Annotated in this window: 106 protein-coding genes (1 of these 106 cut by a window edge); 54 read left to right on the plus strand and 52 right to left on the minus strand. The window is 40.5% G+C overall.

All coding sequences use genetic code 11. From position 1 onward, the window contains the following. Positions 1-208: 208 nt before the first annotated feature. Positions 209-1,849, minus strand: coding sequence for a sulfatase (locus ACEQ81_RS03405; protein WP_411029442.1), 1,641 nt, complete (start codon positions 1,847-1,849; stop codon positions 209-211). Positions 1,850-2,072: 223 nt separating this feature from the next. Between ACEQ81_RS03405 and ACEQ81_RS03410 the strand changes: the two genes are divergently transcribed. Genes ACEQ81_RS03410 through ACEQ81_RS03440 form a run of 7 tightly spaced genes read left to right on the plus strand, consistent with a single transcriptional unit; the run spans position 2,073 to position 8,858 of the window. Beyond that, the gene (locus ACEQ81_RS03410; protein ID WP_411029443.1) at positions 2,073-3,533 is read left to right on the plus strand and encodes a lipopolysaccharide biosynthesis protein; all 1,461 of its coding nucleotides are present in this window, start codon (positions 2,073-2,075) and stop codon (positions 3,531-3,533) included. Next, complete coding sequence (gene dut / locus ACEQ81_RS03415; RefSeq protein ID WP_411029444.1) at positions 3,530-3,964, plus strand: dUTP diphosphatase; 435 nt, start codon at positions 3,530-3,532, stop codon at positions 3,962-3,964. Before ACEQ81_RS03410 ends, dut begins: the two co-directional genes overlap by 4 nt. Positions 3,965-4,002: 38 nt before the next feature. Next, complete coding sequence (locus ACEQ81_RS03420) at positions 4,003-5,019, plus strand: sugar phosphate nucleotidyltransferase (RefSeq protein WP_411029445.1); 1,017 nt, start codon at positions 4,003-4,005, stop codon at positions 5,017-5,019. Between the two features lie 47 nt (positions 5,020-5,066). Next, positions 5,067-5,987, plus strand: coding sequence for a tetratricopeptide repeat protein (locus tag ACEQ81_RS03425; protein WP_411029446.1), 921 nt, complete (start codon positions 5,067-5,069; stop codon positions 5,985-5,987). A gap of 1 nt (position 5,988) precedes the next feature. After that, positions 5,989-6,777, plus strand: a complete 789-nt coding sequence (locus ACEQ81_RS03430; protein ID WP_411029447.1) for a DUF4292 domain-containing protein — start codon at positions 5,989-5,991, stop codon at positions 6,775-6,777. A gap of 1 nt (position 6,778) precedes the next feature. Further along, the gene (locus tag ACEQ81_RS03435; RefSeq protein WP_411029448.1) at positions 6,779-8,008 is read left to right on the plus strand and encodes a murein hydrolase activator EnvC family protein; all 1,230 of its coding nucleotides are present in this window, start codon (positions 6,779-6,781) and stop codon (positions 8,006-8,008) included. A 13-nt stretch (positions 8,009-8,021) separates the two neighbouring features. Further along, the gene (locus ACEQ81_RS03440) at positions 8,022-8,858 is read left to right on the plus strand and encodes an aldo/keto reductase (protein ID WP_411029449.1); all 837 of its coding nucleotides are present in this window, start codon (positions 8,022-8,024) and stop codon (positions 8,856-8,858) included. A 12-nt stretch (positions 8,859-8,870) separates the two neighbouring features. Here the strand turns inward: ACEQ81_RS03440 and ACEQ81_RS03445 are convergent, their stop codons facing one another. Together ACEQ81_RS03445 and ACEQ81_RS03450 are read right to left on the minus strand one after the other, a co-directional pair. Beyond that, positions 8,871-9,383, minus strand: coding sequence for an acyl-CoA thioesterase (locus ACEQ81_RS03445; RefSeq protein ID WP_411029450.1), 513 nt, complete (start codon positions 9,381-9,383; stop codon positions 8,871-8,873). A gap of 60 nt (positions 9,384-9,443) precedes the next feature. Beyond that, complete coding sequence (locus ACEQ81_RS03450; RefSeq protein WP_411029451.1) at positions 9,444-10,385, minus strand: SPOR domain-containing protein; 942 nt, start codon at positions 10,383-10,385, stop codon at positions 9,444-9,446. A gap of 104 nt (positions 10,386-10,489) precedes the next feature. On the opposite strand from ACEQ81_RS03450, the gene dprA reads away from it, so the two are divergent. Further along, on the plus strand, positions 10,490-11,593 hold the full coding sequence (gene dprA, locus ACEQ81_RS03455) for a DNA-processing protein DprA (RefSeq protein ID WP_411029452.1): 1,104 nt from the start codon (positions 10,490-10,492) through the stop codon (positions 11,591-11,593). A gap of 301 nt (positions 11,594-11,894) precedes the next feature. Here dprA and trpS read toward each other — a convergent pair whose 3' ends face one another. Beyond that, positions 11,895-12,863 (minus strand): tryptophan--tRNA ligase, encoded by a 969-nt coding sequence (gene trpS, locus ACEQ81_RS03460; protein ID WP_411029453.1) that lies wholly within the window; start codon positions 12,861-12,863, stop codon positions 11,895-11,897. Positions 12,864-13,082: 219 nt separating this feature from the next. On the opposite strand from trpS, the gene ACEQ81_RS03465 reads away from it, so the two are divergent. Next, positions 13,083-13,829: a lysophospholipid acyltransferase family protein gene (locus ACEQ81_RS03465; protein WP_411030365.1), complete on the plus strand. Its 747-nt coding sequence runs from the start codon at positions 13,083-13,085 to the stop codon at positions 13,827-13,829. 70 nt (positions 13,830-13,899) lie between these two features. Here ACEQ81_RS03465 and ACEQ81_RS03470 read toward each other — a convergent pair whose 3' ends face one another. The 4 genes from ACEQ81_RS03470 to recA all read right to left on the minus strand — a co-directional run bounded on the left by ACEQ81_RS03470 (position 13,900) and on the right by recA (position 17,630). Continuing rightward, entirely contained in the window at positions 13,900-15,453 is a 1,554-nt protein-coding gene (locus ACEQ81_RS03470; RefSeq protein ID WP_411029454.1) for an outer membrane beta-barrel protein, read from the minus strand. 69 nt (positions 15,454-15,522) lie between these two features. Then, positions 15,523-16,089 carry an RNA polymerase sigma factor gene (locus tag ACEQ81_RS03475; RefSeq protein ID WP_411029455.1) on the minus strand — a complete coding sequence of 189 codons (567 nt, stop codon included), beginning with the start codon at positions 16,087-16,089 and terminating at the stop codon, positions 15,523-15,525. 27 nt (positions 16,090-16,116) lie between these two features. Continuing rightward, positions 16,117-16,545 carry a hypothetical protein gene (locus ACEQ81_RS03480; RefSeq protein WP_411029456.1) on the minus strand — a complete coding sequence of 143 codons (429 nt, stop codon included), beginning with the start codon at positions 16,543-16,545 and terminating at the stop codon, positions 16,117-16,119. A gap of 77 nt (positions 16,546-16,622) precedes the next feature. Next, the gene (gene recA / locus ACEQ81_RS03485) at positions 16,623-17,630 is read right to left on the minus strand and encodes a recombinase RecA (RefSeq protein WP_411029457.1); all 1,008 of its coding nucleotides are present in this window, start codon (positions 17,628-17,630) and stop codon (positions 16,623-16,625) included. A gap of 308 nt (positions 17,631-17,938) precedes the next feature. Here recA and ACEQ81_RS03490 point away from each other — a divergent pair, with 308 nt between their 5' ends. The 8 genes from ACEQ81_RS03490 to ACEQ81_RS03525 all read left to right on the plus strand — a co-directional run bounded on the left by ACEQ81_RS03490 (position 17,939) and on the right by ACEQ81_RS03525 (position 26,509). Then, positions 17,939-18,970, plus strand: a complete 1,032-nt coding sequence (locus ACEQ81_RS03490) for a rhodanese-related sulfurtransferase (protein WP_411029458.1) — start codon at positions 17,939-17,941, stop codon at positions 18,968-18,970. A 145-nt stretch (positions 18,971-19,115) separates the two neighbouring features. After that, positions 19,116-20,279 (plus strand): stage 0 sporulation family protein, encoded by a 1,164-nt coding sequence (locus ACEQ81_RS03495; protein ID WP_411029459.1) that lies wholly within the window; start codon positions 19,116-19,118, stop codon positions 20,277-20,279. Further along, positions 20,272-20,757: a gliding motility lipoprotein GldH gene (locus tag ACEQ81_RS03500; protein WP_411029460.1), complete on the plus strand. Its 486-nt coding sequence runs from the start codon at positions 20,272-20,274 to the stop codon at positions 20,755-20,757. The genes ACEQ81_RS03495 and ACEQ81_RS03500 overlap by 8 nt, the downstream gene beginning before the upstream one ends. A 3-nt stretch (positions 20,758-20,760) precedes the next feature. Next, complete coding sequence (locus ACEQ81_RS03505) at positions 20,761-23,091, plus strand: penicillin-binding protein 1A (RefSeq protein WP_411029461.1); 2,331 nt, start codon at positions 20,761-20,763, stop codon at positions 23,089-23,091. Positions 23,092-23,102: 11 nt separating this feature from the next. Beyond that, positions 23,103-23,801: a CoA transferase subunit A gene (locus tag ACEQ81_RS03510; RefSeq protein ID WP_411029462.1), complete on the plus strand. Its 699-nt coding sequence runs from the start codon at positions 23,103-23,105 to the stop codon at positions 23,799-23,801. Then, complete coding sequence (locus tag ACEQ81_RS03515) at positions 23,801-24,454, plus strand: 3-oxoacid CoA-transferase subunit B (RefSeq protein WP_411029463.1); 654 nt, start codon at positions 23,801-23,803, stop codon at positions 24,452-24,454. Before ACEQ81_RS03510 ends, ACEQ81_RS03515 begins: the two co-directional genes overlap by 1 nt. Positions 24,455-24,818: 364 nt before the next feature. After that, on the plus strand, positions 24,819-25,349 hold the full coding sequence (locus tag ACEQ81_RS03520) for a GNAT family N-acetyltransferase (RefSeq protein ID WP_411029464.1): 531 nt from the start codon (positions 24,819-24,821) through the stop codon (positions 25,347-25,349). Next, complete coding sequence (locus ACEQ81_RS03525) at positions 25,346-26,509, plus strand: serine hydrolase domain-containing protein (RefSeq protein ID WP_411029465.1); 1,164 nt, start codon at positions 25,346-25,348, stop codon at positions 26,507-26,509. The genes ACEQ81_RS03520 and ACEQ81_RS03525 overlap by 4 nt, the downstream gene beginning before the upstream one ends. Here the strand turns inward: ACEQ81_RS03525 and ACEQ81_RS03530 are convergent. Then, positions 26,506-27,663: a methionine aminotransferase gene (locus ACEQ81_RS03530; RefSeq protein WP_411029466.1), complete on the minus strand. Its 1,158-nt coding sequence runs from the start codon at positions 27,661-27,663 to the stop codon at positions 26,506-26,508. The genes ACEQ81_RS03525 and ACEQ81_RS03530 overlap by 4 nt on opposite strands. Before the next feature lie 80 nt (positions 27,664-27,743). After that, positions 27,744-28,019, minus strand: coding sequence for a hypothetical protein (locus ACEQ81_RS03535; protein WP_411029467.1), 276 nt, complete (start codon positions 28,017-28,019; stop codon positions 27,744-27,746). 166 nt (positions 28,020-28,185) lie between these two features. Between ACEQ81_RS03535 and ACEQ81_RS03540 the strand changes: the two genes are divergently transcribed. Next, positions 28,186-28,899 (plus strand): helix-turn-helix domain-containing protein, encoded by a 714-nt coding sequence (locus ACEQ81_RS03540; protein ID WP_411029468.1) that lies wholly within the window; start codon positions 28,186-28,188, stop codon positions 28,897-28,899. On the opposite strand, the gene ACEQ81_RS03545 is transcribed toward ACEQ81_RS03540, so the two are convergent. From ACEQ81_RS03545 to ACEQ81_RS03560, 4 genes are all read right to left on the minus strand, one after another. Continuing rightward, the gene (locus tag ACEQ81_RS03545) at positions 28,900-29,373 is read right to left on the minus strand and encodes a very short patch repair endonuclease (RefSeq protein ID WP_411029469.1); all 474 of its coding nucleotides are present in this window, start codon (positions 29,371-29,373) and stop codon (positions 28,900-28,902) included. Positions 29,374-29,477: 104 nt separating this feature from the next. Beyond that, positions 29,478-30,224, minus strand: coding sequence for a succinate dehydrogenase/fumarate reductase iron-sulfur subunit (locus tag ACEQ81_RS03550; protein ID WP_411029470.1), 747 nt, complete (start codon positions 30,222-30,224; stop codon positions 29,478-29,480). Between the two features lie 7 nt (positions 30,225-30,231). Beyond that, positions 30,232-32,235: a fumarate reductase/succinate dehydrogenase flavoprotein subunit gene (locus ACEQ81_RS03555; RefSeq protein ID WP_411029471.1), complete on the minus strand. Its 2,004-nt coding sequence runs from the start codon at positions 32,233-32,235 to the stop codon at positions 30,232-30,234. 2 nt (positions 32,236-32,237) lie between these two features. After that, entirely contained in the window at positions 32,238-32,906 is a 669-nt protein-coding gene (locus ACEQ81_RS03560; protein ID WP_411029472.1) for a succinate dehydrogenase cytochrome b subunit, read from the minus strand. Positions 32,907-33,156: 250 nt separating this feature from the next. Here ACEQ81_RS03560 and ACEQ81_RS03565 point away from each other — a divergent pair, with 250 nt between their 5' ends. Both ACEQ81_RS03565 and ACEQ81_RS03570 read left to right on the plus strand, forming a co-directional pair. Beyond that, on the plus strand, positions 33,157-34,047 hold the full coding sequence (locus tag ACEQ81_RS03565; RefSeq protein WP_411029473.1) for a RimK family alpha-L-glutamate ligase: 891 nt from the start codon (positions 33,157-33,159) through the stop codon (positions 34,045-34,047). Then, positions 34,025-34,990, plus strand: coding sequence for a succinylglutamate desuccinylase/aspartoacylase family protein (locus ACEQ81_RS03570; RefSeq protein ID WP_411029474.1), 966 nt, complete (start codon positions 34,025-34,027; stop codon positions 34,988-34,990). Before ACEQ81_RS03565 ends, ACEQ81_RS03570 begins: the two co-directional genes overlap by 23 nt. 2 nt (positions 34,991-34,992) lie before the next feature. Here the strand turns inward: ACEQ81_RS03570 and ACEQ81_RS03575 are convergent, their stop codons facing one another. The 3 genes from ACEQ81_RS03575 to ACEQ81_RS03585 all read right to left on the minus strand — a co-directional run bounded on the left by ACEQ81_RS03575 (position 34,993) and on the right by ACEQ81_RS03585 (position 39,723). Next, complete coding sequence (locus ACEQ81_RS03575) at positions 34,993-36,171, minus strand: DUF1624 domain-containing protein (protein WP_411029475.1); 1,179 nt, start codon at positions 36,169-36,171, stop codon at positions 34,993-34,995. Between the two features lie 53 nt (positions 36,172-36,224). Continuing rightward, the gene (locus tag ACEQ81_RS03580; RefSeq protein ID WP_411029476.1) at positions 36,225-36,761 is read right to left on the minus strand and encodes a GNAT family N-acetyltransferase; all 537 of its coding nucleotides are present in this window, start codon (positions 36,759-36,761) and stop codon (positions 36,225-36,227) included. Between the two features lie 112 nt (positions 36,762-36,873). Continuing rightward, positions 36,874-39,723, minus strand: coding sequence for a VPS10 domain-containing protein (locus ACEQ81_RS03585; protein WP_411029477.1), 2,850 nt, complete (start codon positions 39,721-39,723; stop codon positions 36,874-36,876). A 181-nt stretch (positions 39,724-39,904) separates the two neighbouring features. Here ACEQ81_RS03585 and ACEQ81_RS03590 point away from each other — a divergent pair, with 181 nt between their 5' ends. Both ACEQ81_RS03590 and ACEQ81_RS03595 read left to right on the plus strand, forming a co-directional pair. Next, positions 39,905-40,189: a hypothetical protein gene (locus ACEQ81_RS03590; RefSeq protein ID WP_411029478.1), complete on the plus strand. Its 285-nt coding sequence runs from the start codon at positions 39,905-39,907 to the stop codon at positions 40,187-40,189. A gap of 97 nt (positions 40,190-40,286) precedes the next feature. Then, positions 40,287-41,579 (plus strand): aminopeptidase P family protein, encoded by a 1,293-nt coding sequence (locus ACEQ81_RS03595; protein WP_411030366.1) that lies wholly within the window; start codon positions 40,287-40,289, stop codon positions 41,577-41,579. Positions 41,580-41,581: 2 nt separating this feature from the next. Here the strand turns inward: ACEQ81_RS03595 and ACEQ81_RS03600 are convergent, their stop codons facing one another. From ACEQ81_RS03600 to ACEQ81_RS03660, 13 genes are all read right to left on the minus strand, one after another. Continuing rightward, a complete protein-coding gene (locus ACEQ81_RS03600; protein ID WP_411029479.1) occupies positions 41,582-43,021 on the minus strand; it encodes a S41 family peptidase in 1,440 nt (479 codons plus the stop codon). A 208-nt stretch (positions 43,022-43,229) separates the two neighbouring features. After that, positions 43,230-44,312, minus strand: a complete 1,083-nt coding sequence (locus ACEQ81_RS03605; RefSeq protein WP_411029480.1) for a serine hydrolase domain-containing protein — start codon at positions 44,310-44,312, stop codon at positions 43,230-43,232. A 90-nt stretch (positions 44,313-44,402) separates the two neighbouring features. Further along, a complete protein-coding gene (locus ACEQ81_RS03610; RefSeq protein ID WP_411029481.1) occupies positions 44,403-44,837 on the minus strand; it encodes a hypothetical protein in 435 nt (144 codons plus the stop codon). A gap of 148 nt (positions 44,838-44,985) precedes the next feature. Beyond that, positions 44,986-45,447, minus strand: coding sequence for a nucleoside deaminase (locus tag ACEQ81_RS03615; RefSeq protein WP_411029482.1), 462 nt, complete (start codon positions 45,445-45,447; stop codon positions 44,986-44,988). 46 nt (positions 45,448-45,493) lie between these two features. Next, positions 45,494-45,874 carry a VOC family protein gene (locus tag ACEQ81_RS03620; protein ID WP_411029483.1) on the minus strand — a complete coding sequence of 127 codons (381 nt, stop codon included), beginning with the start codon at positions 45,872-45,874 and terminating at the stop codon, positions 45,494-45,496. Positions 45,875-46,059: 185 nt separating this feature from the next. Continuing rightward, positions 46,060-46,467: a DUF1801 domain-containing protein gene (locus ACEQ81_RS03625; protein WP_411029484.1), complete on the minus strand. Its 408-nt coding sequence runs from the start codon at positions 46,465-46,467 to the stop codon at positions 46,060-46,062. Between the two features lie 372 nt (positions 46,468-46,839). Next, positions 46,840-47,349 (minus strand): DUF4411 family protein, encoded by a 510-nt coding sequence (locus ACEQ81_RS03630; RefSeq protein WP_411029485.1) that lies wholly within the window; start codon positions 47,347-47,349, stop codon positions 46,840-46,842. Beyond that, a complete protein-coding gene (locus ACEQ81_RS03635) occupies positions 47,349-48,521 on the minus strand; it encodes an ImmA/IrrE family metallo-endopeptidase (protein ID WP_411029486.1) in 1,173 nt (390 codons plus the stop codon). The genes ACEQ81_RS03630 and ACEQ81_RS03635 overlap by 1 nt, the downstream gene beginning before the upstream one ends. Before the next feature lie 187 nt (positions 48,522-48,708). After that, positions 48,709-49,074 carry a hypothetical protein gene (locus tag ACEQ81_RS03640; RefSeq protein ID WP_411029487.1) on the minus strand — a complete coding sequence of 122 codons (366 nt, stop codon included), beginning with the start codon at positions 49,072-49,074 and terminating at the stop codon, positions 48,709-48,711. A 150-nt stretch (positions 49,075-49,224) separates the two neighbouring features. Continuing rightward, complete coding sequence (locus ACEQ81_RS03645) at positions 49,225-50,163, minus strand: NAD-dependent epimerase/dehydratase family protein (protein WP_411029488.1); 939 nt, start codon at positions 50,161-50,163, stop codon at positions 49,225-49,227. Between the two features lie 93 nt (positions 50,164-50,256). Then, complete coding sequence (locus tag ACEQ81_RS03650) at positions 50,257-51,135, minus strand: hypothetical protein (protein WP_411029489.1); 879 nt, start codon at positions 51,133-51,135, stop codon at positions 50,257-50,259. A gap of 157 nt (positions 51,136-51,292) precedes the next feature. Then, positions 51,293-52,171, minus strand: coding sequence for a hypothetical protein (locus tag ACEQ81_RS03655; RefSeq protein ID WP_411029490.1), 879 nt, complete (start codon positions 52,169-52,171; stop codon positions 51,293-51,295). Between the two features lie 159 nt (positions 52,172-52,330). Next, on the minus strand, positions 52,331-53,017 hold the full coding sequence (locus ACEQ81_RS03660; RefSeq protein WP_411029491.1) for a hypothetical protein: 687 nt from the start codon (positions 53,015-53,017) through the stop codon (positions 52,331-52,333). 252 nt (positions 53,018-53,269) lie between these two features. Between ACEQ81_RS03660 and ACEQ81_RS03665 the strand changes: the two genes are divergently transcribed. Further along, positions 53,270-53,740: a hypothetical protein gene (locus ACEQ81_RS03665; protein WP_411029492.1), complete on the plus strand. Its 471-nt coding sequence runs from the start codon at positions 53,270-53,272 to the stop codon at positions 53,738-53,740. Here ACEQ81_RS03665 and ACEQ81_RS03670 read toward each other — a convergent pair. Further along, a complete protein-coding gene (locus ACEQ81_RS03670) occupies positions 53,737-54,498 on the minus strand; it encodes a hypothetical protein (RefSeq protein WP_411029493.1) in 762 nt (253 codons plus the stop codon). The two genes, ACEQ81_RS03665 and ACEQ81_RS03670, sit on opposite strands and share 4 nt — an antisense overlap. A gap of 159 nt (positions 54,499-54,657) precedes the next feature. Then, the gene (gene brnQ, locus ACEQ81_RS03675; protein WP_411029494.1) at positions 54,658-55,944 is read right to left on the minus strand and encodes a branched-chain amino acid transport system II carrier protein; all 1,287 of its coding nucleotides are present in this window, start codon (positions 55,942-55,944) and stop codon (positions 54,658-54,660) included. Positions 55,945-56,234: 290 nt separating this feature from the next. Between brnQ and ACEQ81_RS03680 the strand changes: the two genes are divergently transcribed. Beyond that, positions 56,235-56,486, plus strand: coding sequence for a hypothetical protein (locus tag ACEQ81_RS03680; protein ID WP_411029495.1), 252 nt, complete (start codon positions 56,235-56,237; stop codon positions 56,484-56,486). Here ACEQ81_RS03680 and thiL read toward each other — a convergent pair whose 3' ends face one another. Beyond that, a complete protein-coding gene (gene thiL / locus ACEQ81_RS03685; protein WP_411029496.1) occupies positions 56,487-57,536 on the minus strand; it encodes a thiamine-phosphate kinase in 1,050 nt (349 codons plus the stop codon). It abuts the gene before it with no gap. A 75-nt stretch (positions 57,537-57,611) separates the two neighbouring features. Between thiL and ACEQ81_RS03690 the strand changes: the two genes are divergently transcribed. From ACEQ81_RS03690 to ACEQ81_RS03755, 14 genes are all read left to right on the plus strand, one after another. Continuing rightward, positions 57,612-58,847 (plus strand): choice-of-anchor B family protein, encoded by a 1,236-nt coding sequence (locus ACEQ81_RS03690; protein WP_411029497.1) that lies wholly within the window; start codon positions 57,612-57,614, stop codon positions 58,845-58,847. Between the two features lie 6 nt (positions 58,848-58,853). Further along, positions 58,854-60,203, plus strand: coding sequence for a hypothetical protein (locus tag ACEQ81_RS03695; RefSeq protein WP_411029498.1), 1,350 nt, complete (start codon positions 58,854-58,856; stop codon positions 60,201-60,203). A gap of 135 nt (positions 60,204-60,338) precedes the next feature. Continuing rightward, positions 60,339-60,668 (plus strand): HesB/IscA family protein, encoded by a 330-nt coding sequence (locus ACEQ81_RS03700; RefSeq protein WP_411029499.1) that lies wholly within the window; start codon positions 60,339-60,341, stop codon positions 60,666-60,668. 68 nt (positions 60,669-60,736) lie between these two features. After that, complete coding sequence (gene sufB, locus ACEQ81_RS03705; RefSeq protein WP_411029500.1) at positions 60,737-62,182, plus strand: Fe-S cluster assembly protein SufB; 1,446 nt, start codon at positions 60,737-60,739, stop codon at positions 62,180-62,182. Positions 62,183-62,200: 18 nt separating this feature from the next. Beyond that, on the plus strand, positions 62,201-63,076 hold the full coding sequence (locus ACEQ81_RS03710; protein ID WP_411029501.1) for an N-acyl homoserine lactonase family protein: 876 nt from the start codon (positions 62,201-62,203) through the stop codon (positions 63,074-63,076). 16 nt (positions 63,077-63,092) lie between these two features. Then, positions 63,093-63,845: a Fe-S cluster assembly ATPase SufC gene (sufC, locus tag ACEQ81_RS03715; protein WP_411029502.1), complete on the plus strand. Its 753-nt coding sequence runs from the start codon at positions 63,093-63,095 to the stop codon at positions 63,843-63,845. Positions 63,846-63,918: 73 nt separating this feature from the next. After that, positions 63,919-65,235, plus strand: coding sequence for a Fe-S cluster assembly protein SufD (gene sufD / locus ACEQ81_RS03720; RefSeq protein ID WP_411029503.1), 1,317 nt, complete (start codon positions 63,919-63,921; stop codon positions 65,233-65,235). Between the two features lie 37 nt (positions 65,236-65,272). Next, positions 65,273-66,499, plus strand: a complete 1,227-nt coding sequence (locus ACEQ81_RS03725; protein WP_411029504.1) for an aminotransferase class V-fold PLP-dependent enzyme — start codon at positions 65,273-65,275, stop codon at positions 66,497-66,499. 74 nt (positions 66,500-66,573) lie between these two features. After that, positions 66,574-66,996 carry a SufE family protein gene (locus ACEQ81_RS03730; protein WP_411030367.1) on the plus strand — a complete coding sequence of 141 codons (423 nt, stop codon included), beginning with the start codon at positions 66,574-66,576 and terminating at the stop codon, positions 66,994-66,996. A 26-nt stretch (positions 66,997-67,022) separates the two neighbouring features. Beyond that, positions 67,023-67,349, plus strand: coding sequence for an SUF system Fe-S cluster assembly protein (locus ACEQ81_RS03735; RefSeq protein WP_411030368.1), 327 nt, complete (start codon positions 67,023-67,025; stop codon positions 67,347-67,349). Between the two features lie 16 nt (positions 67,350-67,365). Further along, a complete protein-coding gene (locus tag ACEQ81_RS03740) occupies positions 67,366-67,872 on the plus strand; it encodes a DUF2480 family protein (RefSeq protein WP_411029505.1) in 507 nt (168 codons plus the stop codon). Positions 67,873-67,944: 72 nt separating this feature from the next. Continuing rightward, positions 67,945-68,874, plus strand: a complete 930-nt coding sequence (locus ACEQ81_RS03745) for a DUF3078 domain-containing protein (protein ID WP_411029506.1) — start codon at positions 67,945-67,947, stop codon at positions 68,872-68,874. Positions 68,875-69,248: 374 nt separating this feature from the next. Next, on the plus strand, positions 69,249-73,214 hold the full coding sequence (locus ACEQ81_RS03750; RefSeq protein ID WP_411029507.1) for an ATP-binding protein: 3,966 nt from the start codon (positions 69,249-69,251) through the stop codon (positions 73,212-73,214). Between the two features lie 179 nt (positions 73,215-73,393). Then, the gene (locus ACEQ81_RS03755) at positions 73,394-73,861 is read left to right on the plus strand and encodes a hypothetical protein (protein WP_411029508.1); all 468 of its coding nucleotides are present in this window, start codon (positions 73,394-73,396) and stop codon (positions 73,859-73,861) included. A 153-nt stretch (positions 73,862-74,014) separates the two neighbouring features. On the opposite strand, the gene hflX is transcribed toward ACEQ81_RS03755, so the two are convergent. Next, entirely contained in the window at positions 74,015-75,226 is a 1,212-nt protein-coding gene (gene hflX / locus ACEQ81_RS03760) for a GTPase HflX (protein WP_411029509.1), read from the minus strand. Between the two features lie 76 nt (positions 75,227-75,302). Between hflX and ACEQ81_RS03765 the strand changes: the two genes are divergently transcribed. Continuing rightward, positions 75,303-76,277, plus strand: coding sequence for an endonuclease (locus tag ACEQ81_RS03765; RefSeq protein ID WP_411029510.1), 975 nt, complete (start codon positions 75,303-75,305; stop codon positions 76,275-76,277). A gap of 173 nt (positions 76,278-76,450) precedes the next feature. After that, on the plus strand, positions 76,451-78,667 hold the full coding sequence (locus tag ACEQ81_RS03770; RefSeq protein WP_411029511.1) for a S8 family serine peptidase: 2,217 nt from the start codon (positions 76,451-76,453) through the stop codon (positions 78,665-78,667). Here the strand turns inward: ACEQ81_RS03770 and ACEQ81_RS03775 are convergent. From ACEQ81_RS03775 to hemA, 11 genes are all read right to left on the minus strand, one after another. Further along, positions 78,664-79,377, minus strand: a complete 714-nt coding sequence (locus ACEQ81_RS03775; protein WP_411029512.1) for a 3'-5' exonuclease — start codon at positions 79,375-79,377, stop codon at positions 78,664-78,666. The two genes, ACEQ81_RS03770 and ACEQ81_RS03775, sit on opposite strands and share 4 nt — an antisense overlap. A 379-nt stretch (positions 79,378-79,756) precedes the next feature. Further along, complete coding sequence (locus ACEQ81_RS03780; RefSeq protein ID WP_411029513.1) at positions 79,757-80,230, minus strand: methylated-DNA--[protein]-cysteine S-methyltransferase; 474 nt, start codon at positions 80,228-80,230, stop codon at positions 79,757-79,759. Further along, positions 80,230-81,351 (minus strand): CNNM domain-containing protein, encoded by a 1,122-nt coding sequence (locus tag ACEQ81_RS03785; protein ID WP_411029514.1) that lies wholly within the window; start codon positions 81,349-81,351, stop codon positions 80,230-80,232. Before ACEQ81_RS03785 ends, ACEQ81_RS03780 begins: the two co-directional genes overlap by 1 nt. A 53-nt stretch (positions 81,352-81,404) precedes the next feature. Continuing rightward, entirely contained in the window at positions 81,405-82,748 is a 1,344-nt protein-coding gene (locus ACEQ81_RS03790) for a serine hydrolase domain-containing protein (RefSeq protein WP_411029515.1), read from the minus strand. A 47-nt stretch (positions 82,749-82,795) separates the two neighbouring features. Further along, positions 82,796-83,767, minus strand: coding sequence for a porphobilinogen synthase (gene hemB, locus ACEQ81_RS03795; protein ID WP_411029516.1), 972 nt, complete (start codon positions 83,765-83,767; stop codon positions 82,796-82,798). 44 nt (positions 83,768-83,811) lie between these two features. After that, complete coding sequence (locus tag ACEQ81_RS03800) at positions 83,812-84,600, minus strand: PhzF family phenazine biosynthesis protein (protein WP_411029517.1); 789 nt, start codon at positions 84,598-84,600, stop codon at positions 83,812-83,814. 33 nt (positions 84,601-84,633) lie between these two features. Continuing rightward, positions 84,634-85,536, minus strand: coding sequence for an oxygen-dependent coproporphyrinogen oxidase (gene hemF, locus ACEQ81_RS03805; RefSeq protein ID WP_411030369.1), 903 nt, complete (start codon positions 85,534-85,536; stop codon positions 84,634-84,636). 26 nt (positions 85,537-85,562) lie between these two features. After that, positions 85,563-86,588 carry a uroporphyrinogen decarboxylase gene (gene hemE, locus ACEQ81_RS03810; RefSeq protein WP_411029518.1) on the minus strand — a complete coding sequence of 342 codons (1,026 nt, stop codon included), beginning with the start codon at positions 86,586-86,588 and terminating at the stop codon, positions 85,563-85,565. A 29-nt stretch (positions 86,589-86,617) separates the two neighbouring features. Further along, positions 86,618-87,307, minus strand: a complete 690-nt coding sequence (locus ACEQ81_RS03815) for a uroporphyrinogen-III synthase (protein ID WP_411029519.1) — start codon at positions 87,305-87,307, stop codon at positions 86,618-86,620. 30 nt (positions 87,308-87,337) lie between these two features. After that, positions 87,338-88,249 carry a hydroxymethylbilane synthase gene (gene hemC / locus ACEQ81_RS03820; RefSeq protein ID WP_411029520.1) on the minus strand — a complete coding sequence of 304 codons (912 nt, stop codon included), beginning with the start codon at positions 88,247-88,249 and terminating at the stop codon, positions 87,338-87,340. Beyond that, entirely contained in the window at positions 88,246-89,502 is a 1,257-nt protein-coding gene (gene hemA / locus ACEQ81_RS03825) for a glutamyl-tRNA reductase (protein WP_411029521.1), read from the minus strand. The genes hemC and hemA overlap by 4 nt, the downstream gene beginning before the upstream one ends. Positions 89,503-89,703: 201 nt before the next feature. Between hemA and ACEQ81_RS03830 the strand changes: the two genes are divergently transcribed. Together ACEQ81_RS03830 and ACEQ81_RS03835 are read left to right on the plus strand one after the other, a co-directional pair. Next, positions 89,704-90,594 carry a helix-turn-helix transcriptional regulator gene (locus ACEQ81_RS03830; protein WP_411029522.1) on the plus strand — a complete coding sequence of 297 codons (891 nt, stop codon included), beginning with the start codon at positions 89,704-89,706 and terminating at the stop codon, positions 90,592-90,594. A gap of 87 nt (positions 90,595-90,681) precedes the next feature. After that, positions 90,682-91,455, plus strand: coding sequence for a ThuA domain-containing protein (locus ACEQ81_RS03835; protein WP_411029523.1), 774 nt, complete (start codon positions 90,682-90,684; stop codon positions 91,453-91,455). A gap of 4 nt (positions 91,456-91,459) precedes the next feature. Here the strand turns inward: ACEQ81_RS03835 and ACEQ81_RS03840 are convergent, their stop codons facing one another. Both ACEQ81_RS03840 and ACEQ81_RS03845 read right to left on the minus strand, forming a co-directional pair. Then, positions 91,460-92,314 carry an N-acetylmuramoyl-L-alanine amidase-like domain-containing protein gene (locus ACEQ81_RS03840; RefSeq protein ID WP_411029524.1) on the minus strand — a complete coding sequence of 285 codons (855 nt, stop codon included), beginning with the start codon at positions 92,312-92,314 and terminating at the stop codon, positions 91,460-91,462. Between the two features lie 8 nt (positions 92,315-92,322). Continuing rightward, positions 92,323-93,570, minus strand: coding sequence for a hypothetical protein (locus ACEQ81_RS03845; RefSeq protein ID WP_411029525.1), 1,248 nt, complete (start codon positions 93,568-93,570; stop codon positions 92,323-92,325). A gap of 264 nt (positions 93,571-93,834) precedes the next feature. Here ACEQ81_RS03845 and hemH point away from each other — a divergent pair, with 264 nt between their 5' ends. Then, positions 93,835-94,866 (plus strand): ferrochelatase, encoded by a 1,032-nt coding sequence (hemH, locus tag ACEQ81_RS03850; protein WP_411029526.1) that lies wholly within the window; start codon positions 93,835-93,837, stop codon positions 94,864-94,866. Continuing rightward, positions 94,866-96,248: an MATE family efflux transporter gene (locus tag ACEQ81_RS03855; RefSeq protein WP_411029527.1), complete on the plus strand. Its 1,383-nt coding sequence runs from the start codon at positions 94,866-94,868 to the stop codon at positions 96,246-96,248. Before hemH ends, ACEQ81_RS03855 begins: the two co-directional genes overlap by 1 nt. A gap of 21 nt (positions 96,249-96,269) precedes the next feature. Here the strand turns inward: ACEQ81_RS03855 and ACEQ81_RS03860 are convergent, their stop codons facing one another. Beyond that, complete coding sequence (locus ACEQ81_RS03860; RefSeq protein ID WP_411029528.1) at positions 96,270-97,361, minus strand: amidohydrolase family protein; 1,092 nt, start codon at positions 97,359-97,361, stop codon at positions 96,270-96,272. A 315-nt stretch (positions 97,362-97,676) separates the two neighbouring features. On the opposite strand from ACEQ81_RS03860, the gene ACEQ81_RS03865 reads away from it, so the two are divergent. From ACEQ81_RS03865 to ACEQ81_RS03905, 9 genes are all read left to right on the plus strand, one after another. After that, a complete protein-coding gene (locus ACEQ81_RS03865) occupies positions 97,677-100,811 on the plus strand; it encodes a VPS10 domain-containing protein (RefSeq protein WP_411029529.1) in 3,135 nt (1,044 codons plus the stop codon). Positions 100,812-100,874: 63 nt separating this feature from the next. Further along, positions 100,875-104,000 carry a glycosyl hydrolase gene (locus tag ACEQ81_RS03870; protein WP_411029530.1) on the plus strand — a complete coding sequence of 1,042 codons (3,126 nt, stop codon included), beginning with the start codon at positions 100,875-100,877 and terminating at the stop codon, positions 103,998-104,000. Position 104,001: 1 nt separating this feature from the next. After that, positions 104,002-104,556 carry a CopD family protein gene (locus ACEQ81_RS03875; protein ID WP_411029531.1) on the plus strand — a complete coding sequence of 185 codons (555 nt, stop codon included), beginning with the start codon at positions 104,002-104,004 and terminating at the stop codon, positions 104,554-104,556. 149 nt (positions 104,557-104,705) lie between these two features. After that, positions 104,706-106,139: an ATP-binding protein gene (locus ACEQ81_RS03880; RefSeq protein WP_411030370.1), complete on the plus strand. Its 1,434-nt coding sequence runs from the start codon at positions 104,706-104,708 to the stop codon at positions 106,137-106,139. A 20-nt stretch (positions 106,140-106,159) separates the two neighbouring features. Then, entirely contained in the window at positions 106,160-106,942 is a 783-nt protein-coding gene (locus tag ACEQ81_RS03885) for an enoyl-CoA hydratase/isomerase family protein (RefSeq protein ID WP_411029532.1), read from the plus strand. A gap of 23 nt (positions 106,943-106,965) precedes the next feature. Next, a complete protein-coding gene (locus tag ACEQ81_RS03890) occupies positions 106,966-108,519 on the plus strand; it encodes a hypothetical protein (protein WP_411029533.1) in 1,554 nt (517 codons plus the stop codon). Between the two features lie 88 nt (positions 108,520-108,607). Further along, positions 108,608-109,681, plus strand: a complete 1,074-nt coding sequence (locus tag ACEQ81_RS03895; RefSeq protein WP_411029534.1) for a PA0069 family radical SAM protein — start codon at positions 108,608-108,610, stop codon at positions 109,679-109,681. Positions 109,682-109,768: 87 nt separating this feature from the next. Continuing rightward, the gene (locus ACEQ81_RS03900) at positions 109,769-110,116 is read left to right on the plus strand and encodes a YciI family protein (RefSeq protein ID WP_411029535.1); all 348 of its coding nucleotides are present in this window, start codon (positions 109,769-109,771) and stop codon (positions 110,114-110,116) included. Positions 110,117-110,278: 162 nt separating this feature from the next. Further along, positions 110,279-111,562 carry an RNA polymerase sigma factor gene (locus ACEQ81_RS03905; protein WP_411029536.1) on the plus strand — a complete coding sequence of 428 codons (1,284 nt, stop codon included), beginning with the start codon at positions 110,279-110,281 and terminating at the stop codon, positions 111,560-111,562. A 6-nt stretch (positions 111,563-111,568) separates the two neighbouring features. Here ACEQ81_RS03905 and ACEQ81_RS03910 read toward each other — a convergent pair whose 3' ends face one another. From ACEQ81_RS03910 to ACEQ81_RS03925, 4 genes are all read right to left on the minus strand, one after another. Further along, entirely contained in the window at positions 111,569-112,993 is a 1,425-nt protein-coding gene (locus tag ACEQ81_RS03910; protein ID WP_411029537.1) for a Gfo/Idh/MocA family protein, read from the minus strand. Positions 112,994-113,097: 104 nt separating this feature from the next. Continuing rightward, positions 113,098-113,772 (minus strand): HD domain-containing protein, encoded by a 675-nt coding sequence (locus ACEQ81_RS03915; RefSeq protein ID WP_411029538.1) that lies wholly within the window; start codon positions 113,770-113,772, stop codon positions 113,098-113,100. After that, the gene (locus ACEQ81_RS03920; protein WP_411029539.1) at positions 113,769-114,506 is read right to left on the minus strand and encodes a lysophospholipid acyltransferase family protein; all 738 of its coding nucleotides are present in this window, start codon (positions 114,504-114,506) and stop codon (positions 113,769-113,771) included. Before ACEQ81_RS03920 ends, ACEQ81_RS03915 begins: the two co-directional genes overlap by 4 nt. A gap of 79 nt (positions 114,507-114,585) precedes the next feature. Then, complete coding sequence (locus ACEQ81_RS03925; RefSeq protein ID WP_411029540.1) at positions 114,586-114,996, minus strand: BrxA/BrxB family bacilliredoxin; 411 nt, start codon at positions 114,994-114,996, stop codon at positions 114,586-114,588. 143 nt (positions 114,997-115,139) lie between these two features. On the opposite strand from ACEQ81_RS03925, the gene ACEQ81_RS03930 reads away from it, so the two are divergent. Continuing rightward, positions 115,140-115,343: the 5' end (the start) of a TerB family tellurite resistance protein gene (locus tag ACEQ81_RS03930; protein WP_411029541.1), read on the plus strand. It continues 531 nt past the right edge of the window; 204 of the gene's 735 nt are visible here — the first part of the coding sequence; its start codon is at positions 115,140-115,142; the stop codon falls past the right edge of the window.

Here is a 115,343-nt window from a genome sequence, read left to right on the forward strand (position 1 = left end):
GGCGGAGCCAAATAGCAAAGAGCGAAGCACTCAACAATTAGGCAAAGAGCGAAGCACTCAACAATTGGGCGGAGCCAAATAGCAAAGAGCGAAGCACTCAACAATTAGGCAAAGAGCGAAGCACTCAACAATTGGGCGGAGCCAAACAAAAACAAATAAAAAAAAACCCTGCTATCGGCAGGGTTTTTTCTTTGTAATATCTGGAGTATTACTTCTTCAACGGAGAGTCTATATCATGTTGTTTGTGCAGTTCAATATAGTGCTGGTCTAAGGCTTCGGAATCTTTGTATTTTACGCGCAATGCAGCCAATTTGGTTTTTAGCGCAGCAACAATGTCCGCATACTCCGGATCGTCATACACATTATTCATTTCGTTGGGATCCTTTTTACGATCATAAAGCTCCCACTCATCAATATCATAGTAAAAATGGGCCAACTTATAGTCTATGGTTACAATGCCATAATGTCTTTTTACCTGATGCACCGCAGGGTATTCGTAATAATGGTAATATACAGCATCTCTAGTCCAGCTTTCATGGTTTCCGGTGAGTAAGGGCATAAGACTTTCTCCTTGCATGTCTTTCGGAGCCTCTATTTGGGCAGCCTCTAAAAAAGTTTGCGCAAAATCTAGATTTTGTACCATTTCCTCGTTGGTGATTCCGGCTTTTATTTCATTGGGCCATTTAATGAGCAATGGCGTTTTAAAAGATTCATCATAAATAAAACGTTTGTCGAACCAACCGTGTTCTCCCAAGTAAAAACCTTGATCAGAGGTGTAGACCACCATGGTATTGTCCGATAGTTTATGTTCATCCAGATAATCCAATACCCTGCCCACGTTATCGTCTACAGAAGATACACAGGCCAAATAGTCTTGCATATAGCGTTGGTATTTCCATCGCATTTTTTCCTCTAAGGTCATGTTTGGCCAATTTTTCTTAAAATCTTCGTTAATGATGTCCAAGACAGGATCATACAATGCCTTTTGCGCTTCGTTTGCACGTCTGTAAGGCAGGTAAAACCCGTCGGGATATTCGCGCACCACAGGTTGTAAGTTCTTCATGGCTGCGGTGGTTTCTGGCCTAATTTTGCTATCGTGGTTGTACATCATATCATACAACAAATTCATTTCCGCAGTTTTGGCTGCCGTGCCCCTATTGGCGTAATCATCAAAAAGGGATGCTGGTTCCGGGAATTTTTTGGTCACAAACTCCTTAAATTTTTCGGGACTTGGCCACCAAGGACGATGCGGGGCCTTATGAAGGTACATAAGCATAAATGGCTTTTCGCTATCCTTGTTTCTGTCTAACCAATTGATGGTGAGGTCGGTGATAATATCCGTTACATAGCCCGTAATGGTAGTGTCTCCCTTGTTGGTTATAAAATCTGGATTAATATAGTTGCCTTGTCCGGGTAAGATCATAAACTCATCTACGCCTTTTGGACTGTTTCCAAAATGGAGCTTTCCAAACATTGCTGTACTGTATCCGGCTTTTTGAAATAATTGCGGAAAGGTAACCTGGGTAGAATCAAAATGCATTATGTTATCGATCTTCCCATTGATATGGGTGTGCTTGCCAGTAAGAATGGTAGCTCTGGAAGGTGCGCATATAGAATTGGTAACACTGGCGTTGGTAAAGGTAATGCCCTCTTTCGCGATCCGATCTATATTGGGGGTCTCTATCAAATGATCGCTATAGTTACTTATCGCCTGATAGGCATGGTCATCGGACATAATGAAGATAATATTGGGCCTTTCCTTTGGTAATACAGCTTCCTTTTTTTCAGCACAGGCGCAGATTATAAGCAGTGCGATAATAGTTATTAGAACGGTTGGCTTTGTTTTCATAAAAAGGACGTTGTTGGTTAAAATGATCACTTGTAATTGGTGTAAAACTAAAGATAGTAAAATAATGAGGCAACCAGGGGTCATTTGGTAAAATGACACAAAAAACCATACGTTTTTTAAGATTGGAAATGGGCCGCTGTATGCTTATCCAAGTGCTGGGTCATGGTATCGCTTTGTTTACAGGGTATAAATACCTAATTTTAGGCCCTAAGTCTATATGCCGTTGAACCCGCTCAAAAAACTTTTTAAACAAACCTTTATTTATGGTTTGGCAACGGTGTTGCCCAGAATGTTTTCTTTTCTTTTGGTTCCGTTATACACTTACGTTTTGGAAACTTCTGGCTATGGCAAGGTTTCGGTAATCTTTGCATGGTTCGCTATTTTTAATGTAATACTGGCCTATGGAATGGAAACGGCTTTTTTTAGGTTTTACAGTAATACAGCGGAAAAAACGAAGGTAGTATCTACCTCGTTAATCTCTATTTTAACAACCACCTTGGTCTTTGTTATCCTAACGCTGTCATTCCAAACCAATTTGGGAGAGGCATTAAATATAGACGCTAAATACATACAATATGTAATATATATTCTGGCTTTGGATGCACTGGTTGTGGTACCGTTCGCTTGGCTTAGGGCTAACGAGAAGCCAACAAGATATGCCCTTATTAAAATCGCCAATGTAACTATTAATTTATGCCTCAATGTATTTTTTCTTTTGGGGCTCCCCAATCTGGTGCAAGCAGATCCGGACAGTCTTTTCAGTGCCGTTTACAAACCCAATTTTGAGATATCCTACATCTTCATATCCAATCTAATTGCAAGTGGTATTACACTTTTGTTAATGGCTCGTGTATATATTAGATCGTCCTATGTTTTTGATAAAAGGATTTGGAAGAAGATGATAAGATACTCCATGCCCGTTATGGTGGCTGGTATTGCATTTACCATTAACGAGGTGTTTGATCGTGTTCTTCTGAGCGAGTTATTACCTTCTGATATTGCGGAAAGCGAAATAGGAAAATATTCTGCATGTTACAAATTGGCCCTATTTATGACTTTGTTCGGTACAGCGTTCCGTTTGGGTATAGAACCCTTTTTCTTCAGTCATTTTTCTACGGAAAACCCTCAGAAAGCCTATGCGCAGATTACCAACTATTTTGTAATACTGGGCAGCATAATATTATTGGCAGTTATAGTTTTCGCCGATGTGCTGAAAGTATTTTTAATCCCGAACGCGGCATATTGGGAAGCCATGCAAGTGGTTCCGCTAATTATCCTCGCCAGTTTCTTTTTGGGCATATACCACAATCTATCCGTATGGTACAAGGTAACGGATAAAACCAAATACGGTGCTTACATATCGCTTATCGGCGCGGTGCTTACCATCCTTATAAACTATGCATTTATCCCTAAATGGGGCTACGTGGCCTCTGCAATAGCCACATTGGTTGCTTATGGAAGTATGATGCTGATGTCCTATGTTTTTGGCAGAATGTACTATCCGGTACCCTATAATCTGAGAAAAATACTGTTTTACCTCTTAATTTCCGTACTATTTTCTGTGTTGTCTTTTTATGTCTTTAACCGTAATTTAATAGTAGGGAGCGTATTACTTTTAGTATTTTTGGGCTTGGTTTACAAGCTTGAAAATGACAAACTAAAAAAAATATTTTTAAAGAGATGAATGTCAAAATAATCAATAGATCTAACAATGCCCTTCCGTTTTATGAAACTGAGGCATCTGCAGGAATGGATCTTAGGGCCAATATTTCCGAGCCTATAACGTTACAACCTTTAGAGCGTACCATTGTAAAGACCGGACTATTTATAGAGCTGCCCATAGGATATGAGGCCCAAGTAAGACCTAGAAGCGGATTGGCTGCCAAGAAAGGTATTACCGTGCTTAATGCTCCCGGTACAATTGATGCGGATTATCGAGGGGAGGTTGGCGTAATTTTAATCAATCTTTCCAATACCAGTTTTACCATAGAACAGGGAGAACGTATTGCCCAAATGGTAATTGCCAAACACGAAAGGGCCCAATGGGAAGAGGTTAAGGAGCTTTCCGAAACGGTCCGGGGGGAAGGAGGCTTTGGAAGCACTGGTGTAAAATAAAAATCTTTAAAAACCCTATAATTTTAAAGCACTAATTAATGAAAATAATAGTCCCAATGGCAGGCAGAGGGTCGCGGTTAAGACCCCATACCCTCACCGTTCCCAAACCCCTTATTCCAGTTGCTGGAAAACCAATAGTGCATCGTTTGGTAAGTGACATTGCCAAGGTCCTCGACCAAGATATTGAGGAGATTGCCTTTATTCTTGGAGATCCTGCTTTTTTTGGTCAGGATGTAGTAGACGATCTAGAAAAATTGGCAAAAGAACTTGGTGCCAAATGCAGTATTTACAGACAATTAGACCCCAAAGGAACCGGACACGCCATTATGTGCGCAAAAGAGTCCTTATCCGGGCCGGCGGTCATCGCATATGCCGATACGCTTATTAGGGCCGATTTTAACCTTGACAAGACTGCTGATAGTGTAATATGGACAAAAAAAGTGACCAACCCCGAGGCATACGGTGTTGTAAAACTGAACGAAAGAGAAGAGATTACCGAATTGATAGAAAAGCCGAAGACTTTTGTAAGCGACCAGGCGGTTATCGGAATCTATTACTTTAAGGATTTAGGAGTACTCCGTAATGAGTTACAATATGTGCTGGACAATAATATTCTTAACGGCGGAGAATATCAAATCAATGACGGCATAAAAAGAATGATGCAAAACGGTAAAATCTTTAAGACCGGTGCAGTAGATGAATGGATGGATTGTGGCAATAAAAATGTTACCGTGGAAACCAATAGTAGAATGTTGGGCTTTTTAAAGACCGATGGGGAGCAATTGATTCATAATTCTGCACTTATGGAAAATTCCCGTATAGTGGAACCATGCTTTATTGGAGAGAACGTAGTTCTTAAAAACAGTAACATTGGCCCCAATGTTTCCATTGGCAGTAACACGGTTGTAGAAAATTCGTCAATAAAGAACAGTCTTATACAAAATCAGAGTAAAATACATAACGCCGATTTGGACAATGCCATGATAGGTAATCATGTAATCTTTAACGGTAACTTTGATACGATCAATATTGGGGACTATTCGGTAGTGGAATAATTATTGTGGTGATTGAGGATAATAAAATCATTGAAAAGGCTCTAAACATGAAAACAATTTTGTGCCTGCTATTTACTTGTCTGGTGCTATTGGGGATACCCATGCAGCTTCTTGCGCAAGAAATTGAGGAAAGTGCCGAAGTTTCTTTAGAGACCTATTCCGATGAATTTCAAGAGCGTTTTTTTGAGGCGCTTAAGCAAAAGGGCATTGAGAATTACGATAAGGCCATAAACTTGTTGTTGGAATGCAAAAGGATACAAGCGGCCAATGTGGTAGTAGATCACGAATTGGCGAAGGCCTATTTGGCGGATAAGCAGTACCTGCTTGCACAAGATCATGCAATTTTGGCCATTAACGAAGAACCCAACAATCTGTGGTATTTGAATACTTTGGTAGACATTATACAGCAGCAGGGGAATACCCTCGAAAGCCTAAAAGAACAACTTCCTTCCAAGAATAATGAGTTTCAAGAAAACTTGGCACTGATCCATTATCGTAACGGAAATTACAAAGCGGCCTTAAATGTACTGAACGGTATTAAAAAGACTTCCTTTTCCAATGAATTGGCGCTAAAAATCCAAGATTCTATAGATCAAAAGGAAAAGAGCGCCAGGGAACCTGCCTTGTCAACCAAAGTAAATATAGAAGAAAGTCCTTTGACGGGATATAAATCCAAAATCATGGAACTGATTAATTCAGAGGATTATAAGACCTTAGAAATTATCAGTGCCGAAGCTTTGGAAAGCTTTCCATCACAGCCTTATTTTTATTATGCACAAGGTTTGGCACTTAATAAAAATGGCAAGCATACACTTGCCGAAGGAGCCTTACTTTCCGGATTGGATTATCTGTTGGACGAGCCGGAATTGGCCAACAATATCTACAGGGAATTGTCCGTAACCTATACGGCATTGGGAAACACATCCAAGGCAAATATGTATCTTCGTAAAATAAAACCTGGTTCTTGATATGATAAAGGGTGATATGATAAGGACGCGGAAATGGTTCTCACTTATTGTTTTAATACTGCTGGTGGTTTCCTGTAAATCCAGTAAAGTACTTTCCGAAGGCAAGGTCGATGAAAACCTATCGGCCAAAGCCATTATAAAAAGCCACTATAACAACCAAATGCAATTTATGACCCTCAGCGGAAGGATGAAGATAGATTATTCCGATGGTGGATCTGCGCAGGGCTTTAACGTTAGCTTCCGGATGGAAAAAGACAAGGCGGTTTGGATAAGTGCACCCTTAGGCCTGGTAAAAGCGTATATAACCCCACAGCGGGTTACGTTCTACAACAAATTGGAAAACGAATATTTTGATGGTGATTTTACCTATCTCAGTAATTTATTGGGTACGGAGCTAGATTTTGCAAAAGTGCAAAACCTACTCTTGGGAGATGCACTTTTAGACTTAAGGGAAGAGAAATACCTTGCAGATATAATGGGGGATAACTACCAGTTAAAACCCAAAAAAGCGGGAGATCTATTCAAGATATTGTTTCAGATAGAGCCAAAGAATTTTAAAATGGCGGGTCAGCAACTTTCCCAGCCCTGGGAGCAAAGGTTGTTAGAAATTGCATATAAAAACTATCAAGAAATCAACGGCCGTGTTTTGCCCAATGACATTAGTATTGTGGCCATAGATAAGGATAAGAAGAACACTATAGGCATTCAATATAAAAATATTGAGTTTAACAAACCATTGAATTTTCCATATAAAATACCGAAAGGTTTTAAAGAAATTGTGTTGAAGTAAGATGAGAGCTAAGTTTTCCTATCATATTTGTTTGCTGCTTGTTACGCTATTTTTAGCACAGGTAACAGGCCATGCTCAAACAAATGAGCAGAAGGCTTTGGAGGCAAAAAGGGAAAGGCTTCAAAAAGAAATACAGGATATAAACCGTCTTTTGTTTGCCGAAAAGAAAGAAAAGGGCAATGTGCTAGATCAAATGGAGTCCTTGGACAAAAAGATCAACGTACGGCAACAATTGATCCGGGTCACCAATCAGCAATCCAATCTTCTAAACCGTCAGATCAATTCCAATATCCGAAACATTGGAAAATTAAGGGCAGACTTAAAACTTCTAAAGGAAGAATACGGCATATTAATACAGAAATCCTATGCAAACAGATCGCAACAGAGTAGATTAATGTTCTTATTGTCTTCCGAGAACTTTTTTCAGGCTTTTAAACGTCTTCAGTACATGAAGCAGTATACCAAATATCGGAAGGAACAAGGAGAGCAGATTGTAACCAAAACCAGCGAGCTTACAACACTAAATAGGGAACTAACAGATCAGCGCAAGATAAAGGATCGCCTAATTGTAGAAAACCAGTCGGCCAAAAGAGAGCTGATGAAGGAGATGAATGCGCAAAAAAATCTACTGAGTTCAATTAGGCAAAATGAAAGTAAATATGCCGCTGCAATTCAGGCAAAGAAAAAAGAAGCCCGAAAAATAGATCAACAAATAGAGAAACTTATCCGTAATGCCATTGCCGCTTCTAACAAAAGGGCGGGCAAAACATCGCGTAGCGATCGTTTTATACTTACTCCGGAGGCCAAAATCTTGGCCAGCAACTTTTCCGCTAATAAGGGAAGGCTGATCTGGCCTGTGGAAAAAGGAATTAAAAGTCAAGGATTTGGGGTATACAAGGATGCGGTCTATCCCGGGATAAAACATCAAAACAATGGGGTGATCATTTCAACAGATCAGGGGGCCAAGGCCAGAGCGGTGTTCGAAGGTGAAGTAATTGCCATACTAGCAGTGCCAGGAGGCAATAAAGGTGTACAAATAAAGCATGGTAACTATATAAGTACCTACTATAACCTTTCCAATTTGTATGTAAAAAAGGGCGATAGGGTAGCTGCCAAAGAAGAGTTGGGCGAGGTAAATACCAATCGGTCTAATGGGAAGACACAACTAAAATTCTATTTGTATAAAGACACAACTCGCTTAAATCCAGAGGATTGGGTATATCAATTATAAACCACGCAAGCATATGACGGCAATAACGGACTTAAAAGGAACCTTCACTCTAAATAATGGAATTGAGATGCCCTATCTTGGGTTAGGGGTCTATCAATCAGAAAACGGTCAAGAAGTGGTAGATGCCGTAAAATGGGCATTGGAAGCAGGTTATCGGCATATAGATACCGCATCAATTTACAATAATGAGGAGGGCGTAGGACGCGGAATCGCAGAGAGCCCAATTGATCGTTCTGAGATTTTTGTGGTAAGTAAAGTATGGAATTCAGATCAAGGATATGATACAACGTTAAAAGCTTTTGATGCTAGTCTTAAGCGACTTGGGTTAGATTATTTAGACCTTTACCTCATACATTGGCCGGTTGCTGGGAAATACAAGGAAACATGGCGTGCCCTGGAATATCTGTATCACCAGAAACGCATACGTGCCATTGGGGTCAGCAATTTTATGCAACATCATCTCGAAGATTTGTTGACCGACGCTAAGATTACGCCCATGGTAAACCAAATGGAGTTTCACCCCTACGTGGTTCAGCAAGACCTGATTGATTTTTGCAGGGCCAAAGGAATTCAGTACGAAGCATGGTCACCGTTTATGCAGGGTAAGGTATTTGGGCTTCCCATTTTTAAAGAATTGGCCCAGAAGTATAACAAATCCATTGCCCAAGTGATTCTTCGCTGGGATTTGCAGAAGGGGGTGATCACTATTCCAAAATCTTCCAAAAAAGAACGTATAGTGGCCAATGCAGATGTTTTCGATTTTGAAATTTCATCCGAAGATATGATGGTTCTGGACAATATGGATCGGAACGAAAGAACAGGTCCGGATCCTGACAATTTTGATTTTTAAGAGCTATCCGGACTAGGAGGTAAACAATGCCTTTAACTCTGTAGCCTCATTTGGTTGCATCTTGCCGGCAAGCACCAAACTAAGTTGCTTTCTTCGTAAGGCAGCATCAAACCGGTCTTTTTCCAAATCGGTCTCCGGGGATAATTTAGGAACCTCGGTGGGTTTCCCAGTTTCATCAACGGCCACAAAAGTGTAAATGGCCTCATTGGCTTTTGAACGTTCACCGCTAAAGCGATCTTCCATCCAAACATCAATAAAGACCTCCATAGAGGTGCTAAAAGCCCTGGACACTGCCGCTTCCACAGTAACAACACTGCCAAGAGGAACAGCCCTATTAAAAGCTACATGGTTTACAGAGGCCGTTACGGTAATCCTTCTACTATGCCTACGCGCAGCAATACTAGCTGCCCTGTCCATTCTGGCAAGAAGTTCACCGCCAAATAGGTTGTTAAGCGGATTGGTCTCACTTGGGAGCACCATATCCGTCATTATTGTTCTGGATTCACTAGGAGTCTTTGACCGCATTTCTTGGAATTTGCGCAAAGATACATCCGTTAAAATCTAAATTAAAGAAGTAGTGATAAATTATTTTAGGGAAAGAAGCCAAGCTTCGCTAGATTCTGTTCGTTTTATCTTCCTCAGAAACTCCAAGGCCTCTGTGGCATCGTCAAAACTTGCAAATGAAACCTGATGCAGGCCGTATTTATTGGCCCCAAGATTGGAGGCATTAAATCCTCTTCTTTTTAATTGACGAACTTTTTTATCGGCATTTTCCGAAACCCTGAAAGCCCCGGCAATAATATGGTGCCTGCCGCTTATCTTTTTTTCCACCTTAACCGTTAGGCTGGGCAATTCCAAAGGAGTGGTGTTAAAAAAGGTAGCTTCCTGAATGTTTCTGGAAACCTGAACCTGGGCTTCTTCCACTGCAATTTGTTGCGAAGTAGCGTTTTGATCATATAAACGGTAACCACTAAGTCCTGTGGCAAATGCCAAAAGAAGAATAGCTGCATATTTAAGATAAGGTCTAAAAGAAGTCCTTTCCCTTTGCTCAGTGGTAATGATGAACGGAATTTTCTCTTCGAGCGTTACCACCTCTTCTTTCAAAACTTCCCTGGATACCGGAATCGAAACAAAAGAGGAAAGCCCATAGGAAGAAGTAAGGTAATTTACCTGATAGGAAGGTTGAAATTGAATGTTTCCCTCCTTGCTCAAGGATAACTCCCCAATATTGGGCAACAACAGTTTTTCCGTCCGCAGCTGTCTCTTCCAGTTTTTTACAATTTTGTTCAGCTTTTGAAGTGTCTCCTCGTACGTTGTATTTTCTGCATCGGCTATATAGGAAACCAACAGACCATCATTGGAGGACAATTGTTGATTAAACGAAAGTTCCTTGCTGGGAGGGTAAAAACTATGGGTGCTTTTATTGATAATCGCCGATTTCATTTGGGTTAAAAATGCCCCAAACTCTGGTACCACCACACAATTGTAACGATACAGTAATTCTCCTATATAAAAGTCTACTCCCATCAGAACAAAGATTATAAAAAATACAAAAGTTCGAAACTCAGGGCATAACTTTTTATTAACATTATATTTTATTTATTTTGTCAACAACTTAACCTACGATTTAAATGACTGATAATGAGTTAATTGCAATTCTTAGATTGCAAAACGTTCCCAATATCGGCGATATTACCGCCAAAAAGCTCATTGCCCATTGTGGTAGCCCAACGGCAGTTTTTGAGGATAAAGTGCAGCACCTACTAAAAATAGACGGTATTGGTACACTTACTGTAAAGCATTTGCAGAACACGGTTTATTTAGAGCAGGCCAAGGCAGAACTACGCTACATTAGAGACCGCCAGATAGCCTGTACCTATTTTATGGACCACGACTACCCAAATTATCTAAAACATTGCTTAGATGGCCCTATTTTGCTCTTTAGAAGAGGTAACATTGCCTTAAAGCCTCAGCGTATCATTAGTATTGTGGGTACAAGAAACATCACCAATTATGGGAAGGCATTCTGTGAAGCATTTATAGCCGATATTGCTCCCTTGGACCCCATCATTGTAAGCGGTTTTGCGTATGGCGTGGATATCTGTATACAAAAAGCCGCGGTAAAACATGGTTTACAAACGATAGGATGCTTGGCGCACGGCCTAAACCAGATGTATCCAAAGACGCATGCAAGGTATATTGCAGAGGTAGAGCGGCATGGTGGGTTCTTAACCGAGTTTTGGAGTACCAGCACCCCCGAACGCGAAAATTTTCTTAAACGTAACCGCATCATTGCAGGGATGAGCGAGGCCACCGTGGTAATAGAATCTGCAGAAAAAGGGGGTAGTCTGGTTACAGCGGATATTGCCCATAGCTATAACAAGGACGTCTTTGCGGTGCCTGGGCGTGCCCAGGATAAATATAGCATGGGCTGTAATAATTTGATAAAACAACAAAAAGCACATATGCTAACCTCGGCCGCGGATCTCATTTATATGTTGAATTGGCAAATTGATCAAAAAGAGGGGAAAGCAGTACAAAAACAATTGTTTGTTCCCATGGATGAAACCGAAAAAGCGATTTACGACTATCTTCAGCAAAAAGGGAAACAACTTTTAGATAGTATTGCCTTGGAATGCAAGCTTCCTATCTTTAAGACTTCTTCTACCTTACTTAACCTGGAAATGAAGGGGATGATTAGGCCTTTGCCCGGAAAATTCTTCGAAGCCATCTAATTTTTTTACAAACCTAGTGGTCGGTATGGAGATTTTTTATCGTGTTTTGGTTTAGTATACAGGGCATTTTATCGATGAAATACCTTTTTAACGCCAATTTTGTGGAAATTATCAATAGAAATTAAAAGTAAAAACCGACCAAGTGGTTTGTTTTGCCATTTTTTGCGCATAGATTGATGGCTAAAGGTTTTGTAGGTGGTTTAACCAAGAAATATGCCAATTTCCTGGCTTGTATTCAGAAACAAACCTAAGGAAAGGACCTATCTTAGAGAAATAACTTGGTAGGTAAGATATCGATAAACTAATACCCCACCTTCCCCCGTACACGGAGCAGTACTTCGTTTGCCACTTTTTTTGCCTTGTTGGCCCCTTTCTCCAAGGCCTCGTCAATTTCTTCCAAATGGTTCATATAATAATCAAACTTGGTTCTGGCGTCGGCATACTTTTCTACAATAAGATCATAAAGAGCCTGTTTGGCATGTCCATAACCATAGTTTCCATTTAAATAATTAGTACGCATTTCGGAGATCTGTGTCTCGGTCCCCAATATTTTGTAAAGTGCAAATACATTATCGGTATCCGGGTCTTTGGGATCTTCCATGGGAGTACTGTCCGTAACAATGCCCATAATCTGTTTGCGGAGTTTTTTATCAGATTGAAAGATATCGATGATATTGCCCTTGCTTTTGCTCATTTTAGCTCCATCTGTTCCTGGCACGTACATGGTATCATCTTGTACTTTTGCCTCCGGCAGCACAAAGGTCTCTCCCATCTGTGCATGAAAACGCGATGCTACATCTCGGGTCATTTCCAAATGTTGAAGTTGATCTTTACCTACGGGAACAATATGGGCATCGTAAAGCAAAATATCCGCTGCCATTAGCATAGGATAGTTAAAAAGTCCGGCATTTACATCTTCCAAACGATCTGCCTTGTCCTTAAAGGAGTGCGCAAGTGTTAATCGCTGATAAGGGAAGAAACAGCTTAGATACCAAGCAAGCTCCGTTACTTGGGGAACATCGCTTTGCCTATAAAAAACCGTTTTATCAATGTCCAAACCAAAAGCTAGCCATGTCGCCGCAGTGGCATAGGTGTTGTTACGCAGTTCTTCCCCATTTTTTATTTGAGTTAGCGAATGCATATCCGCAATAAACAAAAAAGACTCGTTCTTCGGATCCTGGGCCATTTTTATCGCTGGAGCTATAGCGCCCAAAATGTTTCCCAAATGTGGGATGCCTGTGCTTTGTATACCGGTAAGGATTCTTGCCATTTGAAGAGATTAAAATAAAAACAAAGGTAACAGAAATGACCTAATAGCCGTTACCCGCGCAAGGTAAAATATCAACTTAATATACCAAAAAGTATTTTCTTATAAAGTGCCATATTACATGGGTTTCCGCATAAATATGTCACAATGATAATGTAAAATATGGGTGAAGCATTAAAAATGCCCCAAAAAATACTCTCGAAAATCGCTACTTTTGGCTCCATGCTTTCCTTTTTCAGAAAAATTGGACATACGTTATACCGCATTTGGTTTTATGTGTTGGTAACGGTACCCATACTTTTGTTTTTCCCGCTGTTATTGGTATCCACCCTTTCGGAAAAGTGGTATCGACAGTTTTTTTGGCTTGCCCGTAATTTATGGGCCGCACCTATTTTATATGGCATGGGTTGTTTTCCTAAAATTACTCGGGAGGGTAAAATGGAAAAAGGGAAGAGTTATATGTTGGTGGCCAACCATACCAGTATGTTAGATATTATGATGATGCTTAGGGTGAGTAAAAACCCCTTTGTTTTTGTTGGCAAAAAAGAGCTGGTAAAAATCCCCTTGTTCGGGTTCTTTTATAAAAGGGTATGCATCATGGTAGATCGGGAAGATAGTGGAAGTAGAACAGGCGTTTATATACGTGCCAAAAGAAGATTGGGCCAAGGGTTAAGCATTTGTATTTTTCCGGAGGGGGGCGTTCCAGAGGAGCATATCTTGTTGGATGAATTTAAGGACGGAGCCTTCAAAATGACCATTGCCCATAAAATACCAGTAGTGCCCATTACTTTTTATGACAACAAAAAGCGTTTTTCTTTTACTTTTTTTAGTGGGGGGCCAGGCAAGGTAAGGGCAAAGGTACTTCCGTTCTTTGAAACCGATAAGCTTGTGGAAGAAGATAAACCAAAACTTCGCGAGGCGGTAAGAACGGTAATTCTTAATGAGCTTAAAGCAGATCTTGGACAATAAAAAACGCCCTGCTGAGTAGCAGGGCGTTTAAGGCGTTGCCGCGTTAGCAACAACTAACCTAACCAACATCTTAAAACTTAAAATTAAGGCCACTATAAATACCTACCGAAAACGGTCTAAAATCTCCGGCGGTATCGGAAAAAGTATTTAACTGATATTTAAATACAGGTTCTAAGTTTAATTGCACTTTTGGTGCAAATTTGTAATTTATTCCAACACCCACATTAGTGCTAAAGTTTACACTGTTGAGGTTGTTGGCCTCTCCTACATCTGTGGCAAGGCCATCAGAAATAAGGGCAATGGAGTTATCTACTAGGAATAAGGAACTTACCCCTCCAATGAGGTTAACCCCAACCTTTTTGTCCACTAGGGCATAATTAAGCTCCAAAGGAACCTCCAAATACCCAAATTCTTGTACCATTCTTCCATCCAGGGAAGGTGCTGCAGCATCAAATTCGAATATTGCTGCCTGCGAAGCTGGCTGTTTCTCCGTTTTGCTCTGAACAACAAGATTTCTAGAACTGGCGGCATAATTGATATTATCAATAACGTCACTGGTAGAGGCATCTATGGATGAAGAGAAAACTATTTCATTGGTATCGTACCCATAATCTACCTTATGTACCCCGGTACGCACACTTAATCGTTTACTAACATTATAAGCCACGGACAGACCATAACTAAAATTAACATTACCCGACTTTGAGTTGGACGCAAAGTTGGAATGAATTGGAGAACCTTCCCCAAAAGAATCAAAATATACAGGCGCAACACTTGGGCCAACGGACCATTTGCCCGATCCGTTTTCGGCAACAATAATTTCCTCCTCTTGCTCGGCAATGGCTTCAAAAATTGATTTTTTGTTATTCTCTTCCAATAGTTCCGTTGTTTTTTCGGGTTCGGCAACGGTGTTTTCTGCAACGGCATCTTTGTTTTTTTCCTTAAACCCCGCCTCATCAACTACCTTTTCCAATTCTATGGCCTTTTCGGTTTTGGTAATATCAACATCGGTTACATCGGCATCGCGGTTTTCCAATAGTTGGTTTGTATCTGGTTTGTTAGGTGCTTGCCGTGCTTCCTTTTCCAAAATATCCGTTGTGCTAACTGCTGCAACTTGTGTGGTTTCTTGATTTGTTTTTTCTTTCCCAATTTTTGAGCTGCCCTTATCCATATTCTTTTTGGAATCGGCTATTTTCTTTTCGTCATTTACCGAAAAGGAGGGCGTATTTTTTTTGTGCGTGCGGTCGTTATCCTGATTTTTGGTTTGGTTGTCCAAGGCCTTGCTCTTTGGAGCATCGGCCACTTTTTCGGTGTCCTTATCCGATAAGATAAAATTATCTTCCTTCTGTGTTTCCCCTTCTTGAGACTCGGGGGAATGGTTATTTTCTGTGTCCGTAATTACAGCATCAACCGTACCTTGGTCACCCAAGGGGTTAAATACATAAAATACGATGGCCAATAACGCAGCCACACCGCCAAGTTTCCACCATATGGGGATAACCTTTCGGTTTTTTTCCTTTTTGTCCAAAGAGGCTTCAATGGCCTTCCATACTTTTTCGTTGGGAAGTTCATCGAAGTCCTTAAACTTCCTTTGAAACAAATTATCTATTTTCTTTTCACTCATACTGCAATGAATTATGCAATGTTTATTTTTTTATGTGCGTTCATATAATTCTATATCTATCGGTAACTGTTAAACAATTCCACCTAAAAAAAAGATGAGCATGCCTACAATGACCTTGGTTCTGTCGTTTTCTATTTTTTCCCTCAAAATTGTTCTGGCTCTAGCAAGATTGGATTTGGAGGTACCTAAGGAGGTGCCTAACAGCTCACCAATTTCCTTATGTGAATGCCCATCCAAAACATATAAATTAAAGGTTAGGCGGTATTTGTTTGGTAATTCCTGAATATAACCAAGCAAGGTGGCCAGACTAATCTCTTGGAATTCCGAGTCTACCTCGGATTCTTCCTGAATGTTTTCGGAAACTAGAGTCAAAGGATCTTCTTTTCTATATTTTTGGAGCACAGTGTTTACTGTTATCCGTTTTATCCATCCTTCAAAAGAACCTTTGAATTTAAACTGGTCTATTTTGTCGAAGATGGTCATAAAACTGTCGTGAAGGTTATCCTCGGCCTCCGTTTTGTTGCGCGAATATTTAAGGCATATACCGAACAGTATACTCGAATATCGTCGGTATAGCTGTTCCTGTGCTTTTCTATTGCCCTTTTGGCAACTGTTTATGAGTTCTTCTAGACTCAAATTATTGTTGGTTAGATTATGGTTTATTTAATTGGTGGGGTCGTTTACCGGCACTTCAATCTCTAGATACTGTTGTTCACCGTTTTCATCTTCCCCCGTCCAAAAGCGGAAAAGGTAGGTATCGGAAAACAGTACGGTAAAATCAAAGGAAGCTTCAACTGTGTCGGTCAACTGTGTACAGACCAAATCAGTCCTTTGAGAACCGATAACAACAACATTTCTAGTAGTAGTATCCGGGTTGTCAATTTCGAAACCCCGAAAGGTGGTACAACCATCGGGTAGTGAGTACGTGACCGTTATTTTATGAGTCTCATTGAGATCGAAAGCATCCGGGACTTCCGCACTCAAGACCCGTAGGGCCACAAAATTAAAGTTTGGACCATCGTCATCTAAATTGCAAGAACTAAATGCAAATAAGGTCAAAACAACTAACGCAAACAAAAGAATCCTCTTCATAACCATCTAGAATTTTTTCTTTTAAGATGTTAGATAAAGATAAAGGTTGCGTTTTTAGAGCAGAACGCTATATTTTTCTAGCTCTTAACAGCACTTATGGCTTCTTTAATTTTGGCCTCCAGCTCTTCGGATAGTTCTGGGTTGTCTTGCATTAAAGCTTTAACGGCATCCCTGCCCTGCCCAAGTTTGGTGTCGCCATAGCTGAACCAAGAGCCACTTTTCTTAACAATTTCATACTCCACGCCAAGATCTAGGATTTCACCAACTTTGGAAATTCCTTCGCCGTACATTATATCAAATTCGGCAGTTCTAAATGGCGGGGCAACCTTGTTCTTTACCACTTTTACCCTGGTCTTGTTTCCTTGTACACCACCGTCCGTATCTTTTATTTGGGTAGACCTTCTTATGTCTAGACGTACGGAGGCATAAAATTTAAGGGCATTTCCACCGGTAGTGGTTTCCGGATTACCGAACATTACCCCTATTTTTTCTCGCAATTGATTTATAAAAATCACCGTACAGTGCGTTTTGCTGATAGAACCTGTCAGTTTCCTTAATGCCTGGGACATTAGTCTTGCATGCAGACCCATTTTGGAATCGCCCATTTCCCCTTCTATTTCACTTTTAGGGGTAAGTGCGGCAACAGAATCTATAATTACTATGTCTATGGCGCCAGATCGGATTAGGTTGTCAGCTATTTCCAGGGCTTGTTCTCCATTATCGGGCTGTGAAATAATCAAATTGTCAATGTCAACACCTAGTTTTTCGGCATAAAAACGGTCAAAGGCATGTTCGGCATCAATGAAGGCGGCAATACCGCCATTTTTTTGAGCCTCGGCAATGGCATGCAAGGTAAGTGTAGTTTTACCAGAGGATTCCGGACCATAAATTTCTATGACACGTCCTCTAGGGTATCCGCCTACGCCTAAGGCTATGTCCAAGCCCAATGAACCGGAAGGAATAACCTCCACATCTTCAACTACGCTATCGCCCAATTTCATTACGGCCCCCTTGCCATAGGTTTTATCCAGTTTATCCAACGTAAGCTTAAGCGCTTTTAATTTTGCATCTTTTTCCGAACTCATTTTATACCATTTTAGGGACGCTAAATTACCATTTCTTTTTGCATATCGCAACGGCCACGCAACCTTTTTGGAAATTACACATCTAATTGAAAAACGTTAAAAAAAATAGTGCCGTTTTCTTAAAAAATACCATAACCGGTATGGGTTATGGGCCACGGTGGTCACGTCTCCCTTAAATTCTATGAAAAAGAAAAATAAAGGAGTGGCCTTAAAAGAGCCTTGAATTTTCAAGGCTCTTTTTATTTAATTTACTGATTATTATTATTTTTGCGCATTAATCTATTCTTTAACTTAACTATTGGTATAGCATGCAACTGTACAATACCTTAAGTGCAAAGGAAAGGGAGGCCCTTATAGAAAAGGCGGGCAAAGAACGCCTCACCATCTCTTTCTACAAATATGCACATATCCACAACCTATCTATTTTTCGCAACCATTTGTTTGTTCATTGGAACGAACTAGATGTTTTGGGACGCATTTATGTGGCTCACGAAGGAATCAATGCACAGCTATCCGTGCCTGCTGAGAACTTTTCGGGGTTTAAGGAGCATTTGGATAGTATTGGGTTTTTAAAAGATGTTCGTCTTAACATTGCGATAGAACAATACAACAAGTCTTTCCTAAAACTAAAGGTAAAAATCAGGAATAAAATAGTGGCGGACGGACTTAATGACGATACTTTTGATGTTACCGATAAAGGAATCCATGTAGACGCGGAAAAATTCAATGCACTTATTGAGGATCCCGATACGGTATTGGTAGATATGCGAAACCATTACGAAAGTGAAATAGGACATTTTAAAAATGCTATTACCCCAGATGTAGATACTTTTCGCGATTCTTTGGATGTAATTGAGAACGACCTGGCCGATTATAAAGAGGATAAAAAACTGGTGATGTACTGTACCGGAGGCATTAGATGTGAAAAGGCCAGTGCCTACTATAAACACAAAGGTTTTAAGAATGTATTTCAGCTCGAGGGTGGTATAATAGAATACACAAGACAGGTAAAAGCACAAAATCTTGAAAACAAGTTTTTGGGCAAGAATTTTGTATTCGATCATCGTCGAGGAGAGCGTATCACCCAAGATGTAATTGCAAATTGCCATCAATGTGGAGCACCTTGCGATACCCATGTAAATTGTGCCAACGAAGCTTGTCATCTATTGTTTATACAGTGCGAATCCTGTGCAAAAAAAATGGACGATTGTTGTTCACAAAACTGCAAGCAGATTCATGCATTGCCTTTTGAAGAGCAGAAAAAACTAAGAAAGGGAAAAACGGTGAGTAACAAAATCTTTAAGAAAGGGAGATCTGAAGTATTGAAATTTAAAAAATGACGGTTGCTTTACGGTTATCGGCACTTTCCCAATTCTATGGATGTATTTCGCTCGCCTAACAATTTATACTATCTTTACCTTTAAGTAAAATTATGAACCTATTTCGATAAAAACGGGGTGTTTTTACCGAATCAAGATACAAAATATGGGTTGTAGCAGTTGTTCAACTGGTAAAGACGGACAACCGCGTGGCTGCAAGAACAATGGCACTTGTGGTACCGATGGTTGTAATAAACTAACAGTTTTTGATTGGCTTTCCAATATGTCTCTTCCAAGTGGGGAAAAGTCCTTTGCCGGAGTTGAGATCCGTTTTAAAAACAGCAGAAAAGAGTTTTTTAAGAATACGGAAAATCTAACGCTTTCCATTGGGGATATTGTGGCCACTCAGGCCAAAACAGGACACGACGTGGGCATGGTAACCCTTACCGGGGAGTTGGTAAAGGTGCAGATGAAATTGAAGAAAACCGATATTGATCATGAGGATACCTTAAAGATATATAGGAAAGCAACACAGAAGGATATCGATATTTGGCAAAAATGCCGGGACCGCGAAGAAGAAATTAAAAAAAGAGCAAGGGAAATAGCCATAATATTGGGGTTGCAGATGAAAATCTCTGACGTGGAATTTCAAGGAGACGGGTCAAAAGCCACGTTTTTTTATACTGCGGAAGAGCGCGTTGATTTTAGGCAGCTAATAAAGGATATGGCAAAGGCCTTTGGTATCCGAATAGAAATGAGGCAGATCGGCTATAGGCAGGAGGCCCAACGTTTAGGAGGTATAGGATCTTGCGGAAGAGAACTGTGCTGTTCAACCTGGTTAACAGATTTTAGATCCGTTAGTACATCTGCCGCCCGCTATCAGCAACTTTCCCTTAATCCCCAAAAGTTGGCCGGGCAATGCGGTAAGTTAAAGTGCTGCCTAAATTACGAGCTAGATATGTATTTGGAAGCTCTAAAGGATTTTCCTTCACAAGACAGTAAATTATTCACGGAAAAAGGATTGGCCTTTTGCCAGAAAACAGATATTTTTAAGGGCATACTTTGGTTTTCCTACAAGGATGAACCAGCCAATTGGCATACGCTGACAGCCAATCAGGTTCATGAAATTTTGCGGAAGAACAAAGCCAAAGAAAAGGTGGCCAGCTTAGAAGAATACGCCGTTGAAAATCTTCAGGAAGAAAAAACGGTATTCGAAAATGTTGTTGGACAAGATAGCTTAACCAGATTTGATAAACCCAAACGTAAGGGCAAAAGGAACAATAATAAGAAAAGAAGGAACAATAGGAAAAGACCTGCCAAAAATGCGTAAGTACCTCTTTGCTTTACTACTTTTTAGTTTGATCGTTTCTTGTAATCAAAATACGGTCCGTTCAGAATATCAAACGATTTCCAATGGCAATTGGGAAAAGGACGCCGTGGTACAGTTTACCTTTTCCGAAATGGATACCACCCAAACACACCATATCTTCATAAACCTTAGGAACGACGAGACTTTCCCCTATAGCAACCTTTTTCTAATCGCCGAACTTGGTTTTCCCAGTGGGCAAACCGTTAGGGATACCTTAGAATACGAAATGGCACTTGCAGACGGAAAATGGTTGGGCAAGGGATACGGAAGCATTAAAGAGAACAAATTTTGGTACAAGGAAAACATCGTTTTTCCTTCCTCTGGCGTATATACTTTGCAACTGTCACATGCTATGCGAAAAAATGGGACAGTAGATGGTATTGTGGACCTAAACGGTATCACGGATGTAGGTTTCGAAATTGAAAAGAGTAATCAATAAACTATGACAGCGGTCAAAAAGAAAAAGAGCAGCACTGGCTTCTTTAAATACATTAAATGGTTCTGGATATTATTTGCCTCGGGCATTTTTGCGGTATTTCTGATTTTTTTACTGGCCGCATGGGGCGCTTTTGGGGAAATGCCCACTTTTGAGCGGTTAGAAAATCCACAAACTAATCTGGCAACCGAAATAATTTCTTCCGATGGAGAAACCTTGGGGAAGTTTTACTTGGACGATAACCGTACCCCAGTGTCCTACGAAGACCTTCCACAAAATCTTGTAAACGCCTTAATAGCGACAGAAGATGCTAGGTATTACGAGCATTCGGGGATCGATGCAAGAGGCACCCTAAGGGCCGTAGCATTTTTGGGAACCAAGGGAGGTGCCAGTACCATATCGCAGCAACTTTCCAAATTACTCTTTACAAAAAGAAGATCGGGCGGAAGCATAGAGCGTGTTATCCAAAAGGTAAAAGAATGGGTAATCGCCATCCGTTTGGAAAGGCAGTATACCAAAGAAGAAATCATGGCCATGTACATGAACATTTATGATTTTAACTATAACGCGGATGGTATACGATCAGCTTCCAGAATTTATTTTGGGAAGGAACCCAAAGACCTAAAAACGGAAGAATCTGCCGTACTTGTAGGGATGCTCAAAAACTCATCGCTCTATAACCCTATCCGTAGGGAGGAGCTGGTTTTAAATAGGAGAAATACAGTACTTGGGCAAATGGCCAAGTACGATTATATTACAGAAAAGGAGAAAGACTCGTTGCAAGAGCTAAAAATGGACATTAATTTTAGTCCAGAATCACATCGCGAAGGATTGGCCACTTACTTTAGAATGTATTTACAACGTTTTTTAAACGGATGGATCAAGGACAATCCCAAACCCGATGGTGAAAAGTATAACATTTACTTAGATGGTTTAAAGGTATATACTACGGTAGATTCTAGAATGCAGGCCAATGCGGAAGAAGCGGTAAAGGAACATATGAAACGTTTACAGGCGGAATTTTTTCATCAGAATACACCAGACCGCAATCCAACAACACCCTTTTTGGATTTGGAAGATAGCGAGATAAATACCATCATGGAACGGGGAATGAGAACCTCCGAAAGATGGCGGACCATGAAAGCAAACGGAAAATCCGAAAAGGAAATTAGGGAATCCTTTAAGGTAAAAAGGGAAATGACGGTTTTTGATTGGAATAGCGACACCCAAGAAAAGGATACGATATTAACGCCATTGGATTCTATAAGATATTATAAATCTTTCCTTAGAACGGCAATGATGTCCATGGAACCGCAGACAGGCCATGTAAAAGCATGGGTAGGTGGTTTAAATTATAAACACTTTCAGTACGATAACGTAATCCAAGGGGCCAGACAGGCCGGGTCTACATTTAAACCCTTTGTCTATGCCGCTGCCATTGATCAACTAAGACTATCGCCATGCGATTCCCTTCCCGACAACCAATATTGTATTGAAGCAGAAAAACACGGAAACCCAGATCCCTGGTGCCCTAAAAATTCCGTAGGAAAGTATTCGGGTAAAATGCTGACCTTAAAAAATGCCCTGGCAAATTCGGTAAATACCGTAACAGCACAACTTATAGATAGGGTTGGTCCAAAAGCTGTGGTCGCAATCGTAAAAAACTTAGGGCTTACCAAAGAAATCCCGGAAGTCCCGTCCATAGCATTGGGGACCCCCGATTTTAATGTTTATGAAATGGTAGGGGCATATGGCACCTTCGCCAATCAAGGAGTATATGTAAAGCCCGTGATGGTAACCAGGATAGAGGATAAAAATGGCACCGTACTTTTTGAGTATGTTCCAAAGACCAAGGACGTGCTCAGCAAAGATGTTTCCTATGCCATGATTAATCTTATGGAGGGGGTTACCCAAGGAGGATCTGGTACTAGACTACGACATAGCTTCAATAAAGACCAAACGGTATATAAAGAGATCATCACAGGATATCCTTATGGATTAACCAATCCAATAGCCGGTAAAACAGGGACTACGCAGAATCAGAGCGACGGTTGGTTTATGGGAATGGTGCCCAATTTGGTGACCGGGGTTTGGGTAGGTGGCGAAGAGAGGGCCACACACTTTAAAACCATCACTTATGGCCAAGGCGCCTCAATGGCCCTGCCAATATGGGGATTGTACATGAAGAAGAACTATGCCAACGAGGAGTTGGGGGTTTCTACAGGCGCATTTCCCGAGCCTGAAGAAATGACTATTAATATAGATTGTACCAAGATCCGGGAAGATATAGAGAAGGACTCCGATTTGGAAGACGATCTAGATGATCTCGATTTCTAAAATGCCCAACAATGATTCGTAAAACTGTATCCAATGTAACCGAAGCGCTTCAAGGAGTGCAAGACGGTATGACTTTTATGCTCGGAGGTTTTGGCCTCTGTGGAATACCGGAGAACGCCATTTCCGAGCTGGTGCGTTTGGGAATAAAGGAAATCACCTGCATTTCCAACAATGCCGGAGTAGACGATTTTGGCCTTGGCCTATTGCTGCAAAAACATCAAATTAAAAAAATGATATCGTCCTATGTAGGAGAAAACGATGAATTTGAACGTCAAATGTTAAGTGGCGAACTAGATGTTGAACTTACCCCGCAAGGAACCTTGGCCGAAAAATGTAGAGCGGCACAAGGAGGGTTCCCCGCGTTCTATACTCCTGCAGGTTTCGGCACCGAAGTAGCGGAAGGTAAGGAAACAAGGGAATTTAATGGAAAGATGTATGTGTTGGAGGAAGCTTACAAAGCAGATTTTGCCTTTGTTAAAGCTTGGAAAGGAGATGAAGCTGGCAACCTAATATTTAAAGGAACTGCCCGCAATTTTAACCCTTGCATGTGTGGTGCTGCCAAGATTACCGTAGCCGAGGTGGAGGAATTACTGCCTGCCGGATACTTAGACCCTAATGAGATACATACGCCAGGCATATTCGTTCAGCGTATTTTTAAGGGCGACCAGTATGAAAAAAGAATAGAACAACGAACCGTTAGACAAAAATAATGCTAGATAAAAACGGAATAGCGAAGAGAATAGCGAGGGAGGTCAAAGACGGGTACTATGTAAATCTCGGAATTGGGATACCCACCTTGGTGGCCAATTTTGTTAGGGAAGATATCAGTGTAGAGTTTCAAAGTGAGAATGGGGTTTTGGGTATGGGCCCGTTTCCTTTTGAAGGCGAAGAAGATGCCGATATAATAAATGCAGGGAAGCAAACAATAACAACCCTGCCGGGAGCATCTTTTTTTGATTCTGCTACCAGCTTCTCCATGATCCGTGGACAACATGTAGACCTTACCATCCTTGGAGCCATGGAAGTAGCGGAAAACGGTGACATTGCCAACTGGAAAATACCCAACCGTATGGTTAAAGGCATGGGCGGTGCAATGGATTTGGTCGCTTCCGCAGAGAACATTATTGTGGCCATGATGCATACCAATAAGGCCGGGGAGTCCAAGCTACTTAAAAAGTGTGGTCTCCCACTCACGGGGGTAGGTTGCGTAAAGAAAATAGTCACCAATATGGCGGTGATAGAAGTTACTTCAAAAGGGTTTAGATTATTGGAGCGTGCACCAGGGGTAAGTGTTTCGGATATACAAAACGCCACAGAAGGCACCTTAATAGTGGAAGGGGACATTCCTGAAATGACAATTTAACTGGCGGCACCGTGCAGTTCATCGATAATAATATTCCATTTACATTTTTCACAACAGAAAACCACCACTTTACAACATTATTTTATCGATTTGCCTTTTTACCAATATCTTTACTTTGTAATTGAAAGTTAAGCCCCATAATTAACTTTGAACAAAACCTAAAAGCTATGGACGCCCAAATTAACCCCAGACCTGCAGAGGAAGAAATTCAGGTTTATCGAAATGACTTTTATAGTGGCATTTTGATGTTGACAAGAAAACTTTTTATGCTATAAAAATTTTCTTAAAAAAATTTCTTAAAAAAAGTCCCGACTAGTTCGGGACTTTTTTGTTTAAGAGACTTGGAATTATTTATTTTTGAAGTATGAAACTACAACTTCACAAATGTACTTCCGAGGACTTGGGACAGCTTATGGATATCTCTAGAAAAACCTTTATAGATGCTTTTGAAAAAGACAACGATCCCGAGGATTTTGAGTCCTACATGGATGAAGCTTTTGGGCATAATTCCCTGGTAGCGCAACTCTCAGATACAGAGTCTCATTTTTACTTTGTCCATAATTCAGATGATTTGGTAGGCTATTTTAAATTGAATGAAGGCAATGCCCAGACCGAAGTTAAGCAAGCCGAAAGTATAGAATTGGAGCGCATCTATGTTTGCCAAGAATTTCAGGGAAAACGCATAGGAGAATGGGCTTTGGAAGAAGTTAAGAAGTTGGCACGTGAAGCAGGAAAGACCTTTTTATGGCTTGGGGTGTGGGAGAAAAATCTAAAAGCGATCAAATTTTATGAAAGGCATGGGTTTTCTAAATTTGGAACCCACCCTTATTATATTGGAAAGGATAAGCAGACCGACTGGTTAATGCGATTTAATTTAGTTAATTTGGACAGATGAAAACTATAAAACCAATTTTCTTACTGTTGCTTTTTTTGGGTTACCCAACGATGAAAGTTTGCGCCCAGAATGACTATTACTTTCCGGAAAAAAACACATGGGTAGAGAAATCTCCGACCGACTATGATATTGATGCCTCCAAGTTGAACGAGGCCGTGACCTTCGCCAAGGAAAACGAATATTCGGGATCTAAAGACCTTCGGATTTCTATTTTAAAGGGTTTTGAACGCGAACCGTTTCATGAGATTTTAGGGCCTACCAAGAAAAGAGGTGGTCCGGCGGGGCTCATTCTAAAAAACGGTTATATCGTTGCAAAATGGGGAGACCCTAAACGCGTGGATATGACCTTCAGCGTAACCAAAAGCTTTTTGTCCTCGGTTGCCGGACTTGCAATGGACAAAGGATTAATCGCAGATGCCAACGATAAGGTAGGCACGTACATTTGGGATGGCACTTTTGACGGAGCGCACAACAGTAAAATTACCTGGGCGCATTTGTTACAACAAAATTCGGATTGGTCCGGAGAGCTTTGGGGAGGTAAAGATTGGGCAGACAGACCGCCAAAAGAGGGTAGCCTAGATGATTGGAAATATCGCAAGCTTAATGAACCCGGAACCGTTATGGAATACAATGACGTTAGGGTAAACGTACTTGCCTATGCGCTTACCCATATATGGCGCAAACCATTACCCATGGTACTTAAAGAACACATGATGGACAAGATCAATGCTTCTGTGACCTGGCGCTGGCACGGGTATAAAGATGCTTGGACAGAGATAGATGGCCTGCAGATGAAATCTGTTACCGGTGGGGGGCATTCCGGGGCAGGGATCTTTATAAACGCTGAAGATATGGCCCGTTTTGGATTGCTTTTCCTTAACGATGGTAAATGGAATTCCGAGCGGATAATTAGTGAAGCATGGATTAAAAAAGCCGTAGAACCCTCCGTGCCCAACGTTAACTATGGCTATATGTGGTGGCTTAACAAAAAAGGGCCAAGGCATTGGCAAGGACTGTCAGAAGACATTTATTATGCTGCTGGTTTTGGGGGCAATTTTATCGTCATAGACAAGGCCAACGATTTGGTTGTGGTAACCCGTTGGTTAGAGCCCAATAAAATTGGGGAATTTATGACCAAAATAACTGCGGCATTGCCTTAAATGTTCCTTAAGATTGCAGCTGCTTTTTCTAGAGTCTCGGTAGTTTTTGCAAAGCAAAAACGTAAGAGTTTGTCATCTTTTTGATCAACAGTAAATACCGATATGGGTATGCTTGCCAACCCATGGTTCATAACAAGCCTTTTCGCAAAATCCACATCGTGTTCATCAGTAATTTCCGAATAGTCCAATAGTTGAAAATAGGTGCCCTGACAAGGTATTATTTTAAAACGTGATTCTTGTAGCTGGGAAAGGAACAAATCCCGTTTTTCTTGATAGAAACCATTTAATGAAAGATAATGCTGTGGTACGCTAAGATAATGTGCCAATGCTCGCTGCATGGGGTGATTGGCACAAAATACATTAAACTCATGTGTTTTTTGAAATTCCTTCATCAGTACTTTGGGTGCGATGCAATAGCCCATTTTCCATCCTGTAGTGTGGAAAGTCTTTCCGAAGGAGGCGCAAATAAAACTTCGGGCCGCCAAATCGGGGTAACGAGCAACACTCTCGTGCTGCTGCCCATCAAAAATAATGTGTTCATATACCTCATCGCTAATTACAATGACGTCAGTGTTTCGGAGACTTTCCTGAAGCTGTAAAAGGTCGTCCTGGGAAAGTATCGTTCCACTAGGATTGTGTGGGGTATTTATAATGACCATTTTGGTCTTGTCTGTAATTTTGGAACGAAAATGGTCCCAATCCACTTTAAATCCCTGGCCCTTTAACGACACATAAACGGGTACGCCACCATTTATTTCTATGGCCGGTTCATAACAATCATATGCCGGTTTAAATACAATGACCTCGTCTCCTGCTCCAATGAAAGTGGTAATTATGGTAAAAATGGCCTGCGTAGCCCCTACGGTTACCGTTATTTCGGTTTCGGGGTGATAGTTAACCCCATAGAGGGCTTCGTTTTTTCTTGAAATGGCTTCCCGCAAGGAGAAAATTCCGGCCATGGGCGCATATTGGTTATAGCCATCCTGCATTGCATCGGTCACCAATTTCAACAATAAGGGGTCTGGTTCAAAATTGGGAAAACCCTGAGACAGATTTATAGCGTTCTGTTCAGCCGCCAGTTTGCTCATAGTTGTGAAAATGGAGGTCTTTACATTGGGAAGCTTAGGTGCAACTTGATTATTAAAAATGGGCATGTATCTGGTATTTGAATCGTAAAAGTAATGAAATACCTCAGCTTGGCACCTTACCCATAATTAATTAGCGGGCAAACCGGTCATTCGCATAATTTTCGATCTAGAAAAAGTTTGTCGTTTTCGGCCTGTAATTGCTTGGCGAGCGAATTTTCAAAAGCCGCTTTTATCATTCTATTGATGGCCTTGGCATTGGATTTTGTTAAGCTATTGGTGCGGTATACAACATCTCGAATGGTGGAAAAGCTGATGTTGGTCTGTGCCGCAATATTTGCAAAATCGTCTTTGGTGGTGTTTCTCCTAATTATCATGGATAATTTTTCGCTTATCGGTTTTCCATAGTCGTCGTCTTCAAACATAGTGCTGTAGGTTTTAACAAGATTTAAGTAGTTGTTGTAGCATTATCATTTTATGCAATAGCATAGCGCATTTTGCTATATTTGCCTGTAATTCGATTACAAATATGTGTATCTAATCAACATATTCAACTAAATATGTAGGATTATTACGCTAAAATACAATTTTATGTTTGTTTTAAAGCAATTAAGACGTAAAAAAAACACGAACCAAACAGAATTGGCCAAAGCCATTGGTGTTAGCTTACGTACAATTCAGCTTTACGAGAAGAAAGATGCCAATATACCGATTAAAAACCTTACCAAAATTGCAAATTTCTTCGACCTTACCATAGCCGAACTTTATTCCTATGAAGTAAACGAAGTGGCCGGGGTCTACGACCACGTAAAGACCGAAACCAAACATGGCAATAAGATAAGTTTTCTTCGCAATGGCAAATTTTTAGTTTCCGCCCCCTTAATTACGGAGGCAAACAGGGCGGCCTATATGGTTAGCTCGAAGGATGATATTTTTCTGGCGCAGACGGTGAAGGTAAGTTTTGTGCTCGAAGCTTTGGAAGATTGCCCTTATATGGCTTTTGAGATTACCAACAACTCCATGTATAGTAAAGGAATAGAAGGCATTCCCAATCGTTCCATTGTGTTGGGAAGGGCTGTGCTTAAAGAAGAGCTTGGCCAAGCACTTGCGAATGACAGACGGTCTTATTGGATATTGGTGTTAAAGAACAGTATTATGTGCAAGGAGATAGCGTCCTTTAACGTGGAAACCGGCAACATAGGGTGCAAGAACCTGAATAGTTCTCCCGAGTTTTCAGATTTTGAGGTTAATCTTAATGACCTTGTGCATCTTTTTGTAATTGAGAAAAAACAAATAGATCAGTAATTAAACCTCCTGGTTCTGCAGGTGGCTTACTACTTTGTTGAGGCAGTCCGCAAGATCTTTCTTGATTTCGGTCTCCCAAAATCGAAATATTTTGTAGCCCAATTGAATTAACGCTTCGTTTACTTCTTCGTCCCGTTGCATGTTACGTTCTATCTTGGCGATCCAGAATTCCCTATTGGTCTTTATTTTTTCCTTTCTTTCTTTCCAATTATACCCGTGCCAGTATTCACCGTCAATAAATATTACCGTTTTATATTTTTTCAGGGCGATATCGGGTTTACCGATCAGTTTTTTATAATCTATGCGGTAGCGATATCCGGCTTTCCATAGCGCCTTTCTAAATGCCAGCTCGGGTTTGGTGTTCTTGCCACGAATCTTACCCATAATCTTAGACCTTTCCGGAGTTGTATAAAAACCCGATTCCTCGTTAAACCGAGGAACAACTATTCTTTTTTTGGAATATGGCTTGGGCATAAGATAAAGATAAGAAGATGGCAAAACTTTTTAGAAGACCTTTAAAACAAAAAAACCCAAGCTTTAAAGCTTGGGTCCCTTTTTTATACTATAAAATCTTGTCTTTACCCTTTAAGGGTGGCGCTTAAATACTCACTGTTCATACGGGCAATATTCTCTAGCGAAATGCCCTTGGGACATTCTACCTCACAAGCACCGGTATTGGTACAATTGCCAAAACCTTCCAGATCCATCTGGCGAACCATGTTTCGAACACGGTCGGCGGCTTCTACCTGTCCTTGTGGTAAAAGGGCAAATTGTGATACTTTGGCAGAGGTAAACAACATGGCACTGGCATTTTTACAGGCTGCAACACATGCGCCACATCCAATACAAGTAGCTGCATTAAATGCTTCGTCGGCTACCGCTTTTTGTATGGGAATTGCGTTGGCATCTACAGTATTACCAGAGGTATTAACAGAAATAAAACCACCAGCCTGCTGTATACGATCAAAGGAGCTTCTGTCCACGATCAAATCCTTTATTACGGGAAACGCTTTGGCGCGGAAAGGCTCTATCACTATGGTGTCGCCATCCTTAAAACTACGCATATGTAACTGACAAACAGTAATGCTTCGATCTGGCCCGTGGGGCTCTCCGTTGATCTGTAGGGAACAGGTGCCGCAGATTCCTTCCCTACAATCGTGGTCAAATTCTATAGGTTCCTCTCCTTTGTTGTTAAGTTCCTCGTTCAGTACATCAAGCATTTCAAGAAAAGACATATCCTCCTCAACCCCGTTAAGCGGATAATCAACCATTTGTCCTTTTGAACCGGCGTCTTTTTGCCGCCATATTTTTAGATTTACTTTCATAGTTTTTCTATTTGTAAGAACGGGTCTTTAATTCTATATTTTCGTACGTTAAGTCTTCTTTGTGCAATACGGAATCCTTGGGTTCGCCTTTGTATTCCCATGCGGAAACAAACTTAAAGTTTTTGTCATCGCGTAGGGCCTCGCCCTCCGGGGTTTGGTACTCTTCACGGAAATGCCCGCCACAAGATTCATTTCTGGTAAGGGCATCTTTAGCAAAAAGCTCGCCCAATTCTAGAAAATCGGCTACTCTACCCGCTTTTTCCAGCTCTTGGTTTTTAGAATCCACCGTTCCCGGAACGCGCACGTTTTCCCAGAAATCTGCCCGTAATTCCGAAATTTCGTCGATTGCCTCTTGCAGTTCTTTTGCATTACGAGACATACCACATTTGTTCCACATTATTTTACCCAATTTTTTGTGGTAATAGTCTACTGAATGTTGGCCGTTACCGCTCATAAGTTTTTCCAATCTGCCCCTTACATCATTTTCGGCAGCTTCAAACTCGGGAGAATCCGTAGGAATGGCCCCTGTTCTGATATCATCGGAAAGATAGTCCCCAATGGTATATGGCAATACAAAATAACCATCTGCCAATCCTTGCATAAGAGCGGATGCCCCAAGGCGATTGGCCCCATGATCGCTAAAGTTGGCTTCACCAGCCGAATAACATCCAGGAATGGTAGTCTGTAGATTGTAGTCTACCCAAAGGCCACCCATAGTATAATGTACCGCAGGGTAAATCATCATTGGTGTTTTATAAGGGTTCTGGTCCACAATTTTTTCATACATCTGGAAGAGGTTGCCATACTTGGCTTCAATCACTTCTTCACCCAATTGTTTAATTGTATTTTTGTCGGCATCCTTAATTCCTGAAGTCAAGGCCTTTTCCGAACCATAACGCATAATGGCCGAAGCAAAATCCAAGAACACCGCCTCTCCGGTCTTATTTACACCAAAACCAGCATCGCAACGTTCTTTGGCAGCGCGCGAAGCAACATCCCTAGGTACCAAGTTTCCGAAAGCGGGATACCTTCTTTCCAGATAATAATCGCGATCCTCTTCTTTTAATTGTATCGGTTTTAGTTTGCCTTCACGAATTGCCTGGGCATCTTCTAAACGTTTAGGAACCCAAATACGACCGTCGTTTCGCAAGGATTCTGACATCAATGTTAATTTGGATTGATGATCTCCCGAAACAGGGATACAAGTGGGATGAATTTGGGTAAAGCACGGATTGGCGAAGAAAGCGCCCCTACGATGTGCTCGCCAAGCGGCCATAACATTGCACCCCATGGCATACGTGGAAAGGAAGAAAAGGTTTCCATAACCCCCACTTGCCAAAACTACGGCATGCGCACTATGTCTTTCAATTTCGCCGGTTACCAAATTCCGGGCAATAATGCCTCGGGCCTTGCCATCTACCAAGACCAAATCCAACATTTCATGTCGGGTATGCGATTTTATCTTACCTCTATGGATCTGTCTGTTCATTGCAGCGTAAGCGCCCAACAACAGCTGCTGACCTGTTTGCCCTTTGGCATAAAAAGTTCTGGACACCAATACCCCACCAAAGGAACGGTTATCCAAGAGGCCACCATACTCACGTGCAAATGGCACACCTTGCGCCACACATTGATCTATGATATTGGTAGAAACTTCTGCCAATCTATAAACGTTGGCTTCCCTAGAACGGTAGTCCCCACCTTTTACGGTATCATAAAAAAGTCTATAGACACTATCGCCATCTCCCTGATAATTTTTTGCGGCATTTACGCCCCCTTGCGCAGCAATGGAGTGTGCCCTTCTTGGCGAATCTTGGTAGCAGAAGGTTTTTACATTATAGCCCAATTCTGCCAAAGTAGCGGCGGCCGAACCTCCTGCAAGACCAGTGCCCACAACGATAATATCTATATTTCGCTTATTGGCCGGGTTAACAAGATCAATGTCGTTCTTATGTTTTGTCCATTTATCGGCCAGAGGACCGGTAGGAGCTTTAGAATCCAAGATACCCATAGTTAATGTGTTATAGGATTAAGATGATGGTATATAGCGATGAAGGCAAACCCTAACGGAATGGCTATCGCAAATAATTTTGTAAATTTTTTGATTGCCGGCGTATACTTGTTGTTAAGCCCCATGGATTGAAAAGAAGATGCAAACCCATGCCAAAGGTGTAATGCCAATAAGATAAAAGAAACAACATAAATTATAGTACGCCAAAAAGGAGCAAACTTCTCTACTGTTTCCGCATAGTACCTTGTTGGATCTTCCGGATTGCTCTCTATGTACTTGAACGCCATTTCCGGAATCCAAAAATCGTAGAAGTGCAACCCAAGGAACGCTAAGACCACGGCACCGGAAAGAATCATGTTCCTAGATACCCACGGTGCGTTGGCACTGCCCTTGTACTTCACATATTTCACTTGCCTTGCCCTATTGTTCTGAATCTCTAGAACAAACCCCATAACAAAATGTATAACTACTCCGGCAATTAAGATAGGTTGCAACAGGTATTGCACCAAAGGATTATATCCCATGAAGTGCGACCAGGAATTAAAGGTATCCGGATCTATTACGGAGGCGATGTTTATGGTGAAATGTTGTCCAAGGAAGAATACGAGAAAAAGGCCAGAAAGTGCCATGACAATCTTTCTGGCAATAGATGATTTTATCAATCCGCTCATTGGTAGTTATTTTATAACAAAGTTACTATACAGCCTAGTGATTCACAAACTTTGAAGCCGTTAGTCTTTTATTTAGAATCAATTTAGGAAATCTTTTAAAGCGGTCGGCATACAATGGTCAGAAAGCAACAATTTATTGGCAAAAAAGTTCCTTTTGAAGACATTTATGCAAAATCTAAAGACCTAATTAGCCCGATTGTATTTTTTGACCGATATTACATAGGAATTCTTAAAATCAGCATACTTTAAAATGGACATTGGTTTGTTATCGGTGAGTATGAATGTCTATTCTACCAAAAGATTGGCAGAAGAGGCCGAAAAATTGGGGCATTATATAGAACTTATAGACCACACCAAATGTTCGGTAAAGTTGGGCTCGGGAAACCCACAGGTTTATCTTCACGAAGAAAATGTAACGGATGAGTTTGATGCAATTATCCCAAGAATAGGGGCCAAGGTCACCCGCCATGGCGCAGCTATTGTAAAGCAGTTTGAAATGAACGGTATTTTCAGTACGGCTCGGTCTTTAGGGATTACACGTGCCAGGAACAAGGTACGTACTTTACAGATTATGGCGCGCAAGGGCATACCCATACCAGAAACCGTATTTTCCATTAATCCAGATAATATTGAGGAACAAATAAATCTGCTAGGAGGGCCACCGGTAATAATTAAACTGCAAGAGGGCACCCAAGGCCTTGGGGTGATCTTGGCGGAGAGCAAAAAATCGGCAAAATCTATCATAGATACCTTCTATAAAATGGATACCAGTATTCTCATCCAAAGATATGTTGAAGAATCGAACGGTGAGGATATCCGCATTTTTGTGGTGGGTCAGCGTATTGTGGCCAGTATGAAAAGATCCAGTGCCGTGGGCGAGTTCCGATCCAACGTGCATAGGGGTGGAAATACCGAAAGCGTAAAACCTACAGCAAAGGAGATGTATATTGCCCTTAATGCAGTAAAATATCTTGGTCTTGGGGTTGCCGGGGTAGATCTTATCCGTTCCAAAAAGGGACCTTTACTCATAGAGGTAAATGCATCTCCCGGACTTAAAGGTATAGAAGCGGCAACGGGCGTAAACGTCGCAAAGGAAATTATACTATTTGTAGAAAAGAATGGGCGAAGAAGAAGAAAATAAAGATATCGTAATCGGAGGGGAGACCGTAAACCCGGGGCAGAACAAATTACTGACCATTAGTATAGACCGCCTACCAACCGGTACCCTCATAGATATTCCCATTTATGTGTTCAACGCCAAGAAACCAGGCCCTACCATTTTGATACAGGCAGGCCTACATGGCGATGAGATCAATGGGATAGAAATTGTACGGCGCATGCTTTATGAAAAACGTTTCAAAATAACCAAAGGAGCGGTAATAGCTGTGCCTATCCTCAATATTTTTGGGTTTATACATTTTTCTAGGGACGTACCCGATGGTAAAGATGTAAACCGCAGTTTTCCGGGAAACAGAACGGGTTCCATGGCCAGCAGAATAGCCTATCATTATGTGTCCGAAATAATGCATCAGATGGATTTTGGTATCGACCTGCATACCGGGGCCAATCAACGGAACAACTTTCCACAGATCCGTTATACCGAGGAGGATCCCAATAGTATAAAATTGGCCAAAGTGTTTAATGCACCCTTCTCGTTCTCTTCCCGTTTAATCCGTGGTTCCTTCCGTAATGCTGCATTTAAAATGCAAAAACCCACGGTAGTATTTGAAGCAGGTGAAAGTATGCGTTTCGATGATTTTGCCATTCGGGAAGGCATGCAAGGAATATTGAATGTGTTAAAACATTTCAAAATGATTTCCAAGATAGAACCGGTATATGCAGAACGTTCCAAAACAATACATCTACAAGACCACAAATGGCTTAGAGCACCAACCGCAGGTATGTTTATTCCTAAGATTATCAATGGCAGCGAAATTAAAAAAGGACAGCAAATGGGCATGGTAACGGACACCTACGCCAAGAATACCAAAAAAATAAAGGCGCCTTATGACGGTTACCTCTTTTGTGTTAACCACCAAGCTGTGGTAAACCAAGGCGATGCCTTATTCCATGTTGGTAGATAATGCTAAATATAGCTTAACCACCATTTGTCCCTATTACTGGTCTTATAAGCATCGTACCAACTACATATAGGATATAGTGCTATGGTAAGCACTATCCAGATAAGGTATACGATTCCCAATCCAAATCCATAGCCTTGTAGTTGAGGTTGTAGGGTTATCCATAAATCTATGACCATGTCGGAGAAACTAAATCCGGTAGCCAAAGCAGCAAAAACCGCGAACAGGTGAATAACGTAAATATGAACAATATAGAAGAACATGGGTACCCTACCTATGGTGACAAACTTTTGGGTGAATGCACCTTGCCATTTTTCCGCCACGGCCAGGAATAGTATAGATGGGCCAATGGTAATAAGCAAGTACATCAGTGATGGCGGATACTTGGTAATGTTAAAGAACGAGGCTATGGTTAACCCAAGGGTTTCCTGAGGAGCCCAAAAATAGGGGTCTCCATAAACATTTATAAATCGAAGTACAAAAAACAACAAAGTAAGGCCCAGTCCCAACTGCCAAAGTTTTTTTAAGCGATATTCTTGTGACACGGAAGATTTATATAATTCTCCAAAATAGTACCCCAAAGGCATTACAAAAATCCATGGAATCATAGGATAGCCTACAAAAATCTGAAAGTCCCCAAAAGACACAATATTGAAAACATGAAGGAAGGTCCACACTCCAGAGGCAACAGCTCCTGTTGGGGCATACGAGTCCAATAGGTTGTGGCCCAAGATCACCAAGACCGAGACAACAATGGTCAATTTTTTTGGAAGGTAGATAAAGCCGGCCAAGAAGATCATACTGATACCCAAAACCCAAATTACCTGCAGTAAAGTTGTGGTATAATCCAGTTTAAACATCCATGCCAATTTTATGATGGTGAGCTCGGCAACAACGAGCCATACCCCTCTTTTCAAAAGCCAAGAAGCCAAGGATTTCTTATCCCTTCGCTGCCCAACAAAAAAGGCGGAAGTCCCTGCCAAAAATACAAATACCGGGGCGCAAAAATGCGTAACAAATCGTGTCCAAAAAAGCGCCACATTGGTCTTGGTAATGTCAGAAGGATCAAAGAAAAAGGCATCGTAGTGAAAATAGTCGCGCACATGGTCCAAAGCCATGATCACCATAACCAAGCCACGTAGCATGTCTATGGATTTTATTCTCTTTTTTCTTTCGTTACTCATAATTAGTTGATGTTTGTTGTTAAAGATACTACTGTTTTAAGCGTATGATTGTTTTAAGAATTAAGGGCCCTGCTCATCCATATGAATTCAAAATTTTCCTTTCCAATCTGAAAATCGTGTTCACCTATCTTTGAAAAATCGTTGTTATTGTAAAAATTGATGGCTCTATCGTTACTGGCAAGTACGGACAAGTAAATTTCATTAAAACCCCTGTTTGTAGCATCGCTCAGTACCTCTTCTTGTAATTTAAAACCAATTTTATGGCCTAAAAAATCGCGCAGCACATAAATCTTCTGAAGCTGGCAAACCAAATCGGTTTTAATAAGTGGCGTGTCTGCGTTTAATTTCAATTTGGCATAACCCACGGGTAGCTCTTCCTTAAGTGCAATCCAAAAGATATTATTGGCTTTCTGTATACCATTTCTAATTTTTTCAACACTGAAGGTCCTGTTGTAATAACTGAGAAGGTCTTGCTTGTCCCTAAACAGATCACCAAAAGTTTCGGTAAAGGTTATACGGCCCAAAAGCGCAATGGCCCCTGCGTCATTAAAAGTTGCCTTTCGTATCAACAAGTTATCTTGAGATGACATTTTTTACACTTTTAATTTGAAGACTTCTATACAACAAAACTAGCGAAGACAGTACCCTTCTGCAATCTGAAACTTGCTCGCTTCGGCTATTGCTCGTATCGTTTTCTATAAATTATTCAATTTCAAACGTCTGGCTGGCCTGTGTTCCGTTGCCACTGACTTCAATTTTATATTTTCCTTTGGGGAGGTAGGTTTTTCCATCTTTGGCCTCGGCCAATATTTTTTTATTTTTCTTTAGGTAATCTGTTTTACCCTTTTTGGAAAAGGCCACGTCATAAGACAACAGATTAAAACCTTTATTAGCCATAATTTCTGTGCTACTTACCTCAATGTTATCGGTTGTCAATATTTTTGCTGTGCAGAGATCTTCGTCCGAGGTGTAGAACATAAGATCTATTCCCGGAGTTTGGGGTTTGTTCCAAGTATATTGGGCATTGCCCCAAGCTTTGGAATGCTTTATATTGGGTATGGCAAATACCGTTAAGGGTCTGGAAAGACTTTCCTTTGTGGTCTTCTGCAGATAGGAGATATCGGCTTTGTAAATACTCCTCCCATGTGTGCCTACCAGCAGATGTTTGGCCCGGTGCTGAATTACAAGGTCGTGCACCGCAACATTGGGAATGCCGTTCTGAAACAGCTCCCAAGAAGCGCCTTTATCAAAAGAAACATAGAGACCATTATCGGTTCCAACAAACAAAAGGTTTTCATTTTCCGGATCCTCTAGAATTACGTTTACTGGGGAAGTTGGTAGGTTGCCTGCTATGCTTGTCCATGTTTTCCCATAATCATCACTCTTAAAGACGTAGGGTTTAAAATCGTCCCAACGGTAGCCGTTTAAACTAACATATACCCGTTCCTTTTTATGTTTGGAAGCGGCGACCCTGCTTACCCAAAGATCCTTGGAAATTGGGGGAGAAACATTTTCCCAACTGCCACCACCATTTTTGGTTAGCTGCACAAGACCATCATCGCTACCCGTATATATTAAACCAAATTTAAAGGGCGATTCGGAAATAGTTGCCAAGGTGCCATAAGCCACATTACCTTTTTTTCCGCCTTGGGTAAGGTCGCCAGAAATGGCTTCCCAATCATCTCCCTTGTTTAAAGAGCGATGTAATTTATTACCGCCCAAGTATAGTATATCCTGATTGTGGGGCGACAATAGAATGGGAGCCTGCCAATTAAAACGGTAGGCGGGTTCGCCCAGCTCGTGCTTTGGTTGAATATATTTTTGTTTGTTGTTGGCCAGGTCCAACCTGAAGTAATTTCCAAATTGATACCCGGTATAAACGGTATTGGGATCTCTGTTATCTATTTGCACCTGCATACCATCGCCTCCCAGAATAGCTTTCCAAGGGTAATGTCCGGTTTGGTGCCAACCACTGTCCTCTTTGGCATTATGAGGGCCTTTCCAAACCCCATTGTCTTGCAACCCTCCATATACATTATACGGTTTTTCATCATCTACGTTTATGGCATAAAACTGCCCTACGGATGGGGAGTTGTTTTTAATCCAGTGTGCGCCATCGTCATACGATATGTTTACCCCTCCATCATTGCCGTTTATAAGATGTCCGGTTTTTTTTGGGTTGATCCATAGGGCATGATGATCGGCATGTACGTTATCGCCGTTAATGGATGTCCACGCATTGCCACCATCGGTAGATTTTAATATGGGAACCCCGGCAATATAGACTTTATCCTTGTTGTTGGGATCCACTCCGATCTGCGCAAAATAATAACCATAGCTATAGTAGAGGTCATCAATGTAGTTTTCGTTCATTTTTTTCCAGCTGATGCCGGCATCATCGCTGCGGTATACCTCTGCGCCAATAACTGGGGTGCTAAATAACAAGGAGTTTGCATTTTCCAGATATTTGGCTAGGTCGGCGGGTTTAACCGCTTCGCTTCGCACCATCTGTTTTATATTATCTGCCTTATATTTCTCATGAAAACCGTTGGTTTTCAAAAAGGTATTCAATTTTTTGTCATCCAATTTTAGGAAAGCGGTCACGGACATGGTCTTAAAATCGTCTTTTAACAAATCATCGGAGGTTCTTACAGGTATTGCTGGTTTGCTTCTCCTAAATTGATTGTCGTGCACCGCATAAACTGTATTTTCATCAAAAACTGCCAATCCAATCCTACCAACGCCTTCTCCCGTAGGAAAGCCACTTTTTTCCGTGGAAACTTTGGCCCAGGTATTGCCACCATCGGTACTTTTATAGATGCCAGAACCGTTTCCGCTTCCGCTAAAGTTCCAAGCCTTTCTATCCTTTTGCCATGAAGCCGCATACATAACCGCAAAATTGCCGGGAGCATGGGCCACATCTATAATCCCTGTATTATTGGCCACAAAAAGAGTCTTATTCCAAGTAGTGCCTCCGTCCAGGGTTTTATAAATACCACGCTCTTCGTTGTTGGAATATAAATGTCCGGTTACCCCGATCACCACTTCTTGTGGATTGTTGGGGTTGATAACGATACGACCTATATGATGCGAATCTGTTAAACCCATATTTTTCCAGGTTTTGCCCTTGTCCGAAGATTTTAAAATACCGATACCTGCATAAGAAGAACGCGAAGCATTGTTTTCGCCTGTGCCTACCCATATGGTGCCAGACTCCCAATGCACGGCTATGTCGCCCACATTTTGGGTGGGGGTGGCGTCCAATACCGGAATAAATGATGTACCATTATTGTTGGTATACCACAATCCTCCAGACGCATAGCCCACATAAAATTCCGCTGGGTCGTTGGGGTTAACGGCCAGGTCTACCACCCTGCCGCTCATAACCGTTGGGCCTATATTTTTAAAAGGAATATGTTTTACCAAAGAACCCTGGGCCATTTCTTTTTTTTGTAACAAGGCCTCTTGTACTTTAGTAGCGGTAGTTGCGGTATGTTGTGCAGAACAAATTGTGGAAAAGACTATTAAAAAAAGGAAGGAAATATTTTTCATTAAAATGAGTTTTCATTTGTTTCCGTGAAGTTATGAATTTGTATAAGCGATGCCAAGACTTTTATTTAAGATGCCAGCACAAAGAACTCAATTCCTATATCCGTAGTTTTATCATTTAATAATTGTTTATTATGCTAAATTGTTGTTAATTTATTATCATATATTCATATAAACAGTCATAATGGGAGTGTATTTGCCCCTGATTATTCAGCTGCTGACTGGCGCCTTAGGAGGCAATGTAGCTGGGAAATTGTTAAAAAAACAGTCGTTGGGCACCTTGGGGAATTCCATTTCAGGAATTGTGGGAGGTGGTCTTGGAGGAGCAATTTTAGGAATGTTGGGCATGGCCGGAGAACCAGGAGTTTTAGATATGGCCAATGTTCTGGGAAGTATTGCAAGTGGTGGTGTTGGCGGTGGCTTGCTTATGATTGTCATAGGATTTATTAAAAACGCTATTTCAAGATAATTAACCGTGACCAAATTTTATTTTGTTAGGAGGGCTTGTCCAAAGCCCTCTTTTTATTTGCTGTAAATACCTATTTTTGGAAAAAGTAGTTTCCGACATGAAATATGAACAAATAGCCAGTGAATTATTTGTAAAGAATCGTAAAAAATTCGCTGAACAAATGCAGCCCAAGAGTATTGCCGTTTTTAATTCCAATGATATTTATCCAATTAGCGCGGACAGCACCATGCCTTTTGAGCAACATCGAGATATATTTTATCTATCCGGGGTAGACCAAGAGGAAACTATTTTGGTTTTGTTTCCAGAAGCGCTGAACCCTAAACATAGGGAAGTACTTTTTGTACGGGAAACCAATGAGCATATAGCCGTTTGGGAAGGAGCGAAACTTACCAAGGAACGTGCCACCCAAGTTTCCGGAATAGAAACCGTTTGTTGGCTGCCCGACTTTGACAAGATATTCTTTGATTTAATGACCGAAGCCAATACCGTTTATTTTAATACCAATGAACATTATCGGCAAGCCGTAGAAACCCAAACACGGGAAGACCGGTTCATAATTAAATGCAAGCAAAATTTTCCGGCGCACGGTTGGGCCAAAAGCAACCCTATCTTACAGCAGATAAGAGGTGTTAAGGAGCAAGAAGAAATAGCGCTGATGCAGCGCGCCTGCGATATTACGGAAAAGGGTTTCCGAAGAATTTTAGAGTTTGTACGGCCCGGTGTTTGGGAGTACGAAATAGAAGCCGAGTACCTGCACCAGTTTGTGCGCAACCGCTCCAAAGGCTTTGCCTATACCCCTATTATTGCCTCGGGGAACAATGCCAATGTGCTACATTATGTGGAGAACAACCAACAATGCCAGTCCGGTGATCTGCTTTTAATGGACGTGGCCGCGGAATATGCCAACTATTCTAGCGATATGACCCGCACTATTCCGGTAAGCGGAAAATTTACTCCGCGCCAAAAAGAGGTCTATGAGGCTGTGCTGCACGTTAAGGACGAGGCCACCAAACTATTGGTACCCGGCACCCTTTGGGCCGAATACCATAAGGAAGTAGGGAAAATAATGACCTCGGAACTAATAAAATTGGGCTTGCTGGACAAGGCAGATGTACAAAACGAAAACAAAGAATACCCTGCTTATAAAAAGTATTTTATGCACGGCACCAGCCACCATATTGGGTTGGACACCCACGATTATGGTGCGTTAAAAACACCCATGAAAGCGGGCATGGTCTTTACCGTAGAACCGGGCATCTATATCCCAAATGAAAAAATGGGGATACGTTTAGAGGATGATGTGGTTATTCAGCAGCAAGGAGCTCCGCTAAATCTTATGCAAAATATTCCGATTCTAGTGGAGGAAATAGAGGACTTAATGGCAAGATAGGATTACTTGGTTTTTCCCGCTACTTTCTCAATGGCATCTAAGATATCCGCTTTGTCCTTTTCCAAATCGTGGGCCACGGTTCTAAAAAAAGGTTGTCGATCCTCAGGATAATTCAGTTCATAGTCTACAGGAATCCCATTGTTTTCATAGCAAGTGCCTTGGTTATCCAAATACACCTCGTTAGAAACAGAAAAATACCAACCATTGGGGAGTTTTTTTTCAAGTGCATCGGATAGTGCTCCGTTGGTGTGCGACCCTATTCTTTTTATGTTGGGAAGTTCTAGGGAGGCCAAAGCCATAAAATCGGTAGCACTGGCAGATTGCTGCGATGTAAGCAAATAAACAGGCTTTGTGTACGGGTTGGCAGAAGCCTCTAAAAATATGGGGATGCTTTGGGTAAAACCGGCGGCCATTACGGCACGTTTGGTAGCTACCTGTTTCCTTTGGTCGTTGAATCTCCGTAAGATTTCCAAGCTTACTGCATCTTGTCCGCCACCGTTAAACCTAACATCAACAATGATATGGCTACAAGTACGGAGGTCTTTCATTACCTTATCCATTATTTGTTGCGCTCCAACGGCTTCTCTTGCAATATAATCGGTCTCATTAAGCGCAGTATACGCCTTTACGTAAGTATCCACAAAACCATGTTTTTGTATAGAGGAATCGGACAAATTTAAATCCGCATATAGCCACATGGCCTTTACTTGCAGATAGCCTACATTGTTTTTCATTTTGCCCCAGTGCATTAACCAGGTATCTCTGGTGAGATCTTCATCCAGAAAGGTTTTGGCAACCATTTTGGCTAGGGGAAAATCCCCATACTCCTCCAATTCTTCGGTAGTTTCATCGGCTACAGGTGCAGGCCGTAAAGCTTCGGCTTGTTCATAGACTTTGTCTGTGGGTTCTATATAACCGTGATTGTCCTTTAGGGTGTTGCCTATTTCTTCCAATACCAAATACAGTTCGGCTTCTGTAGTTGTTGAGGTAATTTTCGCTTTGGAAACGGTATACAGGCTGTCCCAGTTGATGTTGTTTCGTTTAAAGTAGGCAAAATGGGCCGTAATGGTCTGGGCCATAACCTCAAAATTATAAATAGGGTCTTTTCTTTTTTCTTCGGAAAGAGGTTGGGAACATAACGGTGGAAGAGCTGGTATTCTTTTATAATGGTATAACCCTGTGCCCTTTGCCAGTATAAGGGTATCGCCCAACAGTGTAAGACCATCACCAAATGTGGCGATTTTTCCTTGCTGTACGGGTAGGCACGAAATTTTGGTGCGGTCATAAAAAGCATAAGAATCTTCTTCTATCGTTAGAATTTTCCCATAGCCCAACGATTGCCAAATACCGGCTATAGTAGGTTCGTTTTTTGGTTCCGATTTACAAGCGGTAAGCAAAACGGTTACCGTTATCAACAAGAAATAGGTCCTTTTTGTACGCATGGCGTTTGGGATTGGTTTCTTTCTGATAGATTTGTTTTTTTGGGAAATGTTACAGTTGGGTAAACCGGAGTAGCTTTAAAGAGAGGGTCGTTGCTTCTCTAACTGGGTTAAGTTATCGCATTTGTTGTACGCAGGCTTTCAATCTATCAGAAATTCGGGCAAGGTATTTTTCTCCTAACCTACTGCTAGTTGTTGACCTAAGTGTTTTTTATTTGTCTGATAAATCTATCTTTGCCACTTCCGCGCAAATGTTGGTTGCTACTTCCTCCAATAGTTCCCCGGTTTCATCAAAGCTACAATTGGTAAAAATGCTTATTCCCATATTCTGTTTGGGATAAATCATTAACCAATTTTGCATTCCAAATATTCCGCCATGATGCCTATAGACAACCTCGTCCTTGGTCTTTATTATATTCCAATAATAACCAATATTGAAGTCGTATGGCGTTTCTAGAAAATCTTTATGCGACTCTTTAATAATCTCATTGGCATCCTCTAAATGATACGCTATATATTTTAGCATATCTGCCATGGTAGAATGCAACCCAACGGTACCGCCCCAAAGATTACGCTCAAAATTGGGCATTAATTCGTTTTCCCCATTATATCCTTGTACCAGACTTTTTTTTTCAAACTCGCTTAAATCAAACTTGGTCCGCTTCATCTCATTAGGCGCTACAATATATTCCTTAACCAGCATCTCGTATGGTTTTCCATAAACTTTTTCCAGTATAAACGCCATCACTTCAGGTGCTGTGTTTGAATACGCATAGACAGTGCCTATTTCATCCTCAATCTTAATTTCCTTTAGGCCTTCAAAGAAATTTTGCTTGGTATCTCCCTTAATGGGAAAATTTGGAAATCCGCTTGTATGGGTCAACACATCTTGTATGGTAATGGCCTTGCCATTAAATTCTAGATTGGGATAGGGTTGTTCCAAATAACTCCGTATATCATCGTTTAAGTTAATCTTTTGTTCCAATACCGCCTTTGCGGTCAATGTCCCTAAAAATGTTTTGGTTACCGATGCAATTTCATAAATGGTAGTGTCATTGGGTAGATTGCCTTTACCTATTTCCAATTCTCCAAAATGTTTGGTAATGGTCTTTCCATCTTTGTAGATGCCTACGGATAACGAATGAAATCTTTTGTCTTTAAGCAAAGCGGATGCATTTTCTTCGAGTATTGATTCCACTGTTGAAACATTGTTCGCATATTGCTTTTTGTTTTTTGCCTCGCATCCAAAAAATAATGATGCTACTAATAAGATTAAAAGGGAGGTTTTATTCATGTAATTATTTCTTTTCAAGGATTAGTATAGGATTGGTGCGGAGAATTTTTAACCGAAATAGTCTCAGGTAACCAGATATGTATATTTCATTCACTTTGATTTAAAGAGCCCAATACCAGAAAATACAAAGCCGATTATTAAGATTGCGGCCGATATAATATTTACTTCTGGAAAAGCATAACCAACGGCATAGTCGGCCGCAACTCCAGCCAAAATGGCCAGAGTAGACGATGCCAGCAACGCCCAATAGACCCATATGATTCTTTTGTTCAATCCTTTCCAGATTGCAACCAGCATCAATAGGTTAAAAGCCGCTACGGATAAATTTGCAAACAGACCAATAGAATCTACCGTAGCTAGCATTGGCGCACTCATTGCGTTTATATTTTCTTCCTTTAATACCGCATATAACCCCGGCGGGTGTTTGTCCAAAAAGAGAATACTTAGCGCAACATATAGTGAAGGAAAGAAGTTTAGACTACTCCAAACACTTAAAATGATGGAACCTATTTTTAATGTGTTCATTTTAATTAGGAAGTTATTTTTTAAATGTAAACAACAATTTCATAACCATTGATCATCTGCCGAAGATAACAAATCCCTATGGGCTATCCTTTTAACTCTAGGGAGATGATCATAGGCTAGTTGTTACAAGGTTACTTTTATGGGAAGATTAATCCAAATGCAACATTGAAGCTTCTTTTTCCAATAGGGGTCCTATTACTTCAAGTTTTCTACCTCCCTTTTCCAACAACTCCCTGGTCGGCATTTCAAATACCCAATTAGGGTTTTCCCTACCAACAATTTTGTAATACTCGGTTTTGCTTAACCCGTAAACAAGCCTTCCTATGCCGCTCCAATAAATGGCAGAAGTACACATAGGGCATGGCTCGTCGCTAGTATAGATCGAGCAATTATTCAAATACGAATAATCGTATAATTTGCTGGCTTCCCGTATTAAATTAATTTCGGCATGGGCAAGACAATCCTTATCAGTGTTAATGGTATTTTCTCCTTTTAAAATTACCTTACCCTGTTCATTTACAAGAATACAGCCAAATGGCAAATTACCTTTTTGTTTAGATTCTTTTGCCATCTCGATTGCCATTCTTACCAATTCTTTATCATTTTTCATGTTTACGGATTCTTTATAAATTGGTTATAATGTTTTATTCCGTCGATTAACTTTCAATTCGCCAAGGTGGGTTTATCCTGTTCTCTCCTGCGTAAAACAAAATCAATTGATTTCCATCAACATCTTTTACCCTCGCCTCTCTCCATAACCATCTTTGGTCGGTCGGTGGTTGGTCAAATACAATCCCTTTTTCCATAAGTTCACCAACATATTCATCAAGATTATCGCATTCAAAATAGACATAAATTCCATCTCCTTTTGGCAAGTTTTCAGTTAGATGTATCGAAAAAGTTGAATTTCCATTTGGACATTCAAATCTTGCGTAATGAGGTAGTGATTCCACTATTAATTTCAATCCTAATTTTTCATAAAAGGGAATTGATTTCGTCAAATCCAACGACGGAATGGTTATTTGATTTAAGTCCATAGTCTAATTTCAGTTTAGATTTTCAAGCTTTACTTCACACGTTATCTGTACAATTGGCGCCGCCGTTTAAGTCATTAATTTAGCAAATATAAACCGAATGGAATCCTGATAGCTAGCGGGATTTGCACTAGCAATTAATTTTATATGGTGTTGTGGGCAGTGTTTTTTAAATCTTTAATGTTGGGTCAAGATTGGACACTACTATACCTTTTATTCTTATTATAGGAGGAAGCAATAATTTTTGCTAAAATTTCGATATTCACATCAACAAGTTTGTTTATGTATAGACATATATTACCCGTTTTATGTTTACCCAAATCATTCAATAATGCTTCCTGATTTTCAAAACCATTTAGCACGTACAAAACCAAATGCTGTTTTCTTGGCGAAAAAGAAGTTAAAGGCAGGTTCGTTTCCCGCCCACTTTCGTATTTATGAACATATTCCCCGAATCCAATTATTGAAGGCCCCCATTTTACAGGTTCTAAATTGGTGATTTTATTCATCATTTCCATAACAACAAGTCCGTCTTTTTGTCTAGTTTCATTTTGGACAGATTTTATGAATTCCATTACATTATTTGTCGGTTTCATATTTCCCTATTCTAGTTTATTGTCAATTTTCAAATCTATCAGAAGCGACGGCTAGAGTATTTCTGAGACCTGTTTGTAATTCTTCCGTTTAAGCCCTTCCTCCAATTCCAAATATTGCAAGTATTGATAATAGTTTTTTTTTCATTTTATCTGATTATGTACATCAATCAGAGATAGTTATTAACCATACCCCACTTACAAGAACTAAGATAACAAATCCTTGTTTGTAATCTTTTTGGTTCTAGGGACGCGGCAATGGATTATAGGAATTGTTAACGTTTTGAGGGAATAGAATTTAAACAGAATGTTGAAGTAAAAAACATTTTTTGCAATAGTGGCGCTTTATTTTAAATATGCTATTGACCACTGGCTTTATTCCGATTTACAAGTGAACTTTATATTAGAATTCTTTATAAATTCAAAATCGTCAATCCAACTAACATTCATATTATCACATACGTGAGGAATTTTGATTTTCGTCTGTTTCCGGACAAAATCTTTTTTTTCCTTAGTCACTACTATAGCTTTTTCATTCATTGCATGAGCAATAACCCAAGGGTCAGCTTTTGAGTGAATTCCATTGCTTGACACTAAATATTTATGCTTAGGATTGGTTGCGTAAATCTCTTTCAGACAATTTGTTACTGCACCATCAATTTTTTTAATTGGAATGTCGCTATTTTTTAACCATTCGAATAGGTTGTCTTGTCCTTTTTCAATTTCTTCATAAACCAATTCTGGAATAAAAATCACACCCTTTTTTCCTAATTCATTTAGTACTTCCCAATATGAAGGGCAAATTTCCGGCGAGTAATATGTTTGCCAAGCTTGAATGAGAATATTTGCATCAATACAGTAAACTGCTTTATCTTCTTCAAACATTAGGCAAGTAGTTTTTCAAATTTTTGGAAATTGTTAATCTGCGTGTTAAGAAGATTACTTGCTATTGATGGCGATAATGAACCGTTATTAAAAGAATCCATAACAATTCTTGTGAACAACTTACTGTTTTTGTTCAATCGAAGAAGATAAGTGTCTGGACCGTTTTTTCTTTCTTTTTGTTTCTCTTTTTTTATCTTTTCTCTTTCTAAGAATTTTTCAAATTCATCTTGAGCATCTTCTTTTAATGACTTGTATTTAGATTGAGAAATTAAGTTTAAGTTTAAGGCTCTTACCAATAAAGCAAAAGAACTTATGCCAAGTTCCTTAGCTTGTTTGAAAATCTTTTGGGTTGAATCAAATGTTTCATTACCTAACTGAATGATGATTTCATGTGGCATCAAAGCGTTAGCTGCAACTTGATTGCAAAATAATTCTACTGGATGAAATTTTGATATGGGATTATTGGTGAAATCAATATCTATTTCATTTGATATTCCAGATTTAGCTATCCAAATATGAGCTAATTCGTGTACTAATGTAAAAAGTTGTGGGGCCTTCCAATTTTTTGAATTCACGAATACGAAGGGTGCATATTTGTCAGAAATAGCGAATCCTTGTATCAAGTCTTTATCTAGAACCAATCTAGAATGTAAATAACTAGTACGTGAGATAAATATTCCAGCTAATTCTGCTTTTTCAATCCATTCATTAATTGGCGTTTTCTTGTAATTAGCTGGACTAATTTTTAATGTGTCTAATATATCTTTAGCAACAACCGCTGGATTATCATTTGGCGTATATTTTCCAACAAATGGAAGTTTGTTTTCTCCAATTTCTTCGAATAACTCACTAATCCAATTCTGTTTTTCTTGAACATCACGAATTATGAAGAGAGAAGCTGTATCTAATTTTTGAGAATCATCTCTTCTATAATCTTGAAGTGGTTGAAAGTCTTTTGGAATTTCAGGCAAAAAGAAAATAGAAAAAGGTCTTCTATAACTTTTTGCTAATATTTTCGCTTGTCTAATAGTTGGATAGTCATTTCCATTTTCCCAAGTCAAGAATCTTTCGGGTGAGACTAAAACTTTTTTGGCAGCATCTTCCACAGAGATTCCAGCGGTCTCTCTAGCCCACTTTAAAATCTCAGATGTTATAAATGCTTTTTCAGTCATTATTTTTACAAAGTTAAAATTTTAATTCAGAACGGATTTTTTTTTCAGCTTGTGATTAACAGTTTGTGTATGAAATGTAGCGTGTAAAAAGACGCGAACTTTTCGGTTTAACACAGGGCCGAACTTTTATTCCCGATAGCTATCAGAATTCGTCTTAGCAATCAATTTTATACGGTTTTGTAGGTAGTTATATTTTCAGGAAATCAGAAATATCAAATTTTCCGTATTTCCAATATTTAATAGTTCCGCTATGAATTTCGCAATTCTCTTTTAATCGAAAAATAACGGAATTCAAATGTTTTTCAAAATCATTGTTTGCACTTGTTTTTTCCATATCATTCAGGCTGTCAAGAATAATTTCCATTAGAGTTTCTTTTTCCTTTTGTGAAGAATTTACATTGTCGTACTCGGCAATGAATTCAGCGATTCTATTTGGGTCAGATATTTCCCATTCCCAATCTTGCATATTTTCGTCAAATTCCAGATTGAGTTTTTCAGATAATTTTTTCCGAGTTTGTTGATTTGGAATAAAAATTTCTTTGTCCGTATTCATTTCTCTGATAGGTTACAACTTCTCGGCTATGAGTAGTTGTGCGGGTTAGTACTTAAATTTGTTAGTGCACATGAGCTGAAAATTCCTAATTAATTTTCAGAGTAAGTGAGATTAAGCAATTAATTATACACCTTGTTACAAACAGTTTTTCTATTTATTAAATTCAGTCAACGGAATGATAACAGGATTAAATTGAATTCCTAAATCTTGTATTGCAGCATCATTTTTATAAACGATGTGAGCATTTCCATTTGGTTTTTCATTATTCAGCATTTTGGTAATATCTGAAATTTTCCAACTTTCGCTACTTAACAAATAATTTTTTCCGTGTAAGCCTTTAGTGGTGCTAGCACTATAAATCCCATCTGCTACGTCTTTAACATCCACCATTGCAAATTCAATGTCATTGTCATAGAACATTTGTATAAAGGGATTGGGTGCTATTTTATTCTTAAATAAAAACTGTAGACCTGAAGAGGTTGAATCTTCTCTATTGGATAATGATTTCCCCATAACTCCCGTAGGCGAAACACTCGTAATTTCAAAATCGGCATTTGGATGTTCTTTTACGAATTTTTCCACTGTTTGATTTGCAATAAATTTGGCTTGGGCATAAGGATGGCCTTCTTCACTCATAAATGGCGTATCATTTTCGTCAAATGAATCGTGAGGGTTTTTATTGCCGGCAGGGAGTGGGAAATTTGTGTTATATGCAGCAACCGATGCAACAAAAACCACCTTTTCAATTGTTGGTGTTTCATTAATAACTTCGAGAAAGTTTTCTGTCCCTTTGATTGTTGGGTCAAACAACTCTGTTTTTGGGTCTTTAACATCTAACTGAAAGGGTGTGCCTCCGTGAACAACTATGTCACAACCTTTAATGAATTCTTTTAGCTGATTTTTATTTTCAACTTTTAGTGGAAGAATTTCAAGATTTTCTGCATTCGGCAATGCTTTTAAATGGCTGTATTTTTCCGTTTTGGAAATGTCCGTAGCAGATACTCTGACCTTAAATCCTTCTTGCAAAAATTTCTTTGTAGTGTGACTTCCAATGAAACCTGAACCACCAATAATTCCAGCTGTTTTCATAATTTCTATTTTTTGATTAGTTATGTTTTTTTCAAATAATGGCTAACGGTTGGTGTATGGTTAGTTACGGGTTTTGAGCACCTAATTTAGCAATTAATTACACACGTTGTTGTGTGTAGTTTTTATTTCAAATTCTGTTGATTTAAATTCTTTTTCCAAAAAATCAAATTCACAATGAAAAATTACATTCTCTGCAGAGTTTTTATAGCAACTTTTAGAGAAATTCGGACTTATAAATATTTTATTCTCTTTCACTATTACAAAATTTTTCGGTTTGTTTATTCTGTCTTTTATAATGTCAAAAGAAATTTTTATTATTCCATTTTCATGATTGATTTTTTTATTAAAAACTTCACTAATTCCAATAGAGTCAGTTAGTTTTTTTTCGGCAATATTATATTCATAAGTTTTTCCTTTATCTTTTGTTATAAGACTAGAAACAAGAAATTTATAATCATAATATTCAATTAATTGTTCACTTTTATATATTCTTGATTCACAAAAAGGGTGCAATATAGTCTCTGAATTTTCAAATTTCTCGGAATTGTTTGTTGCTATGAATTTACTTTCGTAATATTCTTTTTCTGAACAGTAATTCGAGAAATAAAAATGAACTTTGTCATTGTGACTTATTTCTAATTCCTTTATTAATTTATTGTTCTTAAAAAAATAAAATCTTGATTTATTTATATTTAAATCACTCGTTTCAAAATCTAAATTTAGGTCGCATTTGATTTCGTCTTTTAAAACTGGAACACTTTCATTTCCTGAAATATATTTAAAAAAGTCCCAATCAAATACAGTTAATTCTCTAAAATCTAAATATTGTTTTTCTTTTGATTCGATAAATTTCTTCCCATTTTCCTCAATTTTAGATAATAAATTTTTTTCAAATTTGATTGATTCTAAATTTGAATTTTCACAGGAAAACAAAGAGATAATTATCAATAAAATTCCGATTATTCTTTTCAATTCGAGAGTTTTTTTAAATTACACACAACGGTTCGGCTATGAGTAGTTGCGTGGTTTAGCGGTTAACTTTGCAAGTACACACCAAGTTGGAAATTCCGCAGGAATTTCCAAAGTAGGCGAGAACAAGCAATTACTTATAGCCATTGTTGTGCGTTCGTTATTTTTTTTGATTTATTGTATCTATTACGATAATCTGAGGTTTTGTTTTTTCAATTCTTATAACCTCTTTCAAATATTTTACTTGTGATTCGTCAATTTTAACTGATGCAGGAATACCTATACTATATAGTGTTAGAACGATAGCTATTAAAGAAACAAAAGCACTAAATATTGCGGTTATCAGTCCAAATTTTGCGAGTTTGATATTTCTCTTAGAGAGTTTTAATTCGTTAGCTGCTATTACTAGATTAGTAGTCTGATAATTATTATTTTTAAACTCTATTAATTTATAATTAGGAACATAATTATAACAGAAGCAATTTATAAAATTATTTACCACCTCTTTGTTTTTAATCTCCAAGGTTTTGTTATAACCTTCACTACAATTTATATAATATGGAAAGAAATTTTTTCTATCTTCAATACTATTCCTGATACTGATTTTATCAACAAAGCCATCGCTTTCCAATTGATTTAAGAAATTTGATATTTTAACCAGAATATAGTTTACTTTTTCAAATAGCAACCAGTTGCCAATAATTATGAATTCACTTCTATATTCCTTTTCCATTAAATGAATTGTCGGTTCTGATTTTTTAATATCTAAATCTATTAAAATTCCAGCATCGTTAAAATCATAATCATTTTTAAATAGTATACGTATTAAGTCTTCTATATTAGCCTGATTTTTTTGTGAAGCCATGGTTTCATGATGAGTTTTTATCACAAACCTATTTTCCAATGTTGGTAATTCTTCTGGGTCTCTCAATCCTACCCAATTCCATTTAGATTTATTTTCATTAGAATTACCTCCAATAGAATCAGATTCTATTAAGTAGTCAATTATTTGTTTTTCAATTCTACTTAGATTCTCCATCAGTAAGAATGTATTTCAGTGTTTGGTAATGACGCACAACGGTTGGGCTAAGGTTCGTTGCTGTGATTCGTCCGAAGGACAATCCAGCCGAACCTAAAGATAGCTTTTTGCGCAGGATTTCTGTTTAGGAAATCCGCAAGCAATGAATTTTAGGCTTTGTTATAAACAGGTTTTTATTTCCGTCAAATTTTCCATCCAATTGTCCGCTTGTAATTCGTTCAGTTTTAGGCCATTTTGGGTAATCGATAGTATTTGAAGGATATTATTTGGTTCTGTTTGTCCAATTGTGAATATTAAGAAAGCATTTTCTCTAATTTTTTTTACCGACCAATACCCGTAGTCATTCCAGTTCTTGTTCACAAACTGATTTTTTGGTTGCGGTACGTTCAAGGTAATATCGCGGAAAAACTTATCCGAGCTAAACTCTCCTTTAATTCCTTGAATCGAATCGAACTGGTGAGTTATTAAGAAGTTCGAAATTTCATTTTTATCCAGGTCAATTTTATGAGTTAAGTCCAATTTTTGAAAAACATAAATGGTATTTTCTAATCCATTCATTTCGATGGAATCTTGACCGAATTGCCGAAACTTTATTTTAGCTTTTAATGCTCTACTCCTTATTTTCGATTTTTTGAAATTTACTTTGATATTTACTACTGTATCTGTCTTAATATGACCCATTGTAGAATTGTCGAAATCGATAATCACTCCTTCATCGCCCCTTGTGTGGTATGTTGTTCCTTCTACAATCCGATTATTGTATGACATCCAAACACCACTCAATTCCTGACCATAAGAATTGAAAAGTCCAGTTACGATTAAAAATAAGATTATGTTTTTTTTCAAACTTGTTTATAACAATTGGATATGGTTATTAATTATATCTCACTTATAAAAACTAAGATAACAAATCCTTCTTTGTAATCTTTTATAAAATGTCTTTGGCCAACACAGTAATATTAGCAATCTCCGCAGTATAATTCCTTACTATGAATACAGGTTTTTCTGTAAATCTTTGAAGTAAGCGTGACTTTTCACAAAAAAGGTGTCTAAAAAAGTATAGGCTGAATCTTTGACATTCAAAATTAAAACCCTGTTATGATAAATAAAACAACGATTTTAGCAATTGGCTTTTTTGGTATTTGTTCATGTTCAAAACAATCTAAGAACGACTATGGGCTACAAACTTTCATAACCCAGATTGCAACTTCTGAAATGGCCATTGAGCAGATAAGAAAGGAAACACTAGTGCTGGTAAACAGGGGAAACGTGGGTGCCCAACGCATAAAGGCTCGCGATAGTTTAATTGAAGCGCAACTTTTAGAATTACGGACCATGTTAAATTCTTGCGATACGGTGTCTTATCTTACCGTAAACGAAGCAAGAAAATTGGCAACCCAAAAAGAGCTGCACCTTATGCCAATGGCCATTGAGAATAAACAAAGTGCCTACTACATTACATGTAACAATGAAATTATTTTACCTGTTCTGCTTGAGGATGGAAAAGTGGTGAGCACTATAACCATAACCCTGACCAAGAGACCAAGGCGATATTTTGTTAGGTTTTAGTTGCTAAGCTCTTTGTTATAGGTGAGGCGATAAACTTCTTCCGAGCTTATTATGCTTTTGATCTTGGTTTGAATCTCGGTAAGTTCTTGCAACTTATCTCGCTTTTGCATCCAAAGGGTAAGGTTCTGCACCCCTTCAAACACCTCTAGATCATCATAAAACCAAACCAAGATTACTTTGCCATAGGCGCCCACCGAACCACGACTACTCTCCAGGGGATACGGATATGCTGTTTCCTTTAATAGCCCGGCCAGTTTTCGTATCTGTACATCAAAAGCATCTAGCTTATTCATAGAAATTTCATAGACCATCATTTTGGACAGTGGAAATTGAGCAACGGAAATTTCCGTCACAGTACTCCAGGGCAGTATCATTTCCTTAACGTAATTAAACCCTACACCAATACCTAAGCTGTTTAACGAGTCTAAGGCTTGGTCGAATGCTACGCCAAGCCCCTGCTTATAAAACTCATCGCGATAACCTTTTAATGAAAGTACATCGGGAATTCCATCACTAAAATTTACGATGAGGTATTCTTGCGTGTCGGAAATGTAGGTAAGCCAATCAAAACGTTCATTGAGTTTTGCCTTTTTTGCCAGGCTTGCAAGGTGACCCATATTTTTTTCGAAACCGATTTTTGCACTGGGGTCTACTTTTAAAAAGGTAAGTTGTGTATAAATTTCAACATCGCTTTTTTGAATTGATTTTTGTGCTAAGCAGCATAAGGGGAAAAGTACTAGAAGAAATAATTTTTTCATTTTTATCCGTATTTCCGAAAAATCAAATTATGGAACAACACCTCGTCGTTTTTGCATCACCACGATGCTATTGGATAACCTGCGAAAAGATAAAAATTTTATAAATACGATTCCTGAAAATTGTATCTCTTGCTATTGTCGGTGTATCGTTAACAAAAGCTATGATTGTTGAGTAAGACCCGCTGTTTTCTTTAAATTGGCCAATCCAAAAACCACGAGTGCGGGCAATACCCAACCCATACTTAATTTCCCAAGCGGAATGTACTCTTGTATGGGTGCCGCCGTACTTCCAAATCCTATACTTCCCAAAAAATCGGGGATACTAAAGAGCATGGTGGCTATGACCACGGCACGGAAAACAAATGGGGAGGCCCATTTATTGGGAACCACGTTAAGCAAAATCAATACTATGGTTATGGGATAAATGAACATTAGGGCCGGTAGTGCCACAGCAATTATATATCCCACATTAAATTGTCCCATAAGAACCCCTAACACAGAACCGATAATAGCGGTATAGGTGTAGGCCTTATGTGAACCGGAAAAAAGGTATTTTACATAATCTGCAGATCCTGTTACAATCCCCACGGCCGTTGTAAAACATGCCAAACTTACCAACACGCTTAAGAACAGATTGGCAGTGTTGCCCAGTGCCTGTGTGCTTATGCCAATAAGTAAGGCCGTTCTTGTAATATCGGTCTCAAAATTGCCATGCTGCAATGCCGCTGTAAGGATAAGTCCGGCATAGATAAGTAACAGCCCCAAACCGGCCAACCATCCAGCACGGCGTATCAATCCTCTTTTTTCCTCGTATGATGCATTCTTGTTCTTTAGGTTGATGGAGATAATGAGTACCCCGCCTACCACTACGGCCCCAATGGCATCAAAAGTTTGGTAGCCCTCTAAAATACCATCCGTAAACGGATTGGCAAATGTGGTGGCACCAAAGACCGTATCATAGGAAAAAATGGTTACCCCTATGATGGCCAATAAGATCAGAATAATGGCTGGCGTTAAGAGTTTACCGATGATATTTAGAATTTTAGAACGGTTCATTACAAAAACGAAGACCAAGGCAAAATAAACGATGCTGGTAAACAAGGGTGCCGTATTAAAAAAAGGAGCTATGGCCATCTCATGTGTAACCGAGGCCGTTCTGGGCGAAGGCAGGCTTATGGATATGGCGTATATAATAAGGGCATAGACGAGACTGAATTTTGGGGATACCTTTTTTCCAAAATCGAAAATGGTACCCTGCAATTTGGCATGCGCCAAAATACCCAAGATGGGAATCAGCACGGCGGAAATACAAAAACCCAATGCAACAAACCACCAGAGGTTGCCAGATTGAAATCCGAGATAGGGTGGGAGAATTAAGTTGCCCGCTCCAAAGAAAAGTGAGAAGAGGGCAAAAGCGGCAACCAGGGTTTCCTTGGTAGAATTCATAAGGGTGTAAATATGACGAGAAAGATAGGGAATTTGAATTTATATTCACACGAAAAAAAAGTGCATTGGACGATACTTCGATACCAGTTTTTAATGTAATTAGGGTCCGAAAGATGACGTTCGTCGAAAAAATCATAAAAATTAAACGCGCCGCCCAATAAAAGTAGGGGTTTCGCCGTTATTTTTTTCTAGCGTCCCATATAGCGCTTTTACCCCAGCAACTAATTCTTGTATGATTTGCATTTTACGGCTCCCAAATCCTGTAAATGCACCTTAAAAAACCTACAAATATGAAAAAAACATTTTCGAACTATGGCATTAAACTAAGCTCCGTTTTTTGCAACCTATTTGGACATCATTACGCAGTATCCAAAAAAGTGACCCTTCACATTAAAGAGTACAAATGTATACACTGTAACAAGCAGGTTACTACAGATGTAAGCGGAAACCTTTCGGCCTTAACACCCGAAATGCGCGACATTAATGATACATTGGAAAATCTTTATCAGAAAAGACATAGAGCTACGCAACAAGTAGCTTAACTATGCTTTGGCAAAAGAATTCCAGCCCTGAGCGGTTATTGGAATTTTAGAGTTATTCCTGGAGATTAAGTGTGCACCTTCACTTTTGGACGTCATGTGCCCCACGACGGTCAAATTAGGATTGCCCTTTATTTTCGGGAATTCCTTTTGGTCTAAAGTAAACAGCAACTCATAATCTTCTCCACCGCTTAAAGCGATCATGGTACTGTCCACACCAAATTCCTCGCATGCAGATATCACCGTGGGGTCTAAAGGTATTTTATCTTCATACAGATTGCACCCAACATTACTTTGTTTGCATAAGTGCAAAATTTCTGAAGAGAGGCCATCGCTTATATCGATCATGGCGGTAGGTTTCACTTCCAGATTTTGTAATAGTTCAACAATGTCTTTGCGGGCTTCGGGCTTTAACTGTCGCTCTACGATATAGGTGTATAAGGACAGATCGGGTTGGTTATTGGGGTCTACCTTAAAAACTTCTTTTTCGCGTTCCAACACTTGCAGTCCCATGTAGGCACCACCCAAGTCTCCGCTAACCACTAATAGGTCGTTTGGTTTTGCACCGCTGCGGTATACGATATCCTCTTTATTGGATTCACCCAAGGCTGTAATACTAATGATCATGCCTGTGGTGGATGATGTAGTATCGCCCCCAACCAGATCTACTTGGTACAACTCACATGCCAAGGCCACACCCGCATAAAATTCTTCCAATGCTTCCAAAGGAAATCTATTGGACACTGCTAAGGAAACTGTAATTTGGGTGGCTTTGGCGTTCATGGCATACACATCGGAGAGGTTTACCATTACCGCTTTGTAACCCAAATGTTTTAAGGGGATGTAACTAAGGTCAAAATGCACCCCTTCTACCAACATGTCCGTGGTTACCAACGTCCTTTTATCGGCAAAGTCCAATACAGCGGCATCATCGCCAACGGCGGTCTTCGTAGATGTGTGGAGCTTGGGAAAGTTTTTGGTAAGGTGGTCTATCAATCCAAATTCTCCCAGTTGTTCCAAGGAGGTACGTTCTTGGTTTTTGTCTTCTATCATTTTGCAAAAATAAGTAGGATATATTTTATATCGTATCTTTAACTATAGAAAGCGAGGTTGGATTAAAAAGATACTATGAAAAAGACTTACTTCCTTCTTGTTTCACTAAGCTTGTTATGCAGTTGTTCTAATGACGATTCTTCGGTTGGGGATACTATGCCCCCAGACGGTGTTGATGGTACGGATATTGTTGCGGCCGAATGTGTTAACGGCATGGCCGGTATTTTTCCCTGCTCGGGATACGATCTATTGGGCGGAGTGGCACTGAGTGTGCTTACGGCCAATTCCGGAAACGATATTTGGGGTTGGACAGACCCTACTACCAATAGGGAATACGCCGTTGTAGGATTGAACAACGGCACTGCATTTGTAGACATCACCGATGAGAATAACATGGTTTATTTGGGAAAACTCCCCACCGCAACAGGCAATAGCGGATGGAGAGATGTAAAAGTGTATCAGGATCATGCCTATATTGTCTCGGAAGCCCCGGGCCATGGCATGCAGATTTTTGATCTTACCCGTTTACGGAATGTGAGCAGCCCGCCAGAGACCTTTACCGCGGATAATCGGTATACAGAATTTGGAAATGCCCATAATGTAGTGATCAACGAAACTACAGGCTTTGCTTATGTTGTTGGCACAGCTAGGGACGATGCCTTTAACGGAGGTGTACACTTCCTCAATATACAAGATCAGAAAAACCCAATAGCGGCAGGTGGCTATGCGGACAATGGTTACACACACGATGCACAGGTAGTTAGCTATAACGGCCCAGATGCCGATTATGCCGGGAGCGAGATATTTATTGGCGCAAATGAGGACCAAATTGTTATAGCCGACTTTACGGATAAGGACAACCCCACTGAAATAACCACTTTGCAATACAGCAATATAGGCTACACCCATCAGGGTTGGTTTACCGAAGATTTCCGTTATTTTATTTTGGGTGATGAGTTGGATGAGGCAAATTTTGGTTTCGATTCGCGCACCCTTATCTTCGATCTGCAAGACTTGGACAATCCTGTATTGCACCACACCTACATTGGGCCAACAGGAGCCATAGACCATAACGGTTATGTGTTGGGCGATCAGTTTTTTTTGGCCAACTATACCGCTGGGGTAAGGATTCTTAACATTACGAATATCGAAGGAAGCACCGTAGTGGAAGAAGGGTTCTTCGATACTTTTCCTGCAAATGACATTACAGATTTTAACGGGGTTTGGAGTGTGTATCCCTACTTTGCGAGTGGTAAGATAATAGTGAACGATATTAATTCTGGATTGTTCGTAATCCAGAAATCCAATTAGAAATTTATGAAGAACACCGGCCTGTTATTTCTTTTTTTGATACTGAGCTCTTGTTCCAGTGATGATAATCTTCCGCTGAATGGGGATACGGGCGGGCAGACCACTTTTTTGGGAGAGGTAGTCTGGGCCAAAAACTACGGCGGAACCGGTGAGGATACAGGTCAGGAGGTAATATCCACTTCCGATGGCGGATATGTTATTTTGGGATATTCCAACAGTATGGATGGGGATTTGGTTGGTAAAACTACAGATGTAAATGATTACTGGCTTATTAAATTGGATGCCGATGGAAACCTACAATGGAGCAAAACCTACGGAGGTAGTAAAGACGATCGTGGTCAGAGTGTAGTGCAGACCTCTGACAACGGCTTTGCCATTGTTGGGTATGCCATGAGCGATGATGGGGACGGAAGTAACAACGAGGGTTTTCATGACAATTGGATTCTAAAATTAGATGTTTCGGGGAACATAGAATGGGAACGTAGTTTTGGGTTTTCTGGTCACGATCACTCGTACGATGTAGTACAAACGGCAGATGGAGGTTTCTTTTTTGTGGGATTTTTAGATATTACCGCCTCACAGGGAGCAGGAGGTGCGGCAAAAGGAGATTTACTTACACGCCATGGCGTAGGGGAATTTTGGGGTACCAAATTAGATGCAGAAGGAAATCTACAATGGCGCAGGTATTTTGGTGGAACCAACAACGACAGGGCCTATGGGGTTACACAAACGGATGATGGCGGCTTTGTAATGACCGGCTCTTCGGAAAGTGAGGATTTCGATATTAGCAACGGCAAAGGAAGTTACGATTATTGGGCGGTAAAGATTACAGGTAGTGGGGATTTGGTATGGGAAAGCTCCTTTGGGGGAGCTGGTATAGACAAGGCCTATGACGTAACCAAGACCAATGACAACGCCTATGTACTTGTTGGGAATACGTTCAGTACGGATTTGGATGTTTCCAAAAACAATGGAGAATCGGACGTGTGGCTGGTAAAGATTGATGACAACGGCGAGCTGTTATGGGAAAAGACCTTTGGCGGAACCCAGTTCGATGCCGCTCAAAGTGTTGTACAAGCCAGTGATGGCGGATTCCTTATTGCGGGGAATTCCAAAAGTGCCGATCTGGATGCCGATACCAACGCAGGTGAAAACGATTTTTGGATCATTAAAACAGATGGCCAGGGAGAACTTATATGGCAACATACCTACGGTGGTACCGCTATAGAATTTGGGTTCGACGCCATTGAGACCACTACCGGCGGCATTGTATTTGTTGGTGAAACCGCAAGTCAAGATTTCCCAAATCTAGAAAATAAAGGAGCCACTGATTTGGTTGTATTGAAAATAGAATAGCTTCCCCATTTCCTCCTGAAAAAAATCTATAGAAAAACTTTATAAAGGCATTCGTTATATTAATGTTAGGAATTGTGCTAAAACCCTACTTATGAACTATATTTGTAAACTATTTAGAATAAATCCAATTAAGATATGATCAAGGTATCGGAAACAGCTAAACAGAAGGTAATTTCCCTAATGACGGAGGAGGGTTTTAATGCTCAAAAGGATTATGTACGTGTTGGCGTAAAGAGTGGTGGTTGCAGTGGGTTGTCCTATGAACTGGGTTTTGATGATAAAACCGAGGAAACGGATAAGGTTTTCGAGGACAATGCAGTTAGGATCATTGTGGACAAAAAGAGTTTTTTATATCTAGTAGGGACCGTTTTGGAATATTCTGGAGGATTAAACGGTAAGGGCTTTGTATTTAACAACCCCAATGCCCAGCGAACCTGTGGTTGTGGGGAAAGCTTTTCTCTTTGATAAGTAAATAAAAGGAAAATGGTTAAAAGAACAAATTATCAGGGCTTTTAAACATGTAAGCAAGTAGTATGGCATATACGGAAGAAGAATTAAAGAAAGAACTAGAAACCAAGGAGTACGAGTACGGTTTCTACACGGACATTGCATCGGATACATTTCCCAAGGGCCTTAACGAGGATATAGTTGTGGCTATTTCCAAGAAAAAAGAGGAACCGGAATGGATGACCGAATGGCGCTTGGAAGCGTTTCGTGTGTGGAAGGAAATGATAGAACCGGAATGGGCCAACGTAACCTACAAAAAACCCAGTTTCCAGGATATCTCTTACTATTCCGCTCCCAATAGCAAGCCCAAATACAATAGTTTGGATGAGGTAGACCCCGAGCTGTTGGATACCTTTAAAAAATTGGGCATTTCCTTGGACGAGCAAAAGAAACTGGCAGGAGTTGCCGTGGACATTGTTATGGACTCGGTTTCCGTAGCCACTACCTTCAAAAAAACACTGGCAGAAAAAGGAATTATTTTCTGTTCTATATCCGAGGCCATAAAGGAACACCCAGAATTGGTGCGCAAGCATTTGGGGACCGTAGTACCCCAAAAAGATAATTTTTATGCTGCCCTTAATTCTGCAGTATTCTCGGACGGATCTTTCTGTTATATACCCAAAGGGGTACGTTGTCCCATGGAACTTTCTACTTACTTTAGAATAAACCAAGCCGGTACAGGGCAGTTCGAAAGAACACTTGTAATTGCCGATGAAGGCAGCTATGTAAGTTATTTAGAGGGGTGTACCGCACCTTCTAGAGATGAAAACCAATTGCATGCGGCCGTGGTAGAACTTATAGCTTTGGACAATGCGGAAATAAAATACTCAACGGTACAAAACTGGTTTCCTGGCGATAAGGAAGGCAAAGGCGGTGTTTACAATTTCGTGACCAAAAGAGGGATTTGCGAGAAAAACGCAAAAATTTCATGGACTCAGGTAGAGACCGGTTCCGCAATAACCTGGAAATACCCTTCCTGTATTTTAAAAGGGGATAACTCCATAGGGGAATTTTATTCCATAGCGGTGACCAACAACTACCAGCAGGCAGATACAGGCACCAAAATGATCCATTTGGGCAAGAATACAAGAAGCACCATCATTTCCAAAGGGATTTCCGCGGGCAAATCACAGAACAGCTATAGAGGATTGGTACAGGTAAACAGCAGGGCAAAAAATGCCCGAAATTTTTCACAATGCGATTCCTTACTCATGGGGAACGAATGTGGGGCCCATACCTTTCCATATATTGAAACCAAAAACAAAACAGCACAGATAGAGCATGAGGCCACAACAAGTAAAATTGGAGAGGATCAAATTTTTTATTGCAACCAGCGTGGTATAGATACCGAAAAGGCCATTGCGCTTATTGTAAATGGTTTTAGCAAGGAAGTATTGAACAAGTTACCGATGGAGTTCGCCGTGGAGGCGCAAAAACTGTTGGAAATTAGCTTGGAAGGCTCTGTTGGATAGTAAAATCAAAATTGGAAAATGAAAAAAATCATAGGATTACTTGCGGTACTGGCCATTATATCTTGTAAAGAAGCAAAGAAAGAAAATGCTGAAGATGCCAATGCAGAAATCGAAGTTTCCAAACCAGAAATAAAGCTCTACACTTTTGATGGCGGTACGGTTTTCGTAAATAAATTGGAGGTTTTCTCCCAAGATACCACCTACCAAGGACAGACCAAGGAATTTTCCGATGCATTTTACGTAGTATCGCATCCGGAAGGAAACCTAATATGGGATACCGGATTACCAGATGGCTTGGTTGGCCTGCCAGAACCGTTTACCTCTCCTGATGGTGCATTTACGGTATCTAGAAAAGATTCGATCGCCAATCAGCTAAAACAGATTGGACTATCACCTAAAGATTTTAAATATGTTGCCCTTTCGCATACTCATTTTGACCATACCGGTAATGCCAATGTTTTTGCAGATGCCACATGGCTGGTGCAACAAACCGAGTATGATTTTATCACTAGTGAGGAATCGCAAAAAAACAACGCGGACGGTTATAATGCAATAAAGGAACTTACGAAGGTAAAACACCTCAATGGCGACTTTGATGTTTTCGGGGACGGCAGTGTTATTATAAAATACATGCCCGGACATACCCCTGGACACCAAGTGTTGTATTTGGATCTGCCAGAACATGGACCCTTACTTTTGTCTGGCGATATGTATCACCTTTATGAGAATAGAGAACACAGAAGGGTACCCATTTTTAACACGGATGTAGATCAGACATTGGCAAGTATGGACGCTTTTGAAGCCTTTGCCGAAGAAAAGAATGCCAAGGTATACTTGCAACACCAAAAAGAGGATTTTAATAAAATGCCCACGGCACCAAACCATTTAAAATAAAAAGATTTTATACAAGATGCTGAAGATTAAAGACTTGCACGCAAGTGTAGAAGATAAGGAGATTCTAAGGGGGATAAACCTAGAAGTCAATAAGGGGGAAGTACATGCCATTATGGGTCCTAATGGATCGGGTAAAAGTACTTTGGCCGCGGTAGTCGCCGGAAAAGAAGAATTTGAAATTACCAAAGGAGCGGTTTTTTTGGATGGCGAAGATTTGGAGGACGATGCCCCGGAAGAACGCGCCCACAAAGGGATATTTCTTTCGTTTCAATATCCGGTAGAAATCCCTGGAGTATCCGTCACCAATTTTATGAAGACCGCGATAAACGAATCTCGGAAAGCTCGTGGATTAGAAGATATGCCCGCCAACCAGATGTTGAAGTTGATACGCGAAAAATCTGAAATGTTGGATATTGACCGTAAATTTTTGTCGCGCTCCCTTAACGAAGGATTTTCCGGAGGAGAGAAAAAGCGTAATGAAATATTTCAATTGGCCATGTTAGAACCCAAGTTGGCCATTTTGGATGAAACCGATTCCGGACTCGATATCGATGCACTTCGTATCGTTGCCGATGGCGTAAACAAACTTAGAAGTAAGGACAACGCAGTAATCGTAATAACGCATTACCAAAGATTGCTAGAGTACATTGTACCAGATTTTGTGCATGTATTGCATAACGGTAAAATTGTAAAATCGGGCACTAAGGAACTGGCGTTGGAGCTAGAAGAAAAAGGGTACGATTGGATAAAGCAAGAGACCGTAGTTTAACGGTATTTTGCAAAAAAGTAATACGGACTTGAAGTATTGAACACTAGTTTGATAAGCAAGAAACAATAGTAAGATGGATTTAAAAGAAAAACTGATTTCTTCCTTTTTGGCATTTGAAAATAATATCGATGTGGAACATCCTGTACACGATATTAGATCGGCGGCCATTAAAACCTTTGAGAACAAAGGGTTTCCTTCCAAAAAGGACGAAGCTTGGAAATATACATCGCTGAACGGTCTTCAAAAGATAGATTTTAGCATTTTTCCCAAAGAGGTAGGTACTTTGGAGTACAAAGATGTAAAAAAGTACTTTTTACACGAGATAGATACCTATAAAATCGTCTTCGTTGATGGGGTTTATAGCTCTTTCCTCTCGGAGACAACCCATGATGGGGTAGATGTTTGTTTAATGAGCGCTGCTTTGACCAAACCCCAATACAAAGCCATTATTGACGTATATTTTAATAAAATAGCCGCTAAGGAAGAATCCTTAACTACTTTAAACACGGCGTTCAGTAAGGAAGGCGCGTTTATTTATATACCAAAAAACAAGGTTGCCAAAAAACCCATAGAGATCTTACACTTTTCTACAGGGAACGAGGCTGCGCTATTATTGCAACCACGAAGTTTGATCATTGCCGAGGACAATGCAGAGCTTCAGATAATAGAACGCCATCAGAGTCTTACCGCCAATGAGGTCTTTACCAATTCGGTTACCGAAGTTTTTGCAGCTAAAGATGCCAATGTAGATTACTACAAGGTGCAGAACGATCTTGCTACTGCCTCTTTGATAGACAATACCTATATCAACCAAAAAGACAATAGCGTAGTTAAAGTGCACACCTTCTCCTTTGGCGGAAAACTCACACGGAACAATCTTAACTTCTACCAAAATGGAGAACGCATAGATTCTACCATGAAAGGCGTAACTATAATTGGAGAAAAACAACACGTGGACCACCACACTTTGGTACATCATATAGAACCCAATTGCGAGAGCCATCAGGACTATAAGGGTATTTATGGCGAAAAAGCCACAGGAGTTTTCAACGGGAAGATCATTGTGGACAAAATTGCCCAAAAAACCAATGCCTTTCAGCAAAACAACAACATTCTGATCAGCGATAAGGCCACCATAAACACCAAACCACAATTGGAGATTTTTGCAGACGATGTTAAGTGCTCCCACGGCTGTACCATAGGGCAGTTAGATGAGGAAGCGCTTTTTTATCTACAAAGCAGGGGAATTCCAAAGAAAGAGGCCAGGGCACTACTAATGTACGCCTTTGCCAACAACGTATTGGCCAGTGTACGCATTCCGGAACTAAAGACAAGGATCAACAAGCTCATAGCCAACAAGCTGGGTGTTCGTTTGGGATTTGATCTATAACAGACAGTTCTCTTTTACTACTTAGGGCTTTAGAAATATGATACAGACTTCATTGGACATAGAGACTATTCGTAAAGATTTTCCGATCCTGAACAGACAGGTAAACGGAAAACCGCTCGTTTATTTAGACAATGCGGCCACCTCCCAAACCCCTAGGCAGGTCATAGATGTAATAGTAGATTACTATTCTAACTATAACGCCAATATCCATAGAGGGGTACACGCTTTGTCCCAAGAAGCTACGGATGCCTATGAAGCGGCGAGGAAGAAAATACAAACGCATTTTAATGCGGCCAAGACACATGAGATTATCTTTACTTCGGGGACTACCCATAGTATTAACCTCGTGGCAAACGGGTTTACATCAATTTTAAAAAAAGACGATGAAATTCTCGTCTCCGCTATGGAACATCACTCCAATATAGTGCCTTGGCAAATGTTGTGCGAGCGTACCGGAGCGGTGTTAAAGGTAATACCGATGAACCAGGAGGGTGAACTGCGGATGGATGCCTATAAAAAATTACTATCGGAACATACCAAGTTGGTTTTCTGTAATCATGTATCAAATGCGCTGGGAACCGTAAATCCAATAGAAGAGATTATTGCGGAAGCGCATAGCGTTGGAGCTGCGGTTTTGGTAGATGGAGCGCAGGCCGCACCACATATAAAGGCCGATGTACAAAAGTTGGACGTGGATTTTTATACCGCTTCCGCACATAAAACTTGTGGCCCTACCGGTGTTGGCATGTTATATGGTAAAGAAGAATGGTTGCAAAAATTGCCCCCATACCAAGGAGGTGGGGAAATGATTGCCGAAGTTACCTTTGAAAAGACCACCTATGCCGACCTACCACATAAGTTTGAGGCCGGCACACCCAATATTTGTGGAGGAATAGCATTCGGTGCCGCATTGGATTATATGAACGCCATTGGTTTTGACGCCATTGCCCAATATGAAGAAGAGTTGCTAAACTATGCCACCGAAGCTTTATTGAAAATAGATGGATTAAAAATATACGGAACGGCAAAGCACAAGACAGCGGTAATTTCCTTTAATATCGATGGGATACATCCCTATGACATCGGTACCATTTTGGACAAATTGGGCATCGCCGTAAGAACCGGACACCACTGTGCACAACCTATAATGGATTTCTACGGTATTCCCGGAACCGTAAGGGCCAGTTTTAGCTTTTACAATAGCAAAGAAGAAGTGGATAGTCTGGTAGAAGGTGTTGAGCGGGCAAGGCAAATGCTGCTTTAGGCGCAAGTTCTTATCATTTTCTTAAACTGTTGAATAGCAGCAAGACATATTGTACTTTTGAGGAAAATAGGCCAATGACCATAAAAGAAATACAAGAAGAAATCGTTGATGAATTTTCCATGTTCGATGACTGGATGCAACGGTATGAATATATGATAGAATTGGGGAAGTCCTTACCCTTGATCGATGCACAATACAAGACAGACGACAATATTATAAAAGGTTGTCAAAGCAAAGTTTGGGTACATGCAGAACTCAAAGGTGATAACTTGGTGTTTACCGCAGATAGCGATGCCATTATTACCAAAGGAATAATAGCTATTTTGATACGGGTGTTCAGCAATCAAAGACCAAAGGAAATTATGGAGGCCGACACCGAATTTATCGATGAAATAGGATTAAAAGAGCATTTATCGCCTACTAGGGCAAATGGTTTGGTAAGTATGGTAAAACAACTGAAACTTTATGCAGTGGCCTACCAAACCCAATTGAACTGATACAGGGATAAACTAAAAGAGAAATGATGAGCGAAACAACTATAGACGGACAAGAATTAGGAGAAAAAGTGGTGAATGTATTAAAGACCATTTATGACCCTGAAATACCTGTGGACATCTACGAACTTGGTCTTATTTACGATGTTTTTGTTAATGAGGACAATGACGTAAAAATACTAATGACACTTACTTCGCCCAATTGCCCGGTAGCGGAGAGCTTACCTGTAGAGGTAGAAGAAAAGGTAAAATCCTTAAATGCCGTTAAAGATGCGGAAGTAGAGATAACCTTCGACCCCCCGTGGACGCAAGAATTAATGAGCGAAGAAGCAAAATTGGAACTAGGGATGCTATAACCCAAATAGAATTGGGATGCCAGAAGAAATTATAAATAGGGTTGCACAAAGCAAATTGATCACCTTTGATCTGGAAGATTATTATCCGGAAGGGAAACGGGTGCTTATAGATATAAAGGATTGGCTTTATGAAGGCCTTATTTTAAGGGAAAAGGAATTTAGGGTCGCCGTTGGCCAACACAATTGGGAGCAATATCGCAATAGCTATGTGGCCCTGGAATGTTCTACCGATGCCATAATCCCTGGCTGGGCCTATATGTTGATCACTACACAACTGCAACCTTTTGCCAAAAGGGTGGTGGTAGGCAACTTAGAACAATTGGAGACCAGTATTTACCAACCCATTATAGATAGTTTGGACGTCTCCCAATTTAAAGATAAACCCGTTATTATTAAAGGCTGTAGTAACAAGCCGGTACCTACAAATGCCTATCTGTGGGTGACTGCCAAAATACAGGAGGTTGCCAAAAGTGTTATGTACGGGGAAGCCTGTTCTTCCGTTCCTCTCTACAAGCGAAAGTGATCTAACCACTTCTGTATTGTCAACATTTCTTACATTTGCCTCGCATTAACTATATATTAAACACTACAAATCATGAAGAAACTACTATGCTCACTGCTAGCAGTGTTTGCGTTGACCTACACCTATGCGCAGACCGAAAAAGAACTAAAGGAACAAATAGCGCCCAAGAAAGATTCCATTGCTGCCATTCAGGGAAGGGTAGATGCCTTGCAAGCGCAGATAGATGCCCTGCCAGGATGGAAAACAGGTGCTTTTGGAACCATCGGTGGAAGCATATCAGGATTTAACAATTGGTATTCTCAAGGAACACCGAACAATTCCGCAGGAAACATTGGATTTACGGTAAACGGCTTTGCCAACCTTAATGAGGAGAAATTCTTTTGGCGAAATGCTATAGGTATAAACCTGCAATGGGTAAAATTTGATGATAAGGACGATCCCACGGATGATGATAGCTTTAAAGAGGCCACGGATGTCTTTAACATCTCGTCCCTTTACGGACGCAAGCTTAGCAAGAGCTTTGCAGTTTCCGGATTGATGGAATACCGCACCACTATTTTAAGCAATTTTAATGACCCAGGATACTTGGACCTTGGTGTAGGAGGTACTTGGACACCCATCCCCGATTTGGTAGTTGTAATCCATCCCTTAAACTACAACTTTGTATTTAGTGATGAAGATACCATTTTTGAATCTTCCTTGGGGGCCAAAATAGTAGCCGACTATTCCAAAAAACTGGGAAAAGTAAACTTTAAGACCAACCTTTCCATGTTCCAAAGCTATGAAACCTCGGACCTTAGCAATTGGACCTGGACCAATTCTTTTGGCTATACCTTATTTAAGAAAATAGGTGTTGGATTCGAATTTGGATTGAGAGATAACAAACAGGAAGCTTTGAACTTTGCATTGAATGGCCCCAATCCGGATCCAACGGCTACCTTTGATAATGTGGATAACGACTTACAAAGCTATTGGCTAATAGGACTAAACTATTCCTTATAAGAGACGTAGCTGAAGACAGATTATAAAAAAGGCCTCCCATTGGGAGGCCTTTTCTTAGTTAAGTAGGTTTTGTTGATTTGACCCCGATAATCGGGATAGCATTTTCTAAGTTAAGGTAGGTTTAATTTGGGATAAACACTATCACTTAATTACAAGGTAAATGTACCTCCAACTTTTTAAAAAACTAAATTTTTGTTGTGAACACAGCTTAAAATGTTGTAAAAAAAATTAATGGTAGGCTTTATCCGATGAAAGGCATTGCTCTTTTAACATTCGGAACTCTGGTGTTAGTCTCATAAATACTTTTTACCCTATCATTGCTAGCAATATAAATGCCTGAAAATTAGGTATCTTGTATATTATAAGCAGCAGTGATGAAGCATATTTTTTTTCTGTTCTTGTTTTACAGTTTTATTTTGTTGGGGCAGTCAAACCCTATGGAAGTTGGTTCCCAGAAAGAACTGGGGATTCCGTATATGCAACATTATGATCCTAGGGATTACAATGGTAGGCCAGATAATCAGGCTTTGGTACAAGCCGATAATGGACTTATGTATATCGGAAACAGCAATGGAGTACTAGAATTTGACGGGGTAAACTGGCGACTGATAAAACTCCCCAACAATAGTCTTATACGCACCTTGATGAAAACCGAAAGCGGGCGGATATTTGTTGGCGGATTTAACGAATTGGGTTATTTAGAGCCAGATTCATTGGGATTTACGGGCTATCGATCGATAAAATCGAGTTTGGATTCTATCTATCAAAATTTTAATTATCTGCACAATAGTTTTTCCGTTGGAAAACAAATATATTTTCAATCCAAGGATTTTTTGTTTCGCTGGGAAAATGAAACCTTTAAAATTTGGTCTCCAAAGCACGGAATATTACATTCTTTTTTGGTCAATGAAACGATATATCTTCAGCAAAAAGATAAAGGGCTTTATAGGCTGAAGGGAGAGCAGCTTAGCCTGGTTACAAACTTCGATTACGAAATAAGGGGAATTTTGCCCTATGAAGAAGAAAAACTACTGGTGGCTACCAAGGAGCACGGGTTATTCTTTTTGGAGAGCAATAAAATTCAACCGTTTCCCGTGCCCATGGAAAAGTATCTGCAAGAAAACATTATTGTTCAATGTAGATTAATGCCCAATGGATGGATTACCATAGGCACTGGAATGGGAGGTCTGGTAGTGTTAGACCAAGACGGATCCTTGGTACACCTTTTGGATAAGACCAGCGGGCTGTTGAACAACGGAATACTGGCACAGGCGTTGGACCATCAGGGAGGGCTTTGGTTAGGGTTGAACCATGGAATAAGTAGGGTAGAGCTACTTTCTCCCTATTCTATCTTTGATGAACGTTTGGGGGTAACGGGTTTTGTCAATGCAATTACGCGGTATAACGGAAAGCTTTTTGCGGCCAGTATAGATGGTCTATTGCAGTTGCAGACAGCAGAAAATGGGTCGCCTAAACAATTTGTGAAAACACCAGAAGTTGGCCCTAGCTTTTATATGTCGGAAATAGACCAGCATTTATACATTGCTTCCAGAACAGGTACTGTCCGTTATAATGGAGAAGAAGTAGAACAAATAAGCGAGATGCGGTCTGGCGCCCTATTGCGCTCTAAAAAAGACCCTTCTATATTATATTTAGGGCTTTTTGATGGATTGGCAATTCTCCGAAAGCAACATGATACTTGGGAAGAAATTGGTAAGATACCCGGTATTGAGGACGATATTCGCGAATTGGTAGAAATGGATGACGGTAAACTTTGGATGGAATCTCAGATCGATGGGGTATGGCGGGTAGATTTTTACCAAAAAGACACCTTCAATATAAACAGACCGGAAGTTAAACACTTTGTGGCAAACAAAGAATTACCTCCCGGGTGGCTTTTTTTGCATTCGTTACGAGGGGAAGCGGTTTTTGGGATAGGAGGTACCGTATATACATACGATTCAAATTTGGATTCTATTATTCCTTACAGATCTTTTGGAGACCCTTTTGGTTTTAAAGGAGATATTGTACCCAAACTCGAAGATGAGGATGGCAATCTCTGGATGTCCGGACAGTTTACGGATTCGAAGGACGAAAAAAAGCAGCGAACAGTATCAAGACTACAAAAAGACGGCACCTACAAGGTAGAATCGGTAGATGATAGAAGGATAGAACCCGCCCCAAAAAAAGCATTGTTCCCAGAGAAATCCGGAATTCTTTGGTATGGTGGTCCAACTGGGATAGTACGGCAAGACCTAAAACAAACGGTAAAGCCCATAGCAGATATGCGGACACTTATCAGAAAAATATCTATCAATATGGATTCTGTTGTGTATGGTGGGGAAAAGAAAACTACAACGCTATCTTCCTTAACTTTTGAAAACAATACATTACGTTTTGAATATGCGCTTCCGAGTTTCGATGAGGTCCCTAAAAACAAGTATAGCTATTATTTAGAGGGTTATGACCAGGATTGGTCCGATTGGACCAAGGAAACCAAAAAGGATTACACCCAAATTCCTGAAGGCAGCTACACATTTAGGGTAAAGGGACAAAACATCTACGAACAAATTAGCAACCAGGACAACTATGCCTTCACCATACTACCTCCTTGGTACAGAAGCTGGTGGGCCTATTTGGGCTATGCGATTATATTTGGCGGATTCTTTCTTTTAGTGCTCCAATGGCGAGCGGGACAACTTAAAAAGAAAAACTTGGCATTGGAAAAATTAGTGGAAGAACGCACGCAAATAGTACGGAACCAATCGCTAAAACTTAAAGAACAAGCCCATGGACTTTTGGAGTTAGATCGGGCAAAATCGCGTTTTTTCAGTAATATTTCACACGAGTTTCGTACCCCACTTACCCTTATCAAAGGACCGGTAGAACGCTTGGAACAAAATCCGGGATTAGGGCTTAATATGGATACCATTAAAATGATACGTCGCAATACCAATCGTCTTTTAAGATTGGTAAACCAACTATTGGATCTTTCAAAAATCGATGAGGGCAGCTTAAAATTGGAACTAACGGAAGGGGATGTATTTAAGTGCATACGAGCGGCAACCTCCTCCTTTAACTCCCATGCTGCCCAGCGTAATATAGATTATCGTATTGAGATTCCCACCAATTCTTTATGGGCTTCCTTCGACAGGGGGAAACTAGAGAACGTAATTTATAATCTCTTGGGAAATGCCTTCAAATTTAGTGAGGACAGTACGGAAATTACATTTAAGGCAAGCTACGATCAGAACGGCTTACAAGTTTCGGTGGCAGATACCGGTCCGGGTATTTCCGAAGAAAAACTCCCACTTATTTTTGATCGCTTTTATCAGGCAGATTCCGAGTTTACCAGGGAAAAAGAAGGTACAGGTATAGGACTATCACTGTCCAAAGACCTTGTAGAACTTATGGGTGGTAAGATTACGGTCTTTAGCGAATTGGGTAAGGGAACCTTGTTCGTTGTTATGTTACCCTTACTGGAAATTAGAACAGGAAACAAAACAAGTGACCTCACTACTACTTCGGACAAAAACCTATCCGGGGCAAAACCATATCGATTTCAAAAAGCGGACAAAAGAGATGTGCCTACAATACTTTTGATAGAAGACAACGCCGATATGCGTGGCTTTATAAAGGATCAACTTATTGAATTTTATAAGGTGAAGGAAGCCCTGGACGGGGAAAAAGGATTACAAAAGGCCCTAGCGGATAATCCAGATTTAATTATTACAGACCTTATGATGCCCAAGATGGATGGAATTACATTATGTAAAAAACTTAAGTCCGATGTGCATACAAGTCATATCCCGGTTATAATGCTTACCGCCAAGGCCGGCATGGAAAATAAAATAGAAGGATTGGAGACAGGAGCAGATGATTATCTTACCAAACCTTTTAATGCCAATGAACTTTTGGTACGTGCAAAAAACCTGATTGTACAAAGACAACAACTTAGGGCATTATTTTCTAAAAGCGAAACCAAGGTAGACCCCAAGAGGATTACCGTTACCACTATTGACGAAAAGTTTTTGGAAGAATTACTGTTATTGCTGGAGGAAAAATATGCGGACTCCGCTTTCGGCGTGCCAGAAATGCAAAATGCCCTTGCCATGAGCAAAACGCAGTTACATCGCAAACTAAAGGCCCTTACGAATGAAGCCCCAGGGGAGCTTCTGAGAAACTTTCGCTTAAAAAGAGCCGCCCAATTGCTTTCCCAAAAGGCGGATAGCGTTACTCAAATTGCTTATAGCGTAGGCTTCAACAATTTGTCTTACTTCGCCAAATGTTTTAGAGAACTTTACGGAACATCACCTTCTTCTTACCAATCCAAGAAATAAAAAATGTAAACAGCACCTATTTTCTGGTGTACCACATCTGTTAACATCATATATAGTGGGTGTTGGAACCATTATGTTACTATCTGGAACCCTGCTTTTAGCATTGGAAACAAGACCACCTTAGTTTTGACCTATTAAGTTTCCCCATAGAATAAAGTAATAATTTAAAACAGCGAATTATGGGTTTTACAAAGAAATTGAATGGTAGTATTGTGATAAGCACAATACATTTTTATGTAGCAACAATATTTATAACACTATTATTGCTCGGCTGCAGTAAAGATGACGATGGTGGTGGATCTAGTTCGTCATTAAAAGCTTCTGCAACCAGTTTTACACTAGACGGCGTTAACAACTGCGATACATCTTTGGGTACTGGTACGCTACTCTTTTTTGAAACACCATATACGGCATCGGAGAGTCTAAATGTTAACAGGCTATTGGTAAATACAAAGGTGTCTAACGGAGAGACCGAGGAGAGCTCCACGACTACCTTCCAAGACAACGGTAGCGCTATCAATTGGGTGGTCTGTTTTACCTATGGAACACAAGACTGGGTAGAATATGAAGTACGTTTAGAGGCCAGCGATGGATCGATTAGCAACGCCTCCAAGATTAGGGTAAATAAACCCGGCGGGGCGCAATAACATCATTGAGTTAGTGCTGTGAGGGCCTTGTGGATAAGATTGTTACTACGGAAAGGGTATAAGTAGCGTACCTTCCCTGAACAGTTTGCCACAAGGCGCTCACTTTTTTTGAATGGCAAGTACAATAGGAAAAGGGAATGAAAGTATGGTTTGCTAATACTGATCAAGATGCTCCGGGTACAGAAAGTTGTTGTAAGGGAATCGGGTCACATGGATGTCCCTTACCTCGTTATAGACCCTTTTTCTAAACTCGTCCAGGTTTTCTTTGTTTAGTGCCGAAATAAAAATAGCATTGTTCCCTACCTTTTGCATCCACGTTTGCTTCCATTCGCCAATAGTGAAATGTTTTTTTGTTTTTTCCGTCACTAAATCGTCTTCCTCAATGGTCTCATGTGTATACTGATCAATTTTGTTGAATATCATAATGGTGTTCTTATCGGCACAGCCAATTTCACCCAAAATTTTTAGTACGGAATCTATATGTTCCTCAAAATTAGGGTGGGAGATATCAACTACGTGTAACAACAGATCTGCCTCGCGTACTTCGTCCAAAGTACTTTTAAAGCTCTCTACCAATTGTGTAGGCAGTTTTCGAATAAAACCTACGGTATCACTTAGTAAAAAAGGAAGGTTCCCAATAACAACTTTCCGCACAGTGGTATCCAAGGTAGCGAACAATTTATTCTCTGCAAAGACTTCGCTTTTACTCACAACGTTCATTAGGGTAGATTTACCCACATTGGTATAACCAACCAGGGCAACGCGTACCAAAGCACCTCTGTTACTGCGCTGTGTTTCCATTTGCCTATCTATCTTGGATAGTTTTTTCTTCAATAATGAAATCCGATCCCTAACGATACGCCTATCCGTTTCAATTTCGGTTTCCCCCGGGCCACGCATACCAATACCCCCTTTTTGCCTTTCCAGGTGTGTCCAAAGCCCGGTAAGCCTGGGAAGTAAATACTCGTACTGTGCAAGCTCTACCTGTGTTCTAGCATAACTTGTTTGAGCACGTTGCGCAAAAATATCTAGAATAAGACTGGTACGGTCCAAGATTTTACAGCGCAATTGTTTTTCTATATTGCGTTGTTGTCCGGGCGATAGCTCGTCATCAAAAATAACGGAGCCAATTTCGTGCTCATCAACAAAGTTCTCCACCTCTAGCAATTTACCGGTACCAATATAGGTCTTGGGGTTGGGTACATCCATACGCTGTATAAAGCGTTTGCATACTTCACCACCGGCGGTATAGGTAAGAAATTCCAGTTCATCTAGATATTCAGTAACCTTCTCCTCATTTTGTTGCCTATTGAGTACACCGATTAAGACAACTTTCTCGTATACAATAGATTTCTTCTCTAACATGCAATTGGATTAAAGTGCAAATCTAGTGAATACTGACCGAGCAATTTTTGTATTTTAGTCTCCCAACCAAAAAAAAATGAATTTTTCCCTTTTTAAAAAGAAACAAGTTGATCATCTACATACCATAGTTTTCTATAATCTTGAAAATCTTTTTGATACGGAGAACGACCCAAAGACCTTGGATGATGATTTTACACCAAATGGTTTTAAAAAGTGGACAAAAAAAAGATACCGTAAAAAGCTCTACAAGTTGGCAAGGACAATTTCCAAGGTAGGGGCTAAATCCAACACATTACTTCCTGTGTTGATAGGAGTTGCGGAGGTAGAAAACCATAGTGTTATAGAAGATTTAATTAGATCGTCTCCTCTGGGAAAAACGGATTATCATTATGTGCACTATGATTCTCCCGATGAACGAGGAATAGATACCGCATTAATTTATGATCGGTCCCATTTTGAAGTGGTAAGCTCTACGCCCATTCAACTGCTGATCACGGCACCCAATGGGGATAGGGATACCACAAGGGATATACTGTACGTAAAGGGGAAACTGCACGGCGAAGAAGTACATGTCTTTGTTAACCATTGGCCCTCTAGGAGAGATGGCGATATGGAAACGGATTATAAAAGAGTTAAGGCAGCGGAAACGCTGCTCCGTTTTATGGCCAAAATTGAAGAAGAACATAATAGCCCTAATTATATTATTATGGGCGACTTCAACGATGAACCCACTTCCAAGAGTTTAGAGGTTTTAATGGAAGCGGGAACCCTATACAATCCTATGGCCAAACTACTTTCGCCTTTTAGGGGAAGTGCCAGTTATAGGCGCACTTGGAGCCTTTTTGATCAGATTATTGTTTCCCATAATTTTCTAGATTACGAAAAGGGGACCCACAGTTTTGCCCATGCCAATATCTTTGATGAGGTTTTCTTAAAGGAATGGAAGGGAAAATATAGGGGCAGCCCTTTTAGAACTTATGTTGGACGAAAATATTTAGGAGGATATAGCGACCACTTCCCTGTATATATCCAGTTGAAATACAACACATAATAAATTTACGTCTCCATTTTACGCATAATCTTCAACTAAAGAAGGAAACAGACTACGTGTTTTTAGCTTTTCACAACATTCTTTAGGTATTTTATCGAAAAAATCGGTCATTTTATCGATTGTTTTTCAAAAATACAATATAATTGTAGTCCAAATCTTACTGAAATAACCCCATGAACAATATACCTTCCTTCGCGGCAAGAGGTTATAGAAACAACCTATCGTTTATTTTCCTATTTACCGCTTTCATTACTTTCGGTCAATCCGAAAAAAGTATCCAACAAATAAAAAAACAATATCGGGCCTCTAGGATAACCACCTTGGCAAAGGAGTTTGAAAAAAACAAGCGGTTCAATAAATCAGATTTAAAACAAATGGCCCATGCAAAGGGATGGACGTTTGTGGAAAAATTCCCAGATGGTGGACATTCGGAACTTCAAGATGTAGGTCCGGACGGCACCCCTATATATTATACCACCTTTAATGATAACGTAAGTAAAACTACGAGAGCCGATGCTTTGTACGATACCGGATTGTTAAATCTAGGTATTGACGGAACTGGTATGACGGTGGGGGTTTGGGATGCCGGACATGCTCTTAAAGATCATCAAGAATTTGATACACGCGTAACGATCGCCGATGAGAGTAACGATGTAGATATGCATGCAACTAGGGTAATGGGGACCCTTATAGCGTCTGGTATAAAGAAAAATGTAAAGGGAGTCGCCTATGGCGCGGAAGCCATTACCAGCAATTGGAGCCGGGATAGGATTGAGGTAGCCCAGGCCGCTGCCGATGGCTTGTTGCTTTCTAACCATTCCTATGGTATTAGCACAGGGAATGTGCCCGACTGGTATTTTGGTTCTTACATTAGAGTTTCCCAGGATTGGGATAAGATAATGTTTAACGCACCTTATTATTTAATGGTCACGGCAGCTGGGAACGCTCAAAAATTACAACACAATGCAACGCCTATAAACAATGATCCCGCAAGTGGTTTTGATTTAATCCTAGGTTTCGCCGCTTCTAAAAATGGGATTACAGTGGCGGCCGCAAACACCGAAATTGATGGTAAAGGAAGGCTTTTAAATGCCAGTGTTGCCGGCTTTAGCAGTTTTGGACCTGTAGATGACGGAAGGATAAAACCCGACCTTGCGGGGAACGGATCCAACATCCTTACCACAAACGCCACAGGTACAAGTGGGTATGGTACCTATACGGGGACTTCAATGGCAGCCCCAGGAGTTACCGGATCCATGCTTTTGCTGCAACAGTACTACGAGCGCCTGTACAATGGCTTTATGAGGGCGGCAACACTAAAAGGATTGGTGCTGCACAGTGCCGATGATGTTGGCCAACCCGGACCGGATTACAAGTTGGGATGGGGTGTAATGAATACCAAGAAGGCGGCAGAAATTATAGTTAATAAAGGGTATAGAACACATATATCCGAAGAGACCTTACAAGAAGGGGAAACATACAGTATTACGGTTAACGCAACAGGTAATGAACCGCTTGTAGCATCCATTTCCTGGACCGATCCGGAATCCGAGTATGTTAATAAGGGCACCCTTAACGACGATACCCCTGCCTTGGTAAATGATTTGGATATTAGAATTGTGAAAAACGGAACGGCCTACCACCCTTGGAAACTAGATGCAAGGGCTACCACAGCGGCAGCAACCAAGGGAGATAATCTGGTAGATCCTTTTGAACGTGCGGAGCTTTTGAATGCCGTTTCGGGAGAATATACCATAACCGTTACCCATAAAGGAGCACTTAGGTATGGGGCTCAGGAGTTTTCTTTGATCGTTTCTGGGATTTCGGTTACCGAATGCAATGCCGAGATTCCTTTTGAAACACAAATGACAGAGGCCAATAACGATATGGTTTCCCTTCGTTGGGAACCAATTACGGATGCTTTATTTGAAATACAATGTAAGCCAGAAGGAAGTACAGCTTGGGAAACAATTTATACCGAAGAGTATTTTATTGATTTGGACAACTTGCAGAAAAACACAAAGTATACCGTAAGGCTAAGAACTTTTTGTACGGAAAATATGGCTTCCGAATATACCTCTGAAATGGCATTTACATTCATGGGTGAGGATACGGATCTCGAAGAGATATTGAATTATGAAACCTTAAACACCTCGGATAAACCTAAATTATCGCTTTACCCCAATCCCGTAGTAGAACGTATTACATTAGATGGCGATAACTTATCCAAAAACTCAAAATATCGAATTATTAGCACCACAGGATTGATTTTAAAAGAGGGTGATGCCTCAGAAAAAGAAATAGATGTGGCTAATTTGTCATCTGGCTTATATATTATCAGCGTTCAAGACCTCAATAGTGTTGCCGATCTCAAATTTTACAAGGATTAGATCTGCTTTATTTCCGTTTTGTCTAGAAGGTCTTCATTTCTAAGTCTAAGAAACACTTGGGCCGTTGTAACTACATCCAACTCGCAGTAGGTAATAATTCTATCCAAGTCATTGTCTAGATAATATACGTCTTTTACCATACCGCCGTCTATATCTTCCTTTGGAGATGGAATTCCCAGTACATTGGCCATAAGTTTTAACGACGTATAATGCTTATAATCACCAAATTTCCACAGCTCCATCGTATCCAAATGGGGAACTTCCCATGGCTTTTTACCAAAAAGATTTAACTTCTGAGGCAAGCCAATTTTATGGATCAACATTCTACGGGCAATGTAGGGGAAGTCGAACTCCTTCCCGTTATGCGCGCAGAGCAAGTGTTTTGGCCCTGCAAAATGGCTTTCCAATAGTAATTTGAATTCTTTTAATAGTGTCTCCTCTTCTCCATGGAAAGAAGTAACCCTAAAGTTTCTTATATCACCCTTAAAATTAAAATAACCAACCGAAATACAGATAATCTTACCAAATTCTGCCCAGATACCCGCTCTTTCATAGAAATCCTCAGGGGTAATTTCATCCTTACGCTGGTAGCGCGACTTATGTTCCCAGAGTTCTTGTTTGGTCTGGTCCAATTGTTCAAACTTTTCTTGCTCGGGGACAGTTTCAATATCCAGGAAAAGTATATGACCCAGGTTTATTGTGTGTAGCATGGTATGCTTTTATAATTGATATATACCGCTAAGGGTATTACCCCATGCGGCGCATTTATTCTAAACTTTTTTTGAACGTTATAGCAATGACACTATAAAAAGGGAAGTTCATTAAAACACTAATTTAAATATACGAACAAAATTAGATTTCCTGCTGCCATCCGCTGTTTTGAAAATAAAACGTTTATAACTACGGAACACATTTAAAACCTTTAACGGCATTTTTTGATTAACCGACTACCTAGTTTCTTTTTCTCGTGGATAACGTTCCATAGTATCGCAATTCTTGGCCTACAAAAGATAAAACATCGATGAACTGCACTCTTAGGGAACTATAATTTCATTAAAACCATGATTACAAACCGGGAAGTCTTTTTACTTAAAACAGGCTTTGCTGCTTTACTGGATTTTCATGGTCTAGAAGCCATTTTTTCCGATGTAATCCCCCGGCATAACCGGTAAGGGAACCATCGCTACCGATTACCCTATGGCAAGGGATTACCACCCATAATGGATTTCTACCGTTGGCCGCGGCTACGGCCCTAATAGCCTTTACGTCTCCCAGTTTTTTAGAAAGTTCCATGTAAGACATGGTCTTGCCATATGGAATTTCTTGAAGCGCTTCCCAGACTTTCTTTTGAAAATCCGTTCCCTGGGGGTTAAGTTCTAGACTAAAGGTTTTGCGTTTGCCTTCAAAATATTCAGTGAGTTGATAGGCCGCGTCTTCTAGAACTTCCGGGAGAACATCGTTATGTAATTCTTTACCGTCCAAAACGGTTATAGCAGAAAGTCCTTGTTGATCCCCTTCTAATTTGGCAGTACCTAAGGGTGTATGGATAAATGCAATTTCCATTATTCGATGTTTGTATCGGCTTTTATAATTCCAAGACGCTGCGCCCTATTTTCCCAGTTTTTTCGTGCCAAAGTCTGTAAGTCCTCTACATTGTCACTTTCGTCCATAATTTCTAGACCTAACAGTGTTTCAATAACATCTTCCATGGTTACCAACCCACTTACGGAACCATACTCGTCCACAACCAAAGCTATGTGTTCTCGTTTTGCGATCAAGGTCTCAAATAATTGGGGAATAGGAGTATCGCGCTGTGTTACTAAAATATCTCTTTTTATGGTGGCCAAGGATGCTTTGCCATTTTTGTTTATTATTTCCTCCAGCACATTATCTTTAAGAACAAAACCTGTGATGTTGTCCATGGTTTCGCCATGGATGGGAATCCTAGAAAAGCGAAGTTTGGTATTCTCGTCGTAAAAATCCTTTATTGAGTCGTTTTCCGAAGCTATTTTCATCACGGTTCTAGGAGTCATTACATGTTTGGCAAGAATTTCATTGAACCGCAGCAGGTTTTTAATGATCAAGGATTCTGACTCTTGAAAAACCCCTTTTTCATGGGCAATATCGGCCATTGCAGTAAAATCTTCCCTGCTCAACACGCTGCCGTGGTGTTCTTTGTTTCCAATAAGTTTGGTGAAAAGCTGTAATATCCAAAGGAGCCCTATCCATTTTAGCCCCCACACCATAATTTTTAGAGCTTTTGTGGTAAAATTGGCCAATTGCTTCCAAAAGGTGGCCCCAATGGTCTTCGGAATAATCTCTGAGGCAACCAAAATTAATATGGTCATAATGGTAGATACCACGCCCACCATTAGGTCTTCGGTAAATTGTATTCCTAAAACGGTCCTTTCTGCGCTGCCATAGATTTCGGCATAAGCCACCTTGGCTTGCACACCTACCAAAATTGCGCCTACCGTATGTGCAATGGTATTAAGGGTAAGGATGGCGATCAGTGGTTTGTCTACATCCTTTTTTAGGTTTTCCAAACTGTTGGCGTAGGGTTTGCCCTCTTTCTTTTTTAGGTTGATAAAAGTTGGGGTAACGCTAAGCAGCACTGCCTCCAAGATAGAGCACAGGAATGAAAAAAAGATTGAGATAAGGGCATAAAAGACAAGCAATCCCATGAAACGCAAATATTACACTAAGGTACTAATAAAATAGTAACCCAAAATTAATGTTATTGAGATAACGCTGCTTTGTAGAATACCTGATGCAAAGCCGATCTAACGTTTAAAGCATACAGATTTCTATTTTCCCTTGTGGGGTAAACCCTATTGGAAAGAAAAATAAATACCAATTGGTTTTTTGGATCGGCCCAAACGAACGTTCCTGTAAAGCCACTATGCCCAAAGCTTTCCGCACTGGCTTCTGGGGCGGGGTAGGCATCTTCTAACGGTAATTCCATATTGTTCAATAAAGGCTTATCGAAACCAAGACCTCTACGATTTTCGTTTTCGGGGTATTGTATTTTTGTGAATTCATTTACCGTTTTCTCCGAGAGGTATCGCTTACCTGCATAGGAACCTCCGTTAGCGTACATTTGCATAAGTCTGGCAAGGTCCGTGGCAGTTCCGAATAGACCTGCATTGCCCGAAATACCGCCTAGCAAAGCTGCGTTTTCATCATGTACCCAACCTTGGGTAAGTGTTTTTCTGAACAACGTATCCACTTCGGTAGGTACTATGGTATTGGGGTAATTTTTGGTACTGGGGTTAAAGCCCAAAGTACTGCAACCCAAAGGGGTATAAAAATTGGTTCCAACAAATTCATCATAAGGCACACCCGTAAGCTGTTTTATGAGCTGCGGATAAATTAGGAAGCTCAGCCCAGAATATTTGTACTTCTTCGTATTTGATACTTCGGATTTGTTTATTGCCCGATTTACTTTTTTATAGAAATTGGTTTTTATATATAGATTGTCGTATGCCTTATTTTCAAAGCCACGCTTACGGTACGGTCTTATATAGCGTCTTTTGATCTTGCCATTCTTTATCACTTCGTCCAAAAAAACAATATAAGGTTCCAACCCGGCCTGATGGCTTAAAATTTCCCTCAGTGTAAGATCCTTTTTGTCCTTTGCTTTGCTCCAGGGTTCCCAATAGGTACTAAAAGGTGCATCTAAATCCAACTTTCCTTCGTCGTGTAATTTCATCAATGCGGGTAAGGGTCCCGTAATTTTGGTTACCGATGCCAAATCATAAATATCGTCTAGGGCTACTTTTTGAATGCTATCGTAGGTATGAAAGCCAAACGCCTCGTGAAAGATGATTTTACGGTCTTTGGCAACAAGCAGTTGTGCCCCAGGGAAAGCATTGTTCCGTATGGCATGGGTCATAATGGAATCTACCCGATGGCGGATATAACTTGAGTCTAGGCCAACATCGCTGGGAAGGCCATACGTAAGGCCTTTGTCCAATGAAAGATCCAAGTTATTAGACTGTTTACTTTGGGCTTGTAGGTTAGAGAATACAAACAGTATACCTATCAGTATAAAAATAAAATGATTGTTCCATTTTTTCATATAAACCATATTATCTATGCGGTTCAAATTTTGTCTTCAAATTACAACTAAATAAGTTTTACTGCATCTTTGGCGAAATAACTTGCGATGATATTTGCCCCTGCTCTTTTAATGGCCACAAGCTGCTCTAACATTACGGCATCATGGTCTAGCCAACCTTTTTCAGCCGCGGCTTTTAGCATTGCATATTCTCCACTGACCTGGTATACGGCAACGGGTACGTCTACTTCATTTTTAATTTCGCGAACGATATCCAGATAGCAAAGACCTGGTTTAACCATAACTATATCGGCCCCTTCATCAATGTCCATTTCCGTTTCCCTAATGGCTTCAAACCGATTGGCGAAATCCATTTGATAGGTTTTTTTGTCTCCAAATCCCGGAGCGGAATCCAGTGCATCCCTAAAAGGTCCGTAAAAGGCACTGGCATATTTGGCGCTATAGCTCATAATACCGGTATCTATAAAACCTTCTTCCTCTAAGGCTTCCCTAATGGTGAGTATCCTACCATCCATCATATCGCTTGGCGCCACAAAATTGGCCCCTGCAGTAGCATGGGAAACACTCATTTCTGCCAATACCTCGGCGGTTTCGTCATTAAGGATTTTCCCATCTTCCACAATACCATCATGTCCGTAAGATGAATAAGGATCTAAGGCAACATCTGTCATTACCAGCATTTCGGGACAGGCATTTTTAACGGTTTTGATAGCTCGCTGCATTAGTCCTTCGGCATTTAGGGCTTCTGTACCTTTATTATCTTTCAGCTCATCCGGAACTTTTACGAACAGCAGCACCGCGCAAAGGCCCATATCCCATAATTCCTTCACCTCTTTCCCTAACAGATCAAGACTTAGGCGATAATAATTTGGCATAGAGGCAATTTCCTCTTTTACGTCCTTACCTTCAACTACAAATAGTGGCACCAAGAAATCTTTTGGCGTTAAGTGGGTTTCCCTTACCAAGTCTCTTATTGCTTTACTGTTTCGTAACCTTCGGTTTCTTATTAGTGGATACATTGTTTTCTTTTTACGGTATTATTTCATGTATAAATGCCGAAGACCTATAAGACTATTTCTCCGATCATATATAGTACGGCCTGCCCGGAAATTTTTACCCGATCGCCCAAAAATTCACAATTTAGTTCTCCTCCTCTTGGGGAAATCTGTTTTGCGGTAAGCTTGATCTTATTTAATTGTTTAGACCAATATGGCGTAAGGGTGGTATGGGCGGAACCCGTAACCGGATCTTCAGGGATTCCGCATTTTGGAAAGAAGGCTCTTGAAACAAAATCTACATCCCTTCCGGGAGCCGATACAATGACCCCTCTACAATCTATCTGATCTAACAAGTGATAATTGGGTCTAATGTTTTCAATTTCCGTTTGGGAGGTATAAATCAATAGATAATCAGATTTGCCCCTAAAGGTCTCTATCGGATTTGCCCCGATGGCCCGGTTAACCTCTTCTGTAAAGGGGAACTCTGTTAAATCGTCCGTTGGGAAATCCATCACCATAGTACCATCACCTGTCTTTTCTACCACGAGATCACCGCTTCGTGGGGAATAAAACCGAATGACCGATTGATCATAATTGTAATGGTTGAACAAGACATATGCGGTGGCCAATGTAGCATGCCCGCACAGGTCTACTTCCACTTCTGGGGTAAACCACCGTAACTCGTACCGATCGTTACTTTTTACCGCAAAGGCCGTCTCCGCTAAGTTGTTTTCCTGTGCAATTTGCTGCATCAATTGGGAATCTGGCCAACTATCCAATATGCATACAGCTGCCGGATTTCCCGCAAAAACAGTGTCGGTGAAGGCATCTACCTGAAAAATCTTTTGTTTCATTATCTACAATTGAACAACAAATTTATGGAATTATTAAACCCAATTTATGGGCTTTACCAATACTTTTAAAAGTCTTTCCTCTTCGCTTCCTTTTTCCGGGTGGTGGTCATAGCGCCATTGCACTTGTGGAGGCAAACTCATAAGAATACTTTCTATACGCCCATTGGTTCTAAGCCCAAATAAGGTTCCTTTGTCATGTACCAAATTAAATTCTACATAACGTCCTCGTCTAATCTCTTGCCAATCTTGGTGTTTTTGCGTGTATGGTAAACCCTTTCGTCTTTCTACAATAGGAACATAAGCTTCTAGAAAACTGTTTCCAACATCCGTAACAAAGCTAAACCAATCTTCCATTTGCATATTCTCTGTCGCTTTGCAATAGTCAAAGAATAGTCCGCCTACACCTCTTGCCTCGTTACGGTGGGCGTTCCAAAAATAGGAATCGCACTTACTTTTGTATTGGGCATAGAATTCTGGATTATGTTTATCACAGGTTTTTTTACAAACCTTATGAAAATGTTCTGCATCTTCATTGAACAGATAGTAGGGAGTTAAATCTTGACCTCCGCCAAACCACTGATCAACAACATCACCTTTTTTGTCGTACATCTCAAAATAGCGCCAGTTTGCATGTACGGTAGGTACCATGGGGCTTTTGGGATGAATTACAAGGCTCAGTCCACAAGCAAAGAAGTCTACATCTTCTACACCAAAATAGGTTTGCATGCTTTTTGGCAGCGCCCCATGTACAGCCGAAATATTGACCCCTCCTTTTTCAAATACCGCTCCATTTTCAATTACTCTGGTGCGGCCACCCCCGCCTTCTGGGCGTTTCCAAAGATCTTCCTTAAATTTTGCCACCCCGTCCACCGATTCCAATTTTGAACAGATGGTATCTTGCAATTCTTGGATATAGGTGTAGAATTTGTTTTTTATTTGTGTCATTGGGTAATCTTGATCGTTTAGGGTCGAAATTCTTTCACCGCATCAATGAAGGCCTTGGCATTTTCAACGGGTACATTGGGCAAAATACCATGTCCTAGGTTAACGATGTATTTATCCTTTCCAAAATCGCGGATCATTTGGGTGACCATTTTCTTAATTTCCTCTGGAGGCGATAGCAAACGCGAAGGATCAAAATTTCCTTGCAATGTAATATTTCCGCCACTTAAGTATCTTGCATTTCTAGCAGAGCAGGTCCAGTCTACTCCTAGAGCCGCCGCTCCCGATTTGGCCATATCACCTAAGGCAAACCAGCAACCCTTACCAAAAACGATAACCGGAGCAAGATCCTTAAGGGCATCGATAATCTGTTGTATGTACTGCCAAGAAAATTCTTTGTAATCCGTTGGGGAAAGCATACCTCCCCAAGAATCGAATACCTGAACTGCATTTACCCCAGCATGCACTTTGGCCTTAAGGTACGCAATTGTGGTATCTGTAATTTTCTGTAGTAGTTGATGTGCGGCCTCTGGCTGGGTAAAACAAAATTCTTTGGCTTTGTCAAAGGTCTTGCTTCCTTCGCCCTGTACGCAGTAACATAATAGGGTCCACGGGGAACCAGCAAAGCCGATCAACGGAATTTCGCTTGCAAGCTTTTCCTTGGTCATTGCTATTGCCTTCATTACGTAATCCAATTCTTTGTTTACATCGGGTATAACAACGCGGTCTACATCTGCTATACTACGAATAGGATTTGGAAGGTAAGGGCCAAAATTAGGTTTCATCTGCACTTCAATGTCCATAGCCTGAGGCACTACCAAGATATCACTGAACAATATGGCGGCGTCCATACCAAATCTGCGAATGGGTTGTACAGTTATCTCGGAGGCCAATTCCGGGGTTTGGCAACGTGTGAAAAAATCGTACTTTTTTTTGATTTCCATAAATTCTGGCAAATAACGGCCCGCCTGCCGCATCATCCATACCGGTGGCCGTTCTACATTTTCTCCGTTGAGGGCTCTAAGAAACAAATCGTTTTTTATCATAGTTGAATGCTCGAACGAGGTCGAGGAATTTATTTATGTGGGTTTAAAAACTTTACTACTTGTACCAAGGTATTTTCTATGGTGGGTTTATTGGCAATAATGATATTGTTTGTATGTATTTTGGCCTCCTCTGCGGTGGTGTTTCCTATGCAGAAGGCGGCGATGTTGTTTAATTGATTGACTTCCGTATAACTCTCTACTGCGCTTGGACTAAAAAAAAGAACTCCGTTAAAAGAACGGTCAAATTTTTTTGGATTTAGCTCGGTGTTGTAAACTTCTATTTCTTTGAATGTAATACCATTTTTTGCTAAAATGGTTGGTAATTCCTTTCTTTTTCTATTTCCACAAAAAAACAGAAAAGACTCGTTTTTATGTTTTTTTGCTATCATTTCGCCCAATTTTGACGCATTTTCAGCATTTTTAACCACTTTTAGTCCATTTTCTTCTAGAAGAGCCCGGGTGTTTTCGCCCACGCAAAAAATATTGGGAATCTTTGGCCTTGTTTTTTCAAATGAGGGGTGCACTTCCCCTGTTTTCTTTTTTAGAAAAGCCTTAACGGCATTTTTACTGGTAAAAATGAAGTTATCCGCACTGTGGGTTATTTCAAAGTCGATGGGGATAATTTTTATGGCATTATATTCCACAAAACCCAGGCCTGCATTTAGAAGCAATTGCTTTTGGGAAGGAGATAATATTTTTGTGGACAGTACTGTTTTCATAGCAGCTTGGACTCCTGGTTAACATGTAAATTATTGCATTTCTTTTTTAATGGTGAACATCAATTCCTTACCACCCTTGGCCAATACCTCTCTAGCGCATATTTTACCAAACCCGTGAGCATTATTTATGGGGACATCTTTTTTAATCGTCACCTTTTTTTTACCGTCTAATGAAAAAAGCGCTCCTTCAAATTTTATGGTATGGTGGGTAATTGTTGCCAATGCGGCAATGGGAGCTGTGCAACCACCTTCCAGAGTTCTTAAAAAATCGCGTTCTATGGTTGTACATAACTCGGTTTCGTCATCGTTTAAAGCTGTTAGCACCTGTTTGCAGTAAGTATCGGTTTCCATGGCGGCGATCATCATTGCGCCTTGGGCGGGTGCCGGTAACATCCAATCTAGTAGAACCATTTCTTTTGGCAAAAGGTTTATTCGCTCCAAGCCTGCCTTGGCGAAAATTGCACCGTTCCAAGGGTTGTCTACAAGTTTTTGTAGTCGGGTATTTACGTTGCCCCTTAAATCTACTAGCTTATGTTTGGGATATTTGTGCAGCCATTGTGCCTTTCGTCGTAAGCTGCCAGTAGCCACTGTTCCTTCATCCGATAGAAAATCTAGACCTTTATGGACCAGTATATCGTGCACATTGGCACGCTTAAGTACGGCAGCCTGCACAATTCCTTTGGGCAAGAGGGTAGGAACATCTTTTAAGGAATGTACGGCAATGTCTATATCACCCTTAAGCATTGCAACATCTAAGGTCTTTGTAAAGATGCCGGTTATGCCCAATTCGTATAGGGGCTTGTCCAAAACAAGGTCGCCTTGCGATTTTATAGGTGCCAGCACGGCTTCCTGTCCAAGTTTTGCCAATTTGTTTTTTACATGGTTTGCTTGCCATAGCGCCAATTCACTATCGCGGGTGCCAATGCGTATTATCCTGTTCATTTGGAATCTACTTCTAATTGAAACACCCTCTGGATAAGCGCCAAACTGGTGTCGGCATCAATGTCCGTTTCCTTAAGATGATTGGCAAATTGCTTGGTAATTTTCTGTATAATGCGATCGGAGATAATATCGGCATGTTCAGGATCGAACTCGGAAGTTTTTTTACTTTGAAAATCGAGCTCTTCTTCCTTTATGGTGTTCAGCTTCTTTTTCAGCGCTTTTATTACTGGGGCAAATTTTCGGGTTTCGAGCCATTTTATAAAATCGTCCTTGGATTCATCAATAATGGTTTCCGCTTCCGGAATATACTGTTTTCTACGCTCCAAAGTCTCATCTGTCATTTGCGAAAGGTGATCTAGATGTATGGACGTTACGTTTTCCAATTCCGAAACATCTTCCGAAACATTTTTTGGAATAGAAAGGTCTAAGATCAACAAGGGTTTTTTGGGATATACCAACTCCTTAGAGATTGTAGGGGCTTGTGCACTGGTTGCTACAATGAGCACATCGGTTTTTCTTATTTCTGTTTGCAAATCCCCATAGTCCTTAACGACGAGGTTAAATTTTCCGGCTACCTTTTCGGCTCTCCCTTTGGTTCTATTGATAAGTGTAATGTGCGAATTCTTGGTGTGTTTTATAAGATTTTCGCAAGTGTTTCTTCCAATCTTCCCCGTTCCGAACAGCAATATGTTCTTGTCGGAAATATTGGGTACGTTTTTAAGAATGTATTGTACGGAGGCGAAGGCTACCGATGTTGCCCCTGAAGACAGTTCGGTCTCGTTCTTTATCCGTTTGCTGGCCCTTAGAACGGCATTGCACAGACGCTCTAGAAAAGGATTGGCCAATCCATGCTTTTTGGAGCGGTAAAAACTCTGTTTCAACTGACTTATAATTTCAAAGTCGCCTAAAATCTGACTATCCAAACCAGTACCCACTCTAAACAAATGGCTTATGGCCTCCTTGTTTTTGTATACGTAAGCAACTTTTTGAAACTCTTCTACGGTACCTCTGGTATTATCGCACAACAATTTAATGAGCTGAAAAGGGTGTTGGGCAAAACCATGTAACTCCGTGCGGTTGCAGGTAGAGGTAACCAAGAGCCCATCAATGTCGTTGAGAACAGCTTGGGCCAATAAATTGTCTATGGCGGTCTCGCTTAGGCTAAACTTTCCGCGGACCACAGCATCCGCCTTTTTGTAGTTAAGGCCTATGGTGTAAAAAGAGTTGTGTTTAGAAATATGGTAATCTTTCATGCATTCATAAGAATCAAAACAAATGTAATTTCATAGTATCAATAAAAATAACGCTAGAGGAATAAATTGTGTCGATATAAGTTTAGATGCTATTCCAATGCAATTACTTGCGCTTAAAATAGTAAATTTGTGTGTTGACAGTCTTTCGGGGCGCTTTTATTTAGAACGACTCTAAATAGAAATGAATATAAAAATCGAAATATGAACACAAAAAATGTCGCTAAAGGTTCCTTTGAGGAAGTGTTGATAGAAGATGGTTTCTATGTGCTTAAAATTCAGAACGACAGTGCTGATAATCAAAGGGTAAGTAGAGAGATCGATAGCTCATTTATTCAGTTTCACTTCTGTTTAAAAGGAAGGGCCAAGTTTATTTTTAATGATGGGCGTTACGCCTTGGACGTATCAGAGGAAAACTCGCTGTTGTTGTATAATACCCAATTGGATTTACCCATGAATTTGGAGTTGAACGCCAATTCTTGGCTTGTTTCGGTAATAATGACCATTAGAAAGTTCCATTCTTTATTTTCAAAAGAAGCAAACTACATTCCTTTTTTAAGTACGGACAATAAAGAGAAGAAGTACTATTCGCAAGAAGGGGTCAGTCCGGCAATTGCCGTTGTCCTCAGTCAGGTGATGAACTACAACCTGCATCCTTCCATTAAGGAGCTCTATATACGGGGCAAGGTCTATGAACTTATTTCCCTCTATTTTAATAAAAACGAGGATGCCGATATGGAACAATGTCCTTTTTTGGTAGATGAGGATAATGTAAGGCGCATTCGGCAGGCTAAGGAAATAATGATTTCCCGCATGGCAGAACCGCCAACCCTTGTAGAACTTTCCGAGGAGATAGGGCTTAGCCTTAAAAAACTTAAAGAAGGATTTAAGCAAATCTACGGGGATTCGGTATTTAGTTTTTTATTTGATTATAAGATGGACTATGCCCGTAAGATGCTAGAGACAGGAAAGCACAATGTAAACGAAGTTGGCTTAAAAGTAGGATATAGCACAGCTAGCCATTTTATTTCGGCCTTTAAAAAGAAATATGGTACCACCCCTAAAAAATATTTAATGTCCTTGGCCGCTGGTTAGGCAATACATCATTCAAACTTTTAAATCAAACACGCCTTATTTCAATCAAAATTTCGATATTTAGACGTACCAATACATAATAATTTAATGAAACTACCCTTTAGAATCGTCCTTTTGCTACTGTTATCTATTGCAGTAAGTAACTGTAAACAAGAACCTAAAAAAGAGAAAACGTCGGAGGACAATCTAGAAACAATTGAGCCCGATAAGATTTTGGTTTTTACCAAAACCGCTGGCTGGCGGCATAAATCCATAGAAAAAGGAGTGGCTACCCTTAAGGAGTTGGGCGCCATGGAAAATTTTGAAATTACACATACCGAAGATTCCCTAGAGTTTAATTCCGAAAACCTTAAAAATTACAAATTGGTTATTTTTCTTAGTACCACACTTGATGTCTTAGGCCTTGAACAGGAGCAGGCCTTTGAGGGTTTTATAGATGCAGGAGGTAATTTTATGGGGATACACGCGGCTTGTGATACCGAATATGAATGGTCTTGGTATGGGAAACTAGTTGGAGCATACTTTGATAGCCATCCCAATGACCCCAATGTAAGGGAGGCCAAAATGCAGGTATTGGACAAAGATCATCCGTCCACTTCCCATCTAGAAGATACGTGGGTGCGTGCAGACGAATGGTATAACTATAAAGAGATTAACCCAAACATAAAAGTTCTTATAAATTTAGACGAGAGTTCCTATGAAGGAGGTACCAATGGGGAAAACCATCCAATTGCATGGTATCAGGAAATTGGAGCTAGCCGCATTTTTTATACTGGGGGCGGACACACAAAAGAATCTTTTGATGAACCTGCGTTTAAAGCACATTTATTGGGTGGAATAACCTACTGTCTGGGCAGATAATGGTTTAGGGCATTGGTCTGGCCACCATAATTCCCGTATTGTGCTTTATTTGTTTTAGGTAATTGGCTAATGGTAATTCTGAAACTTCAACTTCGCCAGAAGAAGATGAGGCATGTAGTAAATGAATGCGACCATCACTTTCCCGCGTGGCCATACCTGTATGGGTTATGTCCAATCCTTTAATGGAAGTAGTTAAAGCTATGATATCCCCGGTCTTCAGCAAATGTTCATTGGTTTCAATTTGATCTTGTGCCAAAATGCAGATTGGTTGCTGGTTTAATCGCTGTTCCGTTTGACGGATCTCGTCATAATTTTCATCGTTATCCTTAAGAAAGGGATATAAGTTGCGATGCGTGCTCATAAAGTTTATTTTCTTAAAAACTTCATTACCGCCCACTTCGGCAGTAACATCTTTTACCAGTCCTTTTTGCCCGTTATCGGCTATCCAATCGGTGAAATAATGAAGTCGGGAAGGATAACCATCCAATTTTCCGGCTCTATAACGCAACTTTTCCAAAAACGCTATATACGAATCAAAGTCCTTTTTCCCGCTTTTTAACATAAGCCCAAAAGCAAGTATATTTTCTATATAGGTGGTACAATCCAAACCCTGTAGGTTAATGACCAAGGATTCGGTCTTGCCCACTTCCAAAGTTTTGGCCACATAAGGAGTTTTTAAGAATGTTTTTCCGATTAAAACCAAAGTCTCGCCAAAATTAGGTCTAAGGAGATTACTAGTTTCCGACACTTTGGATACAAAAGCTTCCTTATCCTGGGCAGAGCATATGAGTTGCTGACCGTTAGTGCTATTAATCCATAACAAAACGCAAAGTGCAAGGTTGCCCAAGGAAAATTTCATACAACTATTTAATCATTAAAATCGATACTCTCTTCTTCATTTAAACGGAAGACACTGTGCTTATATTTTAGATCCTGTATATGGATCTGAGGATATTTTTGTAAAAGATCTTCTGGTAAATCGCCTATTACGGGGTTATATCCTTTTACGGACCTAACAGACCAATAGGTATTTGTGCCATCGGATATTGGGTCTTCGGCACTGTAACTCCAGCCTATGCTTTTAGAGATATAATCCTCCAAGTCAGTAGAAAACTCAAAATTATGGATATCCGTATTCTGAATGGTAAACATGGGTTTTTCAGGAATATTGATTGCTTCGGGTTTAGGTCCCAAATGAGTATAGGAATACGTATAACCGTCTAGTACGTCTATTATCAAAATTATATTATATGTAGAAAACCGATCCAGATAGCCAGGTTTTAAAATATCCACTGGATTGGAATAAAACCCTGGAGCTAGGACGGTGTACATGGTATATTGTTTTTCCGAATTATCTTCATAACCTGTAGTTGTAAAAAATAGCCTTTCATATGGTGGCACATCAAATTCAAGATAACTATCATAAGAGGCAAATTCGCTATAGTCCAAGGAAATGTTGGCTCCATTGGTGTACTCGTCCAAAAAGTGGTACTTAAAATCGCCATTGCCGTCAAAGATTGAAATTAAATAATCGTCTCCATTTTGCTTAATATCAATTTGCTCTTCAAAATCGGTAAATCCTCCATTGGAAACAGTATTAAATCTTGCATCAGATATTCCAATACCGTCAGAGATATTGAAACCATAAAAAACAGGTTGGAAGGGAACATTGTTAACGCTTAAATTAAATTTGCCAAGTGTTGGGTTGGATATAGGCTCAGGAGATACGGTGCAAGTATTGTCCCAAATACTTCCCTTGGTTACCTCCGTTACAGACTCTAGTATATGTGAAGGGAACCCTTGGATTTCCCTAACCTCTAAAGTGGTTACCGTAAACTTTGCGGGTATTTCCTCTTCGCTGGTTTCAAAGGTTAGGACCTCCTCCGTTTCGTAGGTCTTATAATCTAATAATTGACCATCCTCCCCATGTACTATTATCCAATTGTCCATTGCGGAAGAATCGTCTTCACAAGCCGTTTTTACCGTAAAATAGACTTCAGATTTTGGGTCGTCAGAAGTTTTTTCCTCGTCTTTGGAGGAACTTTCCTCGTCTTTGGAGCAACTTATAATAAACAAACAAAGAAAAGGGAGCAAAAAGAAGTAGGGACATTTCATATATAGTTGTTCTAGATTTTTTAGGCAGCACTATATACTACTTTTCTTTCAGTTTGTAAAATTAAAACGATAATATTAAAAGAAATCGGTTCATTGATGAGAAAATGGCACTTCAAAATTGACTGTTTAATGCTTGGCCCGCAGTTGCGGTTACATTGATATTCCTTATGATGGCATCAAAAAAGTATTCAACTAATAGTAACATAATTAGACCACAAGTAGTACTTTTATGCGCAAAAGAAACTAAAAAATATTCCATAAAGAATGAAAGGAATTTTATTGGTAAATCTTGGCTCTCCCGATAGTCCAACTCCCAAAGCAGTAAAACCTTATTTGGACGAATTTTTAATGGACGAACGGGTAATAGATGTGCCCAATTGGTTGCGAAACGTATTGGTGCGTGGCATAATATTGCAGACAAGACCTAAAAAATCCGCGCAGGCCTACAAAAAGATTTGGTGGGACGAAGGTTCTCCGTTGATCGTAATTTCGGAACGTTTTAAAGAAAAGGTGCAAGAGCAGATAAATTTACCGATAGCACTTGGAATGCGTTACGGTTCCATGTCCATAAAAAAAGCACTTCAAGAATTAAAAGAAAAGGGGGTAGATGATGTTTTGCTGGTACCGCTATACCCGCATTATGCCATGTCTTCTTATGAGACTGTTGTGGTTAAGACCATGGAAGAGAAAGAAAAACACTTCCCCGAAATGCGGATTACCACCTTACCGGCATTCTACAAAAATGAAGATTATATAAAAGTACTTTCCAACAAAATAGCTGCGGAACTAAAAGATTTTGACTACGATCATATTTTGTTCTCGTATCATGGAATTCCTGAGCGGCATATACGAAAATCGGATCCTACCAAGTTTCACTGTAAGATAGACGGTAGTTGCTGTAGTATAAATTCCGTGGCCCATAATACATGTTACAGGCACCAAGTGTATGATACCACGGAAATGGTAAAGTCGTATTTAGGATTGCCCGAAGAAAAAGTAAGTTCTTCATTTCAATCGCGTTTGGCAGGTGACCCTTGGCTAAAGCCTTACACAGATTATGAGTTTGATCGATTGGCGGCGGAAGGGAAAAAGCGTTTAGCAGTGATTACACCAGCTTTTGTGGCAGATTGTTTAGAGACGTTGGAAGAGATTGCCATGGAAGGAAAGGCCCAATTTGAAGAAGCCGGTGGCGAGGCCTATAAACATATAGCATGTTTAAATGACGACGACGCCTGGGTAAAGGTAATGGTAAACTGGATCTCTAACTGGAACCTTAATGCAACCTTACCAAGTTAATGGGCAAGGTCTCCGCTGAACAATTAGGTTCGGAGCCCATTGGAAAACTGCTCGTTAAACAGGCGGTACCTGCTTCTATAGGCATTTTGGTAATGTCCCTAAATGTACTTGTAGATTCTATTTTTGTAGGCAATTGGATCGGTTCTATTGCCATAGCTGCCATTAATGTTGTACTCCCTGTCTCTTTTTTCATTGCCGCCCTGGGTATGGCCATAGGTATTGGGGGATCTAGCATTATTTCCAGAGCTTTGGGGGCAGAAAATAAGGAAAGGGCCCTTAAAACCTTTGGCAATCAAATAACACTTACCCTCCTGGTTACTGTTTCCATGGTGGTTTTGGGGCTGTATTATGTGGATTCTTTAATTCCGGCCTTTGGAGGCAAAGGTGCCATCTTTGGACCCGCAAAAATTTACTATACCATAGTTTTGTACGGAGTGCCCTTTTTAGCCTTATGCATGATGGGCAATACCGTGATAAGGGCAGAAGGAAAACCCAAGTTTGCCATGATCGCCATGATAATTCCTTCAGTGGGTAACCTGTTCATGGACTACCTCTTCATTTATGTGTTGGATTGGGGTATGCATGGTGCCGCTTGGGCAACTACCATTGGATATCTTCTTTGCCTATCGTATATCGTTTGGTTCTTTCTTTCTAAAAACTCCGAACTGAAATTGAAGTTTCATCATTTTGGAATGAAAGGTACTATTCTGAAGGAAATAGGATCCTTGGGGTTTGTTACCCTCGCCAGACAGGCCGTAACCAGTATCACCTATTTATTGATGAACAATATTTTGTTCGATCTTGGTGGTGAAGCCATGGTTGCCGTATATGCCATAATAGGGCGCATGCTTATGTTTGCCCTTTTTCCTGTTTTTGGAGTAACCCAAGGTTTTCTACCCATCGCCGGGTTTAATTATGGAGCTAGGAAATATAACAGGGTAAGGCAGTCGATCAATACAGCAATTAAATATGCGGCCATTATGGCCTCTTTGGTTTTTGTGGGCCTAATGGTTTTCCCCGGAGAAATAGCGTCCTTGTTCTTAAGTAGTAGAACCGATTTGCCCGCCAAAGAATTGGCGGTGAACATTTTTGTTCTGGAGCATGCACCGGCAGCTATGCGCTGGGTTTTTGCCGCTACTCCAATAATAGCATTACAATTGATTGGAGCTGCTTATTTTCAGGCAGTTGGAAAGGCCATTCCCGCGCTATTGTTGACCCTTACCAGGCAGGGATTCTTTTTTATACCACTCGTTATAATTTTACCATACTTTTTGGGAGAACTGGGTGTTTGGATCTCCTTTCCTATAGCAGATATACTGGCTACCTTAGTGACCGGATATTACCTTCGCAAGGAAGTAAGGACTAAGCTCATGAAGGTTTAGTGCCTAGACAAGCCTAGCTTTCTACTCCAGGCTTAAAAAATTGACCGTATTTTGATAATAAATTTTGTTCAAAATATCCGATGTAAGCCCTAGACCTTTGGTCTTTTGTCCACGTACCGTTAGCGAATCCGTGCCACTAAGATAATCCCATAGGGTTTGATAATTGGTGTCCAGATTTTCTTGTTCGGCCTTAAGTTCATCCTCGGTCATGGTATCTTCTTGGCTTCCATTGCCGTAGTCCGAACCAAACAATATTCTGTCTTGGTACTTATCAAAGAACTGAGCTACTTTTTTGGAATCTTGTCTTGCCAAATCACCAAATCTTGCAGCCAATTCCACTTGCATATTCGGGTATTTGTCTAACCGCTCGGCCACCATATCCACATTATGCGACATGCTTCCGATATGCGCACAGAGCACGGAGAGGCTGGGATTGTTTTCAATCCATTGGTCCCTTGCGGAAATGATGGTTTCATAGGTAGGGATGTCCGGGAACATATACGCATGGTATTGCGGATTGTTTTTATAGTATCCGTAGTGCGGGTTGTTAGGGTCGTCTAACGGTCTCCACGCCTGTACCGGCTCTCCTATATGAGCCATAACAGGGATTTTGCGTTCACTTAAAAAATCCCATATAGGCTGCAACCTAGCATCATCTATCTGAATAAAATTACCGGCATTGTCTTTGGTTACCATCCCAAAATTTTTCCAAACCTTTACCATTAGCGCCCCCGAATCTATTTCCTGTCCCAATTGGGCAATGGCTTTTTCGGCAAAATCCGAAGCATCTATCCCGTTGCCTATCAGGGAAGAACAGAGGTAGAAAAGGTTAGGATTTGCCTTAGCGTTTTTTGTATACCCGTCCCAGCTCCTTTCTATTCCCTCGGTATCTTCGATGGCCACATCTACCAATACCGACTGCATATTCCACTTCTGAAATAACGCGGGGAAATACGTACGAGAATATTCGTAATGCGAATGAACATCTATTTTCTTAATGGAAGCATCAACAAGGGCAGTACTTTCAGTTTCGGTTATTGGTTTTTGCTCCGATTTTGATTTGCACGCTATTAAGCAAACAGTTAGGAACATTAAACAAATGATATTTCTCATGATTTTTGTATTTGACATTGTCGAATTTTGTTTTGTGCAGGTATCAACTTCTACAGATGGAAGGACAGAAAAGCGTTTGGGAACTTTTAAAGATATCAAATTTATTTGTTAGTATCCCTCTCTCCTGTGGGTTGGATTAACTTAAGTAAAATGAACGTGTCTTTTTTAAGGAACCCTGCTTTTTTTTATTCTCGGGCTTCAACTGGGAAATCAATGATATCACAATAAACAAAAAGCCTAATTAAGGACTGGAAAAAGGCTTAAGATTACATCCTTTTTGCTTACATTAGGCTTGACTAATTAGAATTAAAAATTATGAAATTACTTTTATCCAAAATCGGCATACTCTTGCTGATGATTTTCCTATTACCCTTATCTACACAAGCACAAAAAAGAAAGAAAACCGATCCAAGCCCGGAACAATTTGCAGAGGAACTTTATAGCAGCTTAAAATACAGGCAGCTAGGCCCGTTTCGTGGTGGTCGCTCAGCTGCGGTTACGGGAGTTCCCGGCGAGCCTAATTTATTCTATTTTGGGGCCACCGGAGGTGGAATATGGAAAACTATAGATGGCGGCCGTACCTGGGGTAATATCTCGGATGGCTATTTTGGCGGTAGTGTCGGTGCCATAGAAGTGGCAAAAAGTGATCCCAATGTTATTTATGTAGGTGGCGGCGAAAAAACACTGAGGGGAAATGTATCTTCGGGATATGGGGTATGGAAAACCGAAGATGCGGGTAAAACATGGAAATCTAGCGGTCTTGCAAAAAGCAGGCATATTCCACGCATCCGAATACATCCTTCCAACCCGGATATCGTCTATGCTGCTGTTTTAGGCAATATATACAAACCAACACAAGATAGGGGAGTTTATAAGAGTACCGATGGTGGGCAAACTTGGAGAAAGACATTGTTTGTAAACGATCAGGCAGGAGCTGTGGATTTGGTATTAGACCCCAATAACCCAAGAATACTATATGCTTCCACATGGCGAGCCAAAAGAACACCCTATAGTTTAAGTAGTGGGGGCGATGGCTCCGCACTTTGGAAAAGTACGGATAGTGGTGAAAATTGGACGGAAATTTCAAAAAATGAAGGATTTCCTAAAGATACCCTTGGTATAATTGGAGTAGCGGTATCCCCCAAAAATTCCGAACGCGTATGGGCCATTGTAGAAAACAAAGAAAAAGGGGGGCTATACAGAAGTGAAGATGGAGGTAAAAAATGGACCCGGGTAAATGAAGAACGAAAACTACGTCAGCGAGCGTGGTATTACACCCGTGTATACGCGGATACAGAGGACGAAAACACCGTTTACGTGCTAAACGTGCGCTATCACAAATCCACAGATGGTGGTAAGAGCTTTAATACCTTTAATGCCCCACACGGTGACCATCATGATCTATGGATTTCACCGGAAAACCAAAAACGTATGATTATTGGTGATGATGGGGGTGCACAGGTAACCTACGATGGCGGTAAAACATGGAGTACCTACTACAATCAGCCAACAGCGCAGTTCTACAGGGTTACCACAGACAATTCTTTTCCCTACAGAATATATGTGGCCCAACAAGATAACTCTACCATTAGGATTAAACATAGAAGTGATGGCAATAGTATTGGAGAAGACGATTGGGAAGAAACCGCGGGTGGCGAGTCTGCCCATATTGCAGTGGATCCCAAAAACAATGATATTGTTTATGGAGGCAGTTATGGCGGATTCCTCACTCGGGTAAATCATAAGACCGGAACTGTAAGAGGTATCAATGTTTGGCCAGATAACCCCATGGGCTACGGTGCGGAAGGAATGAAATATCGTTTTCAATGGAATTTCCCCATTATCTTTAGCAAGCACAACCCCAAAAAATTATATACATTTTCCAATCATGTGCATGTAAGTGAGAACGAAGGGCAAAGTTGGAAACTGCTAAGTGGCGATCTTACCCGAAATGATCCGGATAAACTGGTTTCCAGTGGAGGTCCCATTACCCAAGACAATACAGGCGTAGAATATTATTGTACAATTTTTGCAGCCAATGAAAGCCCTTTAAAGGAAGGGTTGTTATGGGTTGGTAGCGATGACGGATTGATCCATGTTTCTAAGGATGGAGGACAAAATTGGGACAACGTAACTCCATCGAACATACCCGAATGGAGCATGATAAATAGCATAGAACCTTCTGCATTTGACGAAGGCACCTGTTATGTAGCGGCAACTAGATATAAGTTGGGCGACTTTCAGCCGTACCTCTACAAAACCACGGATTACGGGCAGACCTGGAAGAAAATAACGAACGGTATAAATAACGAACATTTTACCCGCGCACTACGCGAAGACCCCAAACAAAAAGGCTTGTTATATGCTGGTACTGAGACCGGAATGTACGTTTCTTTCAATGATGGCGTTAACTGGAAACCTTTTCAATTAAACCTACCCATTGTTCCTATAACGGACCTAACAATAAAGGACGACAACCTTATAGTGGCCACCCAGGGCAGAAGCCTATGGATTATAGACGACCTTACGGTATTACATCAATTATCTACAGCAAATACCAAGACCAATATGGTGCTTTATAAACCTAAAGATGCCTATAGGACCAAAGGCGAAGCTGCAAAAGAGCCTTCCAAAACAGAAGGGGCCAATCATCCAAACGGAGTTATAACACATTTTTACCTTAAGGATGTTTCTGAAAAAGATAGCATCAGCTTAACCTTTTCCACCATGTCAGGAGATACCTTGGCCATCTTTAAAAACTCGTCCAAGGAAAAGGACAAAAAACTGAAAGTGAAAAAAGGGGGTAACAGTTTTGTTTGGGATACAAGGGGCAAAGGTGCCGAAGAATTAAAGGGAATGATCCTATGGTGGGCAGATCTTCAAGGTGCCAAGGCCGTTCCGGGGGAGTATAAGGTGCATCTTAACACCAACGGAACATCGGTTTCGCAATCATTTACCATTTTGCCAGACCCAAGGGCGGAGGTATCCTCAGCACAAATGCAGCAGCAATACGATTTTGTTAGTGATATCAATGCCACGGTAGACAGTGCACACAAATCAATAAAAAAGATCAGAAAAATCACCGCCCAGTTAGATGCGTTTACAAAGCAGTATAAGGACAATGAACAAACCAAAGAGCTTGTGGAAAAAGCCAATAAAATGAAGGAAGATTTTGGCGCTGTGGAAAAAGCGCTTTATCAGACTAAGAATAGAAGCAATCAAGATCCTTTAAATTTCCCTATCAGATTAACCAATAAATTGGGCCATTTGAACAGTCTGGTAACTTTAGACGATTTTCCACCAACAGATCAGGACATCGCTGTAAAAAATGAGTTGGTATCCAAAATTAAAGCACAGTTAACGGTTTTCGATAAATTGGTAGAGGAAGAAATAAAAACATTTAATTCCGCTTTCAACAAACTACAATTAAACTATTTGTTTGTTGAGTAGAACCAGGAGATCAGAAACTCAAAAAAGGAATCCATAAGAAACAAAAACAATCAAAACAATACAATGAAAAGAGTTTTACCCCTGCTTGTTACATTATTCATAATGACAAGCCTAAGCGCGCAAACGGCCGAAGCTTACTTTGAGCCGTTGAAATATAGAAATATTGGCCCATTCCGGGGTGGTAGGTCCGTTACCGCTTCCGGAGTTATCGGTGACCCACTTACCTATTACATGGGAATCACTGGGGGTGGGCTTTGGAAAACAAGCGATGCCGGTCAACGATGGAACAATATCTCCGATGGTTATTTTGAAACGGGCTCCGTAGGCGCTGTTTCCGTATCGGCCTCAAATCCCAATATACTTTATTGCGGTATGGGCGAGCATGCGCCAAGGGGGGTTATGACTTCCTATGGTGATGGAGTATACAAATCTACCGACGCGGGGAAAACTTGGAAGAAAATGGGCTTGGAGAAAACACAACATATCTCTAGAATCATAATACATCCAACAAACCCGGATATTGTTTACGTAGCTGCCCAAGGGGCATTGTACGGCCCAACAAAGGAACGTGGCATCTATAAATCTACAGATGGAGGAGTTACTTGGGAAAATGTACTTTTCGTAAACAACTTAACAGGCTGTTCGGAACTATCCATGGATGCCAACTATCCTGAAATTATGTATGCCGCCATGTGGCACCATCAGCGCAAACCCCATAAAGTAATTAGTGGAGGAGAAGGTAGTGGAATGTATAAATCTATTGATGGAGGTAGTAGTTGGTTTAAAATACATGATGGCCTTCCAGAGGAAAAAGGAAAAATGGCCATATCCGTTAGTCCGGCCAACTCCAACAAGGTCTATGCGTTGGTAGAGAGCGACTCCGACAAAGGCAAGGGAGGTCTTTTTGTTTCCGAGAATGCTGGAAATACCTGGGCTAAAGTAAGTGGGGATAACCGCCTAACACAACGAGCTTGGTACTATACCGAGGTGTTTACGGATCCTAACGATGAGCATACCGTGTATGTTTTGAGCGCCCCGGCCTTACGGTCTATAGACGGCGGAAAAACATGGGAAACCTTATCTGGCACTCATGGAGACTTTCATGATCTTTGGATAAATCCCAATAACTCCAAGAATATGGTTATTGCAAATGATGGCGGTGCGGCCATTAGCTTTAACTTTGGGAAAACATGGTCTACGCAAGATATAATGCCCACCTCCCAGTTTTATCGTATCAATACCGACAATCTATTTCCTTACAACATCTACGCGGGCCAACAAGACAATACTTCTATAAAAATAGCAAGCCTTTCTGTTGGTAGAAGCAGTATTTCTGAACAAGACTGGACATATTCCGCAGGTGGGGAAAGCGCTTTTCTGGCATTTGATCCGGACAATCCCCGACTGGTTGTTGGAGGGAGTTACCTGGGTACCATAGAAGTGTTGGATATGGAAGCCAAATCCGAGATAAAAATAATGGCAGCGCCCATTCAATATCTAGGCAGGCAAGCTAGGGATATGAAGTATTTATTTAACTGGAATGCCCCTATTATTTGGTCCAAACACGAGCCTGGAACCTTTTACCATTGTGCACAACTAGTGCTTAGAACCCGGGATATGGGAGTAACATGGGAAGAGGTTTCCCCAGACCTTACCCGGAACATGGATGATAAACAAGGTAACGGTGGAGGACCTTTTACCAACGAAGCGGTGGGGGCAGAAAATTATGGCACCATTGCATACATGTTAGAATCTCCTCATGAAAAAGGAGTTTTCTGGACAGGGAGTGACGACGGTTTGGTTCATATTACCAAGGATGGCGGCAACAACTGGCAGAATGTTACCCCCGCAGGCCTTAAGGAATGCCTAGTGAATGCTATTGAGATATCGCCGCACGACCCCGCCACCGCCTATATTGCCACCACCAGATACAAGTTCAACGACTATACACCCGCAATCTATAAAACAACAGATTATGGTAAAACTTGGAACAATATAAGTGAAGGAATCCCTTATGGTTCATTTACGCGGGTAGTACGTGAGGATGAATCACGTAAGGATTTGTTGTTCGCAGGTACCGAACAAGGAATTTATGCCTCTTGGAACGGAGGAAAAACTTGGGAACCCCTACAACTAAACTTACCGGTTACTCCAATAACCGACTTAAAGATAGCCCATGGAAATTTGGTAGTGGCTACCTCGGGCAGATCGTTTTGGATATTGGATGACTTAACTGCGTTGGCGCAATACAAACCCTCTGAAAAAGGACTCACTATTTTGAAACCGGGGGCCGCGCTCAACGGATCCTGGAATAGCTCAATGAGTGCAAATTCTGAAAAAATAAAGACCTCCGACCCCTTTGTTGGCGTAAATCCCGCCAACGGGATGGTTATTTATTACGAACTTCCCAAATTGGCAGATTCTATAGCCATCACTATGGATATCACCGATGATAACGGGCGCATTGTAAGAACCTTTACCTCGGAAAAAGACCCTGAGTTTAAGAAATATGCCGGCGGCCCACCTGCCGCGCCCTTGTTGCCTAAAAAAGAAGGATTAAACCGCTTTGTTTGGGATTTACAATATCCCATTGTTCCAGGTATACCCGAAGCCTATATTGAAACAAGTTACCGTGGACATAAAGTATCACCAGGTAACTATACCTTAAAGCTAAATGTAGCGGGCAAAACGGTAAATACTATTGGGCAGGTTTTGGCAATGCCCAACTATGAAGTGTCAGACAAACAGTATGAAGAATATGATAAGTTTATGGCCGAAATGGCGAAAAAGGTGACAACAATGCATAAAAAAGTAAATACCTTGCATGCCGTAAAACAGCAGGTCGAAGACGTTTTGGGCTTAATAAAAGATAGTACATTAAAAAAGGAAGCCCAAGAACTGATAGCCCAGTTGGATGCATGGGACAAGGATATGGTTCAAAGAAAATCCAAAGCCTATGATGATGTGGAGAATTTCCCAAACAAATTTACCGCAGAATATTTAATGCTGATAGATCAAACCAATAGTGCCATTCCAAGGGTTAACAAGGCCAATAAGGATAGAAAACTAGAATTGGATGCACAATGGAATACGCTTAATGCAAGAGCGGAAACTTTTTTCAATACCGCCATTCCCACACTGAACAAAAGGTTATGGGAAGAAGGTATCGGGGCTATTCAAATTAAATAAAGTGACAGAGTATTATAATTATATAAAAGCACTACACCTTATTTTTGTTGTAACCTGGTTTGCAGGGCTGTTCTATGTACCCCGGCTCTTCATTAACCATATAGAAGCTTCAGAAAAAGCTTCCCCGGAAAAGGAAATACTGAGCAATGCTTTTAAGGCCATGGCAAAACGCCTGTGGTACATTATTACATGGCCCTCCGCAATTTTGGCGACAATCTTTGCCATTTGGTTGCTGGTATTGCAGCCAATATGGTTACAACAACCCTGGATGCATGTAAAATTGCTGTTCGTGGCCTTGTTGTTTTTGTATCACCTTAAAACACATCAGATTTATTTGCAGTTGCAACAAGACGATATAAGGTACAGTTCTAATTTTATGCGAATCTGGAACGAGGGCGCCACATTAATTCTTTTTGCGGTGGTTTTTTTGGTGGTCCTTAAAAATGCGTTCAATTGGATTTTTGGCGTTATCGGCATATTTGTCTTGGCCGTACTTTTAATGTTGGGTATCAAACTATACAAACGTATCCGTAATAGGGCAGATGATCCGGAATAAGCGGAAGTAACATGTACGAACAGGCATTAGGTTAAAGTTGAACCGTATTTTGTGCTAACGCTTTGGCGCGATAATTGCTATCTTTAAGGCCAAATAAAGACTAACCCTTGTTTAAGAAATTATCGCTTCGTTCCCGGATTTTTATCGCTATGATCTTGCTGGTCTTCATAGCATCCGTGCTTATTGCCGGAGTTACCATATACCAGTACGGGGAGCAATCCAAAGATTATCACCAGATAAGATTAGAGCGCAAGGAAGGTCAGATCAAACAAAGCGTAAGCTATACGCTTAAGAAGACCACATATCCCCCTACTACGGAAAATTTGGCTTTAATTTTTAAGGATGAGATATATCAGATAGCCGATGTACAAAATGTAAACTTCAATATCTACGATTTGGAAGGGCAATTGATAAAAAGCTCTAGGCCAAAATTTCAGAACGATTCCATTTCCATCTGTCTTACAGCAGAAGTGCTCAATAATTTATCGGCAAGTGCGGATAAACGTTATGTGGAGGAAAATTCTGCTGCGGGAGACAAGTATCAGGCATCCTATACCTATATCACCGACCCCAAATTTAAACCAATTGGGATTCTAAATCTACCGTATTTTGAGGATAATTCCTTCAACAATATGGAATTGCGCGAATTTCTTTTCAGGCTCGGCGGAGTATATCTTTTAATGCTCGTAATAGCCATTGCCCTGGCCTATTTTATTTCGAAATATATTACGCGTTCCCTTCAAAACATTTCTGATAAATTAAACCAGACGGATCTTACCAAACGGAACGAAAAAATTATTATCGACGATGCCAGTGAAGAAATAGCGAAGCTCATCAGTTCCTATAACGGTATGATAGACGAATTGGAACAAAGCGCTGCCAAACTGGCCCGAAGCGAGCGGGAACAGGCCTGGCGCGAAATGGCCAAACAAGTGGCCCATGAGATAAAGAACCCACTAACACCCATGCGCTTAAGCGTGCAAAGTTTTGAGCGAAAATTTGATGCAAACGACCCCGATGTTGGCAAAAAAGTTGCAGAGTATTCCAAAACACTTATTCAACAGATCGATACCATGAGCAGTATTGCATCGGCCTTTTCAAATTTTGCTGAAATGCCGGCCCAACAGAACGAAACTTTAAACGTGGTAAAGATCGTAAAGTTGGCCTTGGATATATTTAACGAGAATTACATTCATTTCATAGCGGGGAAGGACGAGATTATAGCAAAGTTGGATCGGACACAGTTGATAAGGGTGGTTACCAATCTAGTGAAAAATGCGATACAGGCGGTTCCGGAAGTAGCGTCGCCCAGAATTTTGGTATCTGTTACAGAGGAGGAAGATTTCGTTAAAATTTCGGTTGCGGACAATGGAATTGGAATCGTGGACGGTTTTAAGGATAAGATTTTTGAGCCAAAATTCACAACAAAAACAAGCGGTATGGGCCTTGGTCTAGGTATGGTAAAAAATATCGTGGAAACCTATAGGGGAACCATAGATTTTACCTCTCAACCCAAAAAGGGCACTGTATTTACTGTACGATTTCCCAAGGAACAGCCTCCCCGTGCCAATATTAAGGACTAACTATTAAACGAAAATATAACATGAGTTACAAAAATATACTAATAGACCGGGAAGGAAGTTTGGCTACCTTAACGATCAATAGACCAAATAAACTGAACGCACTTAATAAAGCTACAATTTCAGAACTGCACCAGGCGTTCGATGATTTGGACAAGGATCATGACGTAGCGGTAATTATACTTATCGGTAGTGGTGATAAAGCTTTTGTTGCAGGGGCCGATATTTCCGAGTTTGCGGATTTCTCCGTTAAGGAGGGCAAACAATTAGCCCAAGACGGCCAAGATTTGCTTTTTAATTTTATTGAAAACCTGTCTAAACCGGTTATAGCTGCAGTTAATGGATTTGCCTTGGGCGGAGGTTTGGAATTGGCTATGGCCTGTCATTTTAGGGTCGCCAGCGATAACGCCAAAATGGGGCTTCCCGAGGTTTCCTTAGGGGTAATACCCGGTTACGGAGGTACACAAAGACTGCCCCAACTTGTGGGTAAGGGTAGGGCCATGGAACTTATTATGACGGCTGGGATGATAAGTTCGGAACGCGCTTTGGAATACGGACTGGTAAACCACGTGGTAGCTCAAGAAGAATTGCTTCCGCTGTGTAAAAAAATAGCAGGCAGGATATCGAATAATTCCCCAGTTGCGATTTCTTATGCAATAAAAGCGATAAATGCGGGTTTTAAGAATGATAAGAATGGATATGCCCAGGAGATCAAAGCTTTTGGAAACTGTTTTGGAACTGCCGATTTTAAGGAAGGTACAACCGCCTTTTTAGAAAAACGAAAAGCTGATTTTCCCGGGGCATAGGATAACCTCAAACCCTACTTACAATGTTCAGGAAAACCCTACTGCCAATCTTTTTTTTGGCTATTATTTTTCAGGCCACGGCACAAGAAATCCCGGTAAAATATAGCGTCGGAGAGAATTATAACGATAGGTATAAATACTCCAACCTTTTGGCCATAGACGATGATGGCAATGGTGGATCGGTCTTGGTAAGATCGTATTACACGGGCATAATCCTAAAACCAAAAGGGTATCTTATAGAACACTACAACAAGGATCTAGAACTAATATCGGAATACAATTACAAACTGAAAGGCACACGTTTGGTAGAAGGTTATGTGCATAACGGTCAGTTATACCTGCTTTTTTTGGATTATGATTACCTAGGAGAAGCCTACAAGTATACCATGCATAGGAGTCCTTTGGATGCAATAAATTTTGCCAAAGAAACTTTACTAAGTATACCTACCCAACCGGTTAGAAACCCGCTGGACAAAAACTACTATAACCGTAACTTCTCTTCTGGGTTCACCACCACGGTATTATTGAGCGATGATAAATCGGCTTTTGCCATTAGCACTCATTTTAAAAAAGGGAAGAACAATCAACATTACATACATCTTTTTAGTGCCTCATTGCAAAAACTGGTCACCCAGGACTTTTCCAGTGCTGCCGAGGAAAAAAATTATGCGTTTGAAAATATTGAGGTTTCAGAAAACCTGCAGAACGCCTACCTTATTGGTAAAGCGTATTTCAAAAAGAAAAGGTTTGGTGCCTTGGAACGTAAGTTTCAGTACGAAATGGTAGCCATTTCCAAAGGAGGGGTAAAAACACAGACTTTTGACGATCCAGGAAAGTTTTCCGAAGCGTTGAAGCCTACTTTGCACAACAACAAATTGTTATGCGTTGGGTTTTATGCAGATAGAAAAGACAACAGGTACAACGGTCTGGGTTATTTTGAATTAGATCCCAATACCTTGGCCATAAAGTCTAAAAAATACAATCCCTTTTCAGAACAGTTCATGACAGACAAGTTTGGAAAGGAATACGACAAAGAGGTAAAGAACTTGGTTTTTAAAAATCTAAGCTTTACATCGGACAATGCTATTCTTTTTAATGCTGAGGAATATTTTGTAACCAGCAGTATGCAGTCAAACTCAAGCGGCGGCAGAGTTAGGATAAACCGATATCATCATAATGATATTGTAAGTGCAAAGTTGGATGCAAACGGTGATATGGTCTGGGCAAGGAACATTAACAAGTCCGAGGTTACCCAAGGCGATGGTGCCTATGCATCATACAGTTCTTGTACCAAAGGAGACAATACGTATTTCTTTATTAGCAGTGCTGCGGAAAACCCCCAACAACTTAATAATGAACGTATCGTTTTTAAACAAGGCCTAAGCAGAAATAGAAACGTTTTTGTAATCCTCTTGGATAAAAAAGGGAATATGAGTTACAAAAAGATAATAGACGACAAAGAAGTTAGACTTCCCTTAATGGTATCGAAACCTTTGATGAACGAAACGGAAGATAACATGCTTTTCTACGCAAAAAGAGGGTCTAAAAAACAGCTGGTACAGGTTATTATCAATTAGTACGCAACACGATTATCTTAGAATAATTAACATTTATCATATCTATAAATTGGAATAATTCCATATTTTTGGAATAAATCCAATTAAATTGAAAAAAAATACCTACCGCAAAGGTCGTGGCGCCCAAAAAAACACGCCCAACAAATTTTTGCAACACATTTATGAAGTCCGCCAAGATTTTTTGGAATTCTGCAGAGTAGCCGGCGAAGCGTCGGAGAACAACAAAACCCAATACATACCCGTTTTTCCAAAAACAATTGTAAACAAGGTAACCAGCCCAGATCTAGGAATGCCTTATTCCATGAACACCTATCAGGGGTGCGAGCATGGATGTATTTACTGCTACGCAAGAAATACACATGAGTATTGGGGTTATAGTGCGGGCATGGATTTTGAGCGAGTTATCTTGGTAAAAAAGTCCGCTGCCCTGTTGCTAGAGGAGAAACTAAAGAACAAAAATTGGGTTGCAGATACTGTTGTGCTTTCTGGGAATACGGACTGTTACCAACCTGCCGAAAAAAAGTTCAGAATTACACGAGAATGCCTTAAGGTGTTTTTAAAATACCGGCACCCAGTGGGGATTATCACCAAAAACTCATTGATTTTAAGAGATTTGGAAATTTTAAAGGACCTTAATAAGGACCAACTTGTAGGTGTAAATATATCGGTTACCTCACTTTCCGAGGAAACCCGGCGTATATTGGAACCCAGAACGGCAAGCATCAAAAAAAGACTCAATACCATACGGGTTTTGTCCGAGAACAATATCCCTGTCAACGCTATGCTGGCCCCAATCATCCCCGGAATAAACAGCAATGAAGTTCTTAATTTGGCAAAAGCAGTATCCGATAACGGCGCGCTTTCTTTTGGATTTACAATAGTTAGACTTAACGGGGCTGTTGGACAAATTTTTACGGATTGGATAAGGAAGGCTTTACCAGATAGGGCAGATAAGGTACTGAACCAAATAGCCTCTTGCCACAATGGAAACCTCAATGATAGCCGATTTGGATTACGACAAACAGGGGAAGGCAAGATAGCGGAACAGATCCATGCCATGGCCCATTTGGCACGCCTTAGATATTTTAAAGGGAAGACGTTCCCTCGTCTTAATACTACGCTGCACGAACAATATAAAGATGGACAGCTACGATTATTTTGAACATATTTGTGATGGTTGTCCAAAATTTGGGCATGCGCTCGTCTTTAGAATAGAATAAAAAATGTTTAACTTTTAAAAAAAAACACGATGAGTAATTTTTTGTATTTATTTAGGGGAGGTCATGAAAAGTACACGGCCCTTTCCCAAGAAGAAAAACAGGCCCATATGCAGGTATGGGGTACATGGATGGGAGGACTCCAGGAGAAAGGACAGCTATTGGACGGACTTCCCTTGGCCGATGAAGGCAAAGTGGTGGAGAACCGGGGAGAAATAGTTACCAACGGTCCTTTTGCGGAAGGTGCGGAGGTTGTTGGCGGGTATTTAATTGTTACCGCCAATGATATGGATCATGCCGTGGAAATTTCCAAAGGGTGCCCTATATTCGATTATGATGGCAATATCGAAGTGCGAGAAATTTTATCAATGAACCCATAGCCTATGAAGAGATTATGGATAAGAGGATAAGGTATGCTAAATGCAATAAAGCATATCCTGTTGTAAAATGGGTGGCAGAAGGCAAGTGAACATGATAATTTTGATGGGACAGACGATATCATTTGAATAATTTAGACAACCTTATCCTTTAATGCATCTTTTTTGAATTCAGAAGATCCAAAGACCGTTGTTGAACATCTTTTTCGTACCGAATACGGAAAGGTCATAGCTGCACTTACATTTAGGTTTGGCACTGCCATGCTAGAGCGAATAGAAGATTCTGTTCAGGATACATTGATAAAAGCCATGCAGGTATGGGCCTATAAATCTGTGCCAGACAACCCTACGGCATGGTTGTTAAAAGTGGCAAGCAACCATTTAATAGATCAGTTAAGGAGGGATAGGAAGATCAATTTTTCTGAAGATGTCACCCCTTTTTTTACCGGCAATGAATCTGAAATGGATACGGTACGGTTAGACACTACCATATCGGATAGTCAATTAAAAATGGTTTTTGCCTGCTGTCATCCTTCACTTTCACAAGAATATCAGATTATTTTAAGTTTAAAATTGATTGGTGGTTTTCACAATAGGGAAATTGCGGAAGCCCTCCTAAAAAAAGAAGAAACCATTGCCAAAGCGTTTACCCGGGCGAAGAAAAAGCTGAAAGATCAGGTAGAAACGCTGAATATACCCGTGGAAATGGGACTTCAATCCAGACTGTTCGTGGTTATGCGCGTAATATACCTTCTTTTTTCCGAAGGGTATGCGGCAACATCGGGCTCCCAGATGATAAAAAGGGATATCTGTTATGAGGCCATTCGCTTGGCGCTTATTTTATATGATAACCCCCATTGTAGGCACCCAAACTTAAATGCCTTAATCGCTTTAATGTGTTTTCATGCCTCCAGATTTGATGCCAGATTGGACGAAAACATGGAATTGGTAGATCTAGAGCATCAAGATCGCAAAAAATATATTCAAGAATTGATACAGATTGGCATTTACCATTTAGAGAGTTCGGGAACTTTGGATAACCAGCCGTCCAATTATCATCTGGAAGCGGCAGTGTCTTATTATCATTGCATGGCCAAATCGTTTGAAACCACGGATTGGAAAAACATTTTAAGACTTTATAACCTTCAATTGCAACGGCAATACTCTCCCGTAGTATTGCTTAATCGTGTTGTTCCCTATTACAAGGTTCATGGGGCAAAAAAGGCACTTTTGGAATTGGAAAATTCAAATATGGACCTCACGGAGGTTCCAAACGGTTTATATTATGCTATAAAGGCAGAATTAGTATACAGTTTGCAAGATTGGGAAGCCGCAAAAGATGCTCTAAAACAAGCAATAGGGCTTACCAAAAATGAACTCGAAAAAAAACACTTGCAAAAGAAGCTACACCGTGTTGAAAAGAACCAACTGCAAGCTCGTAGTAGTTAATTTCCTTTATTCTAATTCCCAACCTTTTCGGTAATCTCGTTTTACCCATTCATTGGCTTTGTCATAATTGGTAACCTTCATATTATCTCCGTCCCATAACAGCTTACGTCTTCCGGGATATTCAAAAGGATCCCAATCCCCTATTTTTTTCCCTTCTTTCAGTTTTTTGTACTGAAAAGCTTTTATGGCCAGATTACCCATTAAAACCGCTTCTGTTAAAGGACCCGATTTTGAGAAATCGGAAGATGTAGGTGTGCCATTTAAGCAGCCTTCTACCCAATTATTTTGGTGGCCTCCGGTATCTCCGGAAACTCTAGTTAGATAAGGTGCTGGAGGATTAAACATGGACATGGTATTGCTAGGTAACAAACGTGCATTACGAGAATATACATCGCATACCAAAATCCCTTTTGTACCATAAAAGACTGTACCTCCGCCATTGTCACCAATTTTTTCGCCATCCTTTAACTCATCTGGCAGGTCTGGCATAATACCGCCATCGTACCAGTTTAAGGCAATATCCCCATGCGCTTCGGTATTGAACTTTAAGCGAACAACGGAAGACGCCGGACAAGAGGCACTATAGTCTGCCTCCACAAAATCGCCAACCCAATTGGTAGTACAACTGGCTTCCGCTTCGGTTGGATATCCTAAATCCAAGATGCCGAAAGGAGTTTCCATAATATGGCAACCCATATCGCCTAGAGCGCCGGTGCCAAAGTCCCACCAGCCTCTCCATTTAAAAGGAAGGTATAAGGAATTGTAATTGCGTTTGGCGGCTGGTCCCAACCAAAGATCCCAATCCAATTCTTTTGGGACAGGTTCATTGGTTTTAGGGATTGGTACCCCTTGTGGCCAAACCGGACGGTTGGTCCAACAATCTACTTTTTCTATTTTTCCGATAATCCCAGAGTCTATCCATTCCCTGGCCTGTCGGCTACCATCACTAGAGGCACCCTGATTTCCCATTTGGGTAACAATACCATGCTCTTTGGCTACATTGGTCATTAACCTGGCCTCATAGATGTTATGGGTAAGCGGTTTTTCTACATAGGCATGCTTCTTTGCCCTCATAAAGGGAAGCGCAATAGTGGCATGGGTATGATCTGGTGTTGCTACCATTATAGCGTCTATATCGTTCAGATGTTTATCATAGACCTTTCTAAAATCCGTATACATCTTGGTTTTGGGATGCATTTCCTGACTGGCCTGTATCATCCGTTTGTCCACATCACAAAAAGTGGCAAATTTAACCTTTCCGGTAGCGGTAAGGTCTCGGATTACACCCGTACCCCTGCCTCCTACACCAAATGCCCCAACATATAAGGTGTCACTTGGCGGTACATGACCTTTTCCCAATACATGGCTGGGAACTATTGAAAATGCAGCCGAGGCCGCCGAAACATTTTTGATAAACTTTCTTCTTTGCATCTTGTATTGGGTTAAAAAAAACGAAGCTTGAAGATACAAAAAAATAGAGACCTTTTGTGAGGGAGGGGCATTCTAAATAGTAAAAAAATAATTCCTAAGGTAAACTAGGCCTTTCCATTCCATTCGTTGTGAAACTGTTCTAAATAATCCATCATATATTGATGTCTTTTTTTAGCCAACAACCGCCCGCTTACGGTATTCATTTTGTCTTTCAACAGCAATAGCTTTTCGTGAAAATGGTTAATGGTAGGTGCTTCCGATTTTTTATAAGCTTCTCTGGTCATTTCCGTTTGTACGGCAACCTCGGGATCGTACAAAACTCTATTTTTAAATCCCCCGTAGTTGAAAGCACGTGCAATACCTATTGCACCAATAGCATCCAATCTATCTGCATCCTGAACCACCTGTAGCTCTTTGGAAGTGAATTTAATGCCCTTGTCCTCGCCATTGGCCATCTTAAGGCTAGATTTAAAAGATATGTTTTCTATTATTTTTACCACATGGTCAATAACAGTTTTGTCAATGGCCAGGGCACTTAGAAATTCTGTGGCTTTTTTGGGACCTACAGTCTCATCGCCATCGTGAAATTTGGCATCTGCAATATCGTGTAATAATGCACCAAGAGTAACTACAAAACGGTCTACGTCCTCTGTTTTGGCTATGAGTTGTGCGTTCATAAGCACACGGTGAATATGAAACCAGTCGTGCCCACCTTCTGCCTCTTTAAGACTTTCCTTTACAAAGGCAATAGTTTTTTCAATAGCTTGTTCTTGGGTCATTGAAAAGAAGTTATTCCGTTTATGATTTGGTGTTCTATCTGGGAAATAAGCGCGTCCGGATCTCCTTGGTTTTCCAAGGGCGGATGTACCTCAAAGCGCAGATGGGATGCAATACCATAAGGAAATTTCCCATACCTCAGGGTTTTCCAAGAATCGTTGATACTGATCGGTACCAAGAGTGCCGAAGGAGCTTGTTTCATTAAAACTTTTAAACCCGTTGTCTGAAATTTCTTTGGGTGTCCGTTTCTGCTCCGGGTACCTTCAGGAAAAATCACGGCACTTCGCTGTGTACGTTCTATGTATTTTCCAAGTTTCGAAATTTCTAGTAGGGCCTGCCTGCTATCCTTTCTATCTATAAGGGCAGACCCGCCATGTCTTAAGTTATAGGAAACACTGGGAATACCGTGGCCCAACTCTTTTTTACTTACAAATTTTGGATGATACGCCCGCATATACCAAATTATGGGAGGTATATCGTTCATACTCTGATGATTGGTAACAATGATCAAAGGTCGGTTCTCAGGTATGTTGTGGGGATTGCTAAATGTATATCGCGTAAGCAAAAGATTAGAACACCGCATTAACAGCCAGTTTAGGATACTCACACTTTTTTTATGGGCGTTATATCCAAAAACATTAAAACAGATCCACTGTATGGGATGGAACACCAATAAGGTAATTCCGAAAATAATAAAGTAGATTACCGTTAAAGGATAGGCGAGTATCTTCTGCATAGCACAAAAATAAAAAAACCGCTCATTACGAACGGTTTTTGAATATACTTTTTAGATCCCTTAAGACCGCGGGTAAGGTCTAGCAGAATTCGTTGTAAGCTTCTATTAGATTTTCCGAGATCATTTCTGCTGGCCTTCCTTCAATGTGGTGACGTTCTATCATATGCACCAATTCTCCATCCTTGAACAGTGCCATACTTGGCGATGAAGGGGGGAAGGGTATCATAAGGTCTCTTGCCGCATCAACAGCTTCTGTATCTACCCCGGCAAAAACGGTAACCAAATGTTCTGGGGTCTTATCATTTTGCAGGCTCATTTTGGCCGCAGGCCTGGCATTTGCAGCGGCACAGCCACATACCGAATTTACCACTACCAAGGTAGTACCAGATTGTTTAATGGCCTTTTCCACTGTTTCTGCGGTATATAGTTCTTCAAACCCGGCAGATGCCAAGTCCTCTCTCATAGGTTTAACTAATTCTACTGGATACATAGTCTAATTTTTTGTTTTAATAAAGCGGTACAAAGATAACCAATTTGTCGCATTATAAGAATAGACCTTAACTTTTCATTATCAGGGTATTTAGACACTAAAATTATATCTTTGGCCCCAGTAAAATAAATATTGGTTTAGGAATGATCAAATGGTTGGCAGCGGTACTGGGGTATACTTTCTTTAGGTTTCCAGGGGCCGTTCTTGGATTTTTGGTGGGTAGCTTCATAGATAACCTCAACAGTAGTGGGGGCGGGGCAAGAACAATTTTTAGGGATATTACACAGCAGCGTGTTTCCCCGGCAGATTTTGAGCTAAACCTATTGTCGCTTTGCTCTATTGTAATA

It is taken from the genome of Spongiimicrobium sp. 3-5 (assembly GCF_046557915.1).
Lineage (GTDB): Bacteria > Bacteroidota > Bacteroidia > Flavobacteriales > Flavobacteriaceae > JBHEBG01.

Excerpts from the sequence above, each read along its gene's own strand:
- ACEQ81_RS03405 (WP_411029442.1), bottom strand. The coding sequence starts at position 1,849 with ATGAAAACAAAGCCAACCGTTCTAATAACTATTATCGCACTGCTTATA.
- dut (WP_411029444.1), top strand. The coding sequence starts at position 3,530 with ATGAATGTCAAAATAATCAATAGATCTAACAATGCCCTTCCGTTTTAT.
- ACEQ81_RS03420 (WP_411029445.1), top strand. The coding sequence starts at position 4,003 with ATGAAAATAATAGTCCCAATGGCAGGCAGAGGGTCGCGGTTAAGACCC.
- ACEQ81_RS03425 (WP_411029446.1), top strand. The coding sequence starts at position 5,067 with ATGAAAACAATTTTGTGCCTGCTATTTACTTGTCTGGTGCTATTGGGG.
- ACEQ81_RS03430 (WP_411029447.1), top strand. The coding sequence starts at position 5,989 with ATGATAAAGGGTGATATGATAAGGACGCGGAAATGGTTCTCACTTATT.
- ACEQ81_RS03435 (WP_411029448.1), top strand. The coding sequence starts at position 6,779 with ATGAGAGCTAAGTTTTCCTATCATATTTGTTTGCTGCTTGTTACGCTA.
- ACEQ81_RS03440 (WP_411029449.1), top strand. The coding sequence starts at position 8,022 with ATGACGGCAATAACGGACTTAAAAGGAACCTTCACTCTAAATAATGGA.
- ACEQ81_RS03445 (WP_411029450.1), bottom strand. The coding sequence starts at position 9,383 with ATGCGGTCAAAGACTCCTAGTGAATCCAGAACAATAATGACGGATATG.
- ACEQ81_RS03450 (WP_411029451.1), bottom strand. The coding sequence starts at position 10,385 with ATGGGAGTAGACTTTTATATAGGAGAATTACTGTATCGTTACAATTGT.
- dprA (WP_411029452.1), top strand. The coding sequence starts at position 10,490 with ATGACTGATAATGAGTTAATTGCAATTCTTAGATTGCAAAACGTTCCC.
- trpS (WP_411029453.1), bottom strand. The coding sequence starts at position 12,863 with ATGGCAAGAATCCTTACCGGTATACAAAGCACAGGCATCCCACATTTG.
- ACEQ81_RS03465 (WP_411030365.1), top strand. The coding sequence starts at position 13,083 with ATGCTTTCCTTTTTCAGAAAAATTGGACATACGTTATACCGCATTTGG.
- ACEQ81_RS03470 (WP_411029454.1), bottom strand. The coding sequence starts at position 15,453 with ATGAGTGAAAAGAAAATAGATAATTTGTTTCAAAGGAAGTTTAAGGAC.
- ACEQ81_RS03480 (WP_411029456.1), bottom strand. The coding sequence starts at position 16,545 with ATGAAGAGGATTCTTTTGTTTGCGTTAGTTGTTTTGACCTTATTTGCA.
- recA (WP_411029457.1), bottom strand. The coding sequence starts at position 17,630 with ATGAGTTCGGAAAAAGATGCAAAATTAAAAGCGCTTAAGCTTACGTTG.
- ACEQ81_RS03490 (WP_411029458.1), top strand. The coding sequence starts at position 17,939 with ATGCAACTGTACAATACCTTAAGTGCAAAGGAAAGGGAGGCCCTTATA.
- ACEQ81_RS03495 (WP_411029459.1), top strand. The coding sequence starts at position 19,116 with ATGGGTTGTAGCAGTTGTTCAACTGGTAAAGACGGACAACCGCGTGGC.
- ACEQ81_RS03500 (WP_411029460.1), top strand. The coding sequence starts at position 20,272 with ATGCGTAAGTACCTCTTTGCTTTACTACTTTTTAGTTTGATCGTTTCT.
- ACEQ81_RS03505 (WP_411029461.1), top strand. The coding sequence starts at position 20,761 with ATGACAGCGGTCAAAAAGAAAAAGAGCAGCACTGGCTTCTTTAAATAC.
- ACEQ81_RS03510 (WP_411029462.1), top strand. The coding sequence starts at position 23,103 with ATGATTCGTAAAACTGTATCCAATGTAACCGAAGCGCTTCAAGGAGTG.
- ACEQ81_RS03515 (WP_411029463.1), top strand. The coding sequence starts at position 23,801 with ATGCTAGATAAAAACGGAATAGCGAAGAGAATAGCGAGGGAGGTCAAA.
- ACEQ81_RS03520 (WP_411029464.1), top strand. The coding sequence starts at position 24,819 with ATGAAACTACAACTTCACAAATGTACTTCCGAGGACTTGGGACAGCTT.
- ACEQ81_RS03525 (WP_411029465.1), top strand. The coding sequence starts at position 25,346 with ATGAAAACTATAAAACCAATTTTCTTACTGTTGCTTTTTTTGGGTTAC.
- ACEQ81_RS03530 (WP_411029466.1), bottom strand. The coding sequence starts at position 27,663 with ATGCCCATTTTTAATAATCAAGTTGCACCTAAGCTTCCCAATGTAAAG.
- ACEQ81_RS03535 (WP_411029467.1), bottom strand. The coding sequence starts at position 28,019 with ATGTTTGAAGACGACGACTATGGAAAACCGATAAGCGAAAAATTATCC.
- ACEQ81_RS03540 (WP_411029468.1), top strand. The coding sequence starts at position 28,186 with ATGTTTGTTTTAAAGCAATTAAGACGTAAAAAAAACACGAACCAAACA.
- ACEQ81_RS03545 (WP_411029469.1), bottom strand. The coding sequence starts at position 29,373 with ATGCCCAAGCCATATTCCAAAAAAAGAATAGTTGTTCCTCGGTTTAAC.
- ACEQ81_RS03550 (WP_411029470.1), bottom strand. The coding sequence starts at position 30,224 with ATGAAAGTAAATCTAAAAATATGGCGGCAAAAAGACGCCGGTTCAAAA.
- ACEQ81_RS03555 (WP_411029471.1), bottom strand. The coding sequence starts at position 32,235 with ATGGGTATCTTGGATTCTAAAGCTCCTACCGGTCCTCTGGCCGATAAA.
- ACEQ81_RS03560 (WP_411029472.1), bottom strand. The coding sequence starts at position 32,906 with ATGAGCGGATTGATAAAATCATCTATTGCCAGAAAGATTGTCATGGCA.
- ACEQ81_RS03565 (WP_411029473.1), top strand. The coding sequence starts at position 33,157 with ATGGACATTGGTTTGTTATCGGTGAGTATGAATGTCTATTCTACCAAA.
- ACEQ81_RS03570 (WP_411029474.1), top strand. The coding sequence starts at position 34,025 with ATGGGCGAAGAAGAAGAAAATAAAGATATCGTAATCGGAGGGGAGACC.
- ACEQ81_RS03575 (WP_411029475.1), bottom strand. The coding sequence starts at position 36,171 with ATGAGTAACGAAAGAAAAAAGAGAATAAAATCCATAGACATGCTACGT.
- ACEQ81_RS03580 (WP_411029476.1), bottom strand. The coding sequence starts at position 36,761 with ATGTCATCTCAAGATAACTTGTTGATACGAAAGGCAACTTTTAATGAC.
- ACEQ81_RS03585 (WP_411029477.1), bottom strand. The coding sequence starts at position 39,723 with ATGAAAAATATTTCCTTCCTTTTTTTAATAGTCTTTTCCACAATTTGT.
- ACEQ81_RS03590 (WP_411029478.1), top strand. The coding sequence starts at position 39,905 with ATGGGAGTGTATTTGCCCCTGATTATTCAGCTGCTGACTGGCGCCTTA.
- ACEQ81_RS03595 (WP_411030366.1), top strand. The coding sequence starts at position 40,287 with ATGAAATATGAACAAATAGCCAGTGAATTATTTGTAAAGAATCGTAAA.
- ACEQ81_RS03600 (WP_411029479.1), bottom strand. The coding sequence starts at position 43,021 with ATGCGTACAAAAAGGACCTATTTCTTGTTGATAACGGTAACCGTTTTG.
- ACEQ81_RS03605 (WP_411029480.1), bottom strand. The coding sequence starts at position 44,312 with ATGAATAAAACCTCCCTTTTAATCTTATTAGTAGCATCATTATTTTTT.
- ACEQ81_RS03610 (WP_411029481.1), bottom strand. The coding sequence starts at position 44,837 with ATGAACACATTAAAAATAGGTTCCATCATTTTAAGTGTTTGGAGTAGT.
- ACEQ81_RS03615 (WP_411029482.1), bottom strand. The coding sequence starts at position 45,447 with ATGAAAAATGATAAAGAATTGGTAAGAATGGCAATCGAGATGGCAAAA.
- ACEQ81_RS03620 (WP_411029483.1), bottom strand. The coding sequence starts at position 45,874 with ATGGACTTAAATCAAATAACCATTCCGTCGTTGGATTTGACGAAATCA.
- ACEQ81_RS03625 (WP_411029484.1), bottom strand. The coding sequence starts at position 46,467 with ATGAAACCGACAAATAATGTAATGGAATTCATAAAATCTGTCCAAAAT.
- ACEQ81_RS03630 (WP_411029485.1), bottom strand. The coding sequence starts at position 47,349 with ATGTTTGAAGAAGATAAAGCAGTTTACTGTATTGATGCAAATATTCTC.
- ACEQ81_RS03635 (WP_411029486.1), bottom strand. The coding sequence starts at position 48,521 with ATGACTGAAAAAGCATTTATAACATCTGAGATTTTAAAGTGGGCTAGA.
- ACEQ81_RS03640 (WP_411029487.1), bottom strand. The coding sequence starts at position 49,074 with ATGAATACGGACAAAGAAATTTTTATTCCAAATCAACAAACTCGGAAA.
- ACEQ81_RS03645 (WP_411029488.1), bottom strand. The coding sequence starts at position 50,163 with ATGAAAACAGCTGGAATTATTGGTGGTTCAGGTTTCATTGGAAGTCAC.
- ACEQ81_RS03655 (WP_411029490.1), bottom strand. The coding sequence starts at position 52,171 with ATGGAGAATCTAAGTAGAATTGAAAAACAAATAATTGACTACTTAATA.
- ACEQ81_RS03665 (WP_411029492.1), top strand. The coding sequence starts at position 53,270 with ATGATAAATAAAACAACGATTTTAGCAATTGGCTTTTTTGGTATTTGT.
- ACEQ81_RS03670 (WP_411029493.1), bottom strand. The coding sequence starts at position 54,498 with ATGAAAAAATTATTTCTTCTAGTACTTTTCCCCTTATGCTGCTTAGCA.
- brnQ (WP_411029494.1), bottom strand. The coding sequence starts at position 55,944 with ATGAATTCTACCAAGGAAACCCTGGTTGCCGCTTTTGCCCTCTTCTCA.
- ACEQ81_RS03680 (WP_411029495.1), top strand. The coding sequence starts at position 56,235 with ATGAAAAAAACATTTTCGAACTATGGCATTAAACTAAGCTCCGTTTTT.
- thiL (WP_411029496.1), bottom strand. The coding sequence starts at position 57,536 with ATGATAGAAGACAAAAACCAAGAACGTACCTCCTTGGAACAACTGGGA.
- ACEQ81_RS03690 (WP_411029497.1), top strand. The coding sequence starts at position 57,612 with ATGAAAAAGACTTACTTCCTTCTTGTTTCACTAAGCTTGTTATGCAGT.
- ACEQ81_RS03695 (WP_411029498.1), top strand. The coding sequence starts at position 58,854 with ATGAAGAACACCGGCCTGTTATTTCTTTTTTTGATACTGAGCTCTTGT.
- ACEQ81_RS03700 (WP_411029499.1), top strand. The coding sequence starts at position 60,339 with ATGATCAAGGTATCGGAAACAGCTAAACAGAAGGTAATTTCCCTAATG.
- sufB (WP_411029500.1), top strand. The coding sequence starts at position 60,737 with ATGGCATATACGGAAGAAGAATTAAAGAAAGAACTAGAAACCAAGGAG.
- ACEQ81_RS03710 (WP_411029501.1), top strand. The coding sequence starts at position 62,201 with ATGAAAAAAATCATAGGATTACTTGCGGTACTGGCCATTATATCTTGT.
- sufC (WP_411029502.1), top strand. The coding sequence starts at position 63,093 with ATGCTGAAGATTAAAGACTTGCACGCAAGTGTAGAAGATAAGGAGATT.
- sufD (WP_411029503.1), top strand. The coding sequence starts at position 63,919 with ATGGATTTAAAAGAAAAACTGATTTCTTCCTTTTTGGCATTTGAAAAT.
- ACEQ81_RS03725 (WP_411029504.1), top strand. The coding sequence starts at position 65,273 with ATGATACAGACTTCATTGGACATAGAGACTATTCGTAAAGATTTTCCG.
- ACEQ81_RS03730 (WP_411030367.1), top strand. The coding sequence starts at position 66,574 with ATGACCATAAAAGAAATACAAGAAGAAATCGTTGATGAATTTTCCATG.
- ACEQ81_RS03735 (WP_411030368.1), top strand. The coding sequence starts at position 67,023 with ATGAGCGAAACAACTATAGACGGACAAGAATTAGGAGAAAAAGTGGTG.
- ACEQ81_RS03740 (WP_411029505.1), top strand. The coding sequence starts at position 67,366 with ATGCCAGAAGAAATTATAAATAGGGTTGCACAAAGCAAATTGATCACC.
- ACEQ81_RS03745 (WP_411029506.1), top strand. The coding sequence starts at position 67,945 with ATGAAGAAACTACTATGCTCACTGCTAGCAGTGTTTGCGTTGACCTAC.
- ACEQ81_RS03750 (WP_411029507.1), top strand. The coding sequence starts at position 69,249 with ATGAAGCATATTTTTTTTCTGTTCTTGTTTTACAGTTTTATTTTGTTG.
- ACEQ81_RS03755 (WP_411029508.1), top strand. The coding sequence starts at position 73,394 with ATGGGTTTTACAAAGAAATTGAATGGTAGTATTGTGATAAGCACAATA.
- hflX (WP_411029509.1), bottom strand. The coding sequence starts at position 75,226 with ATGTTAGAGAAGAAATCTATTGTATACGAGAAAGTTGTCTTAATCGGT.
- ACEQ81_RS03765 (WP_411029510.1), top strand. The coding sequence starts at position 75,303 with ATGAATTTTTCCCTTTTTAAAAAGAAACAAGTTGATCATCTACATACC.
- ACEQ81_RS03770 (WP_411029511.1), top strand. The coding sequence starts at position 76,451 with ATGAACAATATACCTTCCTTCGCGGCAAGAGGTTATAGAAACAACCTA.
- ACEQ81_RS03775 (WP_411029512.1), bottom strand. The coding sequence starts at position 79,377 with ATGCTACACACAATAAACCTGGGTCATATACTTTTCCTGGATATTGAA.
- ACEQ81_RS03780 (WP_411029513.1), bottom strand. The coding sequence starts at position 80,230 with ATGGAAATTGCATTTATCCATACACCCTTAGGTACTGCCAAATTAGAA.
- ACEQ81_RS03785 (WP_411029514.1), bottom strand. The coding sequence starts at position 81,351 with ATGGGATTGCTTGTCTTTTATGCCCTTATCTCAATCTTTTTTTCATTC.
- ACEQ81_RS03790 (WP_411029515.1), bottom strand. The coding sequence starts at position 82,748 with ATGAAAAAATGGAACAATCATTTTATTTTTATACTGATAGGTATACTG.
- hemB (WP_411029516.1), bottom strand. The coding sequence starts at position 83,767 with ATGTATCCACTAATAAGAAACCGAAGGTTACGAAACAGTAAAGCAATA.
- ACEQ81_RS03800 (WP_411029517.1), bottom strand. The coding sequence starts at position 84,600 with ATGAAACAAAAGATTTTTCAGGTAGATGCCTTCACCGACACTGTTTTT.
- hemE (WP_411029518.1), bottom strand. The coding sequence starts at position 86,588 with ATGATAAAAAACGATTTGTTTCTTAGAGCCCTCAACGGAGAAAATGTA.
- ACEQ81_RS03815 (WP_411029519.1), bottom strand. The coding sequence starts at position 87,307 with ATGAAAACAGTACTGTCCACAAAAATATTATCTCCTTCCCAAAAGCAA.
- hemC (WP_411029520.1), bottom strand. The coding sequence starts at position 88,249 with ATGAACAGGATAATACGCATTGGCACCCGCGATAGTGAATTGGCGCTA.
- hemA (WP_411029521.1), bottom strand. The coding sequence starts at position 89,502 with ATGAAAGATTACCATATTTCTAAACACAACTCTTTTTACACCATAGGC.
- ACEQ81_RS03830 (WP_411029522.1), top strand. The coding sequence starts at position 89,704 with ATGAACACAAAAAATGTCGCTAAAGGTTCCTTTGAGGAAGTGTTGATA.
- ACEQ81_RS03835 (WP_411029523.1), top strand. The coding sequence starts at position 90,682 with ATGAAACTACCCTTTAGAATCGTCCTTTTGCTACTGTTATCTATTGCA.
- ACEQ81_RS03840 (WP_411029524.1), bottom strand. The coding sequence starts at position 92,314 with ATGAAATTTTCCTTGGGCAACCTTGCACTTTGCGTTTTGTTATGGATT.
- ACEQ81_RS03845 (WP_411029525.1), bottom strand. The coding sequence starts at position 93,570 with ATGAAATGTCCCTACTTCTTTTTGCTCCCTTTTCTTTGTTTGTTTATT.
- hemH (WP_411029526.1), top strand. The coding sequence starts at position 93,835 with ATGAAAGGAATTTTATTGGTAAATCTTGGCTCTCCCGATAGTCCAACT.
- ACEQ81_RS03855 (WP_411029527.1), top strand. The coding sequence starts at position 94,866 with ATGGGCAAGGTCTCCGCTGAACAATTAGGTTCGGAGCCCATTGGAAAA.
- ACEQ81_RS03860 (WP_411029528.1), bottom strand. The coding sequence starts at position 97,361 with ATGAGAAATATCATTTGTTTAATGTTCCTAACTGTTTGCTTAATAGCG.
- ACEQ81_RS03865 (WP_411029529.1), top strand. The coding sequence starts at position 97,677 with ATGAAATTACTTTTATCCAAAATCGGCATACTCTTGCTGATGATTTTC.
- ACEQ81_RS03870 (WP_411029530.1), top strand. The coding sequence starts at position 100,875 with ATGAAAAGAGTTTTACCCCTGCTTGTTACATTATTCATAATGACAAGC.
- ACEQ81_RS03880 (WP_411030370.1), top strand. The coding sequence starts at position 104,706 with ATGATCTTGCTGGTCTTCATAGCATCCGTGCTTATTGCCGGAGTTACC.
- ACEQ81_RS03885 (WP_411029532.1), top strand. The coding sequence starts at position 106,160 with ATGAGTTACAAAAATATACTAATAGACCGGGAAGGAAGTTTGGCTACC.
- ACEQ81_RS03890 (WP_411029533.1), top strand. The coding sequence starts at position 106,966 with ATGTTCAGGAAAACCCTACTGCCAATCTTTTTTTTGGCTATTATTTTT.
- ACEQ81_RS03900 (WP_411029535.1), top strand. The coding sequence starts at position 109,769 with ATGAGTAATTTTTTGTATTTATTTAGGGGAGGTCATGAAAAGTACACG.
- ACEQ81_RS03910 (WP_411029537.1), bottom strand. The coding sequence starts at position 112,993 with ATGCAAAGAAGAAAGTTTATCAAAAATGTTTCGGCGGCCTCGGCTGCA.
- ACEQ81_RS03915 (WP_411029538.1), bottom strand. The coding sequence starts at position 113,772 with ATGACCCAAGAACAAGCTATTGAAAAAACTATTGCCTTTGTAAAGGAA.
- ACEQ81_RS03920 (WP_411029539.1), bottom strand. The coding sequence starts at position 114,506 with ATGCAGAAGATACTCGCCTATCCTTTAACGGTAATCTACTTTATTATT.
- ACEQ81_RS03925 (WP_411029540.1), bottom strand. The coding sequence starts at position 114,996 with ATGTATCCAGTAGAATTAGTTAAACCTATGAGAGAGGACTTGGCATCT.